A 115343-nucleotide genomic window follows, 5' to 3' on the forward strand; every position below is an offset into this window, starting at 1 on the left:
AGGGCCGGTTGGACCGATTGGCCCCTGTGCCCCTTGCACTCCTTGTGGACCAGTCGGACCGGTTGCTCCTACCGGTCCCTGGATTCCTTGTAGACCTTGCGGACCAGTCGGACCGGTTACTCCTTGTATCCCTTGTGGACCTTGAATGCCTTGATCACCCGTTGGACCCGTTGCCCCCATCGGTCCCTGTACTCCTTGCAAACCTGTTACACCAGTTGCTCCGGTCGGTCCCTGTATTCCTTGTACCCCTTGAATTCCAGTCGCTCCTGTTGCTCCGGTCGCTCCTGTTGCCCCTGTTGCTCCAGTCGGACCAGTTGGACCCCCTGGTGATCCTGCTGGACCGGTTGGACCAGTTGGACCTCCTGGTGGACCAGTTGGACCGGTTGCTCCAGTCGGGCCAGTTGCAGAACCTGTCGGACCAGTTATCCCAGTGGCTCCTGTTGGGCCGGTTGGACCTGGATCACCTTGTAAACCGGTTGGACCAGTCGGACCGATTACACCTTGCACTCCTTGTATTCCTTGTATTCCTGTTGGACCTACCTGCCCCATTTCTCCCTGGGGACCTTGTAAACCTTGAACACCAGTTTCCCCTTGTGGACCCATTGGTCCTTGCTCCCCTTGAATTCCTTGAGAACCAGTTGGACCGGTTGGACCAATCGGACCCTGTATTCCTTGTATTCCGGTTACACCTTGTAAACCACTACCTCCTAAATTACCTTGCACACCTTGTATACCAGTATTTCCAGTTGGTCCAGTCGGACCAATTTCCCCTTGCACTCCTTGTATGCCTTGTATTCCTGTTGGGCCGGTTGGACCGATTTCTCCTTGCATTCCTTGTATGCCTTGTATTCCTGTTGGACCGGTCGGACCGATTGGGCCAGGAATTCCTTGTATCCCTTGAATACCAGTTGGACCAGTCGGACCTCTTTCTCCTTGTATTCCTTGAACACCTTGTATTCCCTGTGGGCCTCGTTCTCCCATAGGTCCTTGATTACCTTGAGAACCTTGTGGTCCAGTTAAACCAGTTGGGCCGGTTGGACCATTTTCTCCTTGCACCCCTTGCACTCCTTGTATTCCTTGTGGGCCGGTTGGACCGATTGGACCTTGTACGCCTTGTATTCCTTGCGGTCCAGTTGGGCCACCTAAAGCACCAGTTGGACCGGTTGGACCAGTGGGCCCCGTAATACCTGGCGGTGGAAAAGGAATAGGTGCTTGAAACTTACTACACTTATCTTGATTCTTCACAAGCATCTCCCCCGTTATAACTAACGTATCAAACTATTTTTAATACATTTAAACTAGCTGTTATCACACCAGATAATGTCGTTACATGCCCGATAGCTAACGGACCATTTTGTAAAGACAAAGTTGCATTTGAAGAAGTAACTTCAATGACCATCGTATTCGAAACTGCTGGTTCTAATATAAAAGTACCTCCTGTAACATAAAAAATAAAACTCCCTGCGACTTGTGTTCCATTTAAAGTAAGCCTCACTGAAATTGTTTCATTTCCGGCCGTTGGATCACCTTGAAAATAATAGCTTACTAAATAAATTCCCGGCGTACTTAACGTTACAGTTGTTGCATTTGTTAAACTGACATCAGAACCAAAAACTGTAGATCCAGAATTAATTGGTATTAACGCATTCGCTGCAATTGTACTCGTTGAAGTAGAAAAGAAATAACCGCCCCCACTAGGTAAACCAGTCGCTCCTGTCGCTCCCGCTATTCCAAAGAAACCTATTGAACCTGCACTACCAGTTGCTCCTGTCGGTCCCACCACGCCACTTGGGCCCTGACTACCTTGTGCTCCAACTGGGCCTATACTACCACTAGCACCTGTCACCCCACTTGCTCCAGTTGGGCCTTGCAAACCTTGAACTCCTTGTATACCTTGTATTCCTTGCGAACCCGTTGCACCTGTATTACCTGTCGTTCCCGTTATTCCTTGTATTCCCGTAATCCCTTGCACTCCTTGCACACCTTGTGGTCCAGTTGCCCCGGTTGCTCCAGTTGCCCCAGTTTCACCCGTTGCACCTGTAATTCCAACATTTCCTTGTGGACCTTGGGGCCCTTGACTACCTTGCGCTCCTTGGACTCCTTGAGGTCCTGTTATACCAATTTCCCCTGTATTTCCTTGGGGGCCTCTAATTCCTTGTGCACCTGTTGGACCGATAATTCCTTGCACACCTTGTATTCCTTGCACTCCTTGCGCTCCTGTTGGACCCATTATTCCTTGTAATCCTTGAGGACCTTGCAAACCGATAGCTCCAGTCGGTCCTATTATTCCTTGCACTCCTTGAGGACCTTGGGCACCTTGTGTACCTGTCAATCCGGTAGTCCCTTGTATCCCTTGAACACCTTGAGGACCTTGTGTTCCAGCTGCTCCTGTTTCCCCTTGAATTCCTTGTACGCCTTGGATTCCTTGTGCTCCAGCTGGGCCGGTTGCTCCTCGGATTCCTTGTGCTCCTTGAGCTCCTTCCGCTCCTGTAACACCAACTGGACCAGCTATCCCTTGTATTCCCACCATTCCTTGTGCACCTGTTGGACCTATCACACCTTGAATACCTTGAATACCTTTAGGACCTTCTGCACCAGTTGGACCAGTTACTCCCAGCGGACCTTGTATTCCTTGAGAACCTTCTGCACCCGTTGGACCTGTTATACCTTGGTTACCTTGAGGACCTTGTGCTCCTTGTACTCCAACTGCTCCAACTACACCTTGGGCACCTTGCGCTCCCCTTACACCTTGATGACCTGTTGGACCGGTTATACCTTGCACACCTTGCCCTCCAATTGGACCTATCCCTCCGCTTACACCTGTTGAACCGGTCGCACCCGTTGGACCTGTTGGACCTCCTGGTGGACCCGGTGGGCCAGCTGGTCCAGTCACCCCACTAGAAGGGCCAATTGGACCGGTCACTCCCGTCGGACCGCCCGGTGGTCCTTCTGAGCCTTGAGTACCAATACTACCTGTCGCTCCCGTTATACCTCTTATTCCTTTTATCCCTTGAAAACCTGTTGCTCCCGTTATACCTTGTATTCCTTGCACACCTTGTGGTCCTTGTAAACCGATTGCACCTGTTATCCCCTTTATTCCACTTATACCTTGGGCACCTTGCATTCCAGTAGAACCAGTTGGACCCACTTCCCCTTGTATTCCTTGAGCTCCTTGCGGGCCTTCCTCTCCAGTAATTCCTTGTATACCTTGGAAGCCGTCTTCTCCTTGTATACCAATAGCCCCTTGCTCTCCTTGTATTCCTTGAACACCTTGAGGGCCTTGTGGACCAGTTACACCCGAGACTCCAGTTATGCCTCTCTCTCCTTGCATTCCTTGTGCCCCTGTTTGTCCTCGCTCGCCTATTTCCCCTTGTATTCCTTGTGTGCCTTGTATACCTTGACTACCAGCAGGACCCGTTGCTCCTTGTATTCCTTCTAATCCTTGTACTCCAATATCACCAATTAGACCTTGGTTACCGATTAATCCTTGAGCACCTTGGAGACCAGTCGGACCAGTTATACCTTGCTCTCCTGTATCACCAATAGCCCCTTGTATTCCTTGTGCTCCTGTTGTCCCTTGGGGACCTTGTATTCCCCTGATACCTTGAGGACCTTGGGGCCCAGTTGCTCCCGTCGGTCCAGTCACCCCTGTAGGACCAACAGGACCTTCATGCCCTCCAGTTGGACCGATTGGACCACTATTACCTGTCGGACCCGTTGCTCCTATAAGCGGAAGAGGCAGTGCCACTCCAAATTTTTTGCACTTTCTATGATGACGCACAACAATCCCCCTTCCCAAAAATAATTACACCTTTTATATGAAATGCATTTTTATAAGAAAAGTACACTTTTGACCTCATTTTTTTAAAATAAAGAAGCCTATGATTTCATCTATTTGAAATCATAGGCTTCTTTTATAAAAACACTTTACTTTCTAGCTTTAATAATAAAAGTAGTCGGCACCATTCTAGCTTTATATAAAGAATAATACTTCGTAGACGGCTCAGCTAGTTCTCCATCAAACGAGCTTGATGGTTCAGGCTCTTCTATTCTCTCAATTTTAAATCCCACTCTATTTAACTCATTTATGTATGTACTTATTTTTCTCTTATATAATGTCGCTTGTACATTTTCTCCTTTAAATGTTTCAAACGTAATGGGCGTTTCCTCATGATAAGAAGACTTTATAGCAACTTCTTCCGTACCATACTGTAAGTTTGAATATACCGGGTGCTCCCAACTAAAAATAAAACTTCCCCCTGGCTTTACATATGAATAAATCAGTTCCAACGTTTTTCTTAAATCCGAAGTCCAACCTAATGCATAAATGGAATATACAATATCAAAATATCCTTTCGGAATATCGCCTTCTTCTTCCATTGCTCCGCATACTAACTTTGGATTCCAATCCTTTAACGTCTTATTCGCTATTTCAATTTGTGTACTCGAAAGATCAAGCCCCCATAATTCCTCTGCCCCTTGTTCCGCCATATATTGCAACGAATGCCCACTTCCACAGCCAATATCAAGAACCTTTTTCTTTCTGATTGAATCGAACAAACGAATCTCATCTTCAGACGCCGTATACGGACCATATTTAGGTAAACAATCCACTTGAAAGAAATAAGGTGCAACTGTATCCCAACACTTTTTATTTAAAGCTAACATTTGCGTACCTTTCATATTCTACATTCCCCCATCCATTTTTCTTTCTCTAATATTAATTACATATCATAACCAGATCGCCCTTTTCTCTTCGCCCGGTAGTTTTTCACTTTCGCAATCGTACCGCATGCTCTTCCTCCTTCTTCTCTAGCATACATACCGCACCATCTTTTACTTCCATTTCGCGAATGATCATAAAATACCCAGCGACAATCTGGACATGCTTTTAACCTTCCCCATACATTTTCTTGAATTGACATTAACACAATGCTTAACACTTTTGTATACACATTCTCTTCATATACCGGTTCATATGTAATACCTTTCATATCATCCTTTATATGTACATGAAATGGGTATTTCTCTAACCATTTTTGCAATGATCCTTCGCCTTCAATTGTCATCCGAATATCTTCTCGAAAACCTCTTAATTCCTCTATCGTATGAAATGGAAACTCTTCATCAAAATATTCTTTCATAAAAAGCTTTATGTCTTCTTCTGTTTGCAGCAAATCAATTGGCTCTCTCGTATCGTTTGGTATTCTCCATGTATTTAAAAATTCCCGAATATATTCTAGTTCATTTGGAGCGTTTTGATTCAATTCGATCCACCTTCTTCTTAAAATTTACTTTTTTCTGACTTTATGTATAATTATAGTATAAAATAGTTAACCATCAAATAATTTTACTGGTTACATAATTAGGAGGATTTCTATGAAAAGTTTCTCAACACCGATACGTTTCATGCTTATTTCTTCATTTTTTATGTCTTTTGGGTATTTTGCAGTATACGCATTTTTAGCTATTTATCTATTAACCTTTCTTCATTTTTCTGCTGTCCAAGTAGGAACAGTGTTGACGGTTATGACAATTACATCACGAGTTATCCCATTATTCTCAGGGTTAATTGCTGACAAAATAGGCTATATCATTATGATGATAGCCGGTTTATTTTTGAGAGGAATCGGATTTATCGCTTTAGGAATATGCTCTGATTTCTATACAATTTCTATTTCTTCTGCACTTATTGGCTTCGGAACTGCATTTTACGAACCTGCTGCGCGCGCCATATTCGGTTCACAACCAGCTCATTTGAGAAAAAATTTATTTACATATTTAAACCTTAGCTTTAATTGCGGTGCAATAATCGGACCAATTGCAGGAGGGTTCTTACTCTTACTTGATCCAATCTATGCCTTCTCTCTAACAGGATCACTTATGCTGTTATTCGCTTTTATCTTTTACTTACTTAAAAATCACTTCCAAGTCACTACTGAAAACACGTCTATTACATTAGGAATACAGGCCATCTTACAAAACAAGTCTTTCCTTCTGTTTTCCTTTATCATGATTTTCTTCTATATTATGTTTACTCAACTTACTGTCGCACTTCCACTTCATATGAAAAACATTAGTAGTAGCAATCAACTTGCTACACTCGTTATTACGATAAATGCGATAACAGGCGTCATATTTATGGTATTATTCCGAAAATTATTCCACAAATACAACACACTTTCAATTATTAAATACGGTGTTTTATTAATGAGTATTTCCTTTTTACTCATTCCTTTATTTCAACACCCATATTGGCTCTTTATTTGTGTAATTTTATTTACAATCGGTGAAACACTCGTATTACCTAACGCTGATATCACTATTGCAAATTACAGTAATGAATCATATACAGCCACTTTCTTCGGATTTTATCAACTATCACTCGCATTTGGTTTTATCATTGGTAATTATACCGGTACATCTTTTACATCCAACTTAAGCGGAATGTATACACCATGGCTTATTTTTGGCGGAATAGGACTTATTGGTTTTATTTCACTACATATTTTGAATATAAAAAAAGTGGCCTCTAAAGAGGATATACACCTATGTAATACAAGCGACCTATAACGAAAAAGATTCGACCATCATCTTTGACAGTCGAATCTTTTTATTTTTCATATTCAAGGTGATTATGTCTTTTACAACCAAATAAATAGCAAGCCCCTATATAATCAGTTTCAAACTCTAATCCTGGAACGTATCCAGATTTGATACGTTCTACCATTGTTTTATAACAATTATTCTCTTCTGTATATTCCTCAATTAACTCTTTCTTATCATTTTCTGTCCAGTTTTCTTCTACTTCTTCATTCTGAACATCTTCTATTTCTGCTGTTTTCGCTTCGATACATTCCCGTATAACTTCATTTATACGGGAGAAATTATTCGTTTTATATAGAGCATACACAAATCTACCAATCCAATTAGGACTTTTCCAGCATTCTTTATATCCCTTTTCGAACCATTCAATTGCTTCTTTATAACAATTCAACTCAACATATAAATCTGCTACATGAATTTCCCCTAAAAAATTATCAGCTTCCCTGTTAAAAGTATCTAACTTCTCTTTTGCTTCTGTCGTTCGTTCTAAATCAATTAAACATTTTACATAGCTATACATGATATAGTCCGAATCCCCTGCAACTCGTAAAAAAAATTCCGAAGCTTTTTCCAGCTCTCCAAGTTTATAATGAGCTACAGCTACATTATGATATGCTTCATCCGATGGTTGAATCGAAATAGATTTTTGTAATACTTCCTTCGCTTCTTCCCACTTTTTTTGTTTTATATAAATTTCCCCTAAGATGTTATAGGGAAAGTATGAAGAAGGATTCAACTTAACAACTTCTCTTATTAATTCAAGAGCTTTCTCATCATTCTCTTCCTCATAAAAGTACATCCAAGCCAGATTATTGAGAGATTGTACATCTCTAGATTCATGTACTGCTTGTTGAAATAGTTCCATTGCTTCCTCATATTTATTTTGTTCAAACATTTCAATTGCCTTCTCATTAATGTTCAAATAACTACCTCCGAAGTGAATGAATTCATCTATTCCCTATCATTATTGTAAAATGTAAAAATTGTAATTTCTATAAAAAAATTTCTTTCTCTCGTCTACATTTCGATTGAAATAGAAGCTAAAACACAAGAATTTACAACAATCAGTAAATTCTTCAATCTCCCTTAAATTGGATATACACCCTGTTTTAATTTACATATTATGGTACAATTAAGGGGGTACTAACTAAATATTTACGCTCCGCACTAGTAATCTAGCAATACCAAAATCAAAAATCACATAGAATCGGAGGGGATGTTATGAAAAAGAAATTACTTGTTCTTCTATTCACTGGAATCATATTATCAGGATGTTCAACTATAGCAGAGAATTCTTTAGAAAGCGGGAAAGGCAGTATGGAATTATTAACACCAACGATCACAGCAAAAGATAATGAATTAGAAATTAAAACTAAAGGCATTGATGAAAATAAAGTAACTTTTATTTATGTTGCTAATAAAAAAGTGTTGGAACAAAAACTAAAAAATGGTGAATCCTACAAACTTAACATTAAAGATATCGAACACGCTCATAGGACGGACTACAAACCAAAAGTTCAACTTTTACAAACGAAAGACGATGATGATGATGGAGAAATAGTAACCTTCAAACAAGTTAGATATACAGTTAAAAACTGATTTTAAAGTTGTTTCATTATAAATGTAACAAAAGAAAATATACTTTTAACAGTAGATAAATGTAGGGGGTGCTAACATGAAAAAACGATGGATTTCTTGGTGGATTGGTAACATATTTTGGATTATCGTTTTTGGAATATGGGCCGCTATTATTTGGCTACGAGATGTTGATGGTACTGGTGTTATTCAAACACCTGAAATTAGATCAATATCACTTATCGTTTTATTAATCACGTTTATCATACCGGTATTTTTTCAAATTATATGGCTAATCATTAATTTGAGAATGAGTAAAAAACATAATTATACGATTTAGTTTTTTTGAATTAACAGATGAATATTTTTCATAAAAAAAGAGAGGAATCTACATCAAAATAGATTCCTCCCTTTTACATTTAGACTTATACTGCGCTTTTAATGCATCACTATTCCTCTTTTTTACGATGCATGTTCATCTTTCTTCTTCATTAACGCTCTTTTCTTCATCGCCTTCGTTAAATATCCACCCTTAAACGAGCGAATTTCATACGAAGACATAAACGCTTTCGGTGCAATTTCATTAATGATTTCTAAAAGCTCTTTCTCTCTAGAACGCTTTGCGACGATATCTAAGCGATAACGTATAGAATTAATACCTTCGCCTTCAAATACTGTAACGCCAAATCCAGAGTGACGTAACTCATCTACTAATTCATTACAACGGTCTAGTAAACTAACTTGATACGTAATATAACCAATTGCTAATTTATTCTCTATATAACCGCCTAATAACAGTCCCGCACTAAAGCCAATGACATAGGCAACGATGTTCATCCAATTTGATAAATCTTGAAACACAATACCTAAACTGACAATGTAAATAGCTCCTTCTAACAATCCAACACCAGCAGCGGATCTTGTTTGATTCTTTACAAGCAAAATCGTACGGATTGTTAAAATTGGAACGTAAATAATTTGAAGCACAAAAATAAGTAGCGCTTGTAACATTGGTATCCACCTCTTTCAAAAAGTCTTTTGTCATAATAACACACATAACCTTTAGAAATCGATGGGTTTTTTAAAATTTTTTTATTATTTTTCATACTATTGAAAAATGCAAAAAAGAAGCGTATTATATTTGTCGTTAATTTGATTACTTGTATCATATCGCTAAACTAAAAAAGGAACCTGGTTAGGTCCCTTTCATCATAGCTCTATGTTTTTTGAAGCATGTTCTCTTTGCTTCTCTTCTTCTTTCACTAACTGCATATTTGCATACGCTAAATTTGCAATCATTAAAAAGTGACCACCTAAAATACCTGTACCGAATGCCCACATTTCCATTTCATGCTCAATTTCATACATGATGATAGCTCCTAAAATAGCAGCTGCAAATCGGTTTAAAACTCCTAATCCAGGAGCCTTTTCCTTCATTACGATACTTTTCCCGAGTTTCTCCACTCTGCGAGCTAATAACCAAAGACAATAAGCACTTACTGCTAATCCAATACCGAACCCTGTCACTTGTTTTCCAAACGGAGTAATCGTCCACATAAGTAGTAAACCACTAAAGATCACATACAATTGTAATCGATATACACGTAAGGCTTCTTGAATCAAAATATCCGCTCCTAATTTCTCATTTTTTGTACTTTAGAAGAAAAGCAGCAACTTACACAGTTGCTGCTTTCTCTTCTTCTTGTTCTTGTTCCATCTTACGAATTTCAACACGTTTAATTTGGTAAGCGTCTTTTTCTAACACTTTAAATTCATAACCTTCCGCCTCAACGTGTTGTCCTTCTTCGATTTCATGATTTTGCATCATAATCCATCCACCGATTGTATCCACATCATCTTCTTCGATGTGTAATCCAAATAAATCTTTCACTTCTGAGATAAGCACTTTTCCATCAACAATAATATGTTGCTCGTTCACATGTTGAATTGGTGGTGCTTCATCTTCATCATATTCGTCACGAATTTCGCCGACGATTTCCTCCAAGATATCTTCAAGCGTTACAATTCCAGCTGTTCCTCCGTACTCATCATATAAAACAGCCATCGGAATTCGCTTCTTCTGCATTTGAAGTAATAAATCGTGAATTGGAGTCGTTTCCATCACTTCAATAATCGGACGCATATACGAGCGAATAGATGATAAATCTTTTTGATCCTCGGTCATATATCGAATAAAGAAATCTTTTACGTTGACCATACCGATAATATCATCTTTATCTTCTCCAAAAATCGGATAACGTGTGTATCGCTCATTTTGGATTACTTTCATGTGTTCTTCTACTGAATCTTCCAGGTAGAAACCAACGATTTCTGTTCGCGGTACCATAATCTCTTTTGCAATACGATTATCAAATTCAAAAATGTTATTTACATACTTGTATTCAGCTTGATTAATTTCGCCACTTTCATAGCTATCTGAAAGGATAAGACGTAATTCTTCTTCTGTATGAGCTACTTCATGTTCTGAAGCTGGCTTTAAACCAAATAAACCAGTTATCACACGAGCTGAACCGTTCAATACCCAAATAAATGGATACATTACTTTATAGAACATCATTAATGGACCTGCCAATAATAACGTTACCCTTTCAGCCTTTTGAATTGCCATCGTTTTTGGAGCTAATTCTCCTACTACAACGTGTAAATACGTCATAATCATAAAAGCAAGACCAAATGTTAATACTGATGAAATAGAAGGATTTAAGTTCCATTTCTCAAATAACGGGTGTAATAACTTTTCAATTGTCGGTTCACCTAACCAACCTAATCCCATAGCTGTAACTGTAATACCTAATTGACAAGCAGATAAATATTCATCTAAATTTGTTGTTACCTTTTTCGCTGCTAAAGCACCGCGTTTTCCTTCCGCAACAAGCTGATCGATACGGCTTGAACGTATCTTTACAATCGCAAACTCTGCTGCTACGAAAAATCCAGTAAATGCGATTAAAATCGCAACCATGACTAAATTAAATATTTCCAATGAATCCCCTTAGTTAAAAAACTAAGGTGTCCACCTCCTGTATACTATAATGTTTTCTTATTTGTTTGTTAGAAAACATAGCCCGATACAAAAATTAAAGAGGTCGGATTTCACTTATTCTATAATAATAGAGCAAGTGTCTGTATTAAAGCTGTCGTTTGACCTGATAAAGATTTCGATATTTTTTCACGTTGTGAATCAGTCAATTCATCTAAAAGCGGTTTTAACTCAGTAAGCTCCACTTCTAATCGATGAATATGGTCTGTCACTTCATTCACTTGTTTCGAAACGTGTTCATTGATACCGAGCAGCTTCTTCTTCTCCTCGATTTTCTCTTTAATCTCACAAAGCGGCATATGCATTTCTTTGCACTTCTCAATAAATTGTAATGTCTCAAATGCTGTTTCGTCGTAATAGCGATAATTAGATTGAGATCGCTCCGCTTTTAAGATACCTAGATTCGTATAATAATCAATCGTTCGTTTCGACACGTGAGCCATGAGAGCCAACTGTCCGATTCGATACACCTTCCCAACGATCTTCCCCCCTTGTTTATATTACTTACATCATACAATACATAAACTGTACAGTCAAACGTGACGGTTTATTATTCACAATTTATACAAAATTCCAATCTCCTCCTATGATGATTCAATACGAGTAATCTACACTTATACAATAAAATTACTAAACTACTACCCAATCACTACATTATCTGCCACTTTTAACCTTTCTTATTTAAAAGCATATCCTACTAATAATGATTGCTTGTATAGGAGGGAATTAATATGAAAAAGACAATCATTTCTCATTTTTATAATGAAGAATACCTACTTCCATGGTGGCTTATGCATCACACGAAAATATTCGATCACGGTATTTTAATTAATAGAGGGTCTACAGATCGTTCCGTAGAAATTTGTAAGCTATTAGCACCCCACTGGGAAGTACGAAATTCAAGATTTCTTGAGTTTGATCCAACTAATACTGATATTGAAGTGATGGAAATTGAAAGAGAAGTTTCAGGTTGGAAAATCGTTTTAAATACTACTGAATTCTTTTGTTGTAATAATACTGAAGAATTTTTTTCATCTCTTCATACACTAGGCCAAAACATGTATGCGATTAGAATGATTTTAATGATAGATAATCATAATTATAATTATTCAAAGCCTAGATATTCTATCCCCTTAGTAGAACAGCGATACCACGGTGTCTTCCCTTATAACCCAAATCTCGGATGTGCTTGGAGATTTATTCACAATCATCTAGACGGTGCATATTTACCTGGTAGACATCATTCGCGGCACGGATATATAATTTATGACTATCCTTCATTTATTTTAAAATTTTATTTTAGCCCTTGGAATGAACAATCAAAGGCAAGAAAATTACAAATTACACCTACCCTTTCAAAAAGGGGTGTTCAAATGGGACTTCAAACACATTACGGTCAATCTCCTGAAGTACTGGACATACGTTTTTTAGAGCTTAGTAACCTAACACAAGACCTCCGTCATAACCCTGAATATCAAGAATTATTTCCAAAATTCAAACCGTAATATTTTCTGCATCGTCATCACCTCAAACATTTTCATTCACTTAATCAAAAACAATCTCATTTGCATAAAACATGAATACTGTATAAATAATAAATTTTTATTTTAGGAGGAAAAAATGAAAGCTGTTATTCTTGCTGGTGGGTACGGTACAAGAATTGGGGAAGAAACACATTTAAAACCGAAACCTATGATTGAAATTGGAACAAAACCCATTCTATGGCACATTATGAGTTTGTATAGTCATTACGGGATTACTGAGTTTATTATTTGCTTAGGCTATAAAGGATATGCAATTAAAGAGTTCTTTCTAAATTACAACTTACACATGTCTGATTTCACAATACAGTTAAACGATAATACAATTACTAGCCATTCTCATCGTGTAGAACCATGGAAAGTTACACTAATCGATACTGGTGTAAATACCGAAACGGGTGGCCGAGTGAAAAAGATTCAAAATTATGTCGGAGACGAACCTTTCTGCCTCACTTATGGTGATGGATTAAGTAATGTAAATATAAAAGAACTTATTACATTCCATAAAAAACATGGAAAATTGGCTACTGTTACTGCCGTACAACCTCCTGGTAGATTTGGTTCTCTCATATTAGATAAACAGTCTATAACATCTTTTCAAGAAAAACCATTAGGTGATGGCGGATGGGTTAACGGTGGATTTTTCGTTTTAAATCCTGAAGTTTTCAATTACATTAGTGGAGATAAGTCTGTTTTTGAAACAGACACTTTAGTTCAGTTAGTAAACAAAAATGAATTGGCCGCATATCAACATTCTGGTTTTTGGCATCCGATGGATACATTGCGCGATAAAAATAAATTAGTCGAGCTATGGGAAAGTAATAGCGCTCCGTGGAAGGTTTGGTAATATGGCTTCATCATCTTTTTGGAATAAGAAAAAAGTATTTATTACGGGACATACTGGATTTAAAGGCTCATGGCTCACCCTTTTCTTAACTTCTTTAGGTGCAGAAGTAGTAGGCTTTTCTTCTCATCCCCCATCCATTCCTAACATTTTTGAACAAAGTAACGTAGCAAAAGAGTGCACGACAATGAAAGGCGATATTACAGATTACCATTCTTTATTTCATGCCATGAAGCAGCATAAACCTGACATAATATTCCATTTAGCGGCTCAGCCAATCGTAACCGCTTCATACAAAAATCCTATCGATACATTCAAAACGAATGTTTTAGGTACTGTCCACGTGCTAGAAGCAGCAAAGTCCGTCGAAAGCGTACGTGCCATTATTAATGTGACAAGCGATAAATGTTATGAGAATGACGGTAGTGGCGACCGAGCGTTCGTGGAAAATGACCGACTAGGAGGTTTCGACCCTTATAGCGCTAGTAAAGCTTGCGCTGAATTAGTCGCAACATCTTATCACAAATCTTTTTTTCACACGAATACTACTTCGCTTGCCTCTGTAAGAGCAGGTAACGTTATTGGTGGTGGTGATTGGGCAGAAGATCGATTATTCCCTGATATCATTCGGGCATATTTGCACAATCATACTTTGTGTATTCGAAACAAATATGCCGTCCGTCCGTGGCAACATGTTTTAGATCCTCTACATGGCTATATCCTTTTAGCTGAGAAACTTTGGAATGATGATAAATATGCAGAAGCGTGGAATTTCGGCCCAATGAATGAACCTAACAGAACCGTTCATGATGTCATTGAATCTGTAATAAAATTATGGAATAACCCACTAACAATCATTTCCTCCTCTACAAATACTCCTTATGAATCACCTGTTTTAACACTCGACAGTACAAAAGCAGTAAATAAACTCGGCTGGACTCCTAAGTTATCAACAGATGATGCTATCGCTTGGACTGTTGATTGGTACAAAAAATATGCATCTGGTGAAAATATAGAATCTTTCACACGACAACAAATCGATGCATTCAAAAATTTATAAGGGGGCTATAAAATGGAACAGAAAAAATGCCGTTTTTGCCACTCATTACTAACCAACACTTTTTTAGATTTGGGCGTTTCCCCTCTTGCTAATTCATTTGTAGCTCCTGAAAGCTCATATAAAATGGAACCTTTTTATCCGCTGCACACATTTGTTTGTAACTCTTGTTTACTCGTACAGCTAGATGAATTTGAATCCCCACAAAATATTTTTCATAACTATTTATACTTCAGCTCTTACTCCTCAAGTTGGCTACTACACGCTAAACAATACGTAGAAATGGCGATTAAGCGTTTCAACTTAACGAAACATTCAAAAGTGATTGAAATCGCAAGTAACGATGGGTACTTATTACAATACTTTAAAAAAGAAAATATCGAGACATTGGGAATTGAACCCGCGAAAAACGTAGCAGAAATTGCTATCAAAAAAGGAATTCCTACTCATGTAAATTTTTTCAGTAATGACTTAGCAAAAAAATTGCCACAAGCTGATTTAATCGTCGCAAATAACGTATTAGCACACGTTCCGAACTTGCATGATTTTGTCGCTGGTTTAAAAACACTATTAAAACGTGATGGCACGATAACAATTGAATTCCCACACTTATTAAACCTTATATCCTTTAACCAATTTGATACCATCTACCATGAACACTTCTCCTACTTCTCACTTATAAGCCTTCAAAAAGTTTTAAGTTATCATCATTTAAAAATTATTGATGTAGAAGAACTTTCAACGCATGGTGGTTCCTTACGGATTTTTGTAAACCATCTAAGTGCCCAATCAACTATCCATTCCAATGTTACAAAATTAATTCAAAAAGAAGTCGATCATGGGTTAGATACTTTAGATTACTATCTCCTTTTTTCTAAACGCATCGAACAATTGAAAATAAATATTTTAAAGTTTTTTATTGAAGCGAAAGTTTTAAACAAACAAATTATCGGTTACGGTGCTCCAGCTAAAGGAAACACCCTTTTGAATTATTGCGGGATAGGTAAAGAATTTCTAGCTTATACAGTAGATAAAAATCCTCACAAACAAAATCTCCTTTTACCAGGAACTCGTATTCCAGTAAAATCTCCAGCAGAAATTAAACGTACAAAACCGGATTACATTTTCATACTTCCTTGGAATTTGAAAGACGAAATTATGAAAGAATGCTCTTTCATTCGTGAATGGGGCGGTAAATTTTTAGTGACGGTTCCAGAAGTTGAGGTGATCGAGCCATGAAGAAAGTTGTTGTAACAGGTGGTAGTGGCTGGATAGGTAAATATGTTGTACATTCACTTATACAAAAGGGATATGAAGTGCACGCCACGTATAATAAAAATAACCCCTCTCACCTCCCTTGCCATTGGCATAAAGTAAACTTGCTTCGCGATGACGAAGTAAAACAATTCATTTCGGATGTTCAGCCTAGCCATCTCATTCACCTTGCTTGGGAAGCAGTGCCACCAGCATGCTATATATCTATTAATAATTACTATTGGCTAAAGTCTAGTATTTCATTGATTCAACACTTCACAATATGCGGTGGAAAGCGTGTTGTCGTTGCAGGTACTGGCGCAGAATACGAATGGTTTAACGGCGTATTATTTGAAGATTCACCGCTCCTTTCCTATAAAACCCCGTATTCTTTATGTAAAAATGCACTGCACTCCTGGCTAGAAACGTATGCACAACAAACAGGCCTCAGCATGTGTTGGGGCCGCATTTTTCATATGTATGGACCTCACGAACAAGGTAATCGGCTCGTTTCTAACATTATCACTTCCTTATTAAAAAATGAGGAAGCACTATGTACACATGGAAAACAATCGAGAGATTTCCTCCATGTGAGTGACGTCGCTGACGCTCTCGTAACAGTATTAGAACATGGCGTTACAGGCACCATCAATATCGCTTCAGGTCAATCTGTACAAATTAAAGAACTAGCTTCTATCATCGCTAAAAAGATAGGAAAAGAACATTTAATTAAACTAGACGCGATTCCTTTCTCTAAGGATGAACCTTTATTCGTCGGCGTTAGTGTAGAACGTTTAAAAACTGAAGTAAACTGGAAACCAACATACGATTTAAATACAGGAATAGAAGAAACAATTTTATGGTGGAAATCATTTATACAAAAACATAACGATATACGTCACTAAAACGTAAATCCTTCGTTCCTCTCGCTAATTCCTTATACCATTCTTCTAATCTTTCCGGCGTAATAATATGGTGCGTCCCCATTCCCCCATGCTTACTAGCTTCAGAAAGAGTCGGACCAATTTGTAACTTTCTCTTTCTCATCACATCGTTCCACGGACTAAATCCAAACCATAATATACAAGCAAGAGGTGGATAAATCATCGATTCATGCGCAGATAAATGTCTTCCAACCGTATAACTTCCATGCTCATGATTATGAATAAATCTACCTCTTCTCCATAACGGCCAATCTTCTGGTAAATAACCATGAAATCGCTGTTTCATTAAAGGTATTCCAAAGTTAAGGTCAGGATAGTTGTAGTTAGGATCATCAACCATAATAAGCCCGTCCAGCCAATACATCCTCCCCCCCAATTCATTTAGCGATTTCCAAAACTGATTTTTATCTTGCACGCAAAGAAACTCAGTCGTATTTAAAATCATTTTCCATCCTTGTACTTCTTGTTCTATCCTCATCACTTCATGATCTGTCGCATATGCATCAAACTCTGGATTTACAGAATCTCGCACCTCCCAATGCGGTGCGAATTTTTTACAAATCTCAACGGAACGATCTGTTGAACCTTTATTAATTAAAATACCATGATCAAAAAGTTTCGTATGATGCATAAGCCACCATGGCAATAAATACTCTTCATTGTAAAAATGTGAAATAACGGTTGTAGTTATAATAATCTCCTCCTCTTTCTCTATTAATCTACTTTTTATCCTACAACCAATATACTCATAAGCAAAAATATGTTTCCTAATTATTGATCAAATATTATTATTAATATTTTTGTAAGTTTTCCTTTGGTACCCAGCCCTTCTCACCATCTCTTCCTTCGCACCAAACCCATTCATTCAATTCTTCTAATCCGATCAATCTTTCTCCAATATTCACATTTAATTCTTTCGCAGTATATTGTTTTATAATAATTCCTGTTCCATTCATATCTTTTCTTATAATTTGCTCCGGAACCCATCCTTTCCGGTTATACTTCTCTTCGTGACAAAACATCCAGTTTTCCCAGTTTTCCGGACCAGCGTAACTCTCTATCATTTTCACTACATCCCCCTCTTCTAAGCGAATTGGATTAGGATAATTGCTAACATGTGATTTTATAACGATATATTTCATAACAACCTCCAATAATCAGAAAATTAAGTTATAATATCATTATAACTTAAAGAGGAGGAATGCACTCATGTACTACAACACTTCATTCGAAAACGATCAACCTGTAGGCCGTCTATAAACTAAGACGGGCTTATAACACATACACTATGCCTCGTCTTAGGGAACTCATATTACCCTAAAAATAGACGGAGGTACTTCAAATGAAACAAACAATTTTAGGAGCTATATGCTTATCACTAGCAGCAAGTATATGGGGCGGTATGTATGTTGTTAGCAAATACGTACTCGATTTCATTCCACCACTAACACTCGTTTGGCTACGCTTTATTATCGCTTTTGTTGTTTTATATGGCATTTTGAAACTAGCTGAGAAAAAGCAAAAGAAAAAAGTAACCATTCGCAAAAAAGATTGGCTCCTATTCGCTTGGATTGGATTTATCGGCTATTTCATTTCAATCACATGCCAATTTATCGGAACAAAATTATCCGACGCTCATACAGGCTCGTTAGTTACATCAGCTACACCTGCATTTATGGTTATATTTGCAGCGCTCATTTTGAAAGAAAAACTAACTGCTCGTAGACTTTTATCTACTATAATAGCGACAATCGGTGTCATTATCGTAATCGGATGGGATATTGAAATTGGCTCCTATTTTATTGGAACAATCATTTTAGTTGGAGCCGCTATTACGTGGGCTTTACTATCTATTTATGTAAAAATCGCTTCAATCCAATTTTCATCCTTAGTTATTACAACGTACGCAATTTTCTTTTCACTCTTTTTTATTACACCTTTTATGATATGGGAGCTACAAGCGGCCTCTATCGGAACAGTAAATACGTACGTAATATTAGGCGTATTATACTTAGGAATCGTCTCAACAGCAGGTGCCTTTTTCCTTTGGAATAAAGGATTAGAATTACTGGATGCAAGCATAGGTTCCTTATTTTTCTTCTTCCAACCTATCGTTGGATCGTTACTTGGTTGGCTCTTATTAAATGAAACATTAAATAGTAACTTTTTTATTGGTGGTATTCTTATTATATGTAGCGTTTTAATTACTACTTTTGAAAAGAAATAAAAAGCAGGCAGAGATTCTTAGTCTCTGCCTGTTCGCATTATTGGATCTTGGTCGTGAAAACCAATACAAATCGGTATATTATTTTGCACTTCACTACGTACACTTATAAAACTACACAGCGTTTTAGCAATTAAATATAAAGTGATACCAATTGCTTTTTCACTTGCGTCAAAGCCATTTTCATTATACATATCCGCTAATTCTACAGACTCCGGTCCCTCAACATCATATGTCCATTCAGAAGCCCAATCATCATCCTCTTCTTCAAGTGGAGCATACTCCTCACAAATATAAAACTGACTAGTCCACTCGTTATCAAGGTCATACTCAAAATAAATCGCTTTTGCTTCTTCATTAGTAGCCATTTCTACAGCTGCATCCAAACCTACTCGAATACTTACCTTATATGACTCTACATCAATTACTTTAATTCGTTCTGCATATTCTGTAGACGCCAACATGCAACAAATATCATAATACTTCGCTTCTATTTGCTCTACTGCTAACGAAAAGACATCCTCTTGCATCTCTTCTAAATACTGAAATATATCCACACTAAATACTCCTCACTCTTTACGCACTCCAATGCGATGGACGAGACAATAATTTCGGTAATTTCGTATGTTTGTCCCCTCTAGCAGCATTAACTTGAACTTGCGTCAGAAAAATACTATTAGTAAAATCAGCCCCGCGAATATCTGCATCTCGCAAATCTGCTCCGATGAGATCTGCTCCTCTTAAATCTGCACCATTTAAGTTAGCCGCAATTAAGTAAGCTCCTCTTAAATTTGCACCTTGTAAATTTTTCTTTTTCAGATTCGCTCCCATAAGGTCTGCTCCGCGGTGAATGATTCGTTTCTTACGCGCAGTATTCATTTCCTTCCATACTAATTCGCTCGTTTCTAAAAGAAGAATGTTCACCTCTGCCCTATGCATTGGAACATTTATTTTCATTAACTCATCTGGATTTAAATTCGAAAGTCGCTCTGTCTCCTCAATTGCGGTCTCCAGCTCTTTATGAATTGGCTGTGTTGCCTTTAAAAGAATCGCTTCATTCAAATACCAAAGCATTTCATGAAGTTGATGCATAACCGGAAAAGCATCGTACATTTTTCTTGCATGCTTTGCATCTTCCCTCCAATCAATCCCTTTAAACGTACCCTGAGAAATCTTCTGCCCAGCACCGAAACATTCAAATACTGTACAACCTTTATAACCTTTTCCTCTAAGATTTTTATGTATACTACATTTAAAATCTGATTGTAAGTTGGAACATGGTTTACCACCATCTTTATTCACTGCAAAATCTACCGATGCTGCAAACGGTAATGCAACGCAACATAGACCGAAACATTTTTCGCAGTTTGCTTTTAAATGATCGTTATGATTAGTCAAAATCTATACCCCCTGTTGTCTTTTGACTATTTCATAATATTCCAACTGTAATAAATAATCAATTTTAAAATAAACCAGCATCTTTCGTTTCAATTCATAAATTTATCATTCGATTTCCTTTCAATTGAAAAGGACTATTTCTATTTAATGAATTATAATTAAATTATAAATTTTCTAACTAAAAAGGAGACTTATTATGGCACTAGAAATGAAAACAAACTGTCAAATTTGCGATCAATCGCTCGAACAAGATTCTGAAGCATACATTTGTGTATATGAATGTACATTTTGCGCACCATGTACAGAAGAAAGACATAACGTTTGTCCAAACTGCGGCGGCGAATTAGTACGTAGGCCGAAAAAGAAACAATAAAAAGCAAAGCGATATCGCTTTGCTTTTGTTTAGGCATCTGAAATTATATATTTAAAAACTTCACACAAACAGGCTCTGGCACAACAACATCAGATTGTAAAAGTGTTAACTTACCTGTAGATTCATCTCTTGAAAATAACACAAGATTATGTGACTTTTCATTTGTAGCAACAAGGAACTTTTCAGTAGGATCTAATACAAAGTCTCTTGGCCAATTTCCTTCTGTAGATGTATGTTCAACAAATGTAAGCTGACCTGAATTTTGATCTACGCTATAAACAGCGATACTATTATGACCACGATTACCTGCATATACAAAACAGCCGTCAGAAGAAATATGAATCGCACTTCCTTGATTATTTTCATCAAACTCTTCTGGAACAGTAGAAATATACTGTAGTTCTGTAAAGGATCCTTCTGTAGGATTATATGTTAACACAATAACCTCTGAACTAAGCTCCGTCATTACATACGCATACTTTCCATTCGGATGAAAAGTAATATGTCTTGGACCACTTCCTGGATTTACAGATAAACGATTCACTTCTGTTAATATACTATCTTTTACTTCATACGTAATTATTTTATCTATCCCTAAATCAACGCCCACTACATATTTTTCATCAGGAGTATATCCCGCGTAATGTGCATGTGGTTTTTCTTGTCTTTCTTTATTCGGACCTGAACCTTCATGTGTCATAATAGATGCAGCAGGATTTACAGTTCCATTTTCTTCATTTACTTCAAAAGACTCAATCGTTCCTTTATGGTAATTTGCTGTAACTACTGTATGATTTCCACTATCAACACTAATATGACAAGGAGAAGCCCCTTCTACTACTTGTCTATTTTTCGCTTTTAGTTCTCCAGTATGACTATCCATGGAATATGCAGCTACACCGCCAGATTCGCCTTCCTTAACAACGGAATAGAGATATTCATTATTTCGATTAATCGTTACATATGTAGGGTTATCCAACTTAGCGGCAAGTGTTACATTACTAATTTTTTTTGCTTCCGTGTCTAAAGTAAACTTATATATTCCTTCACTATTTTCTTTCGTGTATGTTCCAACATATCCGATAAACTCTTTGTTATTCTTCATTTTCATAACCCTCTCTCCCTATATTTTTCATTCATCATACTTCTTAAAATATTTTATGTTGAAAGAGTATCCTAAAAAATCGGAGTACCTCTTTATACGTTACCATACTTTCTTGGTAACTAGCTTTTAAACCCACTTTTTTTGGTACGCTGCTATACTTTCATATTCTTCTTCCAATTGACGAGACAGACGAATATAGATTGGTGTTAAATCTTTATATTTTTCCACACTTTCCATGTTTGGTTCATGATGGAAATTCGCACCTACCATTTCAGAAACTACATGCAACGTATCTACTTCACCTAAACTATATAAACCGAGGATTGCAGCTCCTAAGCAAGAGCTTTCAAAACTTTCCGGAACATATACGTCTTGATGGAAAATATCTGCCATCATCTGTCTCCAAAGTTCCGATCTTGCAAAACCACCTGTCGCTTGAATTTTTTTCGGTTCACCAATTAGCTCTTTTAAAGCAAGAAGAACGGTGTATAAATTATAAATTACTCCTTCTAAAACAGCACGGATCAGATGTTCTTTCTTATGATGCAATCCAAGTCCAAAGAAAGATCCTCGCGCATTTGCATTCCATAAAGGAGCTCTTTCTCCTGCTAAATACGGGTGAAATAATAAACCGTCGGACCCCGGACTCACTTTTGCTGCTATTTCAGTAAGCACTTCATATGGATCTTTCCCTAAACGCTTCGCAAGCTCAATCTCTGAAGTACCCAATTGGTCACGAGCCCATCTGAAAATCATACCACCGTTATTAACTGGTCCACCAATTACCCAATGATCTTCAGTTAAGGCGTAACAAAAAATTCTACCTTTTGGATCTGTTACAGGACGATTTGTTACAGCACGTATCGCACCGCTTGTACCAATTGTCACAGCAACAACACCAGGATCAATTGCATTTACACCTAAATTGGATAGGACTCCATCACTCGCTCCTACTACAAAAGGCGTAGAAACAAGTACATTCATCTCTTTGGCAAGCTCTTCATCTAATCCGGTTAAACTGTGCGTTGTTGGAACGAGTTTAGAAAGCTTGTCATCTGTAATTCCCGCAACATGTAAAGCCTCTTCATCCCATTTTAAAGATTTCAAATTAAACATCCCTGTTGCTGATGCTATAGAATAATCAATTACATAATCCTTATATAACTTATAAAAAACATACTCTTTAATAGAAATAAATTTATAACTTTTTGCGAACAATTCTGCCTGTTCATTCTGTAACCAAACTAATTTCGAAAGTGGCGACATCGGATGAATTGGTGTCCCAGTACGCAAATAAATTTCATGACCATTCATATCATTCTTTATTTTCTCTGCCCAGCTTGCACTTCTATTATCTGCCCAAGTGATACATCTCGTTAACGGTTTTCCCTTCTCATCTACAGCAATGATACTATGCATTGCCGAACTAAAAGAGACACAAAGAATATCATTCGGCTGTACACTACTTGACTGTACAGTTTCTTTAATCGTATTTATTACTGCACGAAAAATTTCTTCTGGGTCTTGTTCTGCTATTTCAGGTGTAGGAGAATATAAAGGATATTCAATTCCATGACTTGCAATAACAGACCCATCAGTAGAAAATAGAACCGATTTTGTACTAGTTGTCCCAATGTCTACACCAATCATATATTTTGTGCTCACCATTTCTTCCTCCTAACAAAAATCCCTACAGTATCCTAATCATATAAGAACCATAAAAATATATTTATTTTATCTGTTCATAACGTTATGTGCTAAAGTTGTCTCTCTTAATTGATATAAAAATATCCTTATTTTAAACAAACATATCGAGTAGTAAAACTCCTCCAAAAGCGATAAATGAAAGTAACGTTTCTAATACCGTCCATGTTTTAAATGTTTCTTTCACTGTTAAACCTAAGTATTCTTTTACCATCCAGAACCCAGCATCGTTTACGTGTGAAAACATTAATGCTCCTGCACCTGTTGCAATGACGAGCAACTCTAAATTCACACCTGTCGTATTTTCAATGATTGGTGAAACGATGCCTGCTGCTGTTGTTAAAGCGACTGTCGCTGACCCTGTCGCAATTCGAATTAGTCCTGCTACTATAAATGCTAATACAATTGGAGATAGAGCTAAATGCTCAGACATTTGAGCAATAGCATTGCCTACACCACTATCGATAAGAATTTGCTTAAATCCCCCGCCGGCACCAATAATCGCAACAATTGAACCGATTGGTAATAAGCTATCTTCTGTTACCTTCTTAATAGCCTTTTTATCGATACCTTGACGAAATCCAAGAAAATAAAACGCTGCAAAACATGCAATCAATAACGCAATGATAGGACTACCGATTAATGTGATAATCTTCATCAAAGTAGTAGAAAGTGGAACATAAGGAGCCGCTGCAGCTAAAACCATTAACATAACTGGTAACAATATGACTAAAAATGAAACTCCTATTCCTGGTAATTTCGTTGATTTTGTATTTACACGAATCAATTCTGGCTCATTTTCAGGAATTACACGTTTGTGAATCCATTTAGCGAATATAGGACCTGCAATAATCGCTGCAAAAAATGTAATAATGAGTGAATACAATAGTACCTTCCCAAGGTTCGCTTTATAAATACCAATTGCAACGATTGCCCCTGGATGCGGAGGAACTAGGCCATGTACGACAGATAGCCCAGCAATTGCTGGTAACGCTATCAATAAAATATTTTGTTTCGTAGTTTTATGAATTGAAATTACTAACGGCAACAATATTAAAATACCTACTTCAAAAAACACCGGAATTCCAATAATAAAACCTGCAATTAACATAGCCCACGGTAAGTTTTTTATCCCAAAGGATTTAATAAAGAACTCTGCCACTTGCATTCCAGCACCTGACTCTGCCATCATTTTCCCTAAAATTGTACCTAAAACTAAAATACCTACTAAATGCCCGAGAACACTCCCAACTCCCGTTTCATAAGCACTCACTATTTTATCCATTGGCATTCCAGACATAATTGCTAAAAACAAACTTGCAACCGTTAAACTAATAAACGCATGCCATCTCCACCACGAAACCCCTAAAATAACAATTACAATTGATAATAATGTAATCATTAAAAGGTACATATTCATACTTAATCCCCCTTTATGTAAACCCTTTCAAAAATGCTATATAATGAAAAGAACCTATATAGTTCTTACTTGAGTAAAAGATAGCTTTACATATTGATATGCACTTAAAAGCATCCTCACATCATAATGATTTATACAAAAAGAATCTCCCTTATCAGAGATATACTTTAACTCATCTCTCTGATAAGGGGATTTCTCTTTCATAATTATAATGTCATTGTGATAAACGCTTCGCGTAAGCAAATTTTCCTTTTTTAAAAGTGAATGACGCTTTCTTCTCTTGCTGTTTTCACATAGTAAGACTACAAACTCGGGATCCAGTTTAAACGATGAAGTTACTTAGAATTTGTCCTCTCATGAAAAGCAATTTTCAGCAAGCCCCTTCACTTTTATACATTATAATTTAGGAGCTTTCGCCCAATCCGCAGCAAACTTCTCAATACCTTGATCTGTTAATGGGTGCATAGCAAGTTGCTCGATTACTTTATAAGGGATTGTTGCAATGTGAGCACCTGCCATCGCTACACGAGTTACATGATCTGGATGTCTGACAGAAGCCGCAATAATTTGTGTATCTAATTGATGAACATCGAATAATTCAGCAATTTTAGCAACTAATAGTACACCATCTTCAGAAATATCATCTAAGCGTCCTAAAAATGGAGAAACATACGTTGCACCTGCTCGAGCAGCTAAAAGTGCTTGGTTCACAGTGAAAATAAGTGTAACGTTCGTTTTCACACCTTTTTCAGTAAGATAGCGACAAGCTTCTAATCCTGCTAGCGTCATTGGAAGTTTTATCGTGACGTTTTTATCGCCACCGTTAATTTTAATTAATTCTTCTGCTTGAACAATCATTTCTTCAGCTGTAACAGCATCTGGCGTTACTTCTGCCGAAACAGACTCAACTTTAGGTACTGCCTGACAAATTTCTGCGATACGGTCTTCAAACTTAACGCCCTCTTTTGCTACTAAAGAAGGATTCGTTGTAACACCAGCTAAAACTCCAAGTTTATATGCTTTTTTTATGTCCTCAAGATTTGCAGTATCAATAAAAAATTTCATGATCAATTCCCTCCAGTTTTTAAACGTTGATGAGTTACATGTTTAATATGCTTATCCCGTAAAAGCCCGATTGATGTGGAATAAAGCCCCTACTTATTAAAGTTTCACTTTATTTCTTTTCTACTGCATGTCCGCCAAATTCATTGCGCAGAGCTGCTACAACTTTTCCTGTAAATGTATCATTGTCTAATGAGCGGTAGCGCATTAATAGAGACATTGCGATAACAGGAGTTGCTGTTTGAAGGTCTAATGCTGTTTCTACTGTCCATTTTCCTTCACCAGAAGAATGCATAACACCCTTAATTTCATCCAGTTTTGCATCTTTAGAAAATGCATTTTCTGTTAATTCCATTAACCAAGAACGAATGACTGAACCGTTGTTCCATACTCTTGATACTTTTTCATAATCGTAGTCAAATTCACTTTTCTCTAGAATCTCAAATCCTTCACCAATAGCAGCCATCATACCGTATTCAATTCCGTTATGAACCATTTTTAAGAAGTGACCACTACCAGCTTTTCCAGCATATAAGAATCCATTTTCTACAGCAGTATCGCGGAAGATAGGTTCAACGATGTCCCAAGCTTCTTGATCTCCTCCGATCATGTAACAAGCACCATTACGAGCGCCTTCCATTCCACCAGAAGTTCCTGCATCCATAAAGTGAATGCCATCTTCCTTTAATTGCTCATATCGGCGGATAGACTCTTTATAATGTGAATTACCAGCTTCAATTAGAATATCTCCTTTTGATAAAAGTGGTGTAACCTCATCAATAACAGAATCAACAACAGCGTGTGGTACCATTACCCAAAGAATTCTTGGTGATTGTAATGACTGAACAAGTTCACTTAAACTAGATGTACCCGTTGCCCCATACTCTTTCATTTCTTCTACTGCGCTCGTATTTAAATCAAATGCTACTACTTCATGTTTATGATCCATTAAATTTTTCCCTAAATTTAATCCCATTTTACCTAACCCAATTAATCCTACTTGCATAATATAATTCCTCCTCAAATCATCTTTTATTAAAAATTCATATCACTACAATCTGGAATACCTTTCAGCACTGAAATGTTAGTATGTACAGAAAGGTATTCACAGTCATAGCTTAAGAATTCAACACATTTTTTGTAATTTGAACAACATTTTCTGTCGTAAATCCAAATAGATTCATGACTTCAGCTCCAGTTCCTGAAGCTCCAAATGTTTCAATTGATAGTACTTTTCCTTCTTGTCCTACATAACGTTCCCAACCTAGAGATACACCCATTTCAAGAGATACTCGTTTCGTTATAGAAGACGGAAGAACGGATTCTTTATATTCGTTCGATTGGCGATCGAATAACTCCCAGCTCGGCATTGCAACGATGCGAACAGAAACTTGATCTTCTTCTAATTTTGCTTTCGCACTAGTAGCTAAGGATACTTCAGAACCTGTCGCAATTAAAATTACATCCGGATTTTCATTCGTTTGTGTTAATACGTAAGCTCCTTTAGAGAGATTCTCTATGTTCGCTTTCGTTTCATTAAACACCGGTAAATTTTGACGGCTCAATACTAAAACGACTGGACCATCCGTTTGCTGTAAAGCATACGCCCAAGCACTTGCTGTTTCATTTGCATCTGACGGACGGATAACTGTTAGACCAGGAATTGCTCGAAGCGCTGCCAATTGTTCAATTGGTTCATGCGTTGGACCATCTTCTCCTACAGCAATCGAATCATGTGTAAATACGTAAGTAACAGGTAAATTTTGCAGTGCAGCCAGTCGAATCGATGGACGAAGGTAATCATTAAATACAAAGAATGTACTTACGAAAGGTTTTACTCCTCCATGGAGAGCCAGTCCATTTGCTGCCGCGCCCATTGCATGTTCACGTACACCGAAGTATATATTTCGTCCAGCATACGATTCTACCGCGTACACAGCTTCACCTTTTATATCTGTCATAGTGGAATGAGAAAGATCTGCACTTCCACCGAAAATAGAAGGAATCGATTTCACATAATGATTAATAGCTTCCCCACTTGCAACACGAGTGGAAATCGTTTTTTCAATATCAAAGGATAGAATGTCTTTCGCTTCAATTAAAACATCACCTGTAATCGCTTTTTCTAATTCATCTGCTAGTGCAGGGTTCGACTCTCTGTATGAATTGAACTGCTCATTCCAGTCATTTTCTTTTTCAATACCTTTTTGTTTCAGTTCATTAAAATGAGCTTTTACTTCTTCAGGTACAAAGAAATCTTCCTCATAACCCCAACCATACACTTGTTTTGTCGCTGTTGCCTCTTCTACTCCAAGCGGATTACCATGTGCTTTGTTCGTTCCAGCAACTTTTGGACTTCCATAACCTATAATGGTTCTAATTTCTATAAGAGTAGGTTGATCCGTATTTTCTTTCGCTGATTGAATAGCTTTTGTAATAGCATCGACATCGTTTCCATCTTCAACTCTTACATATTGCCAATGTACAGATTCTGCCCTTTTCTCAATATCTTCAGAGAAAGCAATGCCTAATTCACCATCAAGTGAAATTTCATTTGAATCATACAGTACAATTAACTTGCCAAGTTTCATATGTCCTGCCATTGACATCGCTTCATAAGCGACACCCTCCATTAAGTCACCATCTCCGACTAAAGCATACGTATTGTGATCTATAATAGAGTGACCATCCTTATTGAACTTCGCTGCTAAATGAGCTTCTGCCATTGCCATTCCGACAGCATTAGCAATCCCTTGTCCTAACGGGCCTGTCGTCGCTTCAACTCCAGGAGTATGACCAAACTCAGGATGTCCTGGTGTTTTACTATTTAACTTTCTGAAGTTTTTCAAGTCATCAATTGAAACGTCATATCCAGCTAAATGAAGTAGGCTATATAACAGACTAGATCCATGTCCCGCCGATAAAACGAAACGATCACGGTTAAACCATTCTGGGTGATTAGGATTGTAATTTAAATGATTCGCCCATAATGCATAAGCCATTGGTGCTGCTCCCATCGGAAGACCTGGATGACCTGAGTTTGCCGCATTAATAGCATCAATTGATAATGTACGAATTGTATTCACTGCTAATTGATTTATGTTTTGTGTCATAGTAATCGTCCCCCTACATGCTTTCATGAAAGAAAGTACTTATTTTTCCGTCTCTTGATCTAACCACCATTTAAATCCACTTTCTTGCAATAATTCATTAGACGCATCTGGACCATATGAACCAGACTCATATTCATGAAGTGGTAATAAGTTCTCCTCGAATGCTTCAAGAATTGGTTGTACCCATTCCCATGACAATTCAACTTCTCTCCAATGTGCAAAGAATGTAGCGTCTCCACTCACCGCATCATGAATGAGTCTTTCATACGCTTCAGGTACTCCCACATCCGCTTGCTCACAAGTAAAGTTAATACGCATCGGTTCAATTTCTCCATTTTTCAATGGATTTTTACTATTTAACTGTAATGAAACGTTCTCACCTGGACTAATTTCAATTATTAATAAGTTAGGTGCTGCATTTGGATTACTATCTTGATATTGCTGTTTTAACGTATTTTTAAATTCGATTACAATACGAGTAGACTTTTCTTTCATTCGTTTACCTGTTCGTATATAAAATGGAACGCCAGTCCAAAATGGATTATCGATCCACAGGCGAGCAGCAACAAATGTGTCTATGTTAGAAGAAGGATTTACTCCTGGCTCCTCTTTATACGCTACAACTTGTCCGCCTTTTATTTCTCCTGAAACGTATTGACCGCGAACGATATGGTTTTGAACGTCTTCTTTTTTCACTTTACGAAGCGTCTCCATTACCTTTCGCTTTTCCTCTCGAATTTCACATGCATTAACCTTTTCCGGCAGATTCATAGCAGTCATCATTAATATTTGTAACATATGATTTTGAACCATATCTCGAATGGCTCCTGCCTGGTCATAATATCCTGCCCTTTCTTCAACCCCAACTGTTTCACTAGCTGTGATTTGTACATTCGCTATATGTTCTTTATTCCAAATCGACTGGAGAACAGGATTTGCAAATTCTAGCGCTTCAAGGTTTTGAATCATCGGTTTACCTAAATAATGATCAATACGGTATATCTCGTCTTCTTCAAACGTGCGACTAAGCTTATCATTCAGCTCACGAGCAGATGCAAGGTCGTGCCCAAACGGTTTCTCAATCATCAGGCGTTTCCATCCATCTGTTTTATCAAGTCCGCTTTCCTTAATATTTAAAGCAATCGTCTCGAAAAATTCAGGAGCAACTGAAAGATAGAACATTCTATTACCTTTTATATGTAGTTCTTCTTCCCTTTCACGAACGACTTGTAATAATCTCTCATAGTCTTCCGGCTTACTCACATCTAATGGACAATAGCGAAAGTTATCTAAAAAAACTTCGAGTTCTGGAGTACCTTCTTCTCTATGACGGGAAAACGTCTCTATTGATTCTTTTATTCTTTCTTGAAAATCCACATGAGATACTTGACGTCTCCCAAGCCCGATAACGGATATTTGCTTTGGAAGCTTTTGATCTCTATATAAGTTATATAGTGCGGGGTAAATTTTGCGTTTCGCTAAGTCCCCTGTCGCTCCAAATAAAACAAAGGTCATTGATTCCAATTTCAGTCCCCCTCTTGTTGTATAATCCTTGTCAATATTTTAAAAATGAATTGTACAGAAGCCCCAGTTTTTATAAAAAAAACAAAGAGTTATCAAATTCCAATTCCTTTTATACCTTTCGCTTTCTAATTGTCCCCAATATTAATAGTGGCAATTCAAAGCACTTCTACCACAGATTACTTATTTATCGAACTCAACAAACAAATGTATATTCGATTACTTTTAGTAATTAAATAATCTTATGTCTAGTATATTAACCATATAAATTATTATCGTCAATAAAAATGTCTTGCATTACATACTATTTATTTCGTAATGCTTTTCTAAGTGTATTCCTAATTACCATTCATTTTCAAAGATAATGATTGATATAAAAAATGTCAGTTTCATCAAAATCTTCAATCATTTTTCCTTTAAACTCACGAGCAGACGTTACATGATAACCAAAAGGCTTCTCTATAATAAGACGGTTCAATCCTTTTGTAGCCCACAATCCACTTTCCTTAATATTTAAAGCAATGACATCAAATACTTCTGGTATAACAGATAGGTAAAACATGCGGTTTTCAGGAATGTTTAATTCTGTTTCACGCCTCTTTACAAGACGCAACAAATCTTGATAGTCCTCTATATTCGCTGTATTTAATTGACAATAACGAAATGTGCTAATAAATTCTTCTACTCCTAATTCATCATCAGTAGATCTTCTAGAAAATGTAGCAAGGGATTGTTCTACCTTTGTTTGAAATTCCACATCTGACATTACCCTTCTGCCGATACCGATAATCGAAATAGATTGTGGTATATTTTGATTACTAAATAGCTTATATAAAGCAGGATAAATTTTGCGTTTCGCTAAATCCCCTGTCGCTCCGGATAAAGTGAAACTTTAATCAGTGGGGGTTTTGTTCATCCCCACTGATTATTAGTTGAACCAATCGGGCTTTTACAGGCAGTTGCCCCCACCTAACTTCTATGATATCGCTGAATTTTGAGGTGGGGGTCTTACTGCCTGTTAATGCGGGGTAAAAGAAATGTCATTGAATCCATTTGTTCTCTCCCTTTTAAAACAATTGCTAGAATAGAATATATAAGTTCATTCGCTACTTAGCACAATACTGTCTCTAAAACCTCATACTTTACCAATGTTTCTTCAATACAATTTTCCCAAGAGCACGTTCTGACTCACTTATGTGGTGTGCTTTTTTTACACCTTCTACATGTAAAGGCAACACATGCGTGACAACAGGTTTAATCTTCCCGCTCTCAATTAATTCTGTAATAAGAGAAAGTTCATATCCGTTAGGTTCAGTAAATATATGGTCACTCTCAATATTTTTCTCTCTTGATATCTCGGTTTGCGGAATTTTCATACCTTTCGGACCATAAATAGACGCTAACTTTCCATTTGGTGCAAGTACTTTATAACTATTCTTTAGTACATCCCCACCTAACACATCAAATACAATATTGTAATTATGCAAAAGCAAAGAAAAGTCTTCCGTTTTGTAATCGACGACAGTATCAGCGCCTAGATCCTTTACAAATTGCATGTTTTTCGTACTAGTCGTAGTTGCAACATGTGCACCGAAACTTTTCGCTAGTTGAATAGCAAACGTACCTATCCCGCCAGATCCAGCATGAATTAAAACCTTATTACCCTTTTGAACATTAGCGAATTTCACTAAACTTTGCCAACTTGTCAAACCTACTAGAGGGATTGATGCCGCTTCCTCAAAAGATAGATTTCTCGGTTTTTTCGCTACATACTTCTCATCTACTGCCACGTACTCTGCATACGTACCATTTCGTTCAATATCTGGACGACTATATACTTCATCCCCCACTTTACATACTGTTACGTTTTTTCCTATAGCAGCAACTACACCTGCAACATCCCATCCTAAAACGAGCGGGAAGTCATAAGAAATTACGTCTTGAAGTAAACCCTCACGTATTTTCCAATCCACAGGATTTACACCAGCTGCATATACTTCAATCAGTACATCGTTGTCTTCCAATAGCGGTGTCTGCATTTCAATCTCTTGTAGTACACTTTTATCTCCATATTGCATAAGTCCTATTGCTTTCATTCTTTTCACTCCTTTACAAGGCTGGGAAATGCGGTAGCACTTCTTCTCCTAGCTCATCCAATACTTCGTCAGCTGGACGTTGACCATCAAATAGAGCAAGGAATAAATGATTCACACCAATACTTTTATATATATCAAGTAATTCAATTAGTGCCTTACGCCCTGTACGGTAACCTAAACGTATCGGTGTAGGACGTTCATTTGGATCTTCAGATAAATCTAAATGCATCGGTTGGATAAATGGTTTGAATACAGCTGGATGATAATCCTCTACTAGTTCTCTCCATTGTCCAATTGCTCCCGCCTGATGCACCGGACTACGTGGATAATACATCCATCCATCTCCATGTTCAGCAAACCATTCCATATTTTGCTGACTAAAACCTGTAATAAAGGTTGGAACACGTTTAGACGGTTTTGGAACTAAATTCGCACCATGAACTTCTCCTAGTGTCGACTGGATAGACGGGAAGTTTTTATACAAAATTTCTTCCAAGTAAGCAAATGCTTCTCTAAACTTTTCACCTCGTGTTTCATGACTAACACCTAACGCTTTGAAATCGGCACGTCTGTCACCGGATGAAACGCCAAGCATAATTCTTTCTGGAAATAGTTGATCTAATGTAGCAATTTCTTTTGCTACACGCAATGGATGACGAAGTGACAACACTGTTGCCGACGTTCCAAATGCGATTTTCTCTGTCTTGCTTGCTAAATACGTCAAATAAATCATCATATCGTAAATTTGACCTGTTGCAGGATCACCAAAATCAGGGTCTTGCAGCAATACATCGCGAAGCCATACACCTGTAAAACCGTATTGTTCCGCTTTTTGTACTAACTCTACTTGTTTTTCCATCGTTGGAGCATGAAACTGATAATTTTCAATCGGAATGTGAACTCCTAACGTAAGTTGATCTTTCGCAAACATACGATTATATCCAAAATGATTCGCAAACTTTTCCATGTGTTTCACTCACTTTCCCTCATTCATATAAACCTATACTTTTCATATTTCTTCTCAAAATTTATAAGCAACACTGCAACACCACATTGTTGCCGATTGTAATCGTTATAACTTTCTTTGTGCTACGAGTGTTATTATAAATCGGCCATAACATGAATAACAGTACGTACTTTAAAGTGATGTAGGCACTTTAAAGTACCTATACTAAGTGAGTAATAATAAATCATGCTGCAAAAATAACATCTACCCTTTCTTCAAAAAGCTTTACTGTTGCTTTTGCAAATACGTTTCATTATTTCACGTACTTTCCCTTTCTTTATATAAAATTGTTACTAACCAAATTCAAAATATTATACTTATTTTTCGTACTTTGCTATGCTATAACCACAAACAGGAGGTATAAACTATGAAAGCACAAATTATCCATTCTTTTGGGGGTTCATCTGTATTTCAATTAGAAGAAGTTTCAAAACCAAAACTTTTACCAGGTCATGTTCTAATCGATGTAAAAGCAACAAGTGTAAATCCAATCGATACAAAAATGCGTAGTGGTGCCGTTTCAGCAGTCGCTCCTGAGTTTCCAGCTATATTACACGGCGATGTAGCTGGTATTGTTATTGAAGTAGGAGAAGGTGTTTCGAAATTTAAATGTGGGGATGAAGTATACGGATGTGCCGGAGGTTTTAAAGAAACTGGAGGTGCACTTGCAGAATTTATGCTTGCTGATGCACGATTAATTGCTCACAAACCTAAAAATTTAACAATGGAAGCAGCTGCTGCTCTACCATTAGTTGCAATTACAGCTTGGGAATCTTTATTTGATCGTGCAAATATTAAACCTGGTCAAAATATTCTCATTCATGGAGCTACTGGTGGCGTAGGACACGTAGCCATTCAACTAGCTAAATGGGCAGGCGCTAAAGTTTTTACAACCGCTTCTCAGCAAAGCAAAATAGACATCGCCCATCGTCTAGGAGCCGACATAGCTATTAATTATAAAGAAGAATCTGTTCAAGAATATGTACAAAAACATACGAACGGAAACGGATTTGAAGTTATATTTGATACAGTAGGCGGCAAGAATCTTGATCATTCTTTTGAAGCTGCTGCGGTCAACGGAACTGTCGTAACAATTGCAGCTCGTTCAACCCATGACCTCTCTCCTTTACACGCAAAAGGACTCTCTCTGCACGTTACTTTTATGGCGTTAAAAATATTACATACAGATAAACGTGACGCTTGCGGGGAAATTTTAACTAAACTAACGCAAATAGTAGAAGAAGGACACCTTCGACCATTGCTAGATTCTAAACTTTTTACGTTTGATGAAGTTGCACAAGCACATGAATATTTGGAGTCAAATAAAGCAATTGGGAAAATAGTGTTGAAAAACGTTTGGTAACTTTCACTAAATAATACAAATAACAGCGGGATTGCTTCGCCTTATCTTTGTCTTAAGAGGCGTGCCACAATCTTAAAAGCTTTCCATCCTTTACAACAAGTAAAAAAAGAACAGCCGAATTTTTCTTATAGTAGAAAATTCGGCTGTTTGCATGTCGCAATTTGCTTTTTATATATTTCCATTAATAGATAAAATACAACTCATTTGCCTTACCATCTTTACCTTCAACAGAATATTATGTTGTTTTTAATTTTTTAAAACACACTACGTACTAATCCCCCGTCTATTCGCAACGCGGAACCATTAATTGCTGAAGAAAGTGGGCTGCTTAAGAACGTGACAAGATTGGCAATTTCTTCTGGTCGAATAAGTCTTTGAATAATAGAGGTTGGTCGATTCTCTTTCATAAATCGCTTCTCAGCTTCTTCTATTGTCAATTGCTCATTAGGATAAAGACTATTTAACATAGTCTCCACTCCTTCCGTTAAAGTCGAACCAGGCATTATAGTATTAACAGTCACATTCGTTCCTGTCGTCAGCTCAGCTAAACTGCGAGAAAGTGAGAGTTGCATCGTTTTAGTCGCACTATAGTGAGCCATTTCTTGAGATGGCATAATAGCTGCTTCGCTAGCAATAAAGATGACTCTTCCTTCTTTTCTTTCAATCATTTTTTTCAAGTACGAGCGAGTAAGTCGAACACCACTCATAATATTGACTTCAAACAATTTAAACCAATCTTCATCAGGGATATCAAAATATTCTACAGGTTCAAAAATCCCTAAGTTGTTAATAAGAATGTCTACTTCAGGGTACTTTTCAATCACATTTTGGCACCCTTGTTCTGTTCCTAAATCAGCTACTACAGGTTGAAGAATAGCATCCGGATACTGCGCTCGAATTTCGTTTATCGTTTGATTAACATTTTCTTCACGGCGTCCATTAATAAGTACAGTAGCTCCTTCCGCTACTAATGAAGTGGCAATTGCTTTTCCAATCCCTGCCGTAGATCCAGTAACCAGTGCTGTTTTTCCTTTTAATTGCATATGCATATAGATCCCTCCAAATTCATGTGCTACATGATTGACTTACGTTGGAATAAATAATTACGTTTATATTGTGGTTCACTTCTCTTATCTTTAACAGAAAATAAGCAGATCCACCCTTTTTTCGAAAGAGTATAAATGAAAATTATGTAGCTATTGGACTCTGTACGGAATTAAAAATCGAAATTATTATCATTTAGATCTACTCGATAATTCTGATTCTAATCATTGTCATGTTAAAAAATCACATCAACAGCAGAGTAAAGCTAAAACCAACTAATAAATACCATTATGATATATATTAACGATAAAGAAAATTACGCACTTTAAAGTTCCATAGGAACAAAAAAGTGCCCTATAAACTATAATTTCTAACTCCTTATATTTGCTAAAGTAGTATCTTTTTTTATCATAGAAAAGGTTGTAAAATCACACATTCTTACATACAGTTATAGGATTATTTTTATCCTAATTAACTAAAAACCATATAACACATTTGTAAAATAAAATTCTAAAAAAACCTTGCAGAAAAATTCTACAAGGTTTTTGCCTATACACACAAATTAATCACTATATTAAAATAAAAGGGTTTATAATTCATCGCAATATTATTAAATATAAGCTGCTTTAAAGGCTTGTTGGACAGCTTGTACTTCTAATGAGTCTTTACCATATAAGTTCGTTGCTACACGAATACAAGCTTCTTTTAATTCTTTAAAGTTAGAAGTCATATTTAATTCATCCGTATTTGCATAATAGAAAATATCAAACATTTTATCTTCTCCAATGCCATGTACGTTTACTCCATTATGGTTTCCACCACTAGCAATCAAGTAAGCTACTTTATTAATAATGCTAGAGTTCGTGTGTACACCACCATGATCGTGGTCAGCATCAATAGGTAAGTTATTATAATGTCTATAGTCCTCCGGATATCTAGAAGAGATAGATGATGGGTTTTTCATATCTCTAAAAATACGACCAGATTGTTCTCCCATTGTCCAATTGAACTTTCCGTTATTTGCATACTTTTCAACTGCTACTCCTAAAATATCAGATAACGCTTCATTAATTGCACCAGCTTCTCCTGCGTACTCAAGTCCAGACTCATTTCTTGTAACCGCGTGTGTAAATTCATGTCCTGCCACATCAAATGCTCTAACAATTGGATCTCCATATACCAGCATAGCCCCATTACTAAATGCATTAAACCACTGCTTAGGATTCCCTTTATTCGTACCATTTGTGTTCCAACCATGAACGACAGAAATTACTTTTTGTCCGTTATTATCAAAGCTGTTACGGCCATATTTTTCTTGATAAAAATCATATACTTTCGTTGCTAAATAATGGGCACTAACTGCTTTAGGATCTGTAAAATTTGTAGAATTACTTGTTACTAAATCATCGAGATAACCCCATACATTTCTTCTATAATTATTATAATCTTTATAATTAGCAGTATATGTTTCAATTCCCTTACCACGAGAATAATCTGCAAGCATGTACGTTCCATCACTTCGCTGCGTAATTCCAAACGTACGATTAATACCTAAGTCATCTTTTCCTGTACCTGTTAATTTTGAAGGATCTTGTGATTTATTTACTGTCGCAGATTGGACAATACTACTATCTACTTGTATACCTAATTTTTGAACGAGTTCTTTTAATAGATTACCACCAAAAGCATCAATTAATACTGTACCAGATACATATTCAGGTGTAGATGCACTAAAAGTAATTTGATATGCGTTTGTAGCTTTATTTGTATTTTCATCTACATATACTACTTGTTTAATTTCTGGTTCTTCAATAAATGTAAGATCATTTCCATAGATGTTGAAAAGCTGTTTCTTTGCATCCTCTTCTGATAAAGTAATAGGTTGTTTCAAATCTTCCTGTTGTTGTAGATCTTGGGCACTATCCCCCGAAACGCTCGTAAGTACACCATCATCATTAATATGTGCTGTTAGTTGATATCCGTATACATCACGTCCTTCATACGTTTGTTGAAGACGTACCAATGTAGTACCATCATAAGATTTACGACTTTGCGTAACATTATAATTAACTTTGGATTCCGTATTAACTTGCTTTGATGATAATGCTTGTTCTGTTTTTCCTTTTAGTGCATCCTTTGCTACATTTTCTGCCGAATTTTGAGAAGGTGCTGTTAAATTACCTGTTCGGAACGTATCCTCCTTTGTGTCCACTTTTAAATCTTCTGTTGCCGCATGTACTCCTCCATAAGGCATAATCGCCGATAACACCACTCCTGTAGTTAAACCTACCTTTACGAAATTATTCATATTCTTACTCCTTTATAATCTTATTATTAAGTTAAATAAATGTTTTTTCAAAATTGGAAACATAGATATTTCAAACTATCTATGTTTATCTACTGTTTATGAATTGTGATTCCTCATAATATAGATAGATTGCGTCTTTACTTTTAGATTCATTTCATTCCTCAAAAATTACTCATTATATAAGCTATCTTTATATTTATTTGTATACGTTATTTTTTGTGGTTCTGATAACATATTTATCGCCATCCACACATTCTTTTTCATTTCTAATTTTTGCATTGGTATCTCTTTTAAAACCGGATTACTTATAATTTCTTCCATTTCTTCATCAATTCTTTTCATAAGATTTTCTTCTGGATTATTTTTTAAATAAGTATTTTTCAGTCCCCATTTTGTCATTATAAATTCATTTGTTTTATTCATAGGATTAATAATAGTAGCTTTACTAGTTAATCGTTTTTTTATTTCATCATGATAGATTTTAATTTTATATCCTTCTTTTAGTGGAATAGTATCTTTTACAATCGTTACATTTGTCCCTTCCATTTCCTTCGTATAAATTTTTTCACCTTTCTCATTAAACACCTCTATTGATGCGTATTTTTCATCTGTATAATAGCTATGAGGCGTTTTAGTAGTAACCGTAAAAACAGCCCGCTTTTGCTCTAAGTCTGTATTTAATTCGGCAAACTGATCATCTCCTAATCCTAGGAATTGAATCGTTTCATTTACCAAATTGCTCACTTTCATTTCGTTAACATCAATCGTTAGACTATTATCCTTTTCCTTTACATAGGCATAATACGAACGGAAATGATACATTCTATCCATTTTCTCACCTGAAATTTCAACCGTATAAACCCCATTTGGTACGTCTTGTAAATTGATATCTGCTGTTTCAATTGTTTTTTCTTGAACAACTGTATTCCCTTCTTTTAATTTAATCTTTCTTCCTTTCAATGTATCTATTTCATTTGTATTTAAATGGATATGCAAATTCCCTTTTAACCCAAGTGAAGCAATTTGCTGATTCGTAACTATTTCAAAGTTAGAGTTTATCGGAATATCAGGATCAACTAGAGCTCTCGCCTTAGCTAATTGTGATTCAGGCACTATATACGCTAAAGAAGTAATTGCCGGATAACCTTTCGCCCTATTCATCTCTATTTGTTTATGATTAAGCTTAAAGCCCCATCTTTCAAAAACGGGTGTAAAATCAACTTGTACATTCTCGCTATAATACTGATTCATTAAATCCGGTAAAGAATAATCCCCCTTTTTGAAAGCAGCATTGCTAGCTAGTTTTCGATAACCTTGATACATTTTTGCAAAAGCTTCATCGCCAGCTTTTTGTTTCGCCATCGTTAAAAGAATAAGTTTTTGTCGCAAATCTAAATCATCATAATTTTTATTTTCTTTCATTAAAGCATTGTATAAATTCCGTTCTACCTGTTCCTTCTTCCCAAAATTAAATAACCAACCAACTTGATCTGCTTTTTTGCCGTATTTACTATATTGATATTGAACACCAAATAGATTATTAGAAACTTCTCCTGTAAATATTCCTTGATTATCAAAACCAGCTTGGTATCCATGAGCGATTTCATGTAAAGTTCCCCAACTTAGTTTATCTAACCACATCTTTGTACTATCTGTACTATTGGCTGTCCAATTTGCGCCATAATAGGCACCGCCAGCACCAGATATATCTGCTTTTAAGAAATAACGATTTTGACTTTTTTTATTTTCAACCGTTGAGCCATCTAAACCAATAATTGAATCATACATCGCAAAAATATCTTCATAATATGCAATTAACTCATCCAACGATTGAAAATCTTTTAAAGATCTTACTAACTCTTTATCTTTTTTAGGTACAAATAATTGAAAACTCTCCCCTTGAATTAACGCATACTCTCCATCAAATTGATCCCATGTACTAAAAAATTGAGATACACTTCCTTGTTGTTTATAAATCGGAAGAGGTTTAGTAGCACTTTCATTCCCTAGTTGGTACTCAAGTACAGCGTGCTCTTCACCATACGGAGTATCTATGAAAGGAACTAAAGGCGTATCACCTTGAATGGTAATCCATTCATTTCCTACTTGTATGGATTTTTCATTTTTAGAGTCATTAGACAATAAACGTAATGTTAATTTGTCTTTAAAATTAGGATTCGTTTGTCTTACCTTTAATGGTGTATTTCTCTGCAAAATAAATCCTAAATCTTGTCGATCGTGATATTTACCCTTACTTATGCCCGCCTGAAATATCCAAGTAGGCTCTTCTAAACTAGTAATTTCTTTTACATTTGTTCGTTCATCAGCATGTAAGTGTATATTTCCTATGAGGAAAAACATTGTATACATGATGCCTATAACAAGTAGCCTTTTCATTTACATATCTCCTTTTCTATTTTTTATATACAAAATACAATAAAACCCTCCTTCTTTACTTATAACTGTCGTCAGTAAGTTACTTATTAGTGTAATTATTATAGTTACATTAGCTCATGATTATCAATCATTAAATATATGTAATTTTGCATATATGGATATAAAACCGAAATTTTTGAAATACCGTGAAATGATCCAATATTATTTCATACATTATTCAATAAAAAAACACACGAAGCCCCTTAAGTCTTCATGTGTTTTCATACATGTTATTACATTTGTAATTGAATAAATTATCTTATTCTGTAATATTAAATTTTGAAACCAGTTCCGTTAATTCTTCCACCTTTTCTTTCATTTTGTTAGATTGAATTGATATTTGTTCAATTGATACAGCTTGTGATTGAATTGATTTTACTGTTTGAAGAGTCTCTTTTTTTACATCCGTTGCAGTTTCAGAAACTAGCGAAAGAGAAGCATTTACTTCTTCTGTACCAGCAGACATCTCTTCTGTCGCTGCGGATACTTCTTGAATTTGACTTGTAATCTTATCAATATCTCTCATAATAGACAAGAAGGTTTGATTCGCTTTGTGGGCAGCTTCTTTTCCTTCTACTGCCTTCTGTTGGCCTTTTCGCATGACATTAACTGTATCTTGAGTATCTTGTTGAATGGATTTTATTAAATGATTCACTTCCTTTGCAGATTCTTTAGATTGCTCAGCCAAGTCTCGAACTTCTGCGGCAACCACTGCAAATCCTTTCCCATTCTCTCCAGCACGTGCCGCTTCAATAGCGGCATTTAAGGCAAGAAGATTCGTTTGTTCGGCAATATTAGTAATTGCAGCGAGAGCTGTATCAATCTGTTGTGTACGTGTAACAAGTTTATTTATTACTTTTGATGTTTCCTCGACAACATCATGCACACTATTCATTTGAAGAATAGAGTGATTTATCACTTCACTACCGATATTTATTCGTTCTGTAGTCGTTACTGCTACCTCAGCGACTACTGCTGAAGATTCAGCTACAGTTTGCACCCCTGTTGTAATTTCTTCCATTGAGGATGAGCTCTCCTGAATACTAGTTACCTGTCCTTCTATTTTTGTTTTTACTTCTAAAACAGTCTGTACAACCTCATTTGAAATACTAGACGCTCGATTTGTATCTTGTAATACGCCCTCCGTAGTAGAAATAACCTCTTGTGTTGTCATCTTAACATTCGCAATTAATTGTTGAAGGTTATCTAACATACTATTAAAAGACTGAACAATATGCCCTAATTCATTATTTGCTTTATAAGGAGTACGTGTTGTTAAATCTCCAGCTGCTACTTTTTCCATATCATTTTGTAGTAACACAAGTGGTTTTCGGATAGTTAATTTAATAATATATCCAATTAATATAATTATCAAAATTGCTAAAAGCGAAATACTAACAAACATTATCATTGTATTTTGAGCACTATTATTATTTTCCTTCTGTAAAAGCTCTGCATTATTACTATTATATAAAATTAATTCACGAATTGATTTTATTGATTTTTGCATATTAGGTTCAATCTCTTTTAGGTAATATGCATATGCTTCCTCATTATTAGATTTCCCTAATTCTTGCGCTTTCTTCATTTGAGTTCTTAATTTATTAAATGTTTCATAAAACGTGTTATATAATTCTTTTTCTTTAGTAGAAATAACTTTAGCCTCAAACTGCTTTAAAAGATAATCATTTTCCTGACGAATTCCGTCCATTTCTCTTATTAATTCATTCATTCTTTTTTCATCTTTTGATACCATATTTTCCATAAAGTTCATATTAACATGATAAAAATTAGATTCTACAATACCAATCCACTCAATTGGTAGTAAATTATCCTCATACATATTAGAGGAAGTACTTTTCCCTCTTTCTAATCCCCAAAACCCTATTAGGGATAATACTATACATGCAATACTTGATATAGTTATTAATATGTTTAGTTTTGTACCAACCTTACTGTTTCTTAATAATTCCAATTCACTTTCTCCATTCTAATATATAGTTTAAGTAATGTATTTTATACCAAGAATCCAAAAATTACGATGTTTATTTTGTAATATGCAATTTTGCATATCATCCACTACTGATTCAAAATAACCTAACATTGTAATTTTGGTTTTCCAAAAATTCATGATTATGAACACACCCTATTAATTCTTGAACTTCTCATCCAAAATATCCAAAAATATTGTGGCACCAGGGGAACCCATCATTGATGTATAAATTACACTACCATACAAGACTAGCTTAAAAATATTTTTCTTATTGCTCATTTTTCTATTTCCTCTCTATTAGAAGTACTCCTAGCACATCACACTAATAAAAACGATAGTATTAAAAAATAAGGAAAGACATAACACCTATGTCTTTCCTCTAAAATTGTAACACTCAATATACTCTTAGCTCTATTTGATTTGCCAGTTAAATCCTCACATTTCTTTCTTTATAATATCTCCTAACTCCGTCCAACTTGTAATCCGCGGGATATTGAGATGTTGATTGTAAGAAGTAGTTTTTGCATACACATTTATCGGTTTTCCTATTAACGTTTCTAAGACTGCCGGCTTATCATCAAAGAAATAGTTTAATTTTATTTCTTGTATGAAGTGTATTTTTTCTTCATCCTTCATTCCATAGAAAAAGCGATCTTCATGTACCGGAAAACCTTTTTCTATTAACCATTTTTTTGTTTGCTCTCCATGTTCTTTAGGCCGTGCTGTTATATAGTATATTTCATGTCCCTGTTTTTCTAATTCTTGTAATGTCTCTACTGCATATGGAAACGGTGAACAAGAAGTATAATAAATCTCATCCAGCAAACTATTCCACATATGACTGCCTTCCTCCGAAGTCATGCCAAATGCTTCATGAATTTCAATTGTTTTTAAAGAATGAAATACATCCAATCCTACTTTTTTGTTTAATTTCTTATTATATAAATGAAAAGCATGCTGCCTTAAATCAATTAATGTATCATCGATATCAAATCCAAACTTCACTCTTCATCGCTCCTTTCTGCAATCCATTTATCGGAACATATAAGTAGCTTTTATTCTCCTTATATTTTCCGATATTCTGGATAGCCAATAAATCTATAATCTTTTCCAACCTGGGTAAATGATACATCCTTAAATTCAATTGCATCTTGCATTTTATTAATACCAGTCCCCTCTACAAAGCTAGGCGCCAATCTGCCCCCAATAATTTTTGGTGCGACATATAATATAAGTTTATCCATCAATTTATTTTCAATAAACGAAGCATTTACCTCTCCACCACCTTCAATAAGCAGGGAGGAAACTCCTTTTTGCCCTAAAACATCAAGCATTTCATGTAAGTTTATATGCTTTTCTCCGCTAGTAACAAATACTTTAACTCCTGCATTTTCTAATGCTATCTTTTTTTTCGCTGCATGATTACTTGTTGTAAATATCCAGGTAGGAGCTTCTCCATCTGTAACAACATTAGCTTCCATCGGTATGCGTAATGTCGAGTCCAATATTATTCGAATTGGATTTCGTCCATTTGGAATACGCGTTGTCAATGATGGATTATCCTTTTGAACAGTATTCGCTCCTACTAAAATAGCCGCATTTTCGTTTCGTATTTGGTGTACTTCTTGTCTTGCTTCTGTAGATGTAATCCACTTACTATCCGATGAAGACGTAGCGATTTTCCCGTCTAATGTAACTCCTGATTTAATCGTTACAAATGGACGCTTTGTCAAAATATATTTATTAAATACTTCATTCACTTTTTTAGATTCTTCTTCACACACTCCTACAAGTACTTCAATACCTGCATCTTGTAGAATTTTAATTCCACGTCCAGAAACAAGCGGGTTTGGATCAAGTGTAGCAACTACTACCTTCTTAATTCCTGCTTGTACAATTGCTTCAGCACAAGGCCCTGTTCTACCATGATGAGAACAAGGTTCAAGAGTTACATAGATTGTAGCACCACGTACCTGTTCTCCAGCCATACGTATCGCATGTATTTCGGCATGTGGTTCTCCGGCCTTCATATGTGCTCCGACCCCTACAATTCGATTATCATTTACAATTACAGATCCAACCAATGGATTTGGAGTCGTTTGTCCCTTCATAGCCTTGGCATTTTCTAGTGCTAGCTTCATATACAATTCATGCTCAAGCATGTAAGTGTCCCCCTTCAAAATGTCCAGAACGCTGAATCTTCGTTTGCAAATATTTCTCATTAAACTCTGAGATATCACCCCATAACGGTTCACGACTCGTAACATTTAATCCAGCTTTTTGTAACGCTTCTAATTTTTTTGGATTATTTGTAATAAGTTTTACAGGTTTTGAGCGTAGCGCTTTTAATACTTCAATTGTATCATCATAGTTTCGAACATCATCTTCAAAGCCTAGGTTCAGATTAGCTTCTACTGTATCTAACCCATTTTCTTGCAAGAGGTACGTCATTGCTTTACTAAACAAACCAATTCCTCTTCCTTCATGATTCGCTAAGTAAAATAAAGCACCTGAACCATGTTCTGTAATCATTTGTAAAGACTGCTTTAATTGGAATCCACAGTCACAACGTTTACTACCAAAGATATCACCGGTGTGACAAATACTATGCATACGAATTAGGGCATCTTCAGAATTCTCAAAATCACCATATACAAGCACACTAGATTGCTGCATATCAGCTAAATTAATAGATGAGAGTTTTTTGATAATTCCTTCTACACTATTTGTAACCTCACTACATTGTAACCAAGAATACCATTGGAAAATTTTAGTCTCCCCATATAAATTAATTGGCAATTTGATAGGTCCTACTAAATAAATATCCTTTCCATCTTGATGTATAAATTGAATTTTATCTTCTAACATATGAATTGTATCTGTTGTAACCATTAGGTACCTCCTAGTATTGAGAATCTCTAAAAATTCTCTTCCATTGTTATATTTTTTATTGTTTAACTTACACAACGTAAGTGTTTTTACAGATGCTATTCTTTTTTCTCTCAGCTTATATGCAATATGTATCATTACAACTTTGGCCATTTAAAGAAAAGAGTTTTAGTTACATAAAACAACTTAGTTACTTTATGTAAGTGAGTATACATTCGTAATTGATTTACGTCAAGTAATTAATTATAAAAACATTTGTTACTAATAGTAAGATGTTATATAATTTGTTTTAGGAGGTGAAGGAAAATGAATGATTCTACATTATGCCCTCGCTTTGAAAAAGGAATGAAATTTTTTAGCCAACGATGGACAGCACTAATTATTTACCAACTTTTTTCTGGATCTCAGCGCTTTTGTACGCTTGAATCTTCTCTTCCTGTTAGCGGAAGATTACTTTCAGAAAGATTGAAAGAATTAGAACTAGAAGGAATTGTCGAACGTAAAGTCTTTCCTGAGACACCAGTTCGTATAGAATATTCTTTAACTCAAAAAGGATTTGCTTTAGAAGCTATTATTCGCGGAATAGAAGAATGGTCACAGGAATGGATAGAACTTGAGGAATAACATAAAAGCTTTTTCGTATATAGTTTTAAGTAATCAAATTACAGATACCTATTATTAAAACGCTAGTTTTTCAAGCATTTATGAAAAGCTAGCGTTTTTTAATGAATAAAATAAAATTTAAGAAATGAAACAAGATGATCAAACCGATCACCTTGTTCCTTTAAAGATTAAAATAGTGATTTTAACAACTTTTATTAATACATACTCGATTAACAGAAATAATAAATAGAATTTTTGTAACTAAACAGTTTTATTTTCGCAATACAGTTAGCTTATCCCGCTATTTGCGGACAGTAAGACCACCACTAATTAAATTTCCATTTTATTGCATTTGAATATTACTTATGAAATTTCACACGCTCTTCAAGTGGTTGGAATTCTTTTTCACCTGGTGCAGCTGTTGGATTACCAAATGGCATTTGTGCAATTAGTTTCCAATTAGCAGGAACATTCCATTCTTGTTTTACCTCATCGTCAATTAATGGATTATAATGTTGTAAAGATGCCCCTAATCCCTCTGCTTCTAAACCTGTCCACACGACTAATTGGTGCATACCTGATGCTTGGTGTGACCAAATTGGGAAGTTTTCAGCATATGCAGCAAATTTTTCTTGAAGCGATTTAACGATAGCCTCATCTTCAAAGAATAGTACTGTTCCATAACCAGCTTTAAAAGAATCCATTTTTTGTTGCGTTCCTGTGAAATCTCCATCTCCAACTACTTTTCTTAATGTTTCAGTTGTAATATCCCATAATTTATCATGAGCTTCACCAAATAATACAACTAATCGCGCAGTTTGAGAATTGAAAGCTGATGGAGTATATTTCACAGCAAACTCCACAATTTCTTTAATTTTTTCATCCGATACTTGTACCTCTTTGTTAATTCCATAATAAGTACGTCTTTCTTTCAGTGCAGTATAGAAATCTTTTGTCATAATTCATTTCCTCCTAAGTTTTAATATTCTTCAAAATGATACATTGCGAAGATAATATGAGTTGAAATGAGTTCATTTTTGAACCATTGAACACCATAACACCAATTGCTAGTCATTCTGAATCTAAACCACTGCTTCTTGCTTCAGTTTCCCTAAAAAAACACTTATAGCATCATTGATACAATCTAGTGATCATTCGGTATTATTTTACCCATTCTCTATTCATGTATCCTGCTTGTTTCATATTTACACAAATATGAAAATAACCTTAAATTGCTGGTCAAAAAAGCCAGGTAGCATGAATAACACATGAACTGCACCCCAATTGTTAGACACAGTCTAACAATTGGAGGTGCAGTTTTTTGTATGACAAAATTTACGAAGGATTTAAAGTTAACGCTCGTTCAAGGATTTAATCCGAAAATAATTTTTCAAGCAGAATATGCAAAACAGATGCATATTACAAAGGCACAATTTCAATACTGGTTACGCTTATACGAACTCCATGGAGAAGAAGGTTTACACGAGGTCTATACAAATTACACCGCAGAGTTTAAACTAGACGTACTAAATTTTATGGCTCAATCGGGTATATCGTTAATGGATACAGCGGCTATATTCATGGTTCCTTCTTTTACAACGGTTTATCAATGGAAGAAGCAATTTGAAGTAGGTGGCTTAGATGCCCTTGAACCAAAGAAAAAGGGGCGTCCATCCATGAAAAATAAAAACACAAAACATGATACTAAAAAGATTCCGGCAGAAGGTTCAGTTGAAGCGTTACAAGCTGAATTAGAACGCTTACGTATGGAAAATGCGTATTTAAAAAAGTTGAATGCCTTAGTTCAAAACAAGGAAAAATCACCAAACAAGACAAGGCACAAGTAGTCTATGAATTAAGGCATGAGTTTCAAGTGAAAGAATTAGTAAAGTTAGCGGATATCCCTCGAAGCACCTATTATTTTTATGTAAAACAAATGGATAGAATCGATCCAGATGCCGATTTAAAAGTAGAAATTAAAGCGATTTATGATGAACACGAAGGTCGTTATGGATATCGTCGTATTCGTAATGAGTTAGCCAATCGTAATCAAATAGTGAATCATAAAAAAGTGCAACGAATTATGAAAGAGTTAGGTTTAAAATGTCTTGTACGTATGAAAAAATATAAATCTTATAAAGGAACAGTTGGTAAAATTGCACCTCATATTTTAGAGCGTAAATTTACGGCAGATACGCCAAATGAAAAATGGGTAACCGATATTACAGAATTTAAATTATTCGGTGAGAAACTTTATTTATCACCTGTATTAGACTTGTATAATGGTGAAATCATTACCTATACAATTGGCTCTAGACCGACGTATTCACTTGTTTCAGAAATGTTAGAGACAGCATTAGAAGGTTTACCTGAAAATCACCAACTAATGATGCATTCAGATCAAGGGTGGCATTATCAAATGAAACAGTACCGTCACGCATTACAAAAAAGAGGTATCGTACAAAGTATGTCTCGTAAAGGCAACTGTTATGACAACGCAGTAATGGAGAATTTCTTTGTAATCATGAAGTCTGAGTTTCTCTACATAAAAGAGTTTGAAAGTGTAGAGCACTTCAAAATAGAATTAGAAAAATATATAGATTATTACAATACAAAACGGATAAAGGCAAAATTAAAAATGAGCCCGGTGCAATACCGGACTCATTTTTATCAAGCTGCCTAATGAAATAACCGTGTCTAACTTTTAGGGGTCACTTCACACATTACCTGGCTTTTTACATTTTTAATTTAAATTCAACTAAACATTACCAATGAATAGTAGTAAAAACTATACCTGTCACTTATTTAATAATTAACATCTCATAAGGATGTTGTTCCATAAATCTATTCTCCCAAGGAATCTCTAATGATGTCCAATTTGAACCACCGTCTACTGACTGATACACTCCTTTATTGCTAAACAGATAAAACGTTCCATCACTTGTTGCCTTTAATACTGGTATGATTGTCCCTTTAGGAGTTGGTAAACCTGCATTCATTTCCGCCCAAGGCTGATCTTTTTCTTTCTTATAAATATATGATTCACAATTCCCATTATTGTAATCATGCGCTACGTGTGGATTTGAAGATGTCGCGATAATAATATTTTCTGGATCATTTGGGTTAACTGCCATTTGATATGCGTAATGATGTTTTAGCCCACTACACATATAGTTCCAAGTCTTACCTCCATCATTACTCTCCGCATACTCTTGACCTGGTTCTTTCAAGAATGAATCACCTAACACCCCGTATAAACGATTTGGGGCATTGCGATGTGATGTAAGAATGTGAATATCTTGAGGATAGTTCCCCTCTTTTTCCTCAGTCCATGTCTTACCTCCATCTACACTTTTAATTAATCCCCCAACCTCAATAGTCGTATAAATAGTTTCTGGATTATTAGCATCAATTTCAATATGTTTTACATGGTGTGTATATGTTCTTTGAGGAAAGAACCATGATGAATATGATGGCATTTGTCGATAATCAGTTAGCAGCTCAAAACTGTCTCCTCCATTTTTGGATACGAACATTGCGCTCGGTTCAGTTCCTACATATACAATCCCGTTACCGTCATCCCCCTTCGCTGGAGATACAGAAACTGCTGTAATAGCTCTCATATGAATAGCATTAGCTGGGAACACTTCACCAAATGAAGGCAACGTACCAATCGCTTCCCATGAACTTCCTCCATCTTTACTTCTCCATAATCCCCTATCAAAAGTACCACAATACATTCTTTCTTGGTCGTATGGATCTAAAGCTAAAGCAACTGGATTCGCACCTACAAACTGCGATTGGACGCTCCATGTTGAGTCTTTTTTTTCTGCGATTACAAGTTCTCTATCAAACGCTAATATGAATTTTTCCATAACTAAAATCTCCTCGTTTCATAATATATCTACTGTATTATTTAAATTTTTACCGTTACAAGTTATGAGATAACACTTATATGCTACAGCATATAAAGGATAAATTTTATAAGCAATATGTGATTAAAAACTTACATTATATAATTTGTTAACTTCACATCCGTATGATGAACAAGATGTCCTGTTAACTCATATAAGTCCATATGCCACCTTCAAATAAATCGCAATTTATATGCTATAGCATATATAATATAGAATGCATTATTTTATGTCAAACTTTAATACTGTTAATCAGTTCTTTAGCTCGCCTAAAGTAATTTAAAAGTCATAATATAAACAGAAACATTTTATTGAATAGAAAATAAAAAAAGAGTGCAATTTTTGCACTCTTTTTACTCATTTCTATTAGAAATCAAAGTTATCAGGATCTGGACCAACGCGATGATTTTGATTTAACGCATCGATTTTTTCCATATCTTCTTTCGTTAATTCAAAGTTAAATACATCAGCGTTTGCAATAATACGGTGTTCTTTCGTTGATTTCGGAATTGTGATTACTCCATTTTGAAGATCCCAACGTAAAATAACTTGAGCTGTTGTTTTACCGTGTTTCTCAGCAATCTCTTGTAATGTTTCGTTATCTAATAATTGACCTTGCATAAGTGGTGACCATGCTTCCATTTGAATACCTTGTTCTTTACAGAAAGCTTGTAATTCTTTTTGTGTTAAACGAGGATGGTATTCTACTTGGTTGATCATCGGCTTAATTTCTGCATCTTTTATTACATCTTGCAGATGGTGAATTTGGAAATTACTTACGCCAATTGCACGTACACGCTTTTCTTTATAAAGTGTTTCTAACGCTCTCCATGTATCTTTATATTTCCCTTCTACAGGCCAGTGAACAAGATATAAATCTAAATAATCTAGCTTTAATTTTTTTAAGCTCTCTTCGTATGCAGCAATCGTTTCTTCATATCCTTGATCTGCGTTCCATACTTTTGAAGTAATAAATAATTCTTCTCTTGAAATACCAGTTGTTTCAATACCGGCACGAATCCCCTCACCTACAGCTGCTTCATTTCCGTAAATTGCAGCTGTATCAATGCTGCGGTATCCTGCTTTAATTGCTGATTTAATCGCTTCTACAAGTTCTGGTCCTTCTTCTACTTTAAATACACCTAAACCAAACCAAGGCATTTCCACACCATTACTTAATACTGTTTTACTTTGTAAGTTTTTCATTTTATTTTCTCTCCTTTTATTTTACTTGATCTCTTTTTTCTAATGTCATGCTCCATGCTGTTAAAATAACAGCACCTACTACCATAATGCCGCCTACCCAAGCTGTATGAATTAACCCTAACGAGTTCGTTACAATACCGCCTAAATAAGCACCAAGAGCAATCCCAGCATTAAACGCCGCAATATTAATTGCCGATGCAACATCGACAGCACTCGGTACAAATCGTTCAGCTAACATTACGACATATACTTGTAACCCTGGAACATTCATAAATGCGAATAGCCCCATTAAAATAATTGTGATTAACCCAGCTACCTTAAATGGTGCCGTAAATGTTAAAACAAATAGTATAATCGCTTGAATAAAGAACATGTAGAATAGCGCTCGAATTGGATTATGATTCGATAATTTTCCGCCAATCACATTCCCTATCGCAATGGCGATTCCATACACTAATAAAATGATAGTAACCGTATTTGCTTTAAATCCTGTTACCTCTTGTAATAACGGAGATAAATACGTAAAAGTTACGAATGTTCCCCCATATCCTAATGCAGTAATAATGAAAACTAGTAACAGTCTTCCGTTCGTAATCAGTTTAAATTGATCGCGGAATGATACAGACGCACCTTTTTTCATATTAGATGGAATGAGAATACTATTTGCAATTAAGGCGATAATTCCAATTACTACAATTGCTAAAAATGATGTTCTCCAGCCAAATTGTTGACCAATAAATGTTCCAATTGGTGCACCTGTAATAGTTGCAACTGTTACACCAGTAAACATAATCGCAATCGCGCTAGCCCGTTTATTTTCTGGGACAAGTGCCGCAGCAATTGTTGAACCAATTGACATAAACACACCATGCGAAAGTGCAGAAATAATTCGCGCAATAAGTAATACAGTGAAGCTTGTTGCTACCGCTGCGATTCCGTTACCAATAATGAAAATAATCATAATCCACATTAATAACGTTTTTCGTGACATATTAGCTGTTAATGACGTTAATACTGGAGCCCCAAACGCTACGCCTAACGCATATAAAGAAACTGTTAAACCAGCCGTTGTAACCGACACATGTAAATCTTCCGAAATAGATGGTAATAAACCGACACTAACAAATTCAGTTGTCCCAATCCCGAACGCACTAATTGCTAACGCTAACAACGCAAATATACTTCTTCGATTCGTCTGAACTTCTGAAGACGATGCTGTATATGAATTCAATTGAGTTTCCCCTCTTCCTTATAATTCCTATCATAATAGTGCGATAAAAAGGCCCTTTTATCTTCTAAAAAACATATTTAATCTCTACAAACGCTATTATGAATGGTTTCATTCTTTTTTTAAAGAACGCACTTTAAAGTACTATAGGTACTTTTTAGTACCGTAAAGCTTGTCTCTCTCTTACATGTACTATTATGAAATATATTCAATACAATGAATAGTACGTACTTTAAAGTGCTGTAGGTACTAAAAAGTAACATAGTTAGTTACCAGTACCGTAAAGCTTGTTTCTCTCTTACATGTGCTATTATGAATGATAATCACCCTAATAAAAAGTACGTACTTTAAAGTACTATAGGTACTAAAAAGTAACATTTATATAACCTAGCTTATTTTGCTCAAAAATTGAAATCTACATTCCATGAAAAAGACTTTCAAATGAAGAAATACACTTTCCCGTAGAGGCAACTTTAGAGAATATTCCTTAAACATATAAAGAATCATGTTCATTACCACAGACAAATAATAAAAAGGCAAAAACGAACAGAAATGTGTTCATTTTTGCCTTTTTTATTTAATGATTAAAATGTACGACTTTTGGAAAGGAAATCTGCATTAGCTCCTGTTACACCACTTTGTCCCCAGTTCCCTGGAATCATTTCACGAATAAGAATTAGCACTTTATCCAAAGGTGCATGAGTATATTTAGATGTTACTTGTGTAAGTTCGTTTACCCACTTATCCTTTGTCTCTTGATCAAATGTATTCCATATATCAACCTTAATAATAGCCATTCCATTAACGTTACGACCTAGTGTATCGTAAGACTCTTTTGTCTCCCAATCGGACACCCTACTTTTCACAGCAAAGGTAGCATCACTTGCTACAGCCCCAGCTTTCCCCCAGTTTTCTTTCTCAAGTTCCGTTATCAACACTTGAATTTTGTCAGGGACAATTTTTAATAGTTTTATTGTAAGTTCCGTTACACTATAAATAAATTCCTTCTTTTCTTCTGTTGACATGGTTGGCCAAGTATTTAGCTCGATTAATGGCATAGTATTGCCCCCTAAATTTAATTATCTATTGACTAGTTACAACTATTGGTTCAAATGATTTTTAACTGCTCTTACTACCAATTCGTGATCTTCTTCTGGTGGTAATCCTGAAACTGTTATCATTCCAATAACCCCTACGTTTTTTATCCTGATAGGAAAGCATCCACCAAACGCAGCATATTCCGAAGTATCTAAAAGATATTTTTCATTATATGAAATTCCAGTTATTTCACTTTGTATCTGCATATAATACGAGCTACGATCATGCAGGGAAACGACTCGTTTTTTACGCTCAATCCATTTCGTATTTTCCGCATTTGTCCCTGTCATCTTGAAATGAAATAATTGCACACCATTTTTCGTTATATCAACAGCAATCAATTTCCCCTCTCGCTTTGCTGTTTCAACGATAAATAAACCTAGTTGCAAGGCATCTTCATTTGTAAAAGAGGAAAATTGAAGCGTTTCCTCCTCTTTTAAAATTTGTTTACTTATTTCATTCAAATTTGAAGTGCTCATATTTTTAACCTCCATAATTGTTTTATGCCACACCGACATTTTTTCGAAATTATTAGGCCATATAGTACAACCCTTCAATCAATCTGATTCCAAATAAACTGCTGTAACATCGTTGGTAACTAGTAGTACCGTAAAGCTTGTTTTCTTCTTACTGGTGCTATTATGAATGATATTCAAAGTTATAAAAAGTACGCACTTTAAAGTGCTATAGGTACTTTAAAGTACTATTCTACTTATCCCTATCTTACAGAGACTATTATGAAATATATTTAACATCTTAAAAATGTATGTACTAAAGAATAATATTTTTAATCACTAACTTTTTTGATCAATCGTTATAATCCAATTTCATCAAAATTTTTATCAATTATTACACTATCCAACAATAGGAGGAAACAAAGATGGATGAAAATATATCCAAAAGCTGAAAAGCAGTTGAGTCCCTTGAGGGAATAGTTATAATTCACTACTTATAGAAATAGACATACAAAAACGCCATCCTTTCCTATAATTCTACAGAAAGAATAGCGTATTTTTCAAAAATGAGTTCTTTTATTGAGAAACTTTGATTCTATATCATACATAAAAGGGCAACCAGTGCTAAAACAGCTGGAAGTCCTTGTTTCACAATAATTGATTTATTAGATGTGAAACCTCCGAAAATAGCTGCTATCACCACACAAATCACGAAAAATAATTGGACCATATAACCAATTGGATTGAGTCCAAGTACAAGTCCCCAAATGAGACCAGCCGCTAAAAATCCATTATATAAACCTTGGTTTGCAAACATAATGGCTACGTTTCGATCTCCTTCTAAATGCTTCGGTAATTTGAAAGCACGTTTCGCTACTTTTGAATCAATAAAAAACATTTCAAGGATCATGATAAACAAATGTTCTAATGCTACGATCCCGACTAAAATAGCTGCGATTATTTCCACACTATTCTGCCCCCTACACTCTCTATTCTTTAATATTCTCTACATTTTTTTGCACCTGTAATAGAACATGAATAAGTATTTTGCGTTCTTCTCCACTGATATTTACGAACATTTCCTTCATAAAATGTTCCTTTTCTTTCTTGTCAAAATATTAATTGATATATCAATTATTGATACATCAATTAATATACATCTCTCTTTTTATTTTTGCAAGTTTTTTTGCTCAATTGGTTTTATTTTGTTCCAGCAACTTTAAACCAATTCAAAACATCAGTTCGCATTTCTAGAAATCATAATTACTTTAAGTTCATTCTGACAATCATATTTAACTAAATATATAAAAGAATTGAGTTATATCTCCATCAATTTATAAAAATTAATTTTTTCTAAAAACAGATACTTTACGTTTTTTATAGTAATAAAAATCATTTTTTTGTTTCAGAGGCAATCCATTTTGTTAGCCTGATGGGCATAAGATAGCACCCATATGGAGAACCAATTATCTTTCAAGAAGATGGCTAGAAATCTGGAATTGGTACAGGAGTTGCCTACTTCCCTGATTCAGATGGTACTAATTTAGAGCTAATTGCTCCAAAAGGGCCATTTAGACGTGACTAATAAATTAATACCGAAACAGCCACCTTATCTGAAAGGTGGCTGTTTGTTAATAGATTGAATAAAAAGGACAAACTCTCCAACTTGAGAAGTTTGTCCAAAAATAGATATTTCATATTCCACTACTTTGACACTAAAATCAACAATAGTGAATTAGAATAATGACTTAATACTTGCTAAGACAGTAAGTACACCTACAATAATAACAAATACGTTGCTCATTTTCCCTTTGTATTTAGCTAGTACTGGCACTTTTTGAATCGCATACATCGGTAATAGACATAAGATAGCAGCAACTAAAGGACCGCTTAGAGAATCAATAAGTCCAAGAATACTTGGATTTGTATAAGCAACAAACCAGCATGATAATACAACAAAAGTAAGAATTATTGTCTTAATTGTTTTTTCTTCAATATCTTTTCCACGTGATTTACCAAACTTAATAATCATGTCACGCATTACTTCAAATGCTCCTATATAATGGCCTAGGAAAGACTTTGTAATAGCCACAAAAGCAATAATTGGAGCTGCAATAGTGATTACAGGCGAATTAAGCTCATTAGCAAGATATGAAAGAATTGATAAGTTTTGTTCTTTTGCCATTTTTATATCATCTGGAGTCAAGCTCAATGCGCTACTCCAAACGAAGAACATAACAACAGCGAATGTCATGATATAACAAACCTTTTGTATTTGCGCACATTTAGCATCAGTGGCTTCGATTCCATACGTAGCTCTCTGTTTCACAACAAATGATGAAATCATAGGTGAATGATTAAATGAGAATACGATGATTGGTAGAATCATCAATATCGTCCCAAAATAGCCTGTTCCTGTTGAAGCAGTTGAAACAGCTGAAAAACTAAGCATTGACGTATTCCACTGTGGAATTAAAGATATTGCGATAAACAGTAGAGAAACTATGAAAGGATACACTAACATACTCATTACCTTTACAGTAATATCTTGACCAAAATTCAGTATAGCGATAAGACCAAGAACTAATACAAGTGATAAAATAGCTCTTGGAGGTTCTGGCATGTGCAATTGATGCACGATAAAACTACTTGCAGTGTTTGTAAGCGCAACCGAATACATTAGTACGATTGTATAAATTGAACCGAAATATACGATGTTAAAAATGATACTCGCTTTATTTCCGAAATACTCTCTAATTGTACCTGTGATCCCCTCATCAGCAGAATTAGAAGCGTATATCATTTTAGCAAGTGCCCTATGTGAGTAGTACATAACTGGATATGCAAGCAATGTAATTAGTAGTAAAGATAATAAACCACCTGAACCTGCATTAATCGGTAAAAAGAGCACCCCTGCTCCAATTGCAGTTCCAAATAGACTGAGTGCCCATGTAGTATCCTGCTTATGCCACTTTTTCGGATCTGCATATTGCTCATTTTTTAGTGCGGTATTTTCAGCTTGAACTTCTATTTTCTTTGCAGTATTCCCGTTCATATAATAACTCCCCCTTGTATCTATTCCTGCATCTCTCTTTGCACCTAACAAATATTCCCTTTTTGAAAAATGAATTCCTTACAAGTTGCCCCACATTGTATGTCCTTCATCATAATGAATCCAAATTGAAACATTCGCTAATTAGCGTCCTAATATAATTGTTAGCGTTCACAAAAAAGTTTACTCGTAATATCCGCTCTTTATATAAAGAACCCTTAAGAGAACAATATAGAATAGACTTCATAAATACGTTGCAACATTTCTAATAACAGTGTATTACTTTAATGGTTTCTCTTTTTTACTTTTAACAGTAATTTTAGCTAAACCGGCCTCTCTTCATTTGCGAGGCATTTCTTTCTCAATTCTATACATTACTTTCATAACTTCGGTAGCACTGATGATATTGCTCACACAAGCCACTGAAGCACATTACATACATTTCGCCTCTAATCACACACCTTTCTTACTAATAATCGCATTTTTTATATTTTCTCCAGAGATAATAAAATTTCTCTCGACGCCCTCATTATAACGTGTATATTTATAAAATTAATATTTTTATATTTTCAGAAATATTAAAGAGGAATAATTTTATATGGATAATATTTTACAGTTAGCATGTAGCCATTGTTTTTATCGCTTAAAGCTGAATTAGTTAGTAAAAAAATACAATAATACATTGTTTTTCTAGGTGACTTATTATAAAAATACTTATATCCCCTTTTATCAAAAAATTTTATTTTAAACATAAAAGATATTCTAATAAATAATTAATGTAGGTAAAAAGAAAAAAATCCCAAAATACAAAAACCAAATTTTAGGATATATATTATTAATATTGAATTCATATACAATTTAAAAAGCTACACTGAGCAAAAAACCAAAAAGCTGCCCCATATGGACAGCTCATTTACATAATTATCGTTATCAGGAATACACAAACAAATCACTTCAATATCATCTTAATTGTAGTTTGTTCGGCTCTTCTTCAGGGATATCTCTATGTTTGTAATGAATCGTTTTTACATCATTTCCTTTTATGCGAAAAGTAATTGTGTCCCGTAAGGCGGATTGTGTGCACCCTCAAAAGTTTAAATTTTAAAATCCCTCATTAACTAGCTCTTTTATCGAGTTTAATTTTGAAGAAAGCTCGATAAACCATTCTTCATCCCCTGTTAATAATGCAAGATCTATAAGATAAAGGATTTGTTCCTTATTTATTACCTTTGATTCAGGGAGTTTGTTAACGTGTTTACTAAAGAGTAAAATCGCTTCGTTTATTGTGTACTGGCCGTCACGTTTCACAATACTAACTGTAACTATATCCTCTACATCATCAAGTGATACAATATAACCAACTATTAATTCACCTTCATTTGATATTCCACGAACCCAATCTCCTACTTTTAAAACATGATTATTATTTGACATCATACCGTTTCACCTTCCTATAAATATTTTTTGTGACGATAAAAAAGATATAAAAACAAATTATACTGTAATATTTTTCATTACATTTAAGTGTTAAGAACTCACGGCTATATAATAATTAAGCCGCTTAACGCTCTTGATTGATAAGGTCAACAACTTCTTTCATTGTATAATTCTTTAAGTATTCACCTAGATGCTCTTCAGCACCTAAGAAAATAGCGAAAAGAACTTTTCGCATATTCGAACCTACAACACACTGATTGTTTGATTCTGGACACTTCGGCTGCAAAGCACCTTCAGAGGTTATCTGATAAATATGCCAAAGATTAATTTCATCTAAATCGCGAGCGAAAATAAAACCGCCACCAGTCCCCTCTTTCGATTGTATAAACTTATGTTTTTTTAACAAACTTAGTACTTTGCGAATGCGTACTGGATGAACACCTGCACTTTCTGAAATAGCATTACTTGTTGACATCCGGTCTGGCTGTAAAGCTAAATAAGTTAAACTGTGTATGGCCAAGGTAAAGTCGCTGTTCATGATTTTCCTCCTACGATTAAAAATATTGTTTCTCATATATTAACATACTGTAGCCATAAATATTACAGATTGGTTAGAACGTTAAAACATGTGGAATGCTTCTTGCCATAAAAAATTAATTCCCTTATATTCTATCCCGTCCCACCTATATCTGATAACTTCATTTAGCTTTTTAAGTTAAAAAGAAAATTAAACACTCCACTGTTTCTTCACTTGTTCTTCTGCCAACTGTTCAATTTTTGTCCAAATCGTATCTTTACTTACAATAACATTTGTTTGATAATTTCTATCTTTATAATTAACTGAAACACATACTTCAATCATCTTCTGCTTCCTCCTTTCAAGAAAATTTCTTATTTATATTTAATACCTGAAAAATTTTGAATTTAGTTATAATCTCTAGCATATAAATTCATTTTTTTAAATAATTAAGTTTAAAAACCCCACTGTTTCTTCACTTGTTCTTCTGCCAACTGTTCAATTTTTGTCCAAATCGTATCTTTGTTCACAATGACATTTGTTTGATAGTTTCTATCTTTATAATTAACTGTAACGCATACTTCTATCACCTTCAGTTTCCTCCTTTCAAAAAATTTCTCTTTCATACTATTACTTATTAATTAGCCAACTTTTGCAGTTCAATGTTTAAAAATGTTCGGACACTACGTGGTAAAAATTTGCGAATTTCTTCTTCGTTAAAACCAATTTGCAATCTTTTTTCGTCCAGCATAATCGGGCGACGCAACATTAGTGGATGCTCAATTATTAATGTATAAAATTCATTTAGCGAGAGCTCATCAATATTTATATTTAAGTCCTGAAAAGTTTTGGATCTAGTTGAAATAATTTCAGTAGCCCCCTCTTCAGTTAAACGAAGAATCGATTTAAGCTCATCAACTGTCATAGAATTTGATACGATGTTTTTTTCAATATAATCAATTTGATGCTCTTCAAGCCATGCTTTCGCTTTTCGGCATGAAGCACAGCTTGCTGTTGTATATAGAATTACCATATTTAACTCACTCCTTTAATGTTATTAAACGTACATTTTAAATATCGCTTATTGAAATGTATTAAAAAAAATTACAGTTTAGAATCAAATTCACATAATGTTAATTATTCAGCAATGTTTCATTTATCTCTATTATTCATGCTACATTTTACAGACGTTAACAACTCACTTTTAAAAATCTTACTGTAATTTTAAACTTTACAGTTCAATTAATCAACTGTTAAGTCTTGGATTAATTTTAATAACACAACAAATTATTCTCATGTAAAATTCCCCATAGCATGATGGCTCCTTCAAAGCACATTTCACGCATTTCTTGCTTACAAGTGCTATTATGGATTATATTCATCCTAATAAAAAGTACGTACTTTAAAGTGTTATAGGTACTAAAAAGTAACATATGCATTTTTAAGTGCCGTTCTGCTTATTTCTCTCTTACATCGGTTATTATGACCGATATTTAGCACAATAAATAGTACGCACTTTAAAGTGTTATAGGTACTAAAAAGTAACATATGCATTTTTAAGTGCCGTTCTGCTTATTTCTCTCTTACATCGGTTATTATGACCGATATTTAGCACAATAAATAGTACGCACTTTAAAGTGTTATAGGTACTAAAAAGAAATAATTTTAGTATTGCAACGGATGTAGGCTCACAACTGTAATCTAAATTCATCAAAGGAGTTTTTTTATGAAGACATACAATATTCCTGTAGAAGCGACTTTAGAAGTTATTGGCGGAAAGTGGAAAGTTGTTATCCTTTGTCATTTAAAAAAAGGAACAAAAAGAACGAGTGAATTAAAACGTTTAATGCCTGGTATTACGCAAAAAATGTTAACGCAACAATTACGGGAACTAGAAGAAGATGGTGTAATCCAAAGGAAAGTATATGACCAAGTACCACCAAAAGTAGAGTATTCTTTAACGGATTACGGTTCGTCTTTAGGAGCTATACTCGATTCCCTCTGTTCCTGGGGAGAAGTTCATCTTGAAAAAACCGGGAACACATCCATGCTGATTACAGCAGATGAATCATAACTGTAGAAGACATAAAATAGGTTGAGACAATGCTTGCCTCAACCTATTTTATGTCTCTTTATAATTTTTTGCCGTAATGACTGTTTCAAACTCAAAGGTTTCCGGTAGATGATCTGCATAAGAATATTCAAAAGTTCGTCCATCCGTTAAGTAAGCTACTTGCTCAACTCGCATTAGGAAATCCTGATTTGTTAAGTTCATAAACTGCTTTTCCCTATCATCTGGGCGAATCCCTTTAACCCTGACAACAGATGTCCCTACTTCAAGACCAAGTTTATTTTGAATATGTGAGTATATCGACTCCTCTAAAACAGAAGCTTCAACACCTGGGATAACCGAAATTGGCATCCATGTATGCTCCATAATCGTCGGAATGCTGTGAATGATGCGGAGGCGAATGATTTTATAGACGAAATCACCAATTGAAACTCCCAATTTCTCAGCAACTACTTCATCAGCACCTACAATCGCAAACTCGATAATTTTACTTTCTACCTCACTACCGTAAACAGCTTTCGTACCTGTTAAAGTTTGAATCATTCGTGCCTTTTCCTGCTGATGCCAATCTTGTACCACTGTTCCACTTCCGCGCCGACGGATAATGTAGCCGTCTCTTACTAATAGATCCAGCGCTTTTTTAATCGTAAGTGCTGAAACATCGAATTCTTCAGCAAGGACGGAGCTACTCGGAATTTTTTCGTTGATTTTATATTCACCGTCTAAAATTTGCTGTTTAATCTTTTGATAAATGCCGAGGTATTTTACTTGTGTTGATCCGCTTGCCATTTCCATACCTCCTTTATACTGCAAACTCTCTTCTATTCATTCAAATGTAAAGCCTCAAGTTTGTAAACTGAAGGTGATGGGGCAGCAAATCCATTTTCCAAGATTTCAATATTCGTTACTGCTTCTTCATCTTTCACAAGTTTTGGTGCACCATTTACAATTGTGTCATACGCTGCATCATAGAAACGACCGTAATCACCAAGCGGCGTTTTAATTTGTTTTTCAATCCAGTCACCATTTGCATTACGATACTTAGCAATTCCATAATACATCGGCGAATCTTCACCAAATCCTGCACTCTCAGGCATAATACCCGCTTTCAAATCATTTTCCTGCTGATCTTCACCGTATTTAATAAAAGAGCCATTTGTTCCATGAACGATAAAGCGTGGATAATCTTTTGCTACGATATGGTTCGTTTTCAGCTTAATCTTCAACTGATTTCCATAATGTAGACCAACATCGAAATAGTTATCAACCGCACCTTCCACTTCATTATTACGAATATCGTATGTCACTGTATTTGGACGGCCGAATAGTGAAATCATGCGGTCCATCGTATGAATACCTAAACTGTAAAATGAACCTTCTTCTTTTGGAGCTTCATGAGTGATTGAACCAGGACGGAAATAATCAATATGTGATTCAATCTCAATAATATCACCAAGGAATCCTTGTTCAACTACTTGCTTTACAGCTAAAAAATCACCATCAAAACGGCGGTTTTGATAAGGCATAACGACTACACCTTTCTCTCGTCCTAATGCTAATAATTCTTTGGCGTGTTCTACTGTATCGCAAAATGGTTTTTCAACGATAACTGATTTTCCGGCTAGTATAACTTTTTTTGCTAATTCATAATGCGTATGTGCTGGCGTACAGATCGTCACGACTTGAATTTCTTTGTCATTCAACAATTCGTCCAAATCAGTAGTGAAGTAAACACCTTTTTCCTCATATGGAGCCGCTAATTCTTGATTTATTTGACGTACAAAAATCGTTTTTACTTTTATATTATTACGTGTCTTTAGATAAGGTAGGTGATAACGGTTAGCTGATTTTCCAAATCCAATAAAGCCCATTGTTAATGTCATGTTCTTCAACTTCCTTGCTCATAAATTTTCGTTTCTACATTTATTATATATTTTTTCTTTAAAAGTATATAGTTTTAATTTTAAAATTATATACTAAAAAGTCGAGATAGAAATCATTTTCTGATTCCCATCTCGACTTTACGTTATAGACTTATATCCTATCATCATTTTATTTATACTCAATGACTTGAGAGCTACTTGGTTACATGCTCTTATTCATACATATACGAACGTGTCATCGGAATTGTATCATTAATCCCTTTTGAAAATACAAATTGATGTAAATCAATATTACCTGTAAAGAACGAAGCTGCACATGCATTTAAATATAAACGCCACATGCGGATAAATCGCTCATCTTTCGTTTTACGAACTTCCTCTAGTACGTTTTCAAAATTTCGAGCCCAATGTTGTAATGTTTTTCCGTAATGTCTACGTAAGCTTTCTACATCCACAATAAAAAATTGTTCGTTTGTCATGTTCGTGATTAATTCGTTCACAGCAGGAACATACCCACCAGGGAATATATATTTTTCAATCCAACCATTCGTAGCACCACCATTAGCCGGAGAAGTAATGCAATGCAGCAGAGAAATCCCGCCATCATTTAATAGTTTGTTAACTGTTTCAAAGTATTGCGTAATGTTGTCTTTTCCTACATGTTCGATCATACCTACACTAACAATTTTATCAAATTTATGATTCTTAATATCGCGGTAGTCAAGTAAAGATACTTCAACTAAATCCGTAAGTCCCTCTTGTTTAATTCGCTCAGAAGTCTTAGCATATTGTTCCTCACTTAACGTTACTCCCATCGCTTTCACACCGTACTGTTTAGCGGCAGCTGTAATGAGTTCACCCCACCCACAACCGATGTCTAATAGCGTATCACCTTTTTGAAGGTTCAACTTTTTCAAAATATGATTCACTTTATTATGCTGCGCTGTCGTTAAAGAATCTTGCTCATTTTGGAAATATGCACAAGAATATGTCATTGTTTCATCAAGCCATAATTTATAGAAATCGTTCCCAATATCATAATGATGAGCAATATCATCTTTATTTTTTTGTTTTGAGAAATTCCATTTACTTTTGAAATATTGCAACTTACTATCACCTAAAAAGCTATCCTGCCTTTTATAAATAGATTGAATTGCTTTTTCAAGGTTACCCTCTATTTCAAGATCCCCATTCATATATGCTTCACCGAATGCAATAGAAGGATCCTTAGCGATTTCTTTTTTTGAAAGTGGCTTATGGAATGTTATGTGAAATTGAGGTTCCCCTTCGCCATATTGGATTGTTTCTCCATTCCAAAGTGTAATTTGAACTGGATCTGAAAACAGATTTTTGAGTATTTTTTTATAAAAAAGTTCTTCAACCATAAAAACATCTCCTACTAAAAAATTGAACAAAAAACTATACTAGTTAATAAGTCTTTTTGAACATAGCTTAAAATCGTTATTGTACTGACTTCTTGCTACGAGTGTCATTATAAAACGGTTATATTATGAAGCATAGTACGTACTTTAAAGTGATGTAGGCACTTTTAAGTACCCATGACTGAAACAGGTCCTCAAAAATTTTACTTTTCATCATAACAACTTTCTAAAGTTTTAAAACGAAAAACACCACCTCGTCATTAGGTGGTGTTTTCAATATTACATATAGAGATTTCACTTAACTTCTGTGTTTTTTCTATCTATGCATCGTTCTCCCCATACGGTCAATTGATTTAATACATTTTGCAAAGACCACCCATAATCAGTTAAGGAGTATTCTACTCGGGGTGGAATTTCTTTATAGATTTCACGTGTAATCACACCATCATCTTCTAGCTCACGTAATTGTTGCGTCAACATTCTAACAGAAATTTCAGGAATTAGACGCTGCAACTCGCTCGTTCGCTTTGTTCCTTTCGTTAAGTGACATAAAATGACGACTTTCCACTTTCCCCCGATAATTTCTAAAGTTGCTTCTATCGGTATATTGTATTGTTTCACACGATCTCCCTCCTTTTTTCTAAATTTCTTCTCTATTGTTACGTAAAAACAAATAATTTTCTATACGGCACATTTTAGTTCCTACAGCACAAAAAAGTACCTATATTACAAAAAAGTAATTATGCTGCTTAAAAATCTCCCTCTATACAAAAAGAAAAAACGAACGTATTCTCGTTCGTTTTTTCTTTCTTTATTCAACTGCGGTTATAAGCATAGACGTGTTACCATTCTTTTCAAGATGATTTTCTCCCCAGTTACAAAGAGTATCGAGTATAGAATCTAAAGAATGACCGTAATCAGTTAAAGAGTATTCTACTTTTGGTGGCACTTGGTTATACACTTTTCTCTCGATTACACCATCTTCTTCTAATTCACGTAATTGTTGCGTTAACATCTTTTGTGTAATACCAGACATTAATTGTTTTAATTCGCACGTTCTCTTTTTGTCTTTCTTTAAATGACAAAGGATAACTACTTTCCACTTTCCACCGATAACCTCTAAAGTTGCCTCTACAGGAATATTGTATGTTTTCATATAAAAATCTCCTTTAATAATTTTATAAGACAAATAAGCTAAAATATTTAAATATTACTTTTAAGTATCTATAGCACCTTAAAGTACGTACTTTTTACCCTGTTAAACATGTTTCATAATAGCATACGTAAACAGCAGATGAGTAGTACGGCACCAAAAAGTACCTGTATTACTTTTTAGTATCTATATCACTTTAAAGTACGTACTTTTCATTATGTAAAATACATTTCATAATAGCATTTGTAAGGGTTGAGTGAGTCATGCAGTGTTAGAAATTACCTGTTAGTACCTTTACTTTAAAGTGAGTATTTTTCTCATACATTTTGTCAGACGATAAAATGACATGTTTTCATTTTCACATCCATTCACAGTGAATAAATATTTTTCAAATACATTTTAGGAGGATATCTATAATGAGTAAATTACTAAAAGAAAAAATCGGGTTTGGTACAGCACCACTAGGAAATATGTACCGTAATATCCCAGAGGAAGAAGCAATCGCTACAGTGGATGCTGCTTGGGAGAATGGCGTTCGTTACTTTGATACAGCTCCACTTTATGGATCTGGCTTAGCGGAGATTCGTCTTGGTGAAGCACTATCAAAAAGAAATCGTGATGATTACTTTTTAAGTACGAAAGTAGGTCGAACTATTTCGGATGAATTAGAAGATCCATCTGCACGTGATTTAGGTGAAAAAGGCGGGCTTTTCGAATTTGGTCGCAAAAATAAAATGATCAATGACTATAGCGCAGATGCAACACTTCGTTCTATCGAGCAAAGTTTGAAACGTTTAAAAACAGATCGTCTAGACTTTGTTTTCATTCATGATTTAGCACAAGACTTTTATGGTGATGCGTGGATTTCACAATTTGAAATTGCTCGAACAGGAGCATTCCGTGCGCTAACACGTTTACGTGAAGAAGGAGTCATTAAAGGCTGGGGGCTTGGAGTAAACAAAGTAGAATCAATTGAACTTATGCTTGATTTAGAAGAAGCGAAACCAAATATATCCTTATTAGCTGGTCGCTATTCATTATTAGACCACGAACGTGCATTGCAACGAGTAATGCCTGCATCTGTAAAGCATAATATGGATATTGTTGTTGGTGGCCCATATAGCTCAGGTATTCTTGCTGGCGGCGCTCACTTCGAATATCAAAAAGCATCGCCAGAAATTATTGCAAAAGTTGAGAAAATCAAAGCTCTTGCAGATCGTCACGAAATCAGCATCAAAGCTGCTGCATTACAATTTTCACTAGCAAATCCAGCAGTTGCTGCCGTTGTTCCTGGGGCAAGTAAACCGGAACGAATTGTAGAAGACCAAAACGCCTTAAATACAGTAATTCCAGCAGCATTCTGGGAAGAAATGCGCGAACAAAAACTAGTAGCACCTAATGCACCACTACCAATCAACGTAAAATAATTTGAAACCTTAATCAGTGGGGTCATCCCACTGATTATTTGCTCGCAAATATCGAGATAAAAAGGAGCGTAATGAACATGGCACATACTACTACATCTATGGAAATTTTCGGTTCACCTGAACAAGTATGGCAATTAATCGGAGGTTTCAACTCCCTTCCAGACTGGTTACCTTATATACCTAGCAGTAAATTAACTGAAGGCGGTCGTGTACGTCATCTAGCTAATCCAGATGGCGATACAATTATAGAACGCTTAGAAGTATTCAATGATAAAGAACGCTACTACACGTATTCAATCATGAATGCACCATTCCCAGTCACTAATTATCTATCTACAATCCAGGTGAAAGAAGGTACTGAAAGTAACACATCGTTAGTAGAGTGGTCTGGTACATTCACTCCTGTTGAGGTTAGTGATGAAGAGGCAATAAATCTGTTTCATGGTATTTACAGCGATGGACTGAAAGCATTACAGCAAGCATTTCTAGATTAATTTACTAAAAACAATGAAAAGCAAAGCGATATCGCTTTGCTTTTTTTATAAAATCCCTTTTAACTTTTCACCAATTAACTTCGCTAGATACTCATAACCTTCTGGACCAAAGTGTAATCCATCTTTTTCATCATTTTCTACAAACCTTTTATAATTCAGTTCTTGAATCATTTCAGCATACAAATTTAGAAAATAGCTTCCTGTTTCTTTCGCCACTTTCTCCACCACGTCTGCATACTGACAGAGCACTTCATTTGTTCTATTATGCTGCCTCTCTTCATCAACTGGCGCAGGGCTAATAAGCAGCACTTTACCTGACGAAATATGGTTCACAATCTTCTCTAAGTTTTCTTTATATGCTTGTAATGACACTTGAGAAAAAGAAACTGCATCATTCGTACCAAGAAAAACTGTTACGAAATCTGGTTTATATAATATTACATCTTCTTCAATCCTATTTAACGCATCGAATGTATTATCACCTGGAACACCTGCATTCACTACTTTCCAGTTCGGAAACATCTCTTGCAAACGTGGTGTTAATCTCGGAATTCCATCAAAAAATGTTTCATCAGCTGTAATACTATCTCCAAAACATACTAACGTTTTCATTAAGCTACTCTCCTTTTACGTATGAAACAACTTTCCTTCTATTGCTTTTATATATCTGTCAGCAGAACGTTCAACTGCCTCATTTGCATTTTCTTTTACTACTCGATGAAAAGCGTTGTATAAACGATTAAACTGTAATGGCTTCACTCGATTCACCATTTCTTCCACTTTCCTCGCTGGTAGTGGAATTAAGTTTGGATAGCTGTACATGAAGCTTACCCACCGCTCATCTGCTACAACTTGAATAATATCACCTGTTAACAAAATCCCTTTTCCATCATTACCTTCTTCCCAATGCAATACAGAACCACCACTAAAATGTCCTCCAAGACGATGTACAGTAATCCCATCAGCTAATTGTAAAGACTCACCAGACCAATAAATAATACGACTACTCGGACGCATCACCCACTCTTTATCATCTTCATGTATATAAATTGGTACATCAAATGTCTCTGCCCATTCTACTTGCGTTGAATAATAATGAGGATGAGACAATGCAATCGCATCTAATCCGCCAAGCTCTTTTATTTTCGTAATTGTCGTTTCATCTAAATACGTAATACAGTCCCACAGTAAACGATATGACTCTGTTTTCACTACAAATGCCGTTTGACCGATCGCAAATCCTGGTTTTGTTGTAATACTATAAAGTCCATCTTCCTCTTCGATTATTTCATTTTTATATGTATCACCAATTTGTAAGCTTTCTAGTGTCGTCCAAGATTGTCCTTTTGGATTCACATATTGCCTCTCTTCATCACAAATATGACAACTCACCGGTTCTTCTACACTCGCTGCATACTGCACGCCACACGTTGTACAAACGTAATTTTTCATCATAATTCCCCCTATCCCTAAATTTTTATTAAGCTGCTTTTTTATGTTCAATTAACAAACTTATAAAAGTAAGTAAATAGACAACTGTAACCGATAATGGAATTACAGTAAATCCTTTTTCGCTTCTGCAACATTCATCACACCATCTCCCCTAAAAATATTTGTACTATAAAGTCACCTCAACCTCACCCATCCAATAACGCCAAGCTGCTAAATAATCTTCTAAATCTTTCGGGTGGTGCCGTAAACATGTATCTATACGCAAATATAATCCTATGACTATCTCTTCATATAAATCACGGTCATTTTTATGAAATACACATTGTTTCATCGCATAACCAATCGTTTCTTTTGTTAAATCTTCCGGAGTTGAACAGAACGCATAAATTAAATCATATATAGGATCTCCTAACACTGGTAAAGGATCAATTACACCGTGCAGTTTATTCTCTTGAAATATAAAATTATGAAATCCAAGATCACCATGCAATAAAAATGGCTGATTTATTCCAGTCCCCCTACTTGGACTATTTGCTAACTTAAAAACCGTTCTATACGCTTCCTCACTTATGTAACGTCTTACATTTTCATGAGCTTCCATCACATTTGTCGTTAAAAATTCATTCCAAGATTGAACTGGGTTTTCTTTCCATCCCCAGCCATCAATCTCTGTAGCTACTTCATACTTATTGATAACTTCCTTTACAAGTTTACAAAGAACGCTCCGTTTATGGCCTAGTTTGCAAAAAGTTGTGCCCTCAAGGAATGAGTAAACAATATAGCGATTTAAAGGTTCCTTATAAAAAAGCTTTGGAAATAATTCATCCTTTTTATAAAACTGAAGAAAATAAGCTTCTTCACGTATGACATCCGATTCATTCAACTTTACAACGTATTGTTCATCTAACAAATATATAGTACTTGTTGTTCCCCCGTTTAACACTTTTACACTATTTGGATAATGTGAAATCACTTTCTCCTTAACTAGTTGTGCAGTGATTATTGAAATATCCATTCTCTCACCCTTTAACTCCGAATATTCCCTTAATTCAAAAGACAACTTTACTATTATTTGACAAACATAAGGGAATCCCTCCTAAAAATCTTAATATAACAAAAGATAATTTTATTTCATTGCAACTGCGTCTTTCAATATTCCATCATATAGTTCATTCCATTGATGGTAATGCGATGTAATTTCTTCACTCCAAATGTTCTTCATTTAATCTAGTAATTTCTATTGAATTATCTCTTTCTTTTAACTTATGAGCCAAACTTTCTACACCAAACACTTCTGTAAACGTATGACTGCCTACAATTAAATTAATCCCTTTAAATTTCGCATGTTGCACTGTATATAATGTTTTTTCACCTGTTATGTACGTGTCACACCCTTTTTCTAATGCACGTTCAATCAAATTTGTATTGTTTCCTGCACCGGTTAAAATCGCAATCCGTTTTACTGGTTTATCGTGATTTCTCCAGCTCTTCACTTTCTCTTCCATTCTTTCTTCAAGTTTTCCAACTAAGTTTGAAAAAGGAATCGCTTCTTTATATTCTCCTATTCCCGGTAGTTCTTCTTCCTCATACGTGGAATATTCCAGTATTGTATCTATCCCAATTCCGTTAAATAACGATGTACATGTGCCAAACTTTACAAAATCTAACGGCAAATGAACCCAAAAATGATTCATTTCATATTGCTTCAATTTCTCAATACAAGCCTCTTCCATACCAAATAAAAAACTCCACGGCGCATGATGTGTAACTATCATATCGACTCCATTTCTATACGCTTCTTCAATAGTTTCTAACGTTAAATTTGTTGTGTAACCGATTTTGTGAAATTCATCTTTACTTATATGAGTAAAACCATATTCATCATCGCCGTATTTATGAAGATGCTCTCCAAATAGTGATGTTATATGTTCGTTAAACTGCTTTATATTCATTTTATTTCTCCTTTCATTTACTTTTATATTTCAAAAATAAGGAAATACTAAATAAAAACGTTACATACATATAGGAGGACACCATGAAACCTGAATTTTTAAAAGCTGTACATGATGCCATTGGAAACGTCGAACATATTCATATAGAAGAAAGCGGTGCTGACAGCTTACTTATCCATCATGATGATGCACAGCAATTACAACAAGTCGCTAAAACGCTAGAAAATAACAATTTTCGCTCTGCTTTAAGAACAACTGGAGATGCTTCGTATATTGAAGTGTTGAACAGATAATGAAAGTCCGGATGTATGCCGGGCTTTCTTTTTTATATTAAAACTTCAAACTCTTTCACATACACCGCTGTTCCAGCAATATCTATTTGTAACTTTTCGTTTTCTATCCCTTTCGTTACATAAACAGTTACACGACCATCTTTATTTATTTCCTGTCCTTGCTCAACGATTAAGTCCAATTCATGTTCAAAATCTTTCTCTAAATACTCCGCATAATACGCTCCCATTACACCTGAAGCTGTTCCTGTCACTGGATCTTCAATCGTCCCAGCATAAGCTGACGAGAAATGACGGCCATGCATTTGTGCTAGTTCATCATAAGTTTCTAGACAAATTGGGTGAATAGAAGCATTAGGTATTTCTTTTAATACCGATGGAAATGCAGCATTATTAGGTTTCATTCTCTCACACGCATCTAGATTTTTAATCGGCACAATTACAGTCCAGTTTCCTGTACTTCCATATACTATCGGTAAACTTACATCTAAATCATTTACTTCTAAACCAATACTATGAGCTAATTCTTCTTTTGAACCTGCAAAATCTTTAAACTGAGGTGCTGTCTGCCTCATTTTAATAAAGGTTTCTCCATTTTCATTTACAACTATTTGTATCGGTAAAATCCCTGCCTTCGTTTCAATCGTAAGGTTACTTTTCTCTTCTAATAAACCTTTTTCGCGCAAGGCATATATCGTCCCTACTGTCCCATGACCACATAAATCCATTTCAAAACCAGGTGTAAAATAGCGCATTCTTATATCTCCTACTTCTGAGGAAAGAACAAAAGTTGTTTCGTTATATCCAACTTTTTCAGCAATAATTTGCATTTCCTCTTCCGTTAATCCATCTGCTTCTAATACAATACCTGCTGGATTTCCCTTATTTGGTTTATTCGTAAATGCGTCATAATGAAATACGTTTATAGTCTTCATTTTCTTTTCCCCTTATTTGTCTATTTCTTTATTTTTATAATCAATAAGAAAATTGATCTAACCAACTTTCATAATCATCATTTTGGAACGGACGGATCATCAGTCTCTCTGTCTCTACCTGTAATAGCGGCAGCTTCATTTATATCTCTTCCCTCAATTGTTTTTCGAATATTCTTTATTATCTTACACAAAATACAAAATCTAGTAAATCATTATGTTTTTAATACATAAAAACCCAGTCATGCCTTATACATAACTGGGTTCTCCATCGTTTTATAATTTTCTATTTCACAAGAACTACATCTCGTAATTCCCTCTTCAACACTTTTCCTAAAGCGTTTTTCGGTAACTCGTCTATGAATACTACTTCTGGTATTTTATAACTTGCTAACTTCTCCTTACAATACTGAATAATACTTTCTTCTGTTAATGTTGTTTCGCCATCCTTCACAATGTAAGCTCTTGGAACCTCTCCCCAAAAGTCATCTGGAACTCCAACTACTGCAACTTCTAAAACACCTTGTATTTCATGAATAACATCTTCTACTTGATCTGGATATACGTTGTCACCACCGCGTATAATAACGTCTTTATATCTTCCCATAATATGCAGGAATCCATCATCATCTATCATGCCAGCATCGCCCATATTAAACCAGTTATCTTTTACTACCTTCTTTGTCGCCTTTTCATTATTCCAATACCCTTTAAACATGTATGGACTTTTCACATGAATCTCTCCAACTTCATTTGTTGTTAGTTCATGTCCTGTTTCCGGATGAACAATTTTCACCTCTACATTTTTCAAGGTTTTTCCTACAGAAGACATCTTTTCTTTTCCCATCATTGGATGCCATGAGGTTACAACCCAACCTTCTGTACTACCATAACCTTGCACCATATAGATTCCTTTTTCCATATATTTTTGAATGAGTGTTTCTGGCACTTTTGTACCACCGCTTTGTGCTACTTTAAAGGTTGAAATATTACGTTCTTTTTTATTTAATTCATCAAGCATGTAACTATAAACAGCAGGGAACGCAAGCATCGTAGTAATTTTCTCTTCTTCAATCTTATCCCAAATAATAGCAGGATTCGAATCAGCTAAGAAAATCATCGTAACGCCATGATAAATACAATTTAAAATAGAAAGCACGCCACTCATATGGAACAATGGATGCACAGATAAAAAGCGTTCACCTGCTGGGATTTCTCTTTGTCCCGCAATTTCAGCAAAATAGTGATGTAAGTTTTTATGTCCAATTACACATGCTTTCGCCTGTCCAGTCGTTCCTGAAGTAAATAAGTAAATGGCGTCGTCTTCTTCATGAACTTCTACGTTCGGTTCTGTCGTTGGCTGTTTTTGCAGCTCTAATTCAAATGAACCAAAACCTTCTTTTGTCGTTTGAATTACATAAGGAATTTCTTTAACAGCATCAACATTTAATAACACTTCACTAAATTCTTCATCAATAACTAACACTTTTAATTTCGCTTCTTTTACAATTGTTTCTAATTCATATACAGTAAGCTGATGATTTAGCGGAATAAATACCGCTCCAATTTTTAAACTTGCCATCATAACGCTTGGAAATGGGTGATTATTTTTGCATAGTATTCCTATACGATCTCCTCTTTGCACACCATTATGTAACAAATAATGTGCAAGCTGATTTACTCGTTCATTATATTGCTGAAACGAATATCTTTTCTTCCCTCCTACAAGCGCTTCCAAATTTGGTGACTGCATTGCTCTCTTTTGTAATAATTGTCGCATCGTTCTCAAGTAAAACTCCCCTTTATATATGTTAGGTTTTTTATTTTACCAGATTAACTATTAATTTACTAAAGATTACACTTAGTGAATATAAGAAAAATATAAAATAGCCATTTACTTCACAAGTAAATGGCTATTTTTCATTATATATTAGAATACTTCTTGTTCATTACATATTGCACATACTCAGGTGCACTTTTATCAATCTCTTCATCACTTAGTTTATATTCTGCACCATATAAATAAAAGGAAGGTATAAATTCCATACCTGTATATAGGCATGTAGCTTGGAATGGTTTCGTCAACTCATCCATTGTAATCCCACTATTTTCATAGTCTTTTTCTAATCCACCTATAGAAATAGCTACACCAAATTCTTTCCCCTTCACTTTATCTCCTTGTGATCCGTACGCAAATCCATATGTTAATACATCATCGAACCATTTTTTTAATAATGGTGGTGTGCTGTACCAGTAAAGCGGAAATTGAAATATATATCTGTCATGTTCTACTAATAACTTTTGCTCTTCTTCAATATTAAACTCCCAATTTGGTGCCACCTTATATAATTCATGCACCGTAATTTCATCTGAATGTTTCTCAAGTTCTTCTATCCATCTTTTATTAATTTTTGATTTTTCAATATGAGGGTGTGCTACAATTACAAGTGTTCTCATCATTTTCCAGCCCCTTTATAAATTAATCAATCCTTTACGTATTAGTATGAATGAGTTACATATAATTGAAAAGTACGTACTTTCAGGTACTATAGGAACCTTGAAGTACCTTTGGAGGTGTTATATGAATCAAAATGATAATTGCCCAATTGCAACAACACTCGATGTAATCGGTGGAAAATGGAAAGTTCATATTTTATGTATTTTGTCGGATGGAAAAATGCGAACAAATGAAATTAAACGAGAAATCCCAAACATTACACAAAAGGTTCTTACACAACAACTTCGGCAACTTGAAGCTGATGGGATTATCTATCGTACCGTATATCAAGAAGTACCACCAAAGGTTGAGTACACACTAAGTGAATACGGAAAATCTTTAATGCAAATAATGGATAATCTGTTTGAATGGGGAAAAGATCATCAAATTAAAAGATTACATGACTAAAAAAGCACTATATACTTTGTTTAATCCTCTACGTTCATATTTTTTATTTCTATAAAGTTTATTTTCATCATTTTTTAGCTAACTTGTTTTCTTAGATTGATGGACGTGACCCCACATCCATCAATCTAAAAAGATACAATTAGAAAAATGAGATTTCTATAAAGTTTCGCATATAAACACTACTTCCGCCTCATTAAGCGCTCGCTCTACTTTTTCTAATCTCAATTGTACGTAAGCTATAAAGAAGCACCCCTAAACCGAGAATTTTTTCATTATTAGACGCATTAGAACCTAAGGTAATAGTAGGTACATTTAAACCCATAAACCTTTCACTCCATTCTATAGGCATATAAAAAGATACTCCTTAAAAATAAAAAACGCTATTCTCTCTGTAAAATCATAGAAAAGAATAGCGTTTTTTATTTTGAAATAGAAGTCATTATTTAAACTAAACATGCTAATATTGATTTTGTGCGATTGTCAGTTACCTCATAATAAATTTCTAATCCTTTCCGAGTACCTGTAACCATTTTAGCAGCTTTTAGTTTAGATAAATGTTGACTAATTGTACTTTGAGGCATTTGTAAATCCCCATACATTGTTGTTACATTAGTAGGACCTTTTGCAAGCATTATTTTTACTAAAGATAGACGAACTGGATGCGCCAATACCTTTAACACCTCAGCGATTTCTTGAAACATTTCTTTTTTTTCTTTCATCTTATTTCTCCCCTTTTATATACATATTTATGTTATCCATATATATAATTCGAAGGTATATGCGTTTTTGTGTCCGTCATTTTAAAAAAATATAAAAAAACTTTAATCCGAAACTAAAGGATTAGCTTAACATACTGTCTCACTATTCATAATGAATAGGAATCTCGTTATAGAAGCAGCAGTTTTTATGCTACAACTCTACATTCAACTAACTAAAACTAATGAAAAAAAGAGCAGATAGTCCGCTCTTTTATGATGCCTCCTTATGTTCCGTGGAATGTTTAACACTCCCCAGTCTCTTTAGTTTATTCCACCCTACCGCTACTCCTCGAAGCGATGAGAATATAGATTTAATGACAACATAAGTCATAAATTGACGATAAATAAAACGTTGTAAAATTAACCATACTAATGGTTTCGGATTCTCTTCCTCTAATTTAAATGCAAATAGAGAAGCGAGAAGATCCATTAAAAAGAATACAAGATAAAATCCTAAAACTTTTAGCGGATTACTACTAAATAGTCCTATAATCATTAATATATCTGCAAAAGGAGCAATGAATTGCAGAACATATTGGAATAACCACATGTTAGGCAGTGCAATAAACCCTAATGTTTTATGTTTAGAATTACACAACGCTTTTCGATGTTTCCAAAGACATTGAAGTGTACCATATGACCAACGATATCGCTGTTTAATGAGACTTTTCACATCCTCAGGTGATTCCGTAAAAGCATGCGCTTTTTCTTCATATACAATTCTATGCCCTTGACGTAAAAATGTAATAGTAAGATCCGTATCTTCTGCTAATGTATCTTCGCTTAAATATCCAGATTCAACTACATTCTTCTTGCGCCACGCCCCAATAGCTCCTGGAACGACTGTAATACAATTTAACTCATCAAAAGCTCTACGTTCTAAATTAAACCCTGTAATATACTCAACATGTTGCCAAGTAGTTAACAAATTCCGTCTATTCCCCACTTTGACATTACCTGAAACTGCAGCTACATTCTGATCTTCAAAGTGTCTAACCATTAAAGAAATAGCGTCTTGCGCAATAATAGTATCCGCATCTAAAGTGACAATGATTTCTCCTCGCGATTGTTGAAACCCTAGGTTCATTGCCGATGATTTCCCGCCATTTTCTTTCTGAATGAAACGAACTTTAGGGTGTTTATAAAATGTTTCTTTCATTACTTTTGACGTACCATCTGTCGATCCGTCATCCACAACAATAACTTCAAATTCTCTATAATTACTATTCAAAATTGAGTGAATCGTCTTGGCTATCACCTTTTCTTCATTATATGCCGCTATGACAACACTAACAAAAGGTTGATAAGACGAATTAATATAGCGAGATAACGTTTTTCTTTTCTGCTTCCATGCAAAATAAATTAAGAATAAAAATCGAAAAATCCCTAATCCAATAGCAATATAAAAAATAGTAGTTAATATATGCTTAAAATATCCGGCTCCTGAAAAGACAGCTTTATTGTAAAGTAAATATTGCTTCCCCTCAGAAGAAACAGGAGGCATAATTTCATCTCGTTCTTTATTCATTAAATCTGAAATTGTTACAAAACTATATCCATGCTTTTTTAGGTCTTTAATAATGATTGGGAGCGCCTCTACTGTATGTGTACGATTCCCTCCCGCATCATGGAGAAGAATAATATTTCCCTCTCCCTTATAAATGGGATTAAGAGCACGCTTTACTAATTCATTTGTTGATGGTGTTGCCCAGTCTTCGGGATCAACTTTTTCCGCTACCATTGTATAGTTCATATTTTGTGCACGTAAAATAGGCAATATTTCATTTGATGAATCCGGGTTAGCATCCGCTTCATATGGCGGTCTAAATAAAACCGTAGAATGTCCAGTTACTTCCTGAATTAAACGTTGCGTCGTATTAAGTTCTACTTTCGTTCGTAGTAAAGACGTATCAGCTATGTTAGGATGCTTGAAAGTATGATTGCCAATTTCATGCCCTTCATCGTATATTCTTTTTACAATACTAGTATTTAGTTGTGCGTTTTCACCAAGTACAAAAAAAGCAGCTTTTATTTGATTCTCTTTTAATATATCTAAAATTTCTGGCGTATATTTCGGGTCTGGTCCATCATCAAATGTTAATACTACTTGTTTCCCATTTGGTTTTCCATATCGTTGCACTTCATATGCAGATGGTAAGGATTGATATACTTCATCTGTAAGGTAACCATCTTTGCCTACTTTAAAATCTCTCAATCCATTTTTTCTTTCATTCTCAATCTGTAAAATTTCACCTTGTCCAGAATAATTTACTTCATCTAAACTATTGATTTTATGTAATACATTAGGATTTTTTTGTGCCTCAATCGGATTTTTTAAAACTTTCCATATTGTAGGGTCTTCTGCTCCTAGTCTCCATAACGCAAATCCCTTTGCATTATTGTCCATTGCGATTTTCACTTGATTATAAAGAGTTACACCGTCTAAGAACCAAGCAGTATGTTCTTTCCCTTCTGTTTTATACCTAAAATAAGGGTTTCCACTCATTTTATCCCATTGAATTTTTATATTTGAATCATGAGCCATTGCCATAACTTCTGAGAAAGTTAAAGACTTCGCAGCTTCTTTACTATTTACTTGCCAATCATATCCATAGTTACCGAAAGCAACTATAAGCTTATTAGACGGAATATTCAGTTCTTTCAATGTATGTTGGAACCATTTATTTGAAGCAATTGGTCCTGGTTCCCCGGCTCCATAGTGCTCATCGTACATCATTACAATCATTCGATCTATTATTTTTGCTAACGCACTATAATCAAAAGCCTTATCATTAGCTGGAACATCTTGTGTAACGAGCAAATCATGTTGATGAAATTCCGTAGTAAGTTCTTTCATAAAATTTGTTAAGTTTTCTCTATCACTTTCAGTTACGGCCTCAAAGTCAATATTAATTCCTGAAAAATGATTCTTTTTAACTTGGCTTACTAAATCATTAATAAACTTTGTCTTTACATCATTTGAGGAATTCAGTAACTTATGAATTAGCCCACTATCAGGACCAGAAGCTTCCTCAGTATAGTTAGTAAGCAAAGGCATAATCTTCACTTGATTTTTTTCTGCCAACTTTACTATCTCAGGTTTGATCTCACTTCTAATCGTTAAATCTGCTTTTAAATGATACCACTCTGGTACTAACGTAGTTAAGGAATCGATATTTTCTTTTAAAGAAGCGGTACTATTTTCATCCCAGTTTACATAAAAACCATACACTTCTTTAGGTTGTTTACTATCCTTCGGCGGATTCACCAAATTTTTATTATCCTTCGTTTCGGTATTTGGGTTAAATTCTTCCTTCTTTAGCTGCTGATCACTAAGTTTTTGATTAATTGGTACAAGTTTAGTATCTTGTTGTACAGCGGTATTCATATTTGGAATTTCTGGTGTTGAAAAAATACTTTGAAAGAAAAAATAAAATACAACACCTACACTAACTATTGAAATACATAGAAACGAAATAAAGGCTATGTTTCTCCTTCCTTTCGGATCATAAAAAACAGGTTTTTCTTTATCTTTCTCTTGTTGAATGTTTTTCTCCATTATATTTTTCACATACTCCTTCTTAATAGAACTATAAAATAATAAAGTGCAACTCTAATCTGCCCTCACCAATTGGGCATTTACAAGCAGCCCAACTCCCACCTAACTTCTTTGCTCCAGCCAAATTTTGAGATGGGAGTTTTACTGCCCACAATAGCGAGAGAAATCCTTTTAGCTTTGAAATGAATCTCTCACTTCCATATTCTATTGATTCTTCTTTTCATTCCCTTGCTGGTGGCCTCTATTTTCTTGTTGAGACCCCCTACCATTATTCCCTTGCTCGTTTCCACCATTTTCTTTCTGGGATCCTCTTCCATTGTTCCCTTGCTGATTCCCATTATTTCCTTTTTGAGATTCTCTATCGTTGTTCTCTTGCTGATTCCCATTATTCCCTTGTTGAGACCCTCTTCCGTTGTTCCCTTGCTCGTTCCCATTATTCCCTTGTTGAGACCCTCTTCCGTTGTTCCCTTGCTCGTTCCCATTATTTCCTTGTTGTGAGCCTCTTCCGTTGTTCCCTTGCCCATTTCCATTATTCCCTTGTTGTGAGCCTCTTCCGTTGCTTCCTTGCCCATTTCCATTATTCCCTTGTTGTGATCCTCTTCCGTTGTTCCCTTGCTGATTCCCATTATTTCCTTGTTGAGCTTCTCTACTTTTATTCTCCTGTTGATTCCCTCTATTTTCTTGCTGAGATCCTCTTCCATTGTTTTCTTTTATTTGCTTCGATGGCTGTTCCTCTGTTTTCTTTTGTTCTTTCTGCTCTTGCTTTTCATATTTTTTTTCGTCTACAGGAGATAAATCCATTGATGCATCAGGAGATGACTCCGGCTGTGATTGCACCTCTTCTTCATTTTCCACCGGATTAGGCGGCGTGGCAGGAGGAGTAAGCGATTTGTTTTTCTCATTCTCTTGCTTTATATAGACACCTGTGCCAATTCCAGCTTTTCTAGCATTCTCTCGTACTTGCATCGTGCTACTTTGATATTCAACTGTAATATGTTTTAACTCATATTCTTTCTTCAATTCTTTCATTGCCTTTTCTAACTGTGGTTCTAGCGCCTTGTCCTTTGCAACTGCTGTTAGCATAACTTGCTTATCATTCGTTAAATACTTATCCTCTTGACTTTGCTTTATAATAGTACGTATTACTTCTTGTAATTGTTTATTTTCCCATTGCTTCAATTCTTTTAAAATACGCCTTCCATCATCATTACAAGCCTGTAAATCTATAACACGAAAATCCTTCGTTACGCTCACCTCTAAACTTGGATTTATATCAACTGAGACGTAAGCAAATACTTTTTCTTCTGGTTGGTTGTAGAAAAACAGCACTGCAAATAGAAAACAAGCAACAAGTATTGATGCAGGTTTTAAAAAGGAAGGGATCGAAAAATGCGATGCTTTTTTTTCTTGCTCATCAAATGAGATTTCCTCCCCGATCATGCAAGAATCCCCTTTTCTTTTACACGTAATAAACTCTCCATTTGGTGTTAAAACAACTACGCTATGCTTTTTTATATCCATCACAATTCCTTTATTCATCATGCTTTTCCCCTCTTATGTAATCCAGAATATATGTATAGTTGTTTGCAAAAATAATACACATTGCAATAATGTATTTTCTATGTCGTTCCAACGTTTTACGACTTACCCTAACACGCGGTTCAATATGTTTAAGCGGTAACTTTTTCTTTCGGAACAGCTCTTCCATCATTTCCTCTTCTTTTATAATAATTTTTACAATTTCTATTAAGTGCTCACGCGTATCACGATGCTTAGGAGATTCTTTAGCAAGCTCTGAGAATGTGATTTTAAACTCAGCTAGCACACTTTGAAAATGAAGAATTTCCTCCTTACGGTTACTATTTTCCATCTCTTTCATATACTCTGTAAGCGACACTTGCATTTCTAACATTTCCTCTTGCTCATCTTCTTTTAAAAAGACAAAGTTATGTTTAGACTCCTTACGTATATAGTCAATTACATCTCTTTTTATAAGAAGATCAGCAAACGCTAAAAAGGATTTTCCTTTTGTATAGGAATACTGTTCAATTGCTTCGTTAAATGCAAACAATCCAATGCTATATTCATCATCCTGTTCTGTAATATATCGGCGGCAGACAGATGAGATTGATTTTCTAATAAAAGGCTGATACTGTACGATAAACGCTTCTTTATCTTCTTCGTTGTTTTGTATGTTACATACGATATCTTCTATTTTCGGTTTTCTTAAGATCTTCATTACTAAACTCAACACTTGTAATCTCCCAGCCTCCTTCAAATAGCAAAATGGCCACTACACAAGTGACCATTTAACCAGATTTTCTTGGTACTTTTCTTCGGTCTTGTTTTCTTGCTGTTAGTTATATTTTTAGAGTCTAACGTTTTCTTAATGATTTTTCCTTTTCTCTCGGCACTACAGTTAGGTTTGTATTTTTATCTACTTTCTTATTTTCTACCGTTCGTTTTGCTTATTCTTTTTCTATTTTATCTGCAATCCTTGAATAACTCTCCTCTATACCATTGGTAATTTCATCCTTTTATTTTGGATGCCCACCTAATCTAGTAATTTTATTAATGCTTCTATATTCTTTCATAGTCATTTTTCTTCTATTTATTTTCTTCACTATACATATTCGGAGGAATACATAGTTTTATGGGGGTCAAAAAATATTTTTATAAAAAAATACATATTTATTTCAAAAATAAAAACCACCAATTTGAAAAAGGATAATCAAATTGGTGGTTTTCTTATAATATCTATTAAATTAAGTTGGATTCTCATTATATCTAAAAAAGTACTAGCTATCCTCTTCTGATTTTCTCCATTTTTATCTTTCTTGGTTATCATAATATGTCTTATCTGCGTATTTTCTATCATTTCCTTTTAGATAAGCTAAAATTACTTTGGGATTTTTAAGTAAAGTCCAGTCTCCATATGTATCAAATCTTCTGCATGAAGTTATCATTCCATTTTTAATAGTACCGAATTTCTTATTATTTTTCTTTCCCCACTCTTTTAAACGTTTAGCGAAATCTGCATCTTCTGCCATAAGCATGTTTTCATTAAATCCGTTGATTGCCATAAAGTCTTTTCTATAGCACCAAAAAATCCCTACAGATATAGCTCCGTACTTAAAAAGTAAGGGGATTATGATTAACATTGCGGAGAGAAATATTCCTAAAGATATTCTTTCAAACTTACCATTCACCCCACCACCAATGTATGTACCTGAAGCTAAATGTTTATCTACATTAAACAACATAGACTCTGTCATTATGGTATCAGCGTCTATAGTAACGATTATTTCCCCACTAGCTATTTTAGCCCCTGCATTTCGAATTTTAGATAAGTTTTTATCGTTATTTTTCAATGTAACACAATTATAAGATTTTGCTATTTCCTCTGTTTTATCTGTACAACGATTTAAAACAACTATAACTTCCGTTTGCTCTTTATATGCCTCTGATGCCTTTGCAATTGAATCTAAACATTTTCTAATGTACTTTTCTTCATTATGCGCAGGAATTATAATAGAAAACTTCACATCTTCTTTCAAATTAACTCCTGAAGATTCGTTTGTCTCAGTCATAATATTCCCCCCTTATTTTATAAGGTAAATATCTACTATACATAAATTATATTAATATTTATTAGGTTATATTATAGAAACTGACGGTAAAGAGGCTCTTACTGTCGACGTTCAAAAGCAAGACGTACAGCAAGCCCCGTTAAAACACTTGCCATAAGCCAACGCTGTACTCGTAGCCACGTCGGGCGTGTGCCAAACCATTTTGCAATTTTACTTGCTGTACATACAATTACAAGGTTAACCATAAAGCTAACAGTGATTTGCGTAAGCCCCAAAACTGCACCTTGAAAAAGCAACGATCCCTTCTCTGGATCTTCAAATTGAGGTAGAAGTGATACATACAAAATAGCAATCTTTGGATTCAGAAGATTCGTCATGAGTCCCCTCAGAAATAATTTCCTTGGTGGCTCATTAGAAATCATACGAGGTTCCATAATAGATGTAGCACCCGGTTTAATCGAATTCCAGGCGAGCCAGAGCAAGTAAGCAGCACCTGCCCACTTTACTGCTTCATATACAGCGGGAACAGCAACGAATAGAACTGTAAGTCCAAACATAGTTGCGATTATATAGATTACAAATCCGAGCATGATGCCCAATAAAGAAATAAATCCCGCCATACGTCCTTGCGTAATGGAACGGGAAATGAGGTAAATCATATTAGGCCCAGGTGAACAAACCATGCTAAGCGAAACAATTGCAAAAGCTACCAATGTACTCAAGCTGACCATAAACCTTCCCCCTTTATTTTACATAAAATTTCCTATTGTACATTTTATCATGATTGAGGAGAGAAAAGATTAATATAAAACGATGCAGCTAAGTAATATTATCGGATTGAATGTATTGTAATCACATACTTCTCATTCTCTTAAGTAAGGATCTAAGAGTACCCTATCCATAGAGCTACTAAAACCACTACAAATAAAGCAAAACAACATGTGGTATTTCGAATCCATTTTTGTATATCACCAAAATACCTTTCTATAAATATAGCGTTGGTAGTAAGCATAAGAAATAAAACAAAGAAAGGCAGCGAGGTATAGGTCCATTTTTATCTTCATGGCTGGAATTATACCCCTTACCAAACTTCTAAATAAAATGTATAGCTAAGTAGTTACCTTATTTTTCAAAAAAATTCTGATTATTTCTTTTTCACTTCTTCTACAAATTCCCATGTCTCTCCGTTATCTTTTGATTGATAAAGTGCACTACTATCGCCATTGTAGTCTACATCTGCCCCTTGTCCAACTAACATATTAAAAACCCCATCTTTCTCATATGGCATACTAGGTGAATCAAAAGGACTTATTGTGGACTGTGTATGATCTAATTTCACTTCATGCGGCGGATATTCTACCTTTTTGAAAGATACTCCCCCATCATCTGTGCGATATAACTCTCCTTCATTACCAGAAGGCCTAATTGCTCCTAAAAACCCAAGTTTATCATTTATAAAAGTGATTCCTGATACACTACCAATCCCCCCATTAAATGGGTCTGGATTGATAACCTCCCATGTTTTCCCTTCATCACTAGTCTTGCTTAATGAATAAAAGGCGCTCCCTAATGCTTTATCTGTCATATTTAGTTTATAACCAACTTCTTTCGATAGGAAAAACTGTTCTTTTTCATTCTTTAAATCTTGTTGTTTCTTCTCTTTAAGCATATCTTCTTTTGGAGGCGTCTTTGATTTACTCCAACTTGCGTCACTTATTAAATTATATCTAGCAGGGACTAGCTCTTGCTCTTTTCCAGGGACAAATATAGATACAGTATATCCAATGATATCAGAAGCTGCTTTTTTAAGACTCTGTCCCTTACCATCCTCAGTAATATTAATAATTCCCTCTGTATTGGATCCCCAATTTCTTTTTCCATAATAAATCAACCCATACTTACTTTCATTCCATTTTCTAACCGTTTGCTTAACTGGAATCGCCTTAACCGTTTCAATTAAAGGTTCTACTAATTTATCATCATTATAATCAGGCTTTGCGTATCCGTCTCGTATTATAGTAATATTTTCTGACTTCTTCTTATTATAAGAGATTAAATAAGTTTCTTCTTTCCCATCATCATTTTTCCCATAAACAAATGTATCAAACGCTGTGATTGTTCCATCTGAATGAAATGTAAGATCAAAATCAGTTGCCATATACAATTTCTTTGGCAAAGGATATTTTTTATTTATATCTTCAAAAATACCTTCTACTCCAGACTTATATATATTATTATGTTTAAGTTTAACTGACCTTTCATGTTTTAACTTTTCTATAAACCATGCCAATTTACCATTGTAATTTATTGCACTTTTATAAATCTGCATCCCATAAAATGATGTAATTGCAACAATAATGATAATAGAAATGGATCTCCATGCTATTGAATTTGTTAATTTTTTAGATTCATATTCTCTATTTTTTATCACCCGCATTGTAGTAAATGTAGTTATGGATATAAAAAGTACTATACATAATAACAAAATGTAAATATTATAATTCATTCTTCCGTACTTACAGTATAAGGCCAACTCATAACAAAAAATTCCGTATACAATTATTAGTATTGGATTTGTTACTAATGACAGAAGTATCCTTTTTGTATTTTCTCTAAATATAGAAACCACCCCTAATTACATGAATTACTGATATTAAGTATACTTTATTGTAAAGTAACAAAAAAGCTATTTAATCTTGCCGCAAAAAATACAATAGACATCTTTCTATTAAAGCCGTTTACAAATCTAGTTGTTTCATAGACAATGGATTTTTGAGTGAATACTAAAGTCGCTTCATTTATATGAATTACAAATCCAAGCATGATGCTCAATAAAAAAAATAAATCCTGCCATACGCCCCTACGTAATGGAACGAGAAATAAGATAAATCAAAATAGGCCCAGGTGAACAAACCATACTAAGTAAAACAAGCGCAAAAGCTAGCAAAGTACTCAGGCTCACCATAAACCTTCCTTCTTTATCTTACATAAAATTTCCTATTGTACATTTTATCATGATTGAGGAGAGAAAAGATTAATATAAACCGATGCAGCTAAGTAATAGTATCGGATCAAATGTAGTGTAATCACATATTTCTCATTCTCTTAAGTAAGGACTAAAAATAACCTATCCATAGAGCTACTAAAACCACTACGAATAAAGCAAAGCAACATGTAATATTTCGAATCCACTTTTGTATATCACCAAAATACCTTTCTATAAATATAGCGTTGATAGTAAGCATAAGAAATAAAACAATGTAAGTAAAAGCACCCAATTTATCGTTAAACTTCTCATTTGTAAATGTACTTACATGAAGGAATAGAAAAACAAACGTTACTATGAATAGCTCAAATAGCCTTTTTTTATTCACCCCACCACCACCTTACAGTAATTCCCTTTCATTCCATTTTATCAGAACATACTGTGTAGCAGCACATGAATATTATATTCATGTTAAAAAGGCCAACAATCCAAGATTGTTAGCCTCTACTTCCCATATTCGTATCTTTTATCACTTTACTTCCTTACAACTGGAATCCACATTTCACCAAACACTAAGCCGTTTCTTTTCCCCATCTCAACCGTCGTATTTGGTCCACCAACATAAGCAAACTCATTTGCATCTGGTAAAGCTTGACCGAAGGCGATGCCAGTCAACTTATTACTTAACTCTTCAGCTGTTTTGTCTTCCCCTTTTACTACTAAGTATTCTCCCCTCGGAAACTGAATCACTCTAGATTCTTCTTCTATTTGTGCTTCTGTCATGACACCCGCATAATACATCATTTTGTTATTCACCGCTTCGCTCACAGAAAAAATATATTCATTTGTCGCTAAAGCTTTTAAAGTGTCCAGCCTTCCATCTTCTTTAACAGCCGACCAAAAGTCGTCCTTTTCTTTATTTATTCCAGCAAAGTCTGTGTATTCACTCTTAATTTCAGTTCCAATACCTAACACAATAAAGCTATCTTTTTCTTCTATAGAATAATTTTTCATATTCAAAACCTGCCTCTTTTTTTATTAATCAAACGATTTATCTTTTCATCTGATACGTTTATAATACCTTTAAACCATGTCAAAAAATGATACTGTTTAGGAGACTAAAATGAAAAAAGTTGAACGGATTAATACAATTATGCGGTATATCAACAACCGCTCTCACTTTACAATTTCTGAAATTATACAAGAATTTAACATATCACGGTCGACAGCTATTAGAGACATTAGAGAAATTGAAGCTATGGGAATGCCACTTGTCGCTGAAGTTGGGAGGACCGGGGGATATTTTGTTATGCACAACTCTATCCTGCCCGTTGTTCGCTTTACTGATAATGAAGTGAAAGCTCTTTTTATTGCCTTTATGGCTACGAGGAATCAACAACTTCCCTACCTAAAGAGTCGTCAATCTTTAGCCGAAAAACTACTAGGACTCATCTCAGAAACCCAGCAAGATGATCTCGTTCTTTTAAATCAACTCTTGCTTTTCCAAGGGACTAACCCTCATAATCCCGATCTACTTGAGCTTTCTGATCTCCCCCATCCTATGTTAGAAAAACTCATTCAAATCCTTCTTTTGGATAACCATTTATTGATTACTATGAAAGAAGATGAAGAAATCAAGTCTTATCCAATTTATCTATTGCACCTTTATCAAGAAAAAAGCCATTGGATCATTGAAGGGTTTGACTTAAAAAAAGAAAAGAAGATGATGTTTCCTGTCGATGATCTCATTAATATCGAACCATACACGACGAACAAAAGGCTAAATAAGAAAAAGATTTTAGAAAAACTAAGTAAGAAGGACGAAGCAATTAACCTTGTATTTGAACTTGGTCCGACAGCAATTGCCCAGTTCAAAAAATACCATCCTTTAAAAATTTCAATATCTTATACTAATCCTTACCAATCCACAGCCATTTTACAAACTTTTATCAATGTTAACAATCCCGATGAAATGACGGAAATAATAAATTGGCTGCTTTTTCTAGGGAAGGATATAAAAATAAAAGAAATTCCCGATGAAGTATTAGCAGATTTACAAAAACGAGTGCGCTTATACATTCCATAAGCAGTGAGCCTCAAATATTAAGCTTTATGGACAATTATTCTATTTTTAAATACCATTTCATTTACTACAATGAGAGCATGATAAATAATAAAAGCACGGAAAATCTCCCGTGCTTTTCTAAATATATATTATTCCCGAAGGTTTCGTTTATCTCGTTTCTTACCCTAACTGACGTTTAAATGCTTTACTGGCGAAAAAGTAAGAAATAATCATTATACCTACGCACCAAGCGAGCGCAATCCAAATATCGTTTCCAACAGTTCCTTCATATAAAAGAGCACGAATCGCATTCACGATTGAAGTTACAGGCTGATTCTCTGCAAATGCACGAACAATTTTTGGCATCGTTTCGGTAGGCACAAAGGCCGAACTAATAAATGGAAGAAAAACTAGCGGGTACGAGTAAGCAGTCGCCCCTTCCATAGACCTCGCTTTCAATCCTGGAATGATAGCTAGCCATGTTAGCGCCAGCGTAAACATCCCAAGTATCCCAGCTACCGCGAGCCAATCTAGAATATTAGCACTGGAACGGAAACCCATTAAGAGTGCAACAAGAATAACCACCACGATAGTAAGTACATTAGCAACTAGAGAGGTTAAAACGTGAGCCCACAATATGGATGAGCGCTTAATAGGCATCGTAATGAAACGTGCCATCAGCCCACTCTTTACATCCGTAAAGAGTCGCACGGAAGTGTAAGCTACACCGGATGCGATAGCCATTAGCAAAATTCCCGGCAATAAATAATTAACGTAGTTTTCCGTTCCAGTTTTTATTGCGCCGCCAAACACGTAGACAAATAATAGCATCATCATAATCGGTGTAATCGCTACTGTAATAATTGTATCCGGACTGCGCATAATGTTACGCATTAAACGACCTAGTAATACACCTGTTTTACTTTTCATTTACATCTCCTCCTTTTTGCCAATGATCGAAAGGAATATTTCTTCCAGTGTCGGTTGCTTCTCGATATACTCCACTTTTGCTGGCGGGAACATCTCTTTTAGTTCAGCAAGAGTACCTGTCGTAATAATTTTTCCGCCATGCAAAATAGCGATACGGTCTGCCAGTTGTTCTGCTTCCTCCAAGTACTGAGTCGTAAGCAAAATAGTTGTACCGCTACCAGCAAGTTCCTTGACTGTATCCCACACTTCGATTCGCGCTTCAGGATCAAGTCCAGTCGTTGGTTCGTCAAGAAAAATAACTGCTGGCGCCCCAATCAAACTCATCGCGATATCAAGCCGGCGCTTCATCCCGCCTGAATACTGATCTGCCCTTTGGTTTGGCGCATCAGTCAGGCTAAATCTTGCAAGTAGATTGTCAGCAACTTGAGCGGGATTGGAAACACCACGTAATTTGGCGATCATTATCAAGTTTTCCCTCCCAGTCAGCATACCGTCTAAAGCTGCGAACTGCCCTGTCAAACTGATACTTTGACGAACATGATCTGGTTGACTCTGTACATCAAATCCACAAATACTTACTTCACCGCTATCTTGCTTCATTAGTGTCGAAAGGATGTTGACCGTTGTCGTCTTTCCCGCTCCATTTGAGCCTAGCAGCGCGAAAATTTCTCCACGCTGCACCTCAAAATCTACCCCTTTTAAAACTTCCTTGTCTTTAAAGGATTTTTTCAAGCCTTTTACAGAAATCACTGCATGACTCATACTTTTTTCCTCCCTATAAAAATGTTTTGCGAAGACTATTTATTTACCTCTATCTATTTAGTATCACTGATATTCTGTATTACTTAGTACCGAATTAAAAATATAACTGAATAGCTATGATGGCAATTCATATGTGTAACCAGCTAATCAGTCGGTACTACTTATTCCATTTATTTTTTTCTCAATTTCTTCATAATACTTTCATTCAAATCTTCACGATACTTGGAGACGTAAGTTTTAGCATTTGCCACTAGTTCGTCAGCAAAGGAAGCCACGTCATCCCCAGTAATGTCAAGCACTTGTCTTCCTTCCGCTGCACCCGCTTCGAACAAATCGATTAATTCATACTGTATGTGTAACATATCCATCCCGTTACCCGCTGAAAAATTCCACATGTAGTTTTGAATTTTCTTAAATACAAATTGGTAGTCCTCTGGCAGAGCCTCAACTCGTGCCATCATCATTTTGTACTCTTTTTTATCACCAATTAACTTTTTGAACATTTCTAACATCTTATTTTCCTCCTTTTTTATAAAACCGAACAAGAAATTCTCAAAATATCGGCCGAAACATTTTATATTATGAGGCTAGTTTGACTTCAAGACGTTAATTTTTGACGATACAAAATCCCATTTTCTCCAAAATAATTCAAGCTCCTGACGGCCAGCTTCATTTAATGAATAAAACTTACGAGGCGGCCCCATATCTGATGGTTTCTTTTCAATATTCACAAGCTTTTTCTTCTCTAATCGTACGAGGATGGTATAGACCGTTCCTTCCACGACTTCGGTAAACCCAAGATCATTCAGGTGGCGAGTAATCTCATAACCATACGTTTCACGGCGGCTAATGATTTCCAGCACACACCCTTCCAGTGAACCTTTCAACATTTCAGTTAAATTTTCCATGTTCTGATCCTCCTTTACCCCCTATTCTGTCTGACTTATATTCAGTATTACAGAGTACTAAGGCGAATTTTTTACTGAACCGTTTTTGTGAATCTGAACTATTCAGTATCACTTATTACATCTATATTGTATGACTAAGTAGTTATGGATGTCAACTTTATTTTCAAAAAAATTAAAAATCCGCTTTACCCTAACCGGATACAGCCTACTTTTTTTATTGTAAGGACCATCACACTAGCAAAACAGAACTGATTCAAAGTGTAATTTAAATCAGCTCTGTTTTATTGTTTTTATACCGATATATCTTGTTTTTTCACGATACAAATTGTTTCTCACTACCATTCCCATTGCATATAAAGCATAAAGGCAAGTGCGGTCAGAGAAAATTTCCAGAGATTATCCGTACATGATACGAGCCCCTAAAATACAATTCTGTTAGAAATCTGTTCTCTATATTCTCTTTTATTTTATTTCTGATAGTTGATTAGCAACACTATCTAAAAATTTTTCTACCTTTTCTTTTGATGTATCCGGCGCATGATAACCGATCGTAAATGTAAGCCTTCCATTATAAGAGCTTGCTCCCATTGAAAAGAATGGTGCATACATAATAGGTGATGCCATATACCCGTCCTCAGCTTGAATTTGACCAAACTGAATAGGTTCCTCAGCAATCACTCCCAAATTTGTCAGTAATGGCAACGCCATCCCCATCTGTACAGCCTGTTCATATTGCTGATTATACATTTCCTTCACTGTAGATAGCTTCATTTCTGCCAGTAACTCCATTCCTGCTGCTGAAGAAAGACCTGGATTTTGAGACTTTATTTTATCCATTGATTGTTTAACTCGAACAAGAGTCTGCTTAAATGTTTCATCGTCTTCCATTTTAATCACTGGCATTTCCATACCGGATAAGTTGCAAATAGCACCAGTTGTATTATTAGGCAGATATCGACGTAAATCAATTGTCAAACCAATCATTTTTTCTGCAGTACGAGGTTCTGCATACACAGTGAAATGTGATAAAACTCGGAAGTAAGCAGTCATGATTACATCATTCAAGGTAACCTGTTGTGCTTTTGTCCATTGGGTTAAACGTAGAGTTTGCTTATGGCTCAATCGCCGTACGGACATTTGGGGAAATTTATTTTTGTTAGGTTGAGATGGAAAAGACCATAACGATGCCTGTTGTTCTTGGTTAGGTCGATACGCACTTTTTATGTCCGATATTCCAGCGTATTTGAATACATGTGATTGATCTCGACAACTCTCATTTCCCTCATCAAATTCCTTTATAATTTGCTTCTTAGACCGTCCCAATGAAAGGTGAGTATATATTGTTCCAAGCAATTTTATATATTCCTTGACTCCTGCACCATCTGAACATAGATGAGACAATTTCACAACTAACATATCTATTGTAGTGCCCCGTAATAATTTCGTTTGAACCATAGGCCCCTGAATACGATCACCAGGTTCCTTAATAAAATCTATTGCCATTATTTCAAGTTCTTGATTATTTCCTTCTACAAAAAAGCAAATAGATGAGTTAGTGTCAGATGAATGTTCCTCCCAGTAAGGAATATCATTTTCTACAAACCGGCTGTTCAAAACTGGTTGCAATTGCAACGTTATCCTTACTGATTCTTCAAGTATTTCCTTGGATATACCTACAGGAAAATAAAGAACTGCATTAATTTGTTGATCTGCAGAATAAAGACCTAATACATAATTCATTCGATCTTGTGGTGTTACTGAATACTTTCTTTTCTCCATAATTCCGTCCCCCTTTAGGACTTTTTGTATAACCCTATTTTCCATATGCTTGTAATTTTTCTAGTCATTTTTCTTCAAGAGCTAATAACGCTTATTTTTCGAATTTTTAACGAAATCATCTTCTCCGTATTGGTTTCATTCTTTTTACAGGTGATATATTCATTATTTTATTGTTATCAACACTGCCTAACCTTACAATAAAACCAAACGAAAATAAATTAAGTTTACATATACATAAACATTTTATTATAACGTCTATAAATTATCAATACAGCAAATAAATCATTTTTATGTCTGTCAATAAAAAACAATATATTCAAGATCCACTTCATAATAAAAGATTGATGTGCATGTAAATGTACCCATATCACTTTCAAAATAAGAATGAGAATTTTTTCAACAAAAATAAGATGCAGTTATTGATTTTACAGTAAAAAAAGCCCCTCCATTTTGAAAATGCGCAATCAAAATGAGTAGGGCTATTTCCAATTTAAATTTTATAAAAGAATGATTATCATAAATAATATTTTACTTTTTAGTCTACCTTATTATTTTCAATCCATTTTCCTAATAAATGAATGGATTTTATTCCTATAATTTGAGGTGGTATCGTTGTTTTTTTAAAATAGAAAGCTGATTTTCAAATCAAATGAAAAAGAGGTAAAATTATAGATATTCATGTAGAAATTTCGTTTTGGGGATACTTAAAATCTTAAGGTGATGGGCATGTGGTGTTATACTTTAAAAGCTCTATAAATTTTATAGATATAGCGATTTTCTTTATTAATAATCATTTGTATGTGCGTTTACTCACACACATACAAATGATTTATAAAGCCACAATTAAGTGAAAACATCTTTTCCGTTACGATAACATCATAGCCATGTCTTCTGCTGCATTTGTAATTAGTTTTAAACCAAATGTTTCTTGTAATACATCAAGCACGCCAGGTGAAATAAATTCAGGAGCCTTTGGACCGATGCGAATATCTTGAATTCCAAGACTAAATAGCCCGAGTAAAATGGCAACCGCTTTTTGTTCAAACCATGATAGCACAATACTTACTGGCAATTCATTCACTTCACATTGGAAAGCATCAGCTAATGTAGCTGCTATTTTCACTGTAGAAATGGAATTATTACATTGTCCTAAGTCGATGTAGCGCGGAATCTCGGTACCAGGTACAACACCGTAATCCACATCATTAAAGCGGAATTTCCCGCAAGAAGTTGTTAAAATAACTGTTTCTGGCGGAAGTGACGTTGCTAATTCACGATAATATTCTCCACCTTTTCCCGGTGCATCACAACCGGCAATAACAAAGAAACGCTTTATCTTCCCCTCTTTTACTGCATTAATAATTTCCGGAGCTAATGATAATACTGTATTATGATGAAACCCTGTTACTAACTGTTCATCCGACTCCATATGTACTTCTGAAAGTTCTAGTGCTTTTTGAATCAATGGTGTAAAATCATCATTTTCAATTTTTTGTACACCCTCTAAACCTGCAATGTCATATGAAAAGAATCGATCAGAGTATGATCCTTTAATTGGCATAACACAGTTCGTTGTAGCTAATATGGCACCAGTAAATTTTTCAAAAAGGCGTCTTTGATCATACCATGCCTTACCGATGTTTCCTTTTAAATGTTTATATTTTTTCAGTTGCGGGTATCCGTGTGCTGGTAGCATTTCAGAATGCGTATAAATATTAATGTCTTTTCCTTCTGTTTGCTTTAATAGTTCTTCTAATGCAAATAAATTATGGCCCGTAACTACAATTGCTTTACCTTCTACACGATTTTGTGTAATTTGTACAGGTTCTGGCACACCAAAATGATTCGTATGTGCCTCATCTAATAATTCCATCACCCGTAAAGCTGATTTCCCCACTTTCATAGCCATATCAATATGCTCTTGTTCGTTAAAATTAGAATTTGTTAATGTCATATATAAAGCTTCTTGTGTTGTAGCATCTACAAATCCATCCGTATACCCTAGCTGAGCAGCATGTGTGCGATAAGCTGCAATTCCTTTTAGCCCAAACACAATCGTATCTTGTAGACTCGCAATCGTTTCATTCTTCCCACAAACACCCATTACTTTACATCCGCCTGTTGGCGTTTGTTCACATTGATAACAAAACATATCATCCCACCCTCTCCCAATCATTCATTACACCTTAAGCATAATACCCATTGAAAAAAAGTGATGTGATATCAATCACAATAATATATAAAGATTTGTGACAGTTCATATTGTTGACATAATATTTTTATTGACACTAAAAAATAAGCATTAGTGTGCACACATCTTTCGATACTTTTAAATAGCTAATTAATTTGGAGAAATATATAAAACGAAAAAAATTTTGAGTCCCATGTACAAATAGTTGCAATTCATTACATATGAAAATAGACATACAAATACGCTCTTCTTTCTATCATTCAATAGAAAGAAGAGCGTATTTGTCATTTTAAGGAACTATCATTTTTTTTATTAAAGCCTTCATTGTAAACCTCTTTATTTACAATACATTTACACTATCTTAACATTACTTACATTATTTATATGATATATTTATATAGAAGCTACTTAAGAAATTTCATATACATTTTATCTTTATGATCTCTAATCTAATCAATAAAAAGATCATGTTATATTTTTATAACAGGGGTGAATTACGATGACTGAAACTTTAAAAACACTTATAATGCTTGATGCTACTTACGTTGTTATTGCAATTATGACAGTACTAGTATTTGTATACTTGGAATTAAAATCTCAGTAATATATGCTGACGTAATCGACAGATTCAGCATTTAAATATAGTTAGAAGAAAGAAAGGAGAAAATTATTTCTCCTTTCTTTTGTATTTCTACAATTTCTTATTTTAATAAATCCAATGTATGTAAAAGTAATCCCTTGTCTCCTACTTCTCCATGACCAGGTACTACCGAATTTATATTTCCATATCGCTTCAGCACATTCTCAATCGATGTAGACCATTCATTTACATACGCATCCGCAACATTTCCTAAATCTTTAGCTTCCGCAGATTTTACTAAACAGCCTCCAGCTAAAATTTGATATTGTGGCAACCAAACAACAATATTATCTTCTGTATGTCCTTTCCCTGGATAGAACGTTTCTACTTTTGTATTGCCAAACTTCAAACTCGTAATTATTTGTAAATCTCCAAGCGGCTCTTCATATCCACTGTTCTTTGCTAGTTCTGCGGTTAATGCTGTACTATGCGCTTTAATTCCTCTTTCTTTCAACGTTTTTATTCCGCCAATTCGATCAGCGTGCGCATGTGTAATAATGACATCCGTTATGCGCTTCTGAAATTTCTTTTCTACCATTTCCATTAGTTCCTTCGTTAATTTGTTATCCCAAGAAGAATCAACAAGCACTAGTCCTTTAGTAGTATTAAGAACTAGACCGTTCGAAGGAACTGCTTCTCCATTAAAATAACCTAACTCCGTATGAACCCATACATTCTTGTTTAACTGAGATATTGAAATGGTTCCCGTCTCATTTTTTATTACTGTTTTCTCTACCTTTTGTGATGCTTGTACAGAAGAAATTGTGCTAACAAATTGAATTGTTCCTAGTAAACCTACACATAATCCTACTTTTAACAACGTATTCTTTTTCATGTTATCAACCCTTTCTTTCAAGCTAAATAGTTATTACCTATATTAGACAATTTATCTCAAATGTTTGTTCCATCTTCATTTGCATACTTTTATGTAATTAACAAAAAAGCGTACAAAATTTTGTACGCTTTAAAACTTAATCTTTCATTCCATAATTCTCAAACTCTTCCTCATTCCCATAAAATACATTCAAATCAATATACTTTTCTTTTCCATTATAACCGCTTAATCTCCCGCGGTTCGTGTATTGCCAAAACGTCCATTTTCTCTCATCAGATAAACTCGGTTTTGTAAGAACACTACGAATCCATATATTACATTTTGGATACGCATCCTTTATATATAAATCATACGCCTCTTGCGTTGCATACAATATTACTTTCTTATCGTAATGTTTTTCTAGCATTTCAATCATGACCGCCAACTCTTTCGTAACATCTTCACGCTTAGGCGGATTATCTTTTTTGTTAGCGTAAAACTCAACATCAATCACGGGTGGCAGTGCTTGTTTATATTTTGGAACAGTTCGTATAAATTGCTCTGCTTGTGTTTCACCCTTACTATCGAAACTAAAAAAATGATACGCTCCGATGCGCATATCTGTCTTATTCGCATTCCTCCAATTTTTCGAAAAGTACTCATCCACAAACGAACTTCCTTCAGTCGCCTTTATAAACGCAAACTTCATATTTTGCTTTTCCAACTCTCTCCAATCTATATCCCCTTGATACGATGCGACATCTACACCTTTTATTTCATACTTATCAGCACTTATTTGATTCGGAATGAATATGCCTTGAAAAACTAAGTAAACGACAACACTTATTACACTAATTAAAGTAAAGATTCCCCCTATAAAAAGCTTCTTTTTCATTCATATCACCCATCTTTACAAATTAAAATTCTACTTACCATTCACGCTTTTTATTAATTTTCATTTTTTCTTTAAACGCCTTCTCTAAATCAATATTTAATTTATTTGCTAAATCACATACATTCCAAATTACATCAAACATTTCTAAACCGATTTCTCTTTTCGCATCTTGTATTGTATCACGCTTTAATATGACTTCCGCCAATTCACCTAATTCCGCCATCGTATATATCGTACGCTCTTCAATTGTTGTATCTTGAAATCCTTTTTCTTTACTGAAATTTGATACATACTTCTGAAACTCCACAATATTCATACTTAATCTCCCCTCATTACCAATACTCTATTTTTCTATTACACTTAAAACCAAATTTATATTTTGTTAAATTATAACATTCGGACTATAATTTATTTATAGCCCATTAACGGAGGTGTTTGCAATGACTCTCTTCGCTTCACCAACATTATTTATAGTAGCAATCATTTCATTTGCACTAGCTTATTTCATCGGAGTAAAGCAGTACACTTGGCTCTTATCAGGATTCAACGAACGCCGCGTGCCTGATAAAGTGAAACTATCAAAAATAGTAGGTCTTTATAATTTAATTGCTGGTGTCATTGCGACAATCGGTAGTGTCTTCACTACGCCTAATGTCACAATCGTTATTCCTATCACTCTAATTGGACACTTTATAATCGCGGCTTATGTAAATACACGCATGGTGCAGTAAAAAAGATCACCCAAATGGATGATCTTTTTTATAATTTATCAACATATTGCTTCGCTTCTAGTAAGGAAAAACTAAAAGCTTCTCTTACTCTCTTAACTGCTGTAATTTTTTTGCCTTCTTCTACAAGCTGGCGTAGTTCTTTATTAATTTCAGGTTCTCTTTCTATAATTCCCATTTCTTTCGTAATTAATTGTAATCTATCTTCAATTCTCTTTAAACGCGCATCATTTTTCTTTTCAATTGTAGTTAATTTTTCAGCGATATAAATGAAACCAACAGCTACTATCAGTATAACCATCCAGAATTCCATGAATGTTCCCCCCTTACTAACTTTCATTTACTTTATTTCACTAACTTATGTAAATTTTACCACAATACACATTTAATGTATAATATCACTATATCAAACTGTTAATAAAACCTATTATTTTAGGGGGACACTTTATGAAAAGATTTTTAAATACGTTACTTCAATTTGTAGTTCTTTCAATCGTGCTACATTTGTTATTTGATATAGTTGGTTGGCTTGTTTTCAATGCACCAATTAAAAACAAACAAATCATCATTTCTTTAATAACAATCTCATGGGTTATGTACATGTACCGAGACAAATTTTTTCAAAAGTTCACTTCAAACTAACAAAAAAAGAAAACACTTCATTGGTGAGGTTGTAAAAACGTTATCCTTATAATGAAAATAAAGAAGCTGTTCCTTCCAGCTTCTTTATCTATATAACATTTTTCGCAACAATTTTTATATGTTCTGGTGCGATAATCTCCGTTATACTTTCTTGGAAATCTTCCCGCAACATTTCTTCCAAATGTTCTAACTGCACTTCAACATGAGTGCATTCTAAATTATGTATATTTAACAGTGCATAATGATCTTTTTTCTTAATTACTAAATATTGATTTTCCTCTGTCACAAGTACAGAACCTAATCGGACTCCTAGTAAGCGTTGATCATCAAACTTCATAATTACTTCTCCTTCCCTCATATAAACAAAATTACAATGAAAATAATTACATTTATGGAAAAACACACTTATTTAGACTATATCATAATTTACTAAAATAGAAATATCTTTTTCTGTTTTAATAAAAATCCCTATTTTTTCATATATTTCGATACAAAAAACTTTCTCAACATTAAATTTGAATTTTCAGTTTTTAATCCTATGAAAATCTATTATAATAAAGTTAATAAATGTTTGACCTCTCCTAATTCATGTACATATGGATGATCAGTAGTTATTGCTACTGATCTATTTTTTTGATTTCAGAAAGTACATACTCTGCATCCTTTCCTACACCACAAATAAGTGCGGAACCCCTTTGAGATTGCCATGGTAAACCGATATAATACAATCCTTTTACTGGACTGATTCCCTTTATATGATTAGGAAATCCTTTCTCATTCACTGCCTGTTCAATTTCAATCCAATTATAATTTTGAACAAAACCAGTTGACCATATAATGCTTTCTGCACTATAAGTATCACCATTCTGAAACATAATGTTATTTCCTGATGCACTTACTACTTTTTCTTGCAGTTTGATTGCTCCATTACGAATAAGTTTCTTACCTTCAAAACCGAAAATAGGGTCCTTTCTCTTCTGAAACCATCTTCCCCTCTTTGTATTTATTTCAGCGTACAATAAACCCACTTTTTCTAGCAGATTAAAAATACTTTTTCCAAAAAGTTGTAACGGTAAAAACGTTAAAGGATGACTAATAGACACCGTAACTTCATGAGTCTTTGCCAGTTCTACTGCAATTTGCATTCCTGAATTCCCACCACCTACTACTAGTACTTTTCCCTTAGGAATTTGTGATGGTGATTTATATTGTGATGAATGTATTTGAAAAATATGTGATGATAGATTTGCTGAAACTGAGGGAATAAACGGTTGCTGAAAAGCACCTGATGCGATAATAACTTTTTTCGTTTGTAAAATTTCTGTAGGAGTATGTAATTCAAATATTTCTTTTTCTTTCTTTATTTTTAGAACTTCCGTTTGTAATTGTACCGGTAATTGAAAATGTCTTGCATATTCTTCTAAATAAGTTGCAATTTCATCTTTATATGGAAATTCATTTTTTTCACCTATTAACGCCATACCCGGCAAGCTACTGTAAGACCTTGGGGTAAAAAGCTGCAAAGAATCATATCGATTTCTCCATGAATCACCAACTCGTTTTCCTGCCTCAAGTAATAAAAAATTATGCCCTTCTTGCTTCAAGTAATATCCCATTGTTAATCCAGCTTGACCCGCCCCAATAATAATTAGATCTTTCATTCTAATCCCTCCTCTTCTTAAACGCATGAATACTTGTTCATATATTCATACGTTTCCATAATCATAACATTTTCTTTTTATATGATTCAATATCTACTCAAAATAAAAAAGAGCAGTTCACTGCTCTATGAACTACTCTTCATTCCATTTCTACAATTTTTCCTCGTATAGTGTAATTCTATTTGAAAACGGATCAATTACGGTTAATTCAATTGTACCCCAAGGTGTTTTTTCTATATTCGGCTTCGAATAAGCATATTCTTTACTTAATACTACAGAATGATAATCCTTTACATCATCTATTTTGATCCGAATCGCACCACCTGGTGAGGCATCACCATGATGTTCTGATAAATGTATCACAGCATCCTGTAACGAAATTTGCAAATATAATGGCATATTTTCCTCATACCGATGTTCCCAATCCAGTTTAAATCCTAAAAAACCTAAGTAAAATAGTTTTGCTTTTTCAATATCAAAAATTCTAAATATAGGTGTTATCATTTATACTCTCCTCCTATTTATAAACATCTGCTGCCAATTCTCCCAAAACTTCCACGTTTACTACTTCAAAACAACCATCATTCTTCTTTATTATCTCTTTATCACAAAAAACATTTAATGTGCGCAACAAATGCCGATAGCTCGTTCCTAACAATTCCGCTGTTTCCGTTAAATTCCCACTAAATACAATTCTATTTCCGTGCTGTACTGCCCGTTCTCCTGCTGCTAACATGTAACTCGCAAGTCTATTTTCAAGCGGATACAATAAATTAATTGTACTATTTTTTGAAAGTCGATTTAACTTATGTGCTAACGATCCACAAATACATCTTAAAAATTTCGCATCATGAAATAGCTGATTTCTCACTTTTCCTAATGGTAAACCAACACAATATGAATCTGCCATTACTTGTACATTTGAAGTAATCCTTTGGGAATGAATTAACTCTACATCTCCAAGTAACTGCAAACTATCATAAAAACACAGTAATACGGATTTCCCGTTACTTAATGTGTTAAACGCTTTCGCTTTTCCTTCAACAAAGAAATATAAATAATCTATCTCTTCATTTTCTCTACAAATAAACTCATTCTTTTTAAAAAATATAAGTTCCATATATGGCTTCATATCATGACTAAAAAATGAATCAATATTATTTTTCTTCATATACTCTGCTAATTTAATAGAATTACATACTTTCTTCATAGTTCCCCACCTTTACAACTCATCCCCATTGTAATCAAAATTTTCTTCTTCCACTATGACATATGTCATAACAATACACAATTTCAGCATGATACAGTCATTACAAATATGAAATACAAAGGGGATATTACATTGTATAACTTTCTTTCTGTCTTTATTGGTGTGCTCATCGCCGTTATGCTTCCATTGAATGGAATTTTATCTGAGTTAATTGGCAAGTACACAGCAAGCGTGGTCATTCACCTTGTCGGTTTAATTGCAGTTATCTTCATTTTAATCATAAACAAAAATAAAATTCGTTTCGATAAAAGTATTCCACTTTTTTTATATAGCGCTGGAGCGATTGGAGTATTCACTGTTCTTTTTAACAATATAAGTTTTTCCGTCCTTGGTGCTTCTATTACGATCGCATTAAGTTTACTCGGTCAATCTATTGCTTCCATCGTTATTGATCATTTCGGCTTATTAGGAATGAAAGTTGCAAAGTTTGAAAAGAAAAAACTAATTGGATTATGTTTCATCTCTTCTGGAATTATAATCATGACAATTTATTAATGGGGGCAAGAAAATGTTATATATTACGATCGCTATTTTAGCTGGTGTTTCTATCGTTGTTGCTAGAATTATTAACGCGAATTTAGCAAAGGAAATTGGAAACTGGGAAGGCACGTTTTTCAATTATATTACTGGATTATTTTTCTCTATGTTATTTTTAATTTTCAGTTCAGATTCATTGTATATCCCTATTCATAAGTTGCAATCTATTCCTATCGCCGTATACTTAGGCGGATTAGTAGGAGTTATCGTTATTTCATTATCCAACTATATTACTCCTAAAATATCAGCCTTTTATTTAACATTACTCATCTTTATCGGACAATTATTTGCGGGGACTATTATTGATTTCTTCCTGACAAATGAACTCTCAATTGGTAAAGTTATCGGTGGCATTTTCGTATTAATTGGGCTCACTTACAATTTACTCATAGATCGCCCGATAAAAACTGTGAAGCATAACCAAGTTCAACTATAATACTTTATGCTTACCTATCATATATTAATAGAAAAGCTCTTCACACGAAGTAATAGAGAGGAGAAAATCCTATTAAAAAATTTATTTTATTGCTAGGTAGCGTATTAATTCTTTCTGGAATTGCATGGTTTATAAACTCGGGAAAATCTATTCAAGATCTCTATACTGCAAATAAACCGAAAAAGAAAGCTACTATTATTTCAAGCTCGCGAGATCCAAATGAGCCCCCTGTTTTTTTAGGAAAACAGGAAATAAAAGATATACATGTAGAATCAATTAAAACAAAACAGGATATCTTTCTCACAAAAACAGATGAATTAAAAACGTTTATTAACAGTATGAATACCGCAAAAAAAGGTAAATTAACATTAGATGAAGAAGGATCAGACTTAATAGATTGTGATATGTGGATTACTTTCGAGGATGGAACTTATAAAAAATATTTCATATGGGTAGTTGATCATCACAGCAGCGAAGTGATGATTGCTCAGCAAGATACTCCTGATGATGTAAAACTTACGTACTATCAGTTAAACGAAGATAGTTCAAAAAAAGTTTATAATTTATTTAAAAAAATTATTTAAACGAAAAAGTCATGAGCACGCGAACTCATGACTTTTTGCACTATATATACTCAGGGAACACTCTACAACCCTTTTCCTGCTCTATATCATGACCAAAGAAAACAATTGGTTTCTCTTTCGCCACAACTCCTTTTAAACGTTTGATTGAAGATAAAGCTAATTCTGGATCAAATCCTGCGAACGGCACTTCATCTTCAAAATTCTCTTTCGTGTACGATGCATCAATTGTTAATAAAACTGAACCGGATTGCTCCGTCTCAATGAATAACGACTGATGGCCTGGAGAATGACCTGGCGTATACAATAATTGAACACCTGGTACCACTTTATAATCCCCTTCAATAATTTTGTAGTTCAAATGCGGTAATATACATTCTTTCATATATTCTTCTCTATGAAGTGCTGCCTCATATTCCGTTCGCTGCACAATAATCGGTGTATTTGTAAAAGCACCGTTTCCTCCTGCATGATCAAAATGTAAGTGAGAACTAATAATATATAAAAGGTCGTCCGGCTCATACCCTACACGCTTTAATATATTCACGATTCTATCTTCTTCAGTCATTTTCGGTAAAATCTGTCCTTCAACAAATGTACCGTTAAAAAGCCCTTCATTATTAACTGCACTTTCTGGCATACCTGTATCTACTAAAATAGGCCCCTCTTCTGTCTCCAAAAGATAACACCATACAGGTAAGTTCAATAAATTCCCCGGCGCGAGTGTACCATTAACAGAAGAATGATCTAACATACAACGACCTGCTGGGATGAAATAAAGCTTCTTTACTGTCATTATGTATCCACCTTTACATTTAGTTTGGGATAAAGTAATACAATAAAAAATTCTTCTTTTTAGAAATAAACTCCTTCTAGACTATCAGTACAGCTTACATAACAATGAAACATTAACACCGATTAACGCTGAAAACTTAAAGAAAGCACATGCACTACTTGAAAGCGGGCACACCATTGGGAAAATCGTATTAGAGAGATTTTAATCATGATAGTGACAGATAGTATGTGAAACTATATTAACGATTTTTCGAATATATCTATCATAACGTACAATATATCAACGATTTTTCAAATATATCTATCATAAATCAAATTATATCAACGATTCGTCAAGGTATATCGATTTATCGACAAATAGCAACAATAAGAAAAGGCTGTTCCAGATGAACAGCCTTTTCTTTATTTACTTGAAATCTCTTTATTATTTTGAACGTCTAACGGAGCTCGCTTTCCTATTCCGAAAGCATAGAAACTAATTGTAACGATAGCTAAGAAAATAATACCTACAACTAATGAAATACGAGTATCATCGTTAAACCACATTCCGATTAATACCATAATTAAAAAGGCAATCGTTAAATAGTTTGTTACAGGAGCAAATGGCATTTTGAATGGATGATCTTTCATCTCTGCTCCCTTTTCTTTTCTAAAATTAATTTGACTAATTAAAATGACAAACCATGGTACCATACCAGGAAGTACACTCGCACTATATACATATACGAATAAATTTTTCGGTGCGATGTAACTTAAAACAACACCAACCGCCAGACCGATAATTACGCCAACTGTACCAAATAAAGGTACACCATTTCCAGAAAGTTTCGTAAAATATTTCGGTGCTTGTCCATTTACACCTAACGTATAAAGCATACGACCAGCACTATAAATACCACTATTACAACCAGACATTGCTGCTGTAATAACAACAAAGTTAATAAGTCCAGCTGCTGCCGTAATACCAACCTTCGCAAAAGTTGCTACGAACGGGCTACCAATTGTACTTAATTGATCCCACGGATACACAGTTACAATAACGAAAATAGCACCGATGTAGAAAATTAAAATACGCCAAATTGTACTTTGAATCGCTCTTGTAAGTGTCTTCTTTGGATCCTTCGCTTCACCAGCAGTAATACCGATTAATTCCACACCTTGGTATGCACCAACTACAAGTGATAATGCAAAGAAGAATCCTGAGAAACCACCTGTAAAGAAACCGCCATTTGACCAAAGATTAGATATGCCAATCGCTTCTCCGCCGTTACCAATTCCAAAGAAAATAAGGCCAAATCCCGCAATAATCATTAATAGAATCGTAACGATTTTAATCATCGCAAACCAAAATTCAAATTCACCAAATGACTTAACTGAAATTAAGTTAGCTGCACCAAGAATAACCATTGCGATTATACCTGGTATCCAAGCTGGTAAATCCGGGAACCAATATTGCATATATGCTCCAACCGCGATAATTTCTGACATCCCAACGATAACCCACTGGAACCAGTTACTCCACGCTGTCATATAACCAGCTAACGGGTGAATATACTTATGACCGAACGTCGCAAATGAGCCTGTACTTGGCTCCATATACAACATTTCTCCCATGGCACGCATGATGAAGAAGATAAAAATACCTGCAATGGCATAAGCAAGCATTACTGACGGACCTGTCCATTTAATTGTGCTGGCTGACCCCATAAACAAACCAACACCAATCGTTCCGCCTAAAGCAATCATTTGAATATGACGTGCTTCTAAACCTCTTTTCAATTCTTTGTTTGCCACTTCACTTCCCCCTCTTAGATGATTCATAGCCGCATTTTAACACAAGATGCTTTCCCCTAATTCCTTTCGGCCCTGAAAATGATGAAGCAAACGTCATTTTACACTAGCTTTAAAGCTATCCTAAAATCGTTTTGCGCTCCTAATAAAATTCTCAAAACCTTTCATCTTCCAATATTCTATAAATCTTAAAATTACTTACCTTATATTAATTCATTAATCTGAAAAATTCAATTATTTTTTCAATAAATCATTATACATAAGTCTGATTAATTTTTAACTAAATTAACAATAAAATACATATATTCAATATGATTCCAGCATGAATATTATTACAATATAAATAACCGAGGAAAGTATATCTTCCTCGGTTTCATACTGCATGTACTTTAATATCTATATCTGATAACGTCATTTCCATTTCTACTAACATTTTCAAACTTTATTTTCGTGGTTTCTGAACGCTCCATTAACATCTCACCCCAAAATATAATATATCAGTAAAATTACATACCATATACATCCTTCGCACAGACTTCCTTATCAAAACGAACAAATTTACTCTGTACTTCCATTCCAGCTGCTTCATATACGCGAGGTGCACCTGTAATATTTTCAGAATCTACATTTAAATGCACTTTTGAAATCCCTTCTTCGTATAATTGACCGAATGCATGATGTAACAGTGCTAATCCCAATCCTTGTTTCCGCTTAGAACGCCTTACACCTAAGTGAGTAATTTCTGCTTTATTGTCAGCACCCTTTTTACTAAAGACAAAACCAACTACTTCACCCTCAACCATCGCTAATGACCATAATGTAGGATGAAATCCCTCTCTTTCTGTACGCTGTAAAAACTCTTCTAACGTAGAAGATTTCGAATTCCAGTGGTCTGCGAAGGCTTCATTAAAAGCTTGATGTAATCTCTCATCATCTACACCAGGTATGTAATGTCGCACTGTAACACCATTTGGCCAGATTGCTGATGGAATATTTTTCTTTAATTCAATCCCCATTCCCCACCAAATACGAGTTGGAATAAACCCGGATTCCCCTAATATTTTTTCCTCATAGGAATTATTTGCTTGTGTTACAATCGTGCCATTCAAGCAAGATGAGTTACTAACAAGATCCGTAGCACGCCCTTCAAGCTTTGACCATATTACTTGTTCAATGCCTTGATTCATATAATTAGGATGAATAAGTACAGCAGATGGAAACTGCCCTTCATTCCCTGTCAAAATTCCATAAGCGATTATTTCTTCTCCATTCATAACAACATAAGAGCTTTTACTAACATCAATACCTTTCCATGAATTAGTTATATCCTCTACCGTTGTATCAATTTCCCCATAAATAGCTTGATCATAAATCTTACATAAATTGAAAATTTGTAGTAAATCTTCTTGTGAAGTTGCTTTAACGTTTAGACCGTTTACTAAGTTCTGCATACAATTCACCTCATTTTAATTAAAAATTCAAATCTTATCGCAAAAACATTTCATAATACTACTATTTTATGAAAAATATTAATCCACCTAAAACAATCAACAATACACCCGAAAGTGGAAAACTCTTCTCTTCAATTTTTATCTTTTCCTCAATAATATCTTTAATTTTCCCCTTCATATCATCTGGACATTTTTTAAATAAAATATTAGTTGTATGTAGTGGTCTATTCAATATTCGAATTTTAACAGGAGAACCTGATAAATATATATTATTTTTCTCCACAGTAAATTCTATATTTGCTTCAATTAACCCTTCTTTCACTAACATATTCACCCGGCTAGAAGATAGATTAAATACTGTATAATCGTTAAAAGCTAGTCCTCTAATATCGAAATGTGAGTATACGAGAACTAAAGCTATAAACAACAAAACAAGTACAACTATTGTTTTCACTAATGAAAGTTGATTTAACATATAAGAGGATATTGTCATATAAGCACAAAAGAATGCCATTAAATTACAAAGATAGTGGTTTACAATGAAAGTTTTTCTTGCAACGATAGTAAGTCCGGAAATGATTAGTAGCGTGCATACTAGATTCATTAACATATTTCCCCCTCCCAAAAACTATAACTATACAATTTTGTTATATTTTAACATTAATTACATATTCATACCTATAATTACTTTCATAAAATATAAAAGAGTCTCATTAAAAAATGAGACTCTTTTACAATTTCATATTTAAATCGATTTCGAAGTTTGCTTACCAAAGATAAATATCCTAGTAAACACTGCCATTATAACTACAATAACTAGAAAATAAAGTGGCATCACCAGTAACGAGCCCGTATGCAATTGACTCATTCCCCAAATTGTCATCGTTACAATTACATAGTATCCTAAGCTAAACAACGCTCCAGCTGTACCAATGACATCTTGAAAATCTACTAACGCTAAACTTAAACAATTAGGCAATGCTACTCCAATTCCTAATAGCAATATAAACATCGCTATTAAAAATACAACCATATATATTACATTCGGATTTGATCCCACAAACGTAATAACAGATAAAAGGATAGCTCCTCCTGTCATTATGAGACAACCGATATATATAATTTTCTCTGGTTTATAAGTAGCAAGTAAACGTTTTGAAATTTTCGCTCCAACAATAGAAGCAGATGCAACAACAATTCCTAGAAATCCATACATACTAGGCGATAATTGAAAATATTCAATAAAGATAAACGGCGCTTCTGCATAATAGCTAAATAAAACACCATTTGCTCCTCCAATTAACAGCCCATATGTTACCACTTTCGGATTTGTAATTAACCTCTTCAAGACTGAAAATACATTTATTTTATTCGTTACTGAGCCCGTTTTTGTTTCAGGAAGAGAAACAAACGTATACAGAAAAATACCGATACTCATAACTACTAAACTTAAAAATACTATTTTAAATCCAAACATTTGATCAAGAAAGCCACCAATTAACGGTCCTATCGCTGGTGTAAAAGCAATGACTGCCGAGATTTGAGCAAACATAACATGCCTCTTATGCCCTTCTACACTTTCACGAAGAATCGTTTGCGTCACAACTGATCCTGCACTTGCTCCAAACGCTTGAATAAAACGACTTACCAATAAAACTTCAATGGAATTTGCAATATAGCATAAGAAACTCCCAGCGCCATATACGACAATTCCAAGTAGCATCGCCCGGCGACGACCAATTATATCTGATAACCACCCAATAAAAAATACACCTAACGCAAAACCAGCAAAATACACACTAAGTGTTAACTGCACCTCATTATTACTTACATGTAACGCCTTTGAAATATCAGGTAACGACGGTGTGTAAATCGTTTCACTAATTTGCGGAAATGCGACAAGAACAATCATTAACAAAAGTGATGGTACTGAGACTTTTTTCATTTTTCATACCCTCCTATAACTTTGAAAATCTCAGAAATAAAAAGACTTTCCTTAGCTACGGAACAGGAGGGGCCATTATAGAAATCCGTTCATAAAACAACAAAGAAAACACCTCAATTACGTATGTTAATACTTATAGGAGGGTAATATTAACATCGATTTTTAAATATACTTTTTCAATTATATTACATACTACGTTTCTTTTACTAGTGCTCGGCCTTGGAGGATTGTTAAAAAGATAACTTGATGCAGTCACCTTTTTATGGAATAATTAGAAATAGTTTGAATTCTCAAGTTTAATTATTAAACGATAGACTAGCATATTTTAATGTCACAAGCTTACAAACTGGAGGCCTTTCGTAATGATTGAAATTTTAAGGACAGTAGTAAACTTTCTAATTTCTCTATTCTCAGGAGAATTACCATTTGTATATTATGTATGGATTATTACCCTATTCCTAATTCAAATAACCCAATCTACTCTAAACTATAAACTCTTTAACAAGAAAGGCAATTTCAGCACTTATATATCGGAAGGATTACTTGCTTTTATTATTTTATTGTTTGGAGGAATATTAGTATCTAAGTTACTTGCTTACATAATAGACGATCCTACTATTAGTATGACGAATTTAACACATTATTTTGTTTCTCTTATCATATTAACTATATTTGTCGTAATAACCTGTGTTAAAGACTTTATAGAGACATCTATAAAGAATAAAAATATATCTCTTTTGAGCTTTTTAGTAATTTCCTTAATAACAAGTATACTTTCATTCAAGTTTTTATCACCTTTAATTGAAGGTTCTTTTTCTCTTTCTAAATCTTTTATAACTACTTTAATCATTCTAGTAACTGTATCCATTCCTCTATTAATTTCCTTAGAGGATAAGTATGCAGATGAAAAGGAAACGGAAAATTTATAGCTTCTCATTTACATAAAAGAAAGAGGGAGCTCCCCTCTTTCTTTTAAATCATCCCTTTTAATATCAATCCTAAAACTGACATTATTATCGCACTAATAATAATTCGCAAAATCCAAGTAGTGTTTGTACTTATTTTTTCTAATTGCTTATTGATTGTTGCTATATCTTTCTCATTAATAGTAGTACGCGTTTCTAAATTTCGAATGTCTCTCATCATTTCTTTTTGCTCCGCCTTGAGACTGTCAATTTTAGCGTAAACATCTTCCATATATTCACACCCTCTGTTCATCTTAATAGAAAAATCTATATATATTATGAGACAACCCTCTTACCTGTGAATACATTGCGTACATCCGCGTACCAAATTATTTGTACAATCTAATTGAATTATTCATATGTTTCCTATCTTCTATATAAATCAGCGTTAAGATAAATTAAAAAAGGAATCCCTTGTTTATTTAACAACAAACAAGGTGCAATCCAACATTCGGGAGCACCTACGATAATTTCTATTGTTTTCATATTTACAACTCCATATAATCAGTATGATTTTCTGAAGAAGCCACTTTTTGAACTGCTTAAAGTATACTAATATGAATACGAAATAGCTGTATTGATAAACTCTCTAGAACAATAAATATACTGGCTGAAACCGATCTATATCCAATATTTTTTCCAGTAACATGAATGGTTATTTCTGATAAATACGTTTGTATATCATTGTTTTCAAAAATTTCATCCTCAACCTTTACAATATCTGCTTCACAATCTACTTCTTTAAAAGTTTTCAATAATTTTGTTTCCAATAAACTACAATCAAAATTCTCATCTTTTATTACGGCAAATTTAACCTTCATATCGATTTCCCCATTTTTAACAAACTAAAATCATTAAATCAATATAAATATATATTATTCTATTAAATAATTCAAAATATACGCTTCTCATATACATTATTTCCTTTCACTCATACTTTTATCATTGAGTTTTTATTCACAAATTCGTAACACATATATATGAGTTATTATGCTAAAATTAGTTTATTCACAAGAAGAAGTTATTCTTAATAAATCAATTATTTTTAATACCCTGTTTAAAGCCTTGCCCCCCTGCAAGGCTTTTTCCTATTTAACTAGAGTAGTAGTTTTCGTTATGCATCTCTCCCCTTTGTTCCTTACCCTACAAATAATACTGAATGTTTATTTTACTTTTTCAACATCCTTACTCGCTCTGTTCGAGAGCTCTTTACCAAATATTCAATCTAATGATAAAATTGACCAAATTAATATTTTCGTCCATAACTGTATCAAAAAGTACACTAAAGAAAAAATAGCACTCTCACGATTAAGTAAACGCGAGCTTTTTTCTTCTATCTACTTACTATTTAAGGTTAATAGTTTAGTAACAAGATTTAAAAATTCGACTTAAATTCATTAATGAATGGAGAGGTTTATATGAAATTAAAAGACAAAGTAGCAATCATAACTGGTGGTGCAAGTGGAATTGGCGAATCTACTGTTCGTCTTTTTATCGAAGAAGGTGCAAAAGTAGTTATTGCTGACTTTTCTGAACGTGGAAAAGAACTATCAGATGAATTGAATGCACATGGATATAATACGTTATTTATTAAAACCGATGTAACAAAAGAGGCAGATATTAAACAGCTAATTCATGAGACAGTAAGTACATACGGTAAATTAGATATTATGTATGCCAATGCCGGCGTTGCTGATGATGCACCGGCAAACGAATTATCCTATGAAAAGTGGAAAAGAACTATTGATATTAATTTGTCTGGGGTATTCCTTTCTGATAAATATTCGATTGAACAATTTCTTAAACAAGGTACAGGTGGTGTCATCGTTAACGCTGGTTCGATTCATAGTTTTGTTTCATTACCTACACCAACAGCATACTCCTCTGCAAAAGGTGGTGTGAAACTATTAACTCAAAATTTATGTACTGCCTACGCTAAATATGGAATACGTATTAACGCGGTGTGCCCTGGTTATATTGACACCCCTTTACTAGGTAGTGTTAATCCTCAACAGAAAGAATATTTAGCTTCACTTCATCCACAAGGCAGACTTGGAACACCAGAAGAAGTCGCTAAAGCTGTCTTATTTTTAGCAAGTGATGATGCTAGTTTTGTTAACGGCACAACACTTCTTGTTGATGGAGGCTATACTGCACGTTAATTTAAAAATTTTGAAGCACCCTAAAAAATATATAGTCTTCAACAAGAAAAAGCGCCATCACAAGTGACGGCGCTTTTTCTATGTAAGAGCAACTAGAAGATATCCTTCTAGCCTACTCCCATTTATAAGTCCAAAACTGTTCAAGTTGCAGCCATTTTAATGTTGCTGCATCTTTGTTTTTTATTTTTGCATGCGTGTCTTCAAGCATTGCTTCTGTTTGTGAACGGTGCGCACCTAATGCAGTTAATTTATGATCAAATACTTCACTAATGTTATTTACAACATCCGGTTCTCCTAATACTGCTTCACGATTTTTCGTAATCGCAACAGCATGAATAACTGGGCGCTCTTCTTTTGGCATACGTGATACAGCGCGAACGACAGCACGGCCAAATGCATTATGATCTGGATGTACACCGTGCTCTGGATAAAATGTAATAATTCGAGATGGATTTACTTCTTGAATGATTGCTTCAATTTTGTCAGCAACGAAATCAACATCTTCAAATTCTAACGTTTTATCATGGAAGCCAAGCATTCTTAAATCTTTAATACCCATCGCTTCACAAGCATCTTTCAATTCTTTCTTACGGATATGTGGAATCGTTTCACGGTTAGCGAATACGTTCTTACCCATGTTACGTCCCATTTGTCCTAGAGTACCACATGCATATGTTACAGGTACTCCTTGATCTGTTAATAAGCGAATTGTTCCTCCCGCAGCATATGCTTCATCATCTGGATGCGGAAATACAACAAGTACATGTCTCTCCATAAGTTTCCCTCCTTCTTACTTAAATGGTGTTAAGCTTAACTCAAGTGCAACTGCTAGACGACCTAAATTATCATGTCCAGCTAATAATAAACGCTCTTGATCGTCTACTTCCCAGTGCGTAATACCTTCAGCATATACCCAACCGTGATCCATTTTCAGACCAACTCGGTATGGATTTGTTCCAGTTATCTTCCCGCGTTCAAAACGGATAATCGCATTTCGAATGAAAGCACCAACTGTCATCATCTTTTCATTTATATGTGATGCATACGCTCCGTTTGTCGTTTCTAAATGAATATATACATCTTTATTTACAAAACGTTCAATTTCATTTTGAATAAGAGAACTATCTTTTACTATTTCCATCGGAATTCACCTCTTTAAACCATTTTACGCAAAAATAATGTAAATTGCTATCTCTATATTAGAGGACAACGCTCACTTTTCCTAATAATTTGCACTGTGTTTTTTATATTTTTTATATGATATGTAAAAAATACATTTTTTCCTTCACTTTGTTAAATAGTTTTCTTTCTTTTTTGAATTTGCTACAATATATTTTATCCCGTATTATTGCAGCGAGATACATTTCGAAAATTGAATACATAATTTAAAGAAGGTGACATGATTGGAACAGTCAGCACATGAAGTAGCAAATTGGCAATATTATTTTGCAATTGCCGTATTTTTAATCACGTACGGATTTATTATTTCTGAGAAATTGAATCGTGCTGTAATCGCACTATTCGGTGCTGCTATTATGATTATTTTTGGAGTTGTAGATTTACATACTGCTTTCACATCACATATTCAATGGGAAACGATTACCCTTTTAATTGGGATGATGATTCTCGTACATATTACGAGTCAATCAGGCGTCTTTGAATTTGTGGCCATTAAAGCGGCAAAAGCAGCTGGCGGAAAACCGATTCGCATTTTATTATTACTATCCCTATTAACTGCTGTCGGATCAGCATTTTTGGACAATGTAACGACTGTTTTATTAATCGTTCCTGTTACATTATCCATTACACGTATTTTAAAAGTAAATCCTGTGCCTTATTTGATTTCAGAAGTGCTGTTTTCAAATATAGGCGGAACAGCAACATTAATCGGTGATCCACCTAATATTATGATTGGATCAGCAAACAAGCATTTAGACTTTAACGCCTTTTTACTTAACTTAGCTCCAATCGTAATTATTATTTCTATTGTGACACTTGGCATTATTTACTTCATGTACCGTAACAAACTAAAAACAACACCTGAACAAATCGAAAAACTAATGGCATTAAATGAAAAAGATTATATTAAGGATCAAAGCCTCCTTTTAAAATCTATTTCGATTTTAGGACTAACTATTTTAGGCTTCGTACTTCATTCGATTATTCATGTAGACGCTGCCGTTATAGCGATGACAGGCGCTACACTTCTTATGTTAATCGGCGTGAAAGAACATGATATTGAAGATGTATTTGCCCACGTTGAATGGGTAACCATTTTCTTCTTCGCCGGACTATTCGTTCTCGTTGGCGGGTTAATTGATATCGGACTTATCTCTTCACTTGCAAAAGAAGTAATCGGCGTAACAAACGGTGACATCGGATTCGCAGCTATACTTATTTTATGGGTATCTGGCATCGCATCTGCGACAATCGACAACATCCCTTTTGTCGCTACGATGATTCCTCTTATTCAAGACTTAGCTACAGGACTCGGACTATCTGTCGATTCTCCGCAAATCGAAGTACTATGGTGGGCGTTATCTCTTGGAGCTTGCTTAGGAGGAAATGGAACGCTAATCGGAGCATCTGCAAACGTAGTCGTTGCTGGTATTGCAAAACGTGAAGGACATGCTTTCTCTTATATGGACTTCTTAAAAATTGGTTTACCATTAACTATTGTTGCACTCTTGTTATCACATGCTTATATATATTTACGTTATTTAATGTAAAAGTTGTATTGCATGAAATTATATCGTCAAATCCAAAAGGTTTGCAGCATCGTGCTGCAAACCTTTTTTCATCACCAAAATATACCGATAATTGCTAAACCACCTAAAATCATACCACCAATTTGTCCGATAATTGTTGGTGATAATTGAACACCTTTTCTCACTTCAACAACTGGTCTTTCGTGCCTTAGTTGCTGCACTTCACTTTGAAGTTGGTGCACACTTCCGTGTAACTCTTTAATAAGTTCTTTTAATTCGGCGACCTCTTCATTTACTGGTTTTTCCTTTTCTAAATTCATTTTGCATGACTCCTTATAAATTCAATCAACACACTGTAAATTTTCGCCAATTACCATTATATCTCCTGCATACTACATATATAATT

116 protein-coding genes and 6 pseudogenes (1 of these 122 only partly in view) are annotated in these 115343 nt (G+C 34.8%); 28 read left to right on the forward strand and 94 right to left on the reverse strand.

Annotated features, from left to right (window positions below; all coding sequences use genetic code 11):
* The 4 genes from M1D73_RS17145 to M1D73_RS17160 all read right to left on the reverse strand — a co-directional run.
* Nucleotides 1-1251 carry the beginning of a BC_3345 family exosporium-associated protein gene (locus M1D73_RS17145; RefSeq protein WP_481157927.1) on the reverse strand. Its footprint begins 1263 nt before the window's first position, so 1251 of the gene's 2514 nt are visible here — the first part of the coding sequence; its start codon is at nt 1249-1251; its stop codon lies beyond the left edge, outside the window.
* A gap of 22 nt (nt 1252-1273) precedes the next feature.
* On the reverse strand, nt 1274-3781 hold the full coding sequence (locus M1D73_RS17150) for a collagen-like protein (RefSeq protein WP_001215797.1): 2508 nt from the start codon (nt 3779-3781) through the stop codon (nt 1274-1276).
* Nucleotides 3782-3927: 146 nt separating this feature from the next.
* Nucleotides 3928-4683, reverse strand: coding sequence for a class I SAM-dependent methyltransferase (locus tag M1D73_RS17155; protein ID WP_000679198.1), 756 nt, complete (start codon nt 4681-4683; stop codon nt 3928-3930).
* 41 nt (nt 4684-4724) lie between these two features.
* Entirely contained in the window at nt 4725-5267 is a 543-nt protein-coding gene (locus M1D73_RS17160) for a CGNR zinc finger domain-containing protein (RefSeq protein WP_001072931.1), read from the reverse strand.
* A gap of 112 nt (nt 5268-5379) precedes the next feature.
* Between M1D73_RS17160 and M1D73_RS17165 the strand changes: the two genes are divergently transcribed.
* Nucleotides 5380-6573: an MDR family MFS transporter gene (locus tag M1D73_RS17165; protein ID WP_000834867.1), complete on the forward strand. Its 1194-nt coding sequence runs from the start codon at nt 5380-5382 to the stop codon at nt 6571-6573.
* A gap of 40 nt (nt 6574-6613) precedes the next feature.
* Here the strand turns inward: M1D73_RS17165 and M1D73_RS17170 are convergent, their stop codons facing one another.
* A complete protein-coding gene (locus tag M1D73_RS17170; protein ID WP_121868239.1) occupies nt 6614-7528 on the reverse strand; it encodes a tetratricopeptide repeat protein in 915 nt (304 codons plus the stop codon).
* 299 nt (nt 7529-7827) lie between these two features.
* Here M1D73_RS17170 and M1D73_RS17175 point away from each other — a divergent pair, with 299 nt between their 5' ends.
* Together M1D73_RS17175 and M1D73_RS17180 are read left to right on the forward strand one after the other, a co-directional pair.
* Entirely contained in the window at nt 7828-8205 is a 378-nt protein-coding gene (locus M1D73_RS17175; RefSeq protein WP_000728046.1) for a hypothetical protein, read from the forward strand.
* Between the two features lie 76 nt (nt 8206-8281).
* Entirely contained in the window at nt 8282-8521 is a 240-nt protein-coding gene (locus M1D73_RS17180) for a DUF3923 family protein (protein WP_000747684.1), read from the forward strand.
* A gap of 122 nt (nt 8522-8643) precedes the next feature.
* Here M1D73_RS17180 and M1D73_RS17185 read toward each other — a convergent pair whose 3' ends face one another.
* The 4 genes from M1D73_RS17185 to M1D73_RS17200 form a co-directional block, all read right to left on the reverse strand.
* On the reverse strand, nt 8644-9192 hold the full coding sequence (locus M1D73_RS17185) for a DUF2179 domain-containing protein (protein WP_000938438.1): 549 nt from the start codon (nt 9190-9192) through the stop codon (nt 8644-8646).
* Between the two features lie 198 nt (nt 9193-9390).
* Nucleotides 9391-9804: an ATP synthase subunit I gene (locus M1D73_RS17190; protein ID WP_000613876.1), complete on the reverse strand. Its 414-nt coding sequence runs from the start codon at nt 9802-9804 to the stop codon at nt 9391-9393.
* A 52-nt stretch (nt 9805-9856) separates the two neighbouring features.
* On the reverse strand, nt 9857-11185 hold the full coding sequence (locus M1D73_RS17195) for a hemolysin family protein (protein WP_000402258.1): 1329 nt from the start codon (nt 11183-11185) through the stop codon (nt 9857-9859).
* Nucleotides 11186-11304: 119 nt separating this feature from the next.
* Nucleotides 11305-11712, reverse strand: a complete 408-nt coding sequence (locus M1D73_RS17200; protein WP_000285639.1) for a MerR family transcriptional regulator — start codon at nt 11710-11712, stop codon at nt 11305-11307.
* A 261-nt stretch (nt 11713-11973) separates the two neighbouring features.
* Here M1D73_RS17200 and M1D73_RS17205 point away from each other — a divergent pair, with 261 nt between their 5' ends.
* The 5 genes from M1D73_RS17205 to M1D73_RS17225 all read left to right on the forward strand — a co-directional run bounded on the left by M1D73_RS17205 (nt 11974) and on the right by M1D73_RS17225 (nt 16843).
* Entirely contained in the window at nt 11974-12747 is a 774-nt protein-coding gene (locus tag M1D73_RS17205) for a glycosyltransferase family 2 protein (protein WP_000750973.1), read from the forward strand.
* 115 nt (nt 12748-12862) lie between these two features.
* Nucleotides 12863-13630, forward strand: a complete 768-nt coding sequence (gene rfbF / locus M1D73_RS17210; protein WP_121868238.1) for a glucose-1-phosphate cytidylyltransferase — start codon at nt 12863-12865, stop codon at nt 13628-13630.
* A 1-nt stretch (nt 13631) separates the two neighbouring features.
* Entirely contained in the window at nt 13632-14687 is a 1056-nt protein-coding gene (gene rfbG, locus M1D73_RS17215) for a CDP-glucose 4,6-dehydratase (protein ID WP_000168672.1), read from the forward strand.
* 12 nt (nt 14688-14699) lie between these two features.
* On the forward strand, nt 14700-15923 hold the full coding sequence (locus M1D73_RS17220) for a class I SAM-dependent methyltransferase (protein ID WP_000435778.1): 1224 nt from the start codon (nt 14700-14702) through the stop codon (nt 15921-15923).
* Entirely contained in the window at nt 15920-16843 is a 924-nt protein-coding gene (locus M1D73_RS17225; protein WP_121868237.1) for an NAD-dependent epimerase/dehydratase family protein, read from the forward strand. The genes M1D73_RS17220 and M1D73_RS17225 overlap by 4 nt, the downstream gene beginning before the upstream one ends.
* Here M1D73_RS17225 and M1D73_RS17230 read toward each other — a convergent pair.
* Both M1D73_RS17230 and M1D73_RS17235 read right to left on the reverse strand, forming a co-directional pair.
* Complete coding sequence (locus tag M1D73_RS17230) at nt 16812-17612, reverse strand: glycosyltransferase family 2 protein (RefSeq protein ID WP_075678122.1); 801 nt, start codon at nt 17610-17612, stop codon at nt 16812-16814. The genes M1D73_RS17225 and M1D73_RS17230 overlap by 32 nt on opposite strands.
* A gap of 61 nt (nt 17613-17673) precedes the next feature.
* The gene (locus tag M1D73_RS17235) at nt 17674-18024 is read right to left on the reverse strand and encodes an SH3 domain-containing protein (protein WP_000875287.1); all 351 of its coding nucleotides are present in this window, start codon (nt 18022-18024) and stop codon (nt 17674-17676) included.
* Between the two features lie 200 nt (nt 18025-18224).
* Here M1D73_RS17235 and M1D73_RS17240 point away from each other — a divergent pair, with 200 nt between their 5' ends.
* Nucleotides 18225-19109, forward strand: coding sequence for a DMT family transporter (locus tag M1D73_RS17240; RefSeq protein WP_000814733.1), 885 nt, complete (start codon nt 18225-18227; stop codon nt 19107-19109).
* 17 nt (nt 19110-19126) lie between these two features.
* On the opposite strand, the gene M1D73_RS17245 is transcribed toward M1D73_RS17240, so the two are convergent.
* Together M1D73_RS17245 and M1D73_RS17250 are read right to left on the reverse strand one after the other, a co-directional pair.
* Nucleotides 19127-19663 carry a hypothetical protein gene (locus M1D73_RS17245; RefSeq protein ID WP_016124960.1) on the reverse strand — a complete coding sequence of 179 codons (537 nt, stop codon included), beginning with the start codon at nt 19661-19663 and terminating at the stop codon, nt 19127-19129.
* Nucleotides 19664-19682: 19 nt separating this feature from the next.
* A complete protein-coding gene (locus M1D73_RS17250; RefSeq protein WP_000181423.1) occupies nt 19683-20504 on the reverse strand; it encodes a pentapeptide repeat-containing protein in 822 nt (273 codons plus the stop codon).
* A gap of 196 nt (nt 20505-20700) precedes the next feature.
* Here M1D73_RS17250 and M1D73_RS17255 point away from each other — a divergent pair, with 196 nt between their 5' ends.
* Nucleotides 20701-20877 carry a DUF1272 domain-containing protein gene (locus M1D73_RS17255; RefSeq protein WP_001162789.1) on the forward strand — a complete coding sequence of 59 codons (177 nt, stop codon included), beginning with the start codon at nt 20701-20703 and terminating at the stop codon, nt 20875-20877.
* Between the two features lie 43 nt (nt 20878-20920).
* On the opposite strand, the gene M1D73_RS17260 is transcribed toward M1D73_RS17255, so the two are convergent.
* The 10 genes from M1D73_RS17260 to M1D73_RS17305 all read right to left on the reverse strand — a co-directional run bounded on the left by M1D73_RS17260 (nt 20921) and on the right by M1D73_RS17305 (nt 33865).
* Nucleotides 20921-21988, reverse strand: coding sequence for a lactonase family protein (locus M1D73_RS17260; RefSeq protein WP_033693186.1), 1068 nt, complete (start codon nt 21986-21988; stop codon nt 20921-20923).
* Between the two features lie 120 nt (nt 21989-22108).
* Nucleotides 22109-23650 (reverse strand): gluconokinase, encoded by a 1542-nt coding sequence (gntK, locus tag M1D73_RS17265; protein WP_000255193.1) that lies wholly within the window; start codon nt 23648-23650, stop codon nt 22109-22111.
* A gap of 130 nt (nt 23651-23780) precedes the next feature.
* Nucleotides 23781-25106: a gluconate permease GntP gene (gene gntP / locus M1D73_RS17270; RefSeq protein ID WP_001057631.1), complete on the reverse strand. Its 1326-nt coding sequence runs from the start codon at nt 25104-25106 to the stop codon at nt 23781-23783.
* A 396-nt stretch (nt 25107-25502) separates the two neighbouring features.
* Nucleotides 25503-26171 carry a fructose-6-phosphate aldolase gene (gene fsa, locus M1D73_RS17275; RefSeq protein WP_121868236.1) on the reverse strand — a complete coding sequence of 223 codons (669 nt, stop codon included), beginning with the start codon at nt 26169-26171 and terminating at the stop codon, nt 25503-25505.
* A 109-nt stretch (nt 26172-26280) separates the two neighbouring features.
* Nucleotides 26281-27174, reverse strand: coding sequence for a phosphogluconate dehydrogenase (NAD(+)-dependent, decarboxylating) (gnd, locus tag M1D73_RS17280; protein ID WP_001195924.1), 894 nt, complete (start codon nt 27172-27174; stop codon nt 26281-26283).
* 112 nt (nt 27175-27286) lie between these two features.
* A complete protein-coding gene (gene tkt, locus M1D73_RS17285; RefSeq protein ID WP_000193041.1) occupies nt 27287-29281 on the reverse strand; it encodes a transketolase in 1995 nt (664 codons plus the stop codon).
* Between the two features lie 39 nt (nt 29282-29320).
* Complete coding sequence (gene zwf, locus M1D73_RS17290; protein ID WP_000445365.1) at nt 29321-30805, reverse strand: glucose-6-phosphate dehydrogenase; 1485 nt, start codon at nt 30803-30805, stop codon at nt 29321-29323.
* 352 nt (nt 30806-31157) lie between these two features.
* Nucleotides 31158-31649: a glucose-6-phosphate dehydrogenase gene (locus M1D73_RS17295; RefSeq protein WP_086692860.1), complete on the reverse strand. Its 492-nt coding sequence runs from the start codon at nt 31647-31649 to the stop codon at nt 31158-31160.
* Between the two features lie 295 nt (nt 31650-31944).
* Complete coding sequence (locus tag M1D73_RS17300) at nt 31945-32898, reverse strand: NADP-dependent oxidoreductase (RefSeq protein ID WP_000643793.1); 954 nt, start codon at nt 32896-32898, stop codon at nt 31945-31947.
* Between the two features lie 13 nt (nt 32899-32911).
* Nucleotides 32912-33865 (reverse strand): LLM class oxidoreductase, encoded by a 954-nt coding sequence (locus M1D73_RS17305; RefSeq protein WP_000410336.1) that lies wholly within the window; start codon nt 33863-33865, stop codon nt 32912-32914.
* Between the two features lie 406 nt (nt 33866-34271).
* Here M1D73_RS17305 and M1D73_RS17310 point away from each other — a divergent pair, with 406 nt between their 5' ends.
* On the forward strand, nt 34272-35267 hold the full coding sequence (locus M1D73_RS17310) for a zinc-dependent alcohol dehydrogenase family protein (protein ID WP_000647269.1): 996 nt from the start codon (nt 34272-34274) through the stop codon (nt 35265-35267).
* A gap of 254 nt (nt 35268-35521) precedes the next feature.
* Here the strand turns inward: M1D73_RS17310 and M1D73_RS17315 are convergent, their stop codons facing one another.
* The 7 genes from M1D73_RS17315 to M1D73_RS17345 all read right to left on the reverse strand — a co-directional run bounded on the left by M1D73_RS17315 (nt 35522) and on the right by M1D73_RS17345 (nt 45940).
* Nucleotides 35522-36316, reverse strand: a complete 795-nt coding sequence (locus M1D73_RS17315; protein WP_000551092.1) for an SDR family NAD(P)-dependent oxidoreductase — start codon at nt 36314-36316, stop codon at nt 35522-35524.
* Nucleotides 36317-36921: 605 nt separating this feature from the next.
* The gene (locus tag M1D73_RS17320; protein ID WP_121868235.1) at nt 36922-38619 is read right to left on the reverse strand and encodes a M4 family metallopeptidase; all 1698 of its coding nucleotides are present in this window, start codon (nt 38617-38619) and stop codon (nt 36922-36924) included.
* A 168-nt stretch (nt 38620-38787) separates the two neighbouring features.
* Nucleotides 38788-41016 carry a putative mucin/carbohydrate-binding domain-containing protein gene (locus M1D73_RS17325; protein WP_121868234.1) on the reverse strand — a complete coding sequence of 743 codons (2229 nt, stop codon included), beginning with the start codon at nt 41014-41016 and terminating at the stop codon, nt 38788-38790.
* A 298-nt stretch (nt 41017-41314) separates the two neighbouring features.
* Nucleotides 41315-43030 (reverse strand): methyl-accepting chemotaxis protein, encoded by a 1716-nt coding sequence (locus tag M1D73_RS17330; RefSeq protein ID WP_000422017.1) that lies wholly within the window; start codon nt 43028-43030, stop codon nt 41315-41317.
* A 453-nt stretch (nt 43031-43483) separates the two neighbouring features.
* A complete protein-coding gene (locus M1D73_RS17335; protein ID WP_000668224.1) occupies nt 43484-44053 on the reverse strand; it encodes a 5' nucleotidase, NT5C type in 570 nt (189 codons plus the stop codon).
* 59 nt (nt 44054-44112) lie between these two features.
* Complete coding sequence (ribD, locus tag M1D73_RS17340) at nt 44113-45210, reverse strand: bifunctional diaminohydroxyphosphoribosylaminopyrimidine deaminase/5-amino-6-(5-phosphoribosylamino)uracil reductase RibD (RefSeq protein WP_121868233.1); 1098 nt, start codon at nt 45208-45210, stop codon at nt 44113-44115.
* Nucleotides 45203-45940 (reverse strand): GTP cyclohydrolase II, encoded by a 738-nt coding sequence (locus M1D73_RS17345; RefSeq protein WP_000258858.1) that lies wholly within the window; start codon nt 45938-45940, stop codon nt 45203-45205. The genes ribD and M1D73_RS17345 overlap by 8 nt, the downstream gene beginning before the upstream one ends.
* 303 nt (nt 45941-46243) lie before the next feature.
* Between M1D73_RS17345 and M1D73_RS17350 the strand changes: the two genes are divergently transcribed.
* Entirely contained in the window at nt 46244-46561 is a 318-nt protein-coding gene (locus M1D73_RS17350) for a winged helix-turn-helix transcriptional regulator (protein WP_001000104.1), read from the forward strand.
* A 338-nt stretch (nt 46562-46899) separates the two neighbouring features.
* On the opposite strand, the gene M1D73_RS17355 is transcribed toward M1D73_RS17350, so the two are convergent.
* Nucleotides 46900-47499, reverse strand: a complete 600-nt coding sequence (locus M1D73_RS17355) for a nitroreductase family protein (protein WP_121868232.1) — start codon at nt 47497-47499, stop codon at nt 46900-46902.
* 366 nt (nt 47500-47865) lie between these two features.
* On the opposite strand from M1D73_RS17355, the gene M1D73_RS17360 reads away from it, so the two are divergent.
* A protein-coding gene (locus tag M1D73_RS17360; RefSeq protein ID WP_121868231.1) for an IS3-like element ISBce18 family transposase occupies nt 47866-49223 on the forward strand; the annotation gives its coding sequence in 2 pieces (ribosomal slippage) (nt 47866-48322 and nt 48322-49223; 1359 coding nt in all).
* Between the two features lie 118 nt (nt 49224-49341).
* Here the strand turns inward: M1D73_RS17360 and M1D73_RS17365 are convergent.
* The 6 genes from M1D73_RS17365 to M1D73_RS17390 all read right to left on the reverse strand — a co-directional run bounded on the left by M1D73_RS17365 (nt 49342) and on the right by M1D73_RS17390 (nt 55408).
* Nucleotides 49342-50415 (reverse strand): WD40/YVTN/BNR-like repeat-containing protein, encoded by a 1074-nt coding sequence (locus M1D73_RS17365; protein WP_049108523.1) that lies wholly within the window; start codon nt 50413-50415, stop codon nt 49342-49344.
* Nucleotides 50416-50820: 405 nt separating this feature from the next.
* A complete protein-coding gene (locus M1D73_RS17370) occupies nt 50821-51660 on the reverse strand; it encodes an aldo/keto reductase (protein ID WP_000793567.1) in 840 nt (279 codons plus the stop codon).
* A 16-nt stretch (nt 51661-51676) separates the two neighbouring features.
* On the reverse strand, nt 51677-52891 hold the full coding sequence (locus tag M1D73_RS17375) for an MFS transporter (RefSeq protein WP_001089891.1): 1215 nt from the start codon (nt 52889-52891) through the stop codon (nt 51677-51679).
* Between the two features lie 581 nt (nt 52892-53472).
* Nucleotides 53473-53946, reverse strand: a complete 474-nt coding sequence (locus M1D73_RS17380; protein WP_001128308.1) for a tautomerase family protein — start codon at nt 53944-53946, stop codon at nt 53473-53475.
* A gap of 42 nt (nt 53947-53988) precedes the next feature.
* Nucleotides 53989-54504 (reverse strand): heme-degrading domain-containing protein, encoded by a 516-nt coding sequence (locus M1D73_RS17385; protein WP_002195678.1) that lies wholly within the window; start codon nt 54502-54504, stop codon nt 53989-53991.
* 532 nt (nt 54505-55036) lie between these two features.
* Nucleotides 55037-55408 carry a DUF1304 domain-containing protein gene (locus M1D73_RS17390; RefSeq protein WP_000402472.1) on the reverse strand — a complete coding sequence of 124 codons (372 nt, stop codon included), beginning with the start codon at nt 55406-55408 and terminating at the stop codon, nt 55037-55039.
* Nucleotides 55409-55891: 483 nt separating this feature from the next.
* Here M1D73_RS17390 and M1D73_RS17395 point away from each other — a divergent pair.
* A pseudogene (locus M1D73_RS17395) lies at nt 55892-56026 on the forward strand (VOC family protein); the annotation flags it as partial.
* A 150-nt stretch (nt 56027-56176) separates the two neighbouring features.
* Here M1D73_RS17395 and M1D73_RS17400 read toward each other — a convergent pair.
* The 7 genes and pseudogenes from M1D73_RS17400 to spxA form a co-directional block, all read right to left on the reverse strand.
* Nucleotides 56177-57496, reverse strand: coding sequence for an aromatic amino acid transport family protein (locus M1D73_RS17400; RefSeq protein ID WP_001014168.1), 1320 nt, complete (start codon nt 57494-57496; stop codon nt 56177-56179).
* A 957-nt stretch (nt 57497-58453) separates the two neighbouring features.
* Nucleotides 58454-58587: pseudogene (locus M1D73_RS17405) on the reverse strand (DUF3888 domain-containing protein); the annotation flags it as partial.
* A gap of 7 nt (nt 58588-58594) precedes the next feature.
* Nucleotides 58595-58930 carry an IDEAL domain-containing protein gene (locus tag M1D73_RS17410; protein WP_000987462.1) on the reverse strand — a complete coding sequence of 112 codons (336 nt, stop codon included), beginning with the start codon at nt 58928-58930 and terminating at the stop codon, nt 58595-58597.
* Nucleotides 58931-59054: 124 nt separating this feature from the next.
* The gene (saiR, locus tag M1D73_RS17415; RefSeq protein WP_001083465.1) at nt 59055-59468 is read right to left on the reverse strand and encodes an Rrf2-family transcriptional regulator SaiR; all 414 of its coding nucleotides are present in this window, start codon (nt 59466-59468) and stop codon (nt 59055-59057) included.
* Between the two features lie 189 nt (nt 59469-59657).
* The gene (locus M1D73_RS17420; RefSeq protein ID WP_098213128.1) at nt 59658-59792 is read right to left on the reverse strand and encodes a BA3454 family stress response protein; all 135 of its coding nucleotides are present in this window, start codon (nt 59790-59792) and stop codon (nt 59658-59660) included.
* A 110-nt stretch (nt 59793-59902) separates the two neighbouring features.
* Nucleotides 59903-60037 (reverse strand): BA3454 family stress response protein, encoded by a 135-nt coding sequence (locus M1D73_RS17425; protein WP_000573515.1) that lies wholly within the window; start codon nt 60035-60037, stop codon nt 59903-59905.
* Between the two features lie 47 nt (nt 60038-60084).
* Nucleotides 60085-60480, reverse strand: a complete 396-nt coding sequence (gene spxA / locus M1D73_RS17430; protein WP_000236189.1) for a transcriptional regulator SpxA — start codon at nt 60478-60480, stop codon at nt 60085-60087.
* Between the two features lie 693 nt (nt 60481-61173).
* On the opposite strand from spxA, the gene M1D73_RS17435 reads away from it, so the two are divergent.
* Nucleotides 61174-61521: a winged helix-turn-helix transcriptional regulator gene (locus tag M1D73_RS17435; RefSeq protein ID WP_000860832.1), complete on the forward strand. Its 348-nt coding sequence runs from the start codon at nt 61174-61176 to the stop codon at nt 61519-61521.
* Between the two features lie 48 nt (nt 61522-61569).
* Here the strand turns inward: M1D73_RS17435 and M1D73_RS17440 are convergent, their stop codons facing one another.
* The 5 genes from M1D73_RS17440 to M1D73_RS17460 all read right to left on the reverse strand — a co-directional run bounded on the left by M1D73_RS17440 (nt 61570) and on the right by M1D73_RS17460 (nt 65939).
* On the reverse strand, nt 61570-62307 hold the full coding sequence (locus M1D73_RS17440) for a GntR family transcriptional regulator (protein WP_016123066.1): 738 nt from the start codon (nt 62305-62307) through the stop codon (nt 61570-61572).
* A gap of 32 nt (nt 62308-62339) precedes the next feature.
* Entirely contained in the window at nt 62340-63401 is a 1062-nt protein-coding gene (locus tag M1D73_RS17445; RefSeq protein WP_059303568.1) for an oxidoreductase, read from the reverse strand.
* A gap of 212 nt (nt 63402-63613) precedes the next feature.
* The gene (locus tag M1D73_RS17450; protein ID WP_059303567.1) at nt 63614-64786 is read right to left on the reverse strand and encodes a cyclopropane-fatty-acyl-phospholipid synthase; all 1173 of its coding nucleotides are present in this window, start codon (nt 64784-64786) and stop codon (nt 63614-63616) included.
* Nucleotides 64787-65077: 291 nt separating this feature from the next.
* Nucleotides 65078-65404: a winged helix-turn-helix transcriptional regulator gene (locus M1D73_RS17455; RefSeq protein WP_000816335.1), complete on the reverse strand. Its 327-nt coding sequence runs from the start codon at nt 65402-65404 to the stop codon at nt 65078-65080.
* 190 nt (nt 65405-65594) lie between these two features.
* A complete protein-coding gene (locus M1D73_RS17460) occupies nt 65595-65939 on the reverse strand; it encodes a winged helix-turn-helix transcriptional regulator (protein ID WP_000860821.1) in 345 nt (114 codons plus the stop codon).
* 413 nt (nt 65940-66352) lie between these two features.
* Here M1D73_RS17460 and M1D73_RS17465 point away from each other — a divergent pair, with 413 nt between their 5' ends.
* Nucleotides 66353-67363 carry an aldo/keto reductase gene (locus M1D73_RS17465; protein WP_000040527.1) on the forward strand — a complete coding sequence of 337 codons (1011 nt, stop codon included), beginning with the start codon at nt 66353-66355 and terminating at the stop codon, nt 67361-67363.
* A gap of 77 nt (nt 67364-67440) precedes the next feature.
* Nucleotides 67441-67857: an SRPBCC family protein gene (locus M1D73_RS17470; protein ID WP_000951521.1), complete on the forward strand. Its 417-nt coding sequence runs from the start codon at nt 67441-67443 to the stop codon at nt 67855-67857.
* 45 nt (nt 67858-67902) lie between these two features.
* Here M1D73_RS17470 and M1D73_RS17475 read toward each other — a convergent pair whose 3' ends face one another.
* The 5 genes and pseudogenes from M1D73_RS17475 to M1D73_RS17495 form a co-directional block, all read right to left on the reverse strand.
* Nucleotides 67903-68469 (reverse strand): SGNH/GDSL hydrolase family protein, encoded by a 567-nt coding sequence (locus M1D73_RS17475; RefSeq protein WP_016124973.1) that lies wholly within the window; start codon nt 68467-68469, stop codon nt 67903-67905.
* Between the two features lie 15 nt (nt 68470-68484).
* Entirely contained in the window at nt 68485-69312 is an 828-nt protein-coding gene (locus M1D73_RS17480; RefSeq protein WP_033689015.1) for an MBL fold metallo-hydrolase, read from the reverse strand.
* A 25-nt stretch (nt 69313-69337) separates the two neighbouring features.
* Nucleotides 69338-69433, reverse strand: a pseudogene (locus M1D73_RS17485) (DUF7010 family protein); the annotation flags it as partial.
* A gap of 42 nt (nt 69434-69475) precedes the next feature.
* Nucleotides 69476-70324, reverse strand: a complete 849-nt coding sequence (locus tag M1D73_RS17490) for an aminoglycoside phosphotransferase family protein (protein ID WP_002195676.1) — start codon at nt 70322-70324, stop codon at nt 69476-69478.
* A gap of 187 nt (nt 70325-70511) precedes the next feature.
* A complete protein-coding gene (locus M1D73_RS17495) occupies nt 70512-71261 on the reverse strand; it encodes a Nif3-like dinuclear metal center hexameric protein (protein ID WP_001022442.1) in 750 nt (249 codons plus the stop codon).
* An 83-nt stretch (nt 71262-71344) separates the two neighbouring features.
* On the opposite strand from M1D73_RS17495, the gene M1D73_RS17500 reads away from it, so the two are divergent.
* Nucleotides 71345-71554, forward strand: coding sequence for a hypothetical protein (locus M1D73_RS17500; protein WP_000801653.1), 210 nt, complete (start codon nt 71345-71347; stop codon nt 71552-71554).
* Nucleotides 71555-71586: 32 nt separating this feature from the next.
* On the opposite strand, the gene M1D73_RS17505 is transcribed toward M1D73_RS17500, so the two are convergent.
* The 4 genes and pseudogenes from M1D73_RS17505 to M1D73_RS17520 form a co-directional block, all read right to left on the reverse strand.
* Nucleotides 71587-72486, reverse strand: a complete 900-nt coding sequence (locus M1D73_RS17505; protein WP_000849327.1) for a PhzF family phenazine biosynthesis isomerase — start codon at nt 72484-72486, stop codon at nt 71587-71589.
* Between the two features lie 46 nt (nt 72487-72532).
* Nucleotides 72533-72625 (reverse strand): annotated as a pseudogene (locus tag M1D73_RS17510) (GNAT family N-acetyltransferase); the annotation flags it as partial.
* Between the two features lie 144 nt (nt 72626-72769).
* Entirely contained in the window at nt 72770-74263 is a 1494-nt protein-coding gene (locus M1D73_RS17515) for a class I adenylate-forming enzyme family protein (RefSeq protein ID WP_002195674.1), read from the reverse strand.
* A 143-nt stretch (nt 74264-74406) separates the two neighbouring features.
* Complete coding sequence (locus tag M1D73_RS17520; RefSeq protein WP_025921899.1) at nt 74407-74940, reverse strand: NAD(P)H-dependent oxidoreductase; 534 nt, start codon at nt 74938-74940, stop codon at nt 74407-74409.
* A gap of 124 nt (nt 74941-75064) precedes the next feature.
* On the opposite strand from M1D73_RS17520, the gene M1D73_RS17525 reads away from it, so the two are divergent.
* Nucleotides 75065-75388: a winged helix-turn-helix transcriptional regulator gene (locus M1D73_RS17525; protein WP_001072981.1), complete on the forward strand. Its 324-nt coding sequence runs from the start codon at nt 75065-75067 to the stop codon at nt 75386-75388.
* Nucleotides 75389-75581: 193 nt separating this feature from the next.
* Here M1D73_RS17525 and M1D73_RS17530 read toward each other — a convergent pair whose 3' ends face one another.
* From M1D73_RS17530 to M1D73_RS17585, 12 genes and pseudogenes are all read right to left on the reverse strand, one after another.
* Nucleotides 75582-75737 (reverse strand): hypothetical protein, encoded by a 156-nt coding sequence (locus tag M1D73_RS17530; RefSeq protein ID WP_001121201.1) that lies wholly within the window; start codon nt 75735-75737, stop codon nt 75582-75584.
* A 94-nt stretch (nt 75738-75831) separates the two neighbouring features.
* Nucleotides 75832-76107, reverse strand: coding sequence for an ArsR/SmtB family transcription factor (locus M1D73_RS17535; RefSeq protein WP_000660066.1), 276 nt, complete (start codon nt 76105-76107; stop codon nt 75832-75834).
* A gap of 250 nt (nt 76108-76357) precedes the next feature.
* Entirely contained in the window at nt 76358-79705 is a 3348-nt protein-coding gene (locus M1D73_RS17540) for a trifunctional glycoside hydrolase family 18/polysaccharide deacetylase/glycosyltransferase family 2 protein (RefSeq protein WP_121868230.1), read from the reverse strand.
* A 204-nt stretch (nt 79706-79909) separates the two neighbouring features.
* Entirely contained in the window at nt 79910-81247 is a 1338-nt protein-coding gene (locus tag M1D73_RS17545) for an anti-sigma factor domain-containing protein (protein WP_088024473.1), read from the reverse strand.
* A complete protein-coding gene (gene sigI / locus M1D73_RS17550) occupies nt 81237-81959 on the reverse strand; it encodes an RNA polymerase sigma factor SigI (RefSeq protein WP_002082432.1) in 723 nt (240 codons plus the stop codon). The genes M1D73_RS17545 and sigI overlap by 11 nt, the downstream gene beginning before the upstream one ends.
* 574 nt (nt 81960-82533) lie before the next feature.
* A complete protein-coding gene (locus M1D73_RS17555) occupies nt 82534-83295 on the reverse strand; it encodes a glycosyltransferase family 2 protein (protein ID WP_121868229.1) in 762 nt (253 codons plus the stop codon).
* Nucleotides 83296-83393: 98 nt separating this feature from the next.
* Nucleotides 83394-84026 (reverse strand): LysE family translocator, encoded by a 633-nt coding sequence (locus M1D73_RS17560; protein ID WP_000254114.1) that lies wholly within the window; start codon nt 84024-84026, stop codon nt 83394-83396.
* Between the two features lie 152 nt (nt 84027-84178).
* Nucleotides 84179-84334: pseudogene (locus M1D73_RS17565) on the reverse strand (DUF3963 domain-containing protein); the annotation flags it as partial.
* A gap of 105 nt (nt 84335-84439) precedes the next feature.
* The gene (locus M1D73_RS17570; RefSeq protein WP_310794526.1) at nt 84440-85924 is read right to left on the reverse strand and encodes a WD40/YVTN/BNR-like repeat-containing protein; all 1485 of its coding nucleotides are present in this window, start codon (nt 85922-85924) and stop codon (nt 84440-84442) included.
* A gap of 170 nt (nt 85925-86094) precedes the next feature.
* Nucleotides 86095-86260 (reverse strand): annotated as a pseudogene (locus M1D73_RS17575) (LysE family translocator); the annotation flags it as partial.
* Nucleotides 86261-86411: 151 nt separating this feature from the next.
* Nucleotides 86412-86669, reverse strand: coding sequence for a DUF3963 domain-containing protein (locus M1D73_RS17580; RefSeq protein ID WP_001036206.1), 258 nt, complete (start codon nt 86667-86669; stop codon nt 86412-86414).
* A 146-nt stretch (nt 86670-86815) separates the two neighbouring features.
* Nucleotides 86816-87295 (reverse strand): GyrI-like domain-containing protein, encoded by a 480-nt coding sequence (locus M1D73_RS17585; protein ID WP_002026664.1) that lies wholly within the window; start codon nt 87293-87295, stop codon nt 86816-86818.
* A 109-nt stretch (nt 87296-87404) separates the two neighbouring features.
* Between M1D73_RS17585 and M1D73_RS17590 the strand changes: the two genes are divergently transcribed.
* Nucleotides 87405-88367 (forward strand): helix-turn-helix transcriptional regulator, encoded by a 963-nt coding sequence (locus M1D73_RS17590; RefSeq protein WP_000755021.1) that lies wholly within the window; start codon nt 87405-87407, stop codon nt 88365-88367.
* Between the two features lie 159 nt (nt 88368-88526).
* Here M1D73_RS17590 and M1D73_RS17595 read toward each other — a convergent pair whose 3' ends face one another.
* From M1D73_RS17595 to M1D73_RS17635, 9 genes are all read right to left on the reverse strand, one after another.
* Complete coding sequence (locus M1D73_RS17595; protein ID WP_000837815.1) at nt 88527-89276, reverse strand: ABC transporter permease; 750 nt, start codon at nt 89274-89276, stop codon at nt 88527-88529.
* Nucleotides 89277-90038 carry an ABC transporter ATP-binding protein gene (locus M1D73_RS17600; RefSeq protein WP_121868228.1) on the reverse strand — a complete coding sequence of 254 codons (762 nt, stop codon included), beginning with the start codon at nt 90036-90038 and terminating at the stop codon, nt 89277-89279. It abuts the gene before it with no gap.
* Between the two features lie 170 nt (nt 90039-90208).
* Nucleotides 90209-90550 (reverse strand): DUF1048 domain-containing protein, encoded by a 342-nt coding sequence (locus tag M1D73_RS17605; protein WP_000891986.1) that lies wholly within the window; start codon nt 90548-90550, stop codon nt 90209-90211.
* Between the two features lie 75 nt (nt 90551-90625).
* Entirely contained in the window at nt 90626-90946 is a 321-nt protein-coding gene (locus M1D73_RS17610) for a PadR family transcriptional regulator (RefSeq protein ID WP_000429484.1), read from the reverse strand.
* Between the two features lie 462 nt (nt 90947-91408).
* A complete protein-coding gene (locus M1D73_RS17615; RefSeq protein ID WP_121868227.1) occupies nt 91409-92725 on the reverse strand; it encodes a condensation domain-containing protein in 1317 nt (438 codons plus the stop codon).
* Between the two features lie 865 nt (nt 92726-93590).
* Nucleotides 93591-94877 (reverse strand): hydroxylamine reductase, encoded by a 1287-nt coding sequence (gene hcp / locus M1D73_RS17620; RefSeq protein ID WP_121868261.1) that lies wholly within the window; start codon nt 94875-94877, stop codon nt 93591-93593.
* A gap of 740 nt (nt 94878-95617) precedes the next feature.
* Complete coding sequence (gene bla2, locus M1D73_RS17625; protein ID WP_000742478.1) at nt 95618-96391, reverse strand: BcII family subclass B1 metallo-beta-lactamase; 774 nt, start codon at nt 96389-96391, stop codon at nt 95618-95620.
* Nucleotides 96392-96527: 136 nt separating this feature from the next.
* Nucleotides 96528-97265: a glycoside hydrolase family 25 protein gene (locus M1D73_RS17630; protein WP_000727665.1), complete on the reverse strand. Its 738-nt coding sequence runs from the start codon at nt 97263-97265 to the stop codon at nt 96528-96530.
* 34 nt (nt 97266-97299) lie between these two features.
* Nucleotides 97300-97581, reverse strand: a complete 282-nt coding sequence (locus tag M1D73_RS17635; protein ID WP_033695754.1) for a MazG nucleotide pyrophosphohydrolase domain-containing protein — start codon at nt 97579-97581, stop codon at nt 97300-97302.
* A 124-nt stretch (nt 97582-97705) separates the two neighbouring features.
* On the opposite strand from M1D73_RS17635, the gene M1D73_RS17640 reads away from it, so the two are divergent.
* The gene (locus M1D73_RS17640; RefSeq protein WP_000171773.1) at nt 97706-97996 is read left to right on the forward strand and encodes a DUF3784 domain-containing protein; all 291 of its coding nucleotides are present in this window, start codon (nt 97706-97708) and stop codon (nt 97994-97996) included.
* Between the two features lie 28 nt (nt 97997-98024).
* On the opposite strand, the gene M1D73_RS17645 is transcribed toward M1D73_RS17640, so the two are convergent.
* A complete protein-coding gene (locus M1D73_RS17645; protein ID WP_000397725.1) occupies nt 98025-98306 on the reverse strand; it encodes a hypothetical protein in 282 nt (93 codons plus the stop codon).
* 134 nt (nt 98307-98440) lie between these two features.
* On the opposite strand from M1D73_RS17645, the gene M1D73_RS17650 reads away from it, so the two are divergent.
* Complete coding sequence (locus M1D73_RS17650) at nt 98441-98635, forward strand: hypothetical protein (RefSeq protein WP_000819660.1); 195 nt, start codon at nt 98441-98443, stop codon at nt 98633-98635.
* Between the two features lie 88 nt (nt 98636-98723).
* Here the strand turns inward: M1D73_RS17650 and M1D73_RS17655 are convergent, their stop codons facing one another.
* From M1D73_RS17655 to M1D73_RS17670, 4 genes are all read right to left on the reverse strand, one after another.
* Nucleotides 98724-98972, reverse strand: coding sequence for a hypothetical protein (locus M1D73_RS17655; protein ID WP_000666948.1), 249 nt, complete (start codon nt 98970-98972; stop codon nt 98724-98726).
* A 280-nt stretch (nt 98973-99252) separates the two neighbouring features.
* Nucleotides 99253-100296 (reverse strand): flavin-containing monooxygenase, encoded by a 1044-nt coding sequence (locus M1D73_RS17660; RefSeq protein WP_059303561.1) that lies wholly within the window; start codon nt 100294-100296, stop codon nt 99253-99255.
* Nucleotides 100297-100446: 150 nt separating this feature from the next.
* Nucleotides 100447-100800, reverse strand: a complete 354-nt coding sequence (locus tag M1D73_RS17665; protein WP_000632406.1) for a glyoxalase superfamily protein — start codon at nt 100798-100800, stop codon at nt 100447-100449.
* Nucleotides 100801-100813: 13 nt separating this feature from the next.
* On the reverse strand, nt 100814-101506 hold the full coding sequence (locus M1D73_RS17670) for a cyclic nucleotide-binding domain-containing protein (protein ID WP_000754832.1): 693 nt from the start codon (nt 101504-101506) through the stop codon (nt 100814-100816).
* A gap of 108 nt (nt 101507-101614) precedes the next feature.
* On the opposite strand from M1D73_RS17670, the gene M1D73_RS17675 reads away from it, so the two are divergent.
* From M1D73_RS17675 to M1D73_RS17685, 3 genes are all read left to right on the forward strand, one after another.
* Nucleotides 101615-102061 (forward strand): DMT family transporter, encoded by a 447-nt coding sequence (locus M1D73_RS17675; RefSeq protein ID WP_002039063.1) that lies wholly within the window; start codon nt 101615-101617, stop codon nt 102059-102061.
* Between the two features lie 13 nt (nt 102062-102074).
* A complete protein-coding gene (locus M1D73_RS17680; protein ID WP_000965811.1) occupies nt 102075-102539 on the forward strand; it encodes a DMT family transporter in 465 nt (154 codons plus the stop codon).
* 89 nt (nt 102540-102628) lie between these two features.
* Nucleotides 102629-103123 carry a hypothetical protein gene (locus tag M1D73_RS17685; RefSeq protein WP_059303560.1) on the forward strand — a complete coding sequence of 165 codons (495 nt, stop codon included), beginning with the start codon at nt 102629-102631 and terminating at the stop codon, nt 103121-103123.
* A gap of 40 nt (nt 103124-103163) precedes the next feature.
* Here the strand turns inward: M1D73_RS17685 and aiiA are convergent, their stop codons facing one another.
* The 5 genes from aiiA to M1D73_RS17710 all read right to left on the reverse strand — a co-directional run bounded on the left by aiiA (nt 103164) and on the right by M1D73_RS17710 (nt 109102).
* Nucleotides 103164-103916, reverse strand: coding sequence for a quorum-quenching N-acyl homoserine lactonase AiiA (aiiA, locus tag M1D73_RS17690; protein WP_059303559.1), 753 nt, complete (start codon nt 103914-103916; stop codon nt 103164-103166).
* 401 nt (nt 103917-104317) lie between these two features.
* Nucleotides 104318-105709, reverse strand: coding sequence for an amino acid permease (locus M1D73_RS17695; protein ID WP_001284404.1), 1392 nt, complete (start codon nt 105707-105709; stop codon nt 104318-104320).
* A gap of 503 nt (nt 105710-106212) precedes the next feature.
* Nucleotides 106213-107157, reverse strand: coding sequence for a GNAT family N-acetyltransferase (locus tag M1D73_RS17700; RefSeq protein ID WP_071741097.1), 945 nt, complete (start codon nt 107155-107157; stop codon nt 106213-106215).
* Nucleotides 107158-107218: 61 nt separating this feature from the next.
* Nucleotides 107219-107767 carry a hypothetical protein gene (locus M1D73_RS17705; protein WP_071741096.1) on the reverse strand — a complete coding sequence of 183 codons (549 nt, stop codon included), beginning with the start codon at nt 107765-107767 and terminating at the stop codon, nt 107219-107221.
* 135 nt (nt 107768-107902) lie between these two features.
* Nucleotides 107903-109102 (reverse strand): multidrug effflux MFS transporter, encoded by a 1200-nt coding sequence (locus M1D73_RS17710; RefSeq protein WP_121868225.1) that lies wholly within the window; start codon nt 109100-109102, stop codon nt 107903-107905.
* Between the two features lie 362 nt (nt 109103-109464).
* Between M1D73_RS17710 and M1D73_RS17715 the strand changes: the two genes are divergently transcribed.
* A complete protein-coding gene (locus M1D73_RS17715; RefSeq protein WP_000570046.1) occupies nt 109465-110031 on the forward strand; it encodes a DUF5823 family protein in 567 nt (188 codons plus the stop codon).
* Between the two features lie 43 nt (nt 110032-110074).
* On the opposite strand, the gene M1D73_RS17720 is transcribed toward M1D73_RS17715, so the two are convergent.
* Together M1D73_RS17720 and M1D73_RS17725 are read right to left on the reverse strand one after the other, a co-directional pair.
* Nucleotides 110075-110299: a hemolysin XhlA family protein gene (locus M1D73_RS17720; protein WP_000390469.1), complete on the reverse strand. Its 225-nt coding sequence runs from the start codon at nt 110297-110299 to the stop codon at nt 110075-110077.
* 310 nt (nt 110300-110609) lie between these two features.
* Entirely contained in the window at nt 110610-110888 is a 279-nt protein-coding gene (locus M1D73_RS17725) for a hypothetical protein (protein WP_000865005.1), read from the reverse strand.
* A 597-nt stretch (nt 110889-111485) separates the two neighbouring features.
* On the opposite strand from M1D73_RS17725, the gene M1D73_RS17730 reads away from it, so the two are divergent.
* A complete protein-coding gene (locus M1D73_RS17730) occupies nt 111486-112229 on the forward strand; it encodes an SDR family NAD(P)-dependent oxidoreductase (protein ID WP_000768018.1) in 744 nt (247 codons plus the stop codon).
* Nucleotides 112230-112341: 112 nt separating this feature from the next.
* Here the strand turns inward: M1D73_RS17730 and bshB2 are convergent, their stop codons facing one another.
* Together bshB2 and M1D73_RS17740 are read right to left on the reverse strand one after the other, a co-directional pair.
* On the reverse strand, nt 112342-113004 hold the full coding sequence (gene bshB2 / locus M1D73_RS17735; protein ID WP_000439483.1) for a bacillithiol biosynthesis deacetylase BshB2: 663 nt from the start codon (nt 113002-113004) through the stop codon (nt 112342-112344).
* Between the two features lie 15 nt (nt 113005-113019).
* Nucleotides 113020-113370: a YojF family protein gene (locus M1D73_RS17740; protein WP_000407045.1), complete on the reverse strand. Its 351-nt coding sequence runs from the start codon at nt 113368-113370 to the stop codon at nt 113020-113022.
* A 262-nt stretch (nt 113371-113632) separates the two neighbouring features.
* Between M1D73_RS17740 and M1D73_RS17745 the strand changes: the two genes are divergently transcribed.
* The gene (locus tag M1D73_RS17745) at nt 113633-114958 is read left to right on the forward strand and encodes an ArsB/NhaD family transporter (protein ID WP_000437988.1); all 1326 of its coding nucleotides are present in this window, start codon (nt 113633-113635) and stop codon (nt 114956-114958) included.
* A gap of 71 nt (nt 114959-115029) precedes the next feature.
* Here M1D73_RS17745 and M1D73_RS17750 read toward each other — a convergent pair whose 3' ends face one another.
* Nucleotides 115030-115257, reverse strand: a complete 228-nt coding sequence (locus tag M1D73_RS17750) for a coiled-coil domain-containing protein (protein ID WP_001047311.1) — start codon at nt 115255-115257, stop codon at nt 115030-115032.
* Nucleotides 115258-115343 lie beyond the last annotated feature (86 nt).

This window comes from Bacillus sp. PK3-067, assembly GCF_056738645.1.

What these genes read in the sequence shown, in the direction of transcription:
- M1D73_RS17155 (WP_000679198.1), bottom strand. Translation starts at nt 4,683, where the DNA reads ATGAAAGGTACGCAAATGTTAGCTTTAAATAAAAAGTGTTGGGATACA.
- M1D73_RS17165 (WP_000834867.1), top strand. Translation starts at nt 5,380, where the DNA reads ATGAAAAGTTTCTCAACACCGATACGTTTCATGCTTATTTCTTCATTT.
- M1D73_RS17175 (WP_000728046.1), top strand. Translation starts at nt 7,828, where the DNA reads ATGAAAAAGAAATTACTTGTTCTTCTATTCACTGGAATCATATTATCA.
- M1D73_RS17180 (WP_000747684.1), top strand. Translation starts at nt 8,282, where the DNA reads ATGAAAAAACGATGGATTTCTTGGTGGATTGGTAACATATTTTGGATT.
- M1D73_RS17185 (WP_000938438.1), bottom strand. Translation starts at nt 9,192, where the DNA reads ATGTTACAAGCGCTACTTATTTTTGTGCTTCAAATTATTTACGTTCCA.
- M1D73_RS17205 (WP_000750973.1), top strand. Translation starts at nt 11,974, where the DNA reads ATGAAAAAGACAATCATTTCTCATTTTTATAATGAAGAATACCTACTT.
- rfbF (WP_121868238.1), top strand. Translation starts at nt 12,863, where the DNA reads ATGAAAGCTGTTATTCTTGCTGGTGGGTACGGTACAAGAATTGGGGAA.
- rfbG (WP_000168672.1), top strand. Translation starts at nt 13,632, where the DNA reads ATGGCTTCATCATCTTTTTGGAATAAGAAAAAAGTATTTATTACGGGA.
- M1D73_RS17220 (WP_000435778.1), top strand. Translation starts at nt 14,700, where the DNA reads ATGGAACAGAAAAAATGCCGTTTTTGCCACTCATTACTAACCAACACT.
- M1D73_RS17225 (WP_121868237.1), top strand. Translation starts at nt 15,920, where the DNA reads ATGAAGAAAGTTGTTGTAACAGGTGGTAGTGGCTGGATAGGTAAATAT.
- M1D73_RS17235 (WP_000875287.1), bottom strand. Translation starts at nt 18,024, where the DNA reads ATGAAATATATCGTTATAAAATCACATGTTAGCAATTATCCTAATCCA.
- M1D73_RS17240 (WP_000814733.1), top strand. Translation starts at nt 18,225, where the DNA reads ATGAAACAAACAATTTTAGGAGCTATATGCTTATCACTAGCAGCAAGT.
- M1D73_RS17255 (WP_001162789.1), top strand. Translation starts at nt 20,701, where the DNA reads ATGGCACTAGAAATGAAAACAAACTGTCAAATTTGCGATCAATCGCTC.
- M1D73_RS17260 (WP_033693186.1), bottom strand. Translation starts at nt 21,988, where the DNA reads ATGAAAATGAAGAATAACAAAGAGTTTATCGGATATGTTGGAACATAC.
- gntK (WP_000255193.1), bottom strand. Translation starts at nt 23,650, where the DNA reads ATGGTGAGCACAAAATATATGATTGGTGTAGACATTGGGACAACTAGT.
- gntP (WP_001057631.1), bottom strand. Translation starts at nt 25,106, where the DNA reads ATGAATATGTACCTTTTAATGATTACATTATTATCAATTGTAATTGTT.
- fsa (WP_121868236.1), bottom strand. Translation starts at nt 26,171, where the DNA reads ATGAAATTTTTTATTGATACTGCAAATCTTGAGGACATAAAAAAAGCA.
- gnd (WP_001195924.1), bottom strand. Translation starts at nt 27,174, where the DNA reads ATGCAAGTAGGATTAATTGGGTTAGGTAAAATGGGATTAAATTTAGGG.
- tkt (WP_000193041.1), bottom strand. Translation starts at nt 29,281, where the DNA reads ATGACACAAAACATAAATCAATTAGCAGTGAATACAATTCGTACATTA.
- M1D73_RS17300 (WP_000643793.1), bottom strand. Translation starts at nt 32,898, where the DNA reads ATGAAAGCAATAGGACTTATGCAATATGGAGATAAAAGTGTACTACAA.
- M1D73_RS17305 (WP_000410336.1), bottom strand. Translation starts at nt 33,865, where the DNA reads ATGGAAAAGTTTGCGAATCATTTTGGATATAATCGTATGTTTGCGAAA.
- M1D73_RS17310 (WP_000647269.1), top strand. Translation starts at nt 34,272, where the DNA reads ATGAAAGCACAAATTATCCATTCTTTTGGGGGTTCATCTGTATTTCAA.
- M1D73_RS17315 (WP_000551092.1), bottom strand. Translation starts at nt 36,316, where the DNA reads ATGCATATGCAATTAAAAGGAAAAACAGCACTGGTTACTGGATCTACG.
- M1D73_RS17320 (WP_121868235.1), bottom strand. Translation starts at nt 38,619, where the DNA reads ATGAATAATTTCGTAAAGGTAGGTTTAACTACAGGAGTGGTGTTATCG.
- M1D73_RS17325 (WP_121868234.1), bottom strand. Translation starts at nt 41,016, where the DNA reads ATGAAAAGGCTACTTGTTATAGGCATCATGTATACAATGTTTTTCCTC.
- ribD (WP_121868233.1), bottom strand. Translation starts at nt 45,210, where the DNA reads ATGCTTGAGCATGAATTGTATATGAAGCTAGCACTAGAAAATGCCAAG.
- M1D73_RS17345 (WP_000258858.1), bottom strand. Translation starts at nt 45,940, where the DNA reads ATGGTTACAACAGATACAATTCATATGTTAGAAGATAAAATTCAATTT.
- M1D73_RS17350 (WP_001000104.1), top strand. Translation starts at nt 46,244, where the DNA reads ATGAATGATTCTACATTATGCCCTCGCTTTGAAAAAGGAATGAAATTT.
- M1D73_RS17355 (WP_121868232.1), bottom strand. Translation starts at nt 47,499, where the DNA reads ATGACAAAAGATTTCTATACTGCACTGAAAGAAAGACGTACTTATTAT.
- M1D73_RS17365 (WP_049108523.1), bottom strand. Translation starts at nt 50,415, where the DNA reads ATGGAAAAATTCATATTAGCGTTTGATAGAGAACTTGTAATCGCAGAA.
- M1D73_RS17370 (WP_000793567.1), bottom strand. Translation starts at nt 51,660, where the DNA reads ATGAAAAACTTACAAAGTAAAACAGTATTAAGTAATGGTGTGGAAATG.
- M1D73_RS17380 (WP_001128308.1), bottom strand. Translation starts at nt 53,946, where the DNA reads ATGCCATTAATCGAGCTAAATACTTGGCCAACCATGTCAACAGAAGAA.
- M1D73_RS17385 (WP_002195678.1), bottom strand. Translation starts at nt 54,504, where the DNA reads ATGTCGGTGTGGCATAAAACAATTATGGAGGTTAAAAATATGAGCACT.
- M1D73_RS17400 (WP_001014168.1), bottom strand. Translation starts at nt 57,496, where the DNA reads ATGAACGGGAATACTGCAAAGAAAATAGAAGTTCAAGCTGAAAATACC.
- M1D73_RS17410 (WP_000987462.1), bottom strand. Translation starts at nt 58,930, where the DNA reads ATGATGTCAAATAATAATCATGTTTTAAAAGTAGGAGATTGGGTTCGT.
- saiR (WP_001083465.1), bottom strand. Translation starts at nt 59,468, where the DNA reads ATGAACAGCGACTTTACCTTGGCCATACACAGTTTAACTTATTTAGCT.
- M1D73_RS17420 (WP_098213128.1), bottom strand. Translation starts at nt 59,792, where the DNA reads ATGATTGAAGTATGTGTTTCAGTTAATTATAAAGATAGAAATTATCAA.
- spxA (WP_000236189.1), bottom strand. Translation starts at nt 60,480, where the DNA reads ATGGTAATTCTATATACAACAGCAAGCTGTGCTTCATGCCGAAAAGCG.
- M1D73_RS17435 (WP_000860832.1), top strand. Translation starts at nt 61,174, where the DNA reads ATGAAGACATACAATATTCCTGTAGAAGCGACTTTAGAAGTTATTGGC.
- M1D73_RS17440 (WP_016123066.1), bottom strand. Translation starts at nt 62,307, where the DNA reads ATGGCAAGCGGATCAACACAAGTAAAATACCTCGGCATTTATCAAAAG.
- M1D73_RS17445 (WP_059303568.1), bottom strand. Translation starts at nt 63,401, where the DNA reads ATGACATTAACAATGGGCTTTATTGGATTTGGAAAATCAGCTAACCGT.
- M1D73_RS17450 (WP_059303567.1), bottom strand. Translation starts at nt 64,786, where the DNA reads ATGGTTGAAGAACTTTTTTATAAAAAAATACTCAAAAATCTGTTTTCA.
- M1D73_RS17460 (WP_000860821.1), bottom strand. Translation starts at nt 65,939, where the DNA reads ATGAAAACATACAATATTCCTGTAGAGGCAACTTTAGAGGTTATCGGT.
- M1D73_RS17465 (WP_000040527.1), top strand. Translation starts at nt 66,353, where the DNA reads ATGAGTAAATTACTAAAAGAAAAAATCGGGTTTGGTACAGCACCACTA.
- M1D73_RS17470 (WP_000951521.1), top strand. Translation starts at nt 67,441, where the DNA reads ATGGCACATACTACTACATCTATGGAAATTTTCGGTTCACCTGAACAA.
- M1D73_RS17475 (WP_016124973.1), bottom strand. Translation starts at nt 68,469, where the DNA reads ATGAAAACGTTAGTATGTTTTGGAGATAGTATTACAGCTGATGAAACA.
- M1D73_RS17480 (WP_033689015.1), bottom strand. Translation starts at nt 69,312, where the DNA reads ATGATGAAAAATTACGTTTGTACAACGTGTGGCGTGCAGTATGCAGCG.
- M1D73_RS17490 (WP_002195676.1), bottom strand. Translation starts at nt 70,324, where the DNA reads ATGGATATTTCAATAATCACTGCACAACTAGTTAAGGAGAAAGTGATT.
- M1D73_RS17495 (WP_001022442.1), bottom strand. Translation starts at nt 71,261, where the DNA reads ATGAATATAAAGCAGTTTAACGAACATATAACATCACTATTTGGAGAG.
- M1D73_RS17500 (WP_000801653.1), top strand. Translation starts at nt 71,345, where the DNA reads ATGAAACCTGAATTTTTAAAAGCTGTACATGATGCCATTGGAAACGTC.
- M1D73_RS17505 (WP_000849327.1), bottom strand. Translation starts at nt 72,486, where the DNA reads ATGAAGACTATAAACGTATTTCATTATGACGCATTTACGAATAAACCA.
- M1D73_RS17515 (WP_002195674.1), bottom strand. Translation starts at nt 74,263, where the DNA reads ATGCGACAATTATTACAAAAGAGAGCAATGCAGTCACCAAATTTGGAA.
- M1D73_RS17520 (WP_025921899.1), bottom strand. Translation starts at nt 74,940, where the DNA reads ATGAGAACACTTGTAATTGTAGCACACCCTCATATTGAAAAATCAAAA.
- M1D73_RS17525 (WP_001072981.1), top strand. Translation starts at nt 75,065, where the DNA reads ATGAATCAAAATGATAATTGCCCAATTGCAACAACACTCGATGTAATC.
- M1D73_RS17530 (WP_001121201.1), bottom strand. Translation starts at nt 75,737, where the DNA reads ATGCCTATAGAATGGAGTGAAAGGTTTATGGGTTTAAATGTACCTACT.
- M1D73_RS17535 (WP_000660066.1), bottom strand. Translation starts at nt 76,107, where the DNA reads ATGAAAGAAAAAAAAGAAATGTTTCAAGAAATCGCTGAGGTGTTAAAG.
- M1D73_RS17540 (WP_121868230.1), bottom strand. Translation starts at nt 79,705, where the DNA reads ATGGAGAAAAACATTCAACAAGAGAAAGATAAAGAAAAACCTGTTTTT.
- M1D73_RS17545 (WP_088024473.1), bottom strand. Translation starts at nt 81,247, where the DNA reads ATGATGAATAAAGGAATTGTGATGGATATAAAAAAGCATAGCGTAGTT.
- M1D73_RS17555 (WP_121868229.1), bottom strand. Translation starts at nt 83,295, where the DNA reads ATGACTGAGACAAACGAATCTTCAGGAGTTAATTTGAAAGAAGATGTG.
- M1D73_RS17560 (WP_000254114.1), bottom strand. Translation starts at nt 84,026, where the DNA reads ATGGTCAGCTTGAGTACATTGGTAGCTTTTGCAATTGTTTCGCTTAGC.
- M1D73_RS17585 (WP_002026664.1), bottom strand. Translation starts at nt 87,295, where the DNA reads ATGAAAAATTATTCTATAGAAGAAAAAGATAGCTTTATTGTGTTAGGT.
- M1D73_RS17590 (WP_000755021.1), top strand. Translation starts at nt 87,405, where the DNA reads ATGAAAAAAGTTGAACGGATTAATACAATTATGCGGTATATCAACAAC.
- M1D73_RS17595 (WP_000837815.1), bottom strand. Translation starts at nt 89,276, where the DNA reads ATGAAAAGTAAAACAGGTGTATTACTAGGTCGTTTAATGCGTAACATT.
- M1D73_RS17600 (WP_121868228.1), bottom strand. Translation starts at nt 90,038, where the DNA reads ATGAGTCATGCAGTGATTTCTGTAAAAGGCTTGAAAAAATCCTTTAAA.
- M1D73_RS17605 (WP_000891986.1), bottom strand. Translation starts at nt 90,550, where the DNA reads ATGTTAGAAATGTTCAAAAAGTTAATTGGTGATAAAAAAGAGTACAAA.
- M1D73_RS17610 (WP_000429484.1), bottom strand. Translation starts at nt 90,946, where the DNA reads ATGGAAAATTTAACTGAAATGTTGAAAGGTTCACTGGAAGGGTGTGTG.
- M1D73_RS17615 (WP_121868227.1), bottom strand. Translation starts at nt 92,725, where the DNA reads ATGGAGAAAAGAAAGTATTCAGTAACACCACAAGATCGAATGAATTAT.
- hcp (WP_121868261.1), bottom strand. Translation starts at nt 94,877, where the DNA reads ATGTTTTGTTATCAATGTGAACAAACGCCAACAGGCGGATGTAAAGTA.
- bla2 (WP_000742478.1), bottom strand. Translation starts at nt 96,391, where the DNA reads ATGAAAAAGAATACGTTGTTAAAAGTAGGATTATGTGTAGGTTTACTA.
- M1D73_RS17630 (WP_000727665.1), bottom strand. Translation starts at nt 97,265, where the DNA reads ATGAAAAAGAAGCTTTTTATAGGGGGAATCTTTACTTTAATTAGTGTA.
- M1D73_RS17635 (WP_033695754.1), bottom strand. Translation starts at nt 97,581, where the DNA reads ATGAATATTGTGGAGTTTCAGAAGTATGTATCAAATTTCAGTAAAGAA.
- M1D73_RS17640 (WP_000171773.1), top strand. Translation starts at nt 97,706, where the DNA reads ATGACTCTCTTCGCTTCACCAACATTATTTATAGTAGCAATCATTTCA.
- M1D73_RS17645 (WP_000397725.1), bottom strand. Translation starts at nt 98,306, where the DNA reads ATGGAATTCTGGATGGTTATACTGATAGTAGCTGTTGGTTTCATTTAT.
- M1D73_RS17650 (WP_000819660.1), top strand. Translation starts at nt 98,441, where the DNA reads ATGAAAAGATTTTTAAATACGTTACTTCAATTTGTAGTTCTTTCAATC.
- M1D73_RS17655 (WP_000666948.1), bottom strand. Translation starts at nt 98,972, where the DNA reads ATGAAGTTTGATGATCAACGCTTACTAGGAGTCCGATTAGGTTCTGTA.
- M1D73_RS17660 (WP_059303561.1), bottom strand. Translation starts at nt 100,296, where the DNA reads ATGAAAGATCTAATTATTATTGGGGCGGGTCAAGCTGGATTAACAATG.
- M1D73_RS17665 (WP_000632406.1), bottom strand. Translation starts at nt 100,800, where the DNA reads ATGATAACACCTATATTTAGAATTTTTGATATTGAAAAAGCAAAACTA.
- M1D73_RS17670 (WP_000754832.1), bottom strand. Translation starts at nt 101,506, where the DNA reads ATGAAGAAAGTATGTAATTCTATTAAATTAGCAGAGTATATGAAGAAA.
- M1D73_RS17675 (WP_002039063.1), top strand. Translation starts at nt 101,615, where the DNA reads ATGAAATACAAAGGGGATATTACATTGTATAACTTTCTTTCTGTCTTT.
- M1D73_RS17680 (WP_000965811.1), top strand. Translation starts at nt 102,075, where the DNA reads ATGTTATATATTACGATCGCTATTTTAGCTGGTGTTTCTATCGTTGTT.
- aiiA (WP_059303559.1), bottom strand. Translation starts at nt 103,916, where the DNA reads ATGACAGTAAAGAAGCTTTATTTCATCCCAGCAGGTCGTTGTATGTTA.
- M1D73_RS17700 (WP_071741097.1), bottom strand. Translation starts at nt 107,157, where the DNA reads ATGCAGAACTTAGTAAACGGTCTAAACGTTAAAGCAACTTCACAAGAA.
- M1D73_RS17705 (WP_071741096.1), bottom strand. Translation starts at nt 107,767, where the DNA reads ATGTTAATGAATCTAGTATGCACGCTACTAATCATTTCCGGACTTACT.
- M1D73_RS17710 (WP_121868225.1), bottom strand. Translation starts at nt 109,102, where the DNA reads ATGAAAAAAGTCTCAGTACCATCACTTTTGTTAATGATTGTTCTTGTC.
- M1D73_RS17715 (WP_000570046.1), top strand. Translation starts at nt 109,465, where the DNA reads ATGATTGAAATTTTAAGGACAGTAGTAAACTTTCTAATTTCTCTATTC.
- M1D73_RS17720 (WP_000390469.1), bottom strand. Translation starts at nt 110,299, where the DNA reads ATGGAAGATGTTTACGCTAAAATTGACAGTCTCAAGGCGGAGCAAAAA.
- M1D73_RS17725 (WP_000865005.1), bottom strand. Translation starts at nt 110,888, where the DNA reads ATGAAGGTTAAATTTGCCGTAATAAAAGATGAGAATTTTGATTGTAGT.
- M1D73_RS17730 (WP_000768018.1), top strand. Translation starts at nt 111,486, where the DNA reads ATGAAATTAAAAGACAAAGTAGCAATCATAACTGGTGGTGCAAGTGGA.
- bshB2 (WP_000439483.1), bottom strand. Translation starts at nt 113,004, where the DNA reads ATGGAGAGACATGTACTTGTTGTATTTCCGCATCCAGATGATGAAGCA.
- M1D73_RS17740 (WP_000407045.1), bottom strand. Translation starts at nt 113,370, where the DNA reads ATGGAAATAGTAAAAGATAGTTCTCTTATTCAAAATGAAATTGAACGT.
- M1D73_RS17750 (WP_001047311.1), bottom strand. Translation starts at nt 115,257, where the DNA reads ATGAATTTAGAAAAGGAAAAACCAGTAAATGAAGAGGTCGCCGAATTA.